This is a genomic window from Planobispora longispora, from assembly GCF_016863135.1.
Taxonomy (GTDB): Bacteria; Actinomycetota; Actinomycetes; order Streptosporangiales; family Streptosporangiaceae; genus Planobispora; species Planobispora longispora.
The window spans coordinates 56117-163121 of record NZ_BOOH01000017.1 but is presented as its reverse complement, the minus strand read 5'-3'; the positions used below and the strand labels follow the sequence as shown (position 1 = coordinate 163121).

Annotated in this window: 78 protein-coding genes and 1 pseudogene (1 of these 79 only partly in view); 36 read left to right on the top strand and 43 right to left on the bottom strand. The window is 73.2% G+C overall.

Annotation, left to right across the window (positions count from 1 at the left end; all coding sequences use genetic code 11):
• Window positions 1-170: 170 nt before the first annotated feature.
• The 5 genes from Plo01_RS10655 to Plo01_RS10635 all read right to left on the bottom strand — a co-directional run bounded on the left by Plo01_RS10655 (window position 171) and on the right by Plo01_RS10635 (window position 4247).
• Window positions 171-413 carry a hypothetical protein gene (locus Plo01_RS10655; RefSeq protein ID WP_203890364.1) on the bottom strand — a complete coding sequence of 81 codons (243 nt, stop codon included), beginning with the start codon at window positions 411-413 and terminating at the stop codon, window positions 171-173.
• A 57-nt stretch (window positions 414-470) separates the two neighbouring features.
• Complete coding sequence (locus Plo01_RS10650; protein ID WP_203890363.1) at window positions 471-1937, bottom strand: MFS transporter; 1467 nt, start codon at window positions 1935-1937, stop codon at window positions 471-473.
• An 86-nt stretch (window positions 1938-2023) separates the two neighbouring features.
• Complete coding sequence (locus tag Plo01_RS10645) at window positions 2024-2512, bottom strand: MarR family winged helix-turn-helix transcriptional regulator (protein ID WP_203890362.1); 489 nt, start codon at window positions 2510-2512, stop codon at window positions 2024-2026.
• Between the two features lie 53 nt (window positions 2513-2565).
• Window positions 2566-3600, bottom strand: coding sequence for a pyridoxamine 5'-phosphate oxidase family protein (locus tag Plo01_RS10640; RefSeq protein WP_203890361.1), 1035 nt, complete (start codon window positions 3598-3600; stop codon window positions 2566-2568).
• Between the two features lie 152 nt (window positions 3601-3752).
• Entirely contained in the window at window positions 3753-4247 is a 495-nt protein-coding gene (locus Plo01_RS10635) for a MarR family winged helix-turn-helix transcriptional regulator (protein WP_203890360.1), read from the bottom strand.
• Window positions 4248-4367: 120 nt separating this feature from the next.
• Between Plo01_RS10635 and Plo01_RS10630 the strand changes: the two genes are divergently transcribed.
• The 5 genes from Plo01_RS10630 to Plo01_RS10610 all read left to right on the top strand — a co-directional run bounded on the left by Plo01_RS10630 (window position 4368) and on the right by Plo01_RS10610 (window position 9203).
• A complete protein-coding gene (locus Plo01_RS10630) occupies window positions 4368-4946 on the top strand; it encodes an NADPH-dependent F420 reductase (RefSeq protein ID WP_203890359.1) in 579 nt (192 codons plus the stop codon).
• Window positions 4947-5124: 178 nt separating this feature from the next.
• Entirely contained in the window at window positions 5125-6084 is a 960-nt protein-coding gene (locus tag Plo01_RS10625) for an ABC transporter ATP-binding protein (protein ID WP_203890358.1), read from the top strand.
• Window positions 6081-6860, top strand: coding sequence for a hypothetical protein (locus Plo01_RS10620; RefSeq protein WP_203890357.1), 780 nt, complete (start codon window positions 6081-6083; stop codon window positions 6858-6860). Before Plo01_RS10625 ends, Plo01_RS10620 begins: the two co-directional genes overlap by 4 nt.
• 85 nt (window positions 6861-6945) lie before the next feature.
• A complete protein-coding gene (locus Plo01_RS10615; RefSeq protein WP_203890356.1) occupies window positions 6946-7656 on the top strand; it encodes a response regulator transcription factor in 711 nt (236 codons plus the stop codon).
• Window positions 7653-9203: a sensor histidine kinase gene (locus Plo01_RS10610; protein WP_203890355.1), complete on the top strand. Its 1551-nt coding sequence runs from the start codon at window positions 7653-7655 to the stop codon at window positions 9201-9203. The genes Plo01_RS10615 and Plo01_RS10610 overlap by 4 nt, the downstream gene beginning before the upstream one ends.
• 64 nt (window positions 9204-9267) lie before the next feature.
• On the opposite strand, the gene Plo01_RS10605 is transcribed toward Plo01_RS10610, so the two are convergent.
• Complete coding sequence (locus Plo01_RS10605) at window positions 9268-9525, bottom strand: TfoX/Sxy family protein (protein WP_203890354.1); 258 nt, start codon at window positions 9523-9525, stop codon at window positions 9268-9270.
• Between the two features lie 144 nt (window positions 9526-9669).
• Here Plo01_RS10605 and Plo01_RS10600 point away from each other — a divergent pair, with 144 nt between their 5' ends.
• Both Plo01_RS10600 and Plo01_RS10595 read left to right on the top strand, forming a co-directional pair.
• Entirely contained in the window at window positions 9670-10314 is a 645-nt protein-coding gene (locus Plo01_RS10600) for an SRPBCC domain-containing protein (protein WP_203890353.1), read from the top strand.
• Between the two features lie 163 nt (window positions 10315-10477).
• The gene (locus Plo01_RS10595) at window positions 10478-11581 is read left to right on the top strand and encodes a DUF418 domain-containing protein (RefSeq protein ID WP_203890352.1); all 1104 of its coding nucleotides are present in this window, start codon (window positions 10478-10480) and stop codon (window positions 11579-11581) included.
• 73 nt (window positions 11582-11654) lie between these two features.
• Here the strand turns inward: Plo01_RS10595 and Plo01_RS10590 are convergent, their stop codons facing one another.
• Complete coding sequence (locus Plo01_RS10590) at window positions 11655-12179, bottom strand: TetR/AcrR family transcriptional regulator (RefSeq protein ID WP_203890351.1); 525 nt, start codon at window positions 12177-12179, stop codon at window positions 11655-11657.
• Between the two features lie 112 nt (window positions 12180-12291).
• Between Plo01_RS10590 and Plo01_RS10585 the strand changes: the two genes are divergently transcribed.
• Window positions 12292-13533 carry an FAD-dependent monooxygenase gene (locus Plo01_RS10585; RefSeq protein ID WP_203890350.1) on the top strand — a complete coding sequence of 414 codons (1242 nt, stop codon included), beginning with the start codon at window positions 12292-12294 and terminating at the stop codon, window positions 13531-13533.
• 10 nt (window positions 13534-13543) lie between these two features.
• Here the strand turns inward: Plo01_RS10585 and Plo01_RS10580 are convergent, their stop codons facing one another.
• Window positions 13544-14122, bottom strand: coding sequence for a hypothetical protein (locus Plo01_RS10580; protein WP_239316126.1), 579 nt, complete (start codon window positions 14120-14122; stop codon window positions 13544-13546).
• A 96-nt stretch (window positions 14123-14218) separates the two neighbouring features.
• Between Plo01_RS10580 and Plo01_RS10575 the strand changes: the two genes are divergently transcribed.
• The 4 genes from Plo01_RS10575 (at window position 14219) to Plo01_RS10560 (ending at window position 17910) form a co-directional block, all read left to right on the top strand.
• The gene (locus Plo01_RS10575) at window positions 14219-14905 is read left to right on the top strand and encodes a response regulator transcription factor (protein WP_203890380.1); all 687 of its coding nucleotides are present in this window, start codon (window positions 14219-14221) and stop codon (window positions 14903-14905) included.
• A gap of 9 nt (window positions 14906-14914) precedes the next feature.
• On the top strand, window positions 14915-16243 hold the full coding sequence (locus tag Plo01_RS10570) for a HAMP domain-containing sensor histidine kinase (RefSeq protein ID WP_203890349.1): 1329 nt from the start codon (window positions 14915-14917) through the stop codon (window positions 16241-16243).
• A gap of 131 nt (window positions 16244-16374) precedes the next feature.
• Window positions 16375-17220 (top strand): isocitrate lyase/PEP mutase family protein, encoded by an 846-nt coding sequence (locus tag Plo01_RS10565; RefSeq protein WP_203890348.1) that lies wholly within the window; start codon window positions 16375-16377, stop codon window positions 17218-17220.
• A gap of 231 nt (window positions 17221-17451) precedes the next feature.
• The gene (locus Plo01_RS10560; RefSeq protein ID WP_203890347.1) at window positions 17452-17910 is read left to right on the top strand and encodes a PepSY domain-containing protein; all 459 of its coding nucleotides are present in this window, start codon (window positions 17452-17454) and stop codon (window positions 17908-17910) included.
• A gap of 238 nt (window positions 17911-18148) precedes the next feature.
• On the opposite strand, the gene Plo01_RS10555 is transcribed toward Plo01_RS10560, so the two are convergent.
• The gene (locus Plo01_RS10555; protein ID WP_203890346.1) at window positions 18149-20167 is read right to left on the bottom strand and encodes a DNA/RNA non-specific endonuclease; all 2019 of its coding nucleotides are present in this window, start codon (window positions 20165-20167) and stop codon (window positions 18149-18151) included.
• Window positions 20168-20509: 342 nt separating this feature from the next.
• Window positions 20510-22075, bottom strand: a complete 1566-nt coding sequence (locus tag Plo01_RS10550) for a methyl-accepting chemotaxis protein (protein ID WP_203890345.1) — start codon at window positions 22073-22075, stop codon at window positions 20510-20512.
• A gap of 358 nt (window positions 22076-22433) precedes the next feature.
• Here Plo01_RS10550 and Plo01_RS10545 point away from each other — a divergent pair, with 358 nt between their 5' ends.
• The 3 genes from Plo01_RS10545 to Plo01_RS10535 all read left to right on the top strand — a co-directional run bounded on the left by Plo01_RS10545 (window position 22434) and on the right by Plo01_RS10535 (window position 26146).
• Window positions 22434-24410 carry a glycosyl hydrolase family 28-related protein gene (locus Plo01_RS10545; protein ID WP_239316125.1) on the top strand — a complete coding sequence of 659 codons (1977 nt, stop codon included), beginning with the start codon at window positions 22434-22436 and terminating at the stop codon, window positions 24408-24410.
• Window positions 24411-24682: 272 nt separating this feature from the next.
• On the top strand, window positions 24683-25795 hold the full coding sequence (locus tag Plo01_RS10540; protein WP_203890343.1) for a zinc metalloprotease: 1113 nt from the start codon (window positions 24683-24685) through the stop codon (window positions 25793-25795).
• 33 nt (window positions 25796-25828) lie between these two features.
• The gene (locus Plo01_RS10535; RefSeq protein ID WP_203890342.1) at window positions 25829-26146 is read left to right on the top strand and encodes a hypothetical protein; all 318 of its coding nucleotides are present in this window, start codon (window positions 25829-25831) and stop codon (window positions 26144-26146) included.
• Here the strand turns inward: Plo01_RS10535 and Plo01_RS10530 are convergent.
• Window positions 26130-26366, bottom strand: coding sequence for a hypothetical protein (locus Plo01_RS10530; RefSeq protein WP_203890341.1), 237 nt, complete (start codon window positions 26364-26366; stop codon window positions 26130-26132). The two genes, Plo01_RS10535 and Plo01_RS10530, sit on opposite strands and share 17 nt — an antisense overlap.
• Here Plo01_RS10530 and Plo01_RS10525 point away from each other — a divergent pair.
• Window positions 26365-27123: a LamG domain-containing protein gene (locus Plo01_RS10525; protein ID WP_203890340.1), complete on the top strand. Its 759-nt coding sequence runs from the start codon at window positions 26365-26367 to the stop codon at window positions 27121-27123. The two genes, Plo01_RS10530 and Plo01_RS10525, sit on opposite strands and share 2 nt — an antisense overlap.
• Before the next feature lie 157 nt (window positions 27124-27280).
• Here Plo01_RS10525 and Plo01_RS10520 read toward each other — a convergent pair whose 3' ends face one another.
• Window positions 27281-28120 carry a nitroreductase/quinone reductase family protein gene (locus tag Plo01_RS10520; protein WP_203890339.1) on the bottom strand — a complete coding sequence of 280 codons (840 nt, stop codon included), beginning with the start codon at window positions 28118-28120 and terminating at the stop codon, window positions 27281-27283.
• 605 nt (window positions 28121-28725) lie between these two features.
• Between Plo01_RS10520 and Plo01_RS10515 the strand changes: the two genes are divergently transcribed.
• Together Plo01_RS10515 and Plo01_RS10510 are read left to right on the top strand one after the other, a co-directional pair.
• The gene (locus Plo01_RS10515) at window positions 28726-30408 is read left to right on the top strand and encodes an ABC transporter ATP-binding protein (protein WP_239316124.1); all 1683 of its coding nucleotides are present in this window, start codon (window positions 28726-28728) and stop codon (window positions 30406-30408) included.
• Between the two features lie 31 nt (window positions 30409-30439).
• Complete coding sequence (locus Plo01_RS10510; protein ID WP_203890338.1) at window positions 30440-32455, top strand: ABC transporter ATP-binding protein; 2016 nt, start codon at window positions 30440-30442, stop codon at window positions 32453-32455.
• A gap of 90 nt (window positions 32456-32545) precedes the next feature.
• Here Plo01_RS10510 and Plo01_RS10505 read toward each other — a convergent pair whose 3' ends face one another.
• On the bottom strand, window positions 32546-32857 hold the full coding sequence (locus tag Plo01_RS10505) for a winged helix-turn-helix transcriptional regulator (protein ID WP_203890337.1): 312 nt from the start codon (window positions 32855-32857) through the stop codon (window positions 32546-32548).
• Between the two features lie 114 nt (window positions 32858-32971).
• Between Plo01_RS10505 and Plo01_RS10500 the strand changes: the two genes are divergently transcribed.
• Window positions 32972-33796: an SDR family oxidoreductase gene (locus tag Plo01_RS10500; protein WP_203890336.1), complete on the top strand. Its 825-nt coding sequence runs from the start codon at window positions 32972-32974 to the stop codon at window positions 33794-33796.
• A 16-nt stretch (window positions 33797-33812) separates the two neighbouring features.
• Here the strand turns inward: Plo01_RS10500 and Plo01_RS10495 are convergent, their stop codons facing one another.
• The 3 genes from Plo01_RS10495 to Plo01_RS10485 are packed head-to-tail and all read right to left on the bottom strand — an operon-like array spanning window position 33813 to window position 52408.
• A complete protein-coding gene (locus Plo01_RS10495; RefSeq protein ID WP_203890335.1) occupies window positions 33813-34043 on the bottom strand; it encodes an MbtH family protein in 231 nt (76 codons plus the stop codon).
• Window positions 34040-51292 (bottom strand): non-ribosomal peptide synthetase, encoded by a 17253-nt coding sequence (locus Plo01_RS10490; RefSeq protein WP_203890334.1) that lies wholly within the window; start codon window positions 51290-51292, stop codon window positions 34040-34042. The genes Plo01_RS10495 and Plo01_RS10490 overlap by 4 nt, the downstream gene beginning before the upstream one ends.
• 54 nt (window positions 51293-51346) lie before the next feature.
• Window positions 51347-52408 (bottom strand): iron-siderophore ABC transporter substrate-binding protein, encoded by a 1062-nt coding sequence (locus tag Plo01_RS10485; RefSeq protein ID WP_239316123.1) that lies wholly within the window; start codon window positions 52406-52408, stop codon window positions 51347-51349.
• 422 nt (window positions 52409-52830) lie between these two features.
• On the opposite strand from Plo01_RS10485, the gene Plo01_RS10480 reads away from it, so the two are divergent.
• Both Plo01_RS10480 and Plo01_RS10475 read left to right on the top strand, forming a co-directional pair.
• Window positions 52831-53832, top strand: a complete 1002-nt coding sequence (locus tag Plo01_RS10480; RefSeq protein ID WP_239316122.1) for a FecCD family ABC transporter permease — start codon at window positions 52831-52833, stop codon at window positions 53830-53832.
• 23 nt (window positions 53833-53855) lie between these two features.
• Window positions 53856-55001 (top strand): FecCD family ABC transporter permease, encoded by a 1146-nt coding sequence (locus tag Plo01_RS10475; RefSeq protein WP_203890333.1) that lies wholly within the window; start codon window positions 53856-53858, stop codon window positions 54999-55001.
• A gap of 33 nt (window positions 55002-55034) precedes the next feature.
• Here the strand turns inward: Plo01_RS10475 and Plo01_RS10470 are convergent, their stop codons facing one another.
• Window positions 55035-56378: a lysine N(6)-hydroxylase/L-ornithine N(5)-oxygenase family protein gene (locus tag Plo01_RS10470; RefSeq protein ID WP_203890332.1), complete on the bottom strand. Its 1344-nt coding sequence runs from the start codon at window positions 56376-56378 to the stop codon at window positions 55035-55037.
• Between the two features lie 170 nt (window positions 56379-56548).
• Here Plo01_RS10470 and Plo01_RS10465 point away from each other — a divergent pair, with 170 nt between their 5' ends.
• Together Plo01_RS10465 and Plo01_RS10460 are read left to right on the top strand one after the other, a co-directional pair.
• Window positions 56549-57496, top strand: a complete 948-nt coding sequence (locus tag Plo01_RS10465) for a methionyl-tRNA formyltransferase (protein ID WP_203890331.1) — start codon at window positions 56549-56551, stop codon at window positions 57494-57496.
• A 2-nt stretch (window positions 57497-57498) separates the two neighbouring features.
• Entirely contained in the window at window positions 57499-58758 is a 1260-nt protein-coding gene (locus Plo01_RS10460) for an ArgE/DapE family deacylase (RefSeq protein ID WP_203890330.1), read from the top strand.
• Between the two features lie 3 nt (window positions 58759-58761).
• On the opposite strand, the gene Plo01_RS10455 is transcribed toward Plo01_RS10460, so the two are convergent.
• Genes Plo01_RS10455 through Plo01_RS10445 form a run of 3 tightly spaced genes read right to left on the bottom strand, consistent with a single transcriptional unit; the run spans window position 58762 to window position 61041 of the window.
• Window positions 58762-59154 carry a nuclear transport factor 2 family protein gene (locus tag Plo01_RS10455; protein ID WP_203890329.1) on the bottom strand — a complete coding sequence of 131 codons (393 nt, stop codon included), beginning with the start codon at window positions 59152-59154 and terminating at the stop codon, window positions 58762-58764.
• 34 nt (window positions 59155-59188) lie between these two features.
• A complete protein-coding gene (locus Plo01_RS10450; RefSeq protein ID WP_239316121.1) occupies window positions 59189-60658 on the bottom strand; it encodes a multicopper oxidase domain-containing protein in 1470 nt (489 codons plus the stop codon).
• Window positions 60655-61041 carry a hypothetical protein gene (locus tag Plo01_RS10445; protein WP_203890328.1) on the bottom strand — a complete coding sequence of 129 codons (387 nt, stop codon included), beginning with the start codon at window positions 61039-61041 and terminating at the stop codon, window positions 60655-60657. The genes Plo01_RS10450 and Plo01_RS10445 overlap by 4 nt, the downstream gene beginning before the upstream one ends.
• Before the next feature lie 250 nt (window positions 61042-61291).
• On the opposite strand from Plo01_RS10445, the gene Plo01_RS10440 reads away from it, so the two are divergent.
• Window positions 61292-62554 (top strand): sensor histidine kinase, encoded by a 1263-nt coding sequence (locus Plo01_RS10440; protein ID WP_203890327.1) that lies wholly within the window; start codon window positions 61292-61294, stop codon window positions 62552-62554.
• A complete protein-coding gene (locus Plo01_RS10435; protein WP_203890326.1) occupies window positions 62551-63207 on the top strand; it encodes a response regulator in 657 nt (218 codons plus the stop codon). Before Plo01_RS10440 ends, Plo01_RS10435 begins: the two co-directional genes overlap by 4 nt.
• On the opposite strand, the gene Plo01_RS10430 is transcribed toward Plo01_RS10435, so the two are convergent.
• The 7 genes from Plo01_RS10430 to Plo01_RS10400 form a co-directional block, all read right to left on the bottom strand.
• Window positions 63208-64011, bottom strand: coding sequence for a hypothetical protein (locus Plo01_RS10430; RefSeq protein ID WP_203890325.1), 804 nt, complete (start codon window positions 64009-64011; stop codon window positions 63208-63210).
• A 233-nt stretch (window positions 64012-64244) separates the two neighbouring features.
• A complete protein-coding gene (locus Plo01_RS10425) occupies window positions 64245-66752 on the bottom strand; it encodes a glycosyl hydrolase 2 galactose-binding domain-containing protein (protein ID WP_203890324.1) in 2508 nt (835 codons plus the stop codon).
• A gap of 37 nt (window positions 66753-66789) precedes the next feature.
• Window positions 66790-67671 carry an ATP-binding cassette domain-containing protein gene (locus tag Plo01_RS10420; RefSeq protein WP_203890323.1) on the bottom strand — a complete coding sequence of 294 codons (882 nt, stop codon included), beginning with the start codon at window positions 67669-67671 and terminating at the stop codon, window positions 66790-66792.
• A complete protein-coding gene (locus Plo01_RS10415) occupies window positions 67671-68612 on the bottom strand; it encodes an ABC transporter ATP-binding protein (RefSeq protein WP_203890322.1) in 942 nt (313 codons plus the stop codon). The genes Plo01_RS10420 and Plo01_RS10415 overlap by 1 nt, the downstream gene beginning before the upstream one ends.
• The gene (locus Plo01_RS10410) at window positions 68609-69502 is read right to left on the bottom strand and encodes an ABC transporter permease (RefSeq protein ID WP_203890321.1); all 894 of its coding nucleotides are present in this window, start codon (window positions 69500-69502) and stop codon (window positions 68609-68611) included. Before Plo01_RS10410 ends, Plo01_RS10415 begins: the two co-directional genes overlap by 4 nt.
• Entirely contained in the window at window positions 69499-70494 is a 996-nt protein-coding gene (locus Plo01_RS10405) for an ABC transporter permease (protein WP_203890320.1), read from the bottom strand. The genes Plo01_RS10410 and Plo01_RS10405 overlap by 4 nt, the downstream gene beginning before the upstream one ends.
• Window positions 70495-70563: 69 nt before the next feature.
• Window positions 70564-72321, bottom strand: coding sequence for an ABC transporter substrate-binding protein (locus Plo01_RS10400; protein WP_203890319.1), 1758 nt, complete (start codon window positions 72319-72321; stop codon window positions 70564-70566).
• 383 nt (window positions 72322-72704) lie between these two features.
• On the opposite strand from Plo01_RS10400, the gene Plo01_RS10395 reads away from it, so the two are divergent.
• Window positions 72705-73730, top strand: coding sequence for a LacI family DNA-binding transcriptional regulator (locus Plo01_RS10395; protein WP_203890318.1), 1026 nt, complete (start codon window positions 72705-72707; stop codon window positions 73728-73730).
• 131 nt (window positions 73731-73861) lie between these two features.
• Here Plo01_RS10395 and Plo01_RS10390 read toward each other — a convergent pair whose 3' ends face one another.
• Window positions 73862-74524: a response regulator gene (locus Plo01_RS10390; RefSeq protein ID WP_203890317.1), complete on the bottom strand. Its 663-nt coding sequence runs from the start codon at window positions 74522-74524 to the stop codon at window positions 73862-73864.
• Window positions 74521-75720, bottom strand: a complete 1200-nt coding sequence (locus Plo01_RS10385) for a sensor histidine kinase (protein ID WP_203890316.1) — start codon at window positions 75718-75720, stop codon at window positions 74521-74523. The genes Plo01_RS10390 and Plo01_RS10385 overlap by 4 nt, the downstream gene beginning before the upstream one ends.
• A gap of 100 nt (window positions 75721-75820) precedes the next feature.
• On the opposite strand from Plo01_RS10385, the pseudogene Plo01_RS10380 reads away from it, so the two are divergent.
• The 4 genes and pseudogenes from Plo01_RS10380 to Plo01_RS10365 all read left to right on the top strand — a co-directional run.
• A pseudogene (locus Plo01_RS10380) lies at window positions 75821-76462 on the top strand (ABC transporter ATP-binding protein); the annotation flags it as partial.
• 74 nt (window positions 76463-76536) lie between these two features.
• On the top strand, window positions 76537-77349 hold the full coding sequence (locus Plo01_RS10375; RefSeq protein WP_239316120.1) for an ABC transporter permease: 813 nt from the start codon (window positions 76537-76539) through the stop codon (window positions 77347-77349).
• On the top strand, window positions 77346-78233 hold the full coding sequence (locus tag Plo01_RS10370; RefSeq protein WP_203890314.1) for a hypothetical protein: 888 nt from the start codon (window positions 77346-77348) through the stop codon (window positions 78231-78233). The genes Plo01_RS10375 and Plo01_RS10370 overlap by 4 nt, the downstream gene beginning before the upstream one ends.
• A 99-nt stretch (window positions 78234-78332) precedes the next feature.
• Complete coding sequence (locus Plo01_RS10365) at window positions 78333-79628, top strand: endonuclease Q family protein (protein ID WP_239316119.1); 1296 nt, start codon at window positions 78333-78335, stop codon at window positions 79626-79628.
• Here the strand turns inward: Plo01_RS10365 and Plo01_RS10360 are convergent.
• From Plo01_RS10360 to Plo01_RS10330, 7 genes are all read right to left on the bottom strand, one after another.
• Window positions 79573-81894, bottom strand: coding sequence for an MMPL family transporter (locus Plo01_RS10360; protein WP_203890313.1), 2322 nt, complete (start codon window positions 81892-81894; stop codon window positions 79573-79575). The two genes, Plo01_RS10365 and Plo01_RS10360, sit on opposite strands and share 56 nt — an antisense overlap.
• Window positions 81895-82172: 278 nt before the next feature.
• The gene (locus tag Plo01_RS10355; protein WP_239316118.1) at window positions 82173-83102 is read right to left on the bottom strand and encodes a carbohydrate ABC transporter permease; all 930 of its coding nucleotides are present in this window, start codon (window positions 83100-83102) and stop codon (window positions 82173-82175) included.
• A 5-nt stretch (window positions 83103-83107) separates the two neighbouring features.
• Window positions 83108-83956 carry a carbohydrate ABC transporter permease gene (locus Plo01_RS10350; protein ID WP_239316117.1) on the bottom strand — a complete coding sequence of 283 codons (849 nt, stop codon included), beginning with the start codon at window positions 83954-83956 and terminating at the stop codon, window positions 83108-83110.
• A gap of 190 nt (window positions 83957-84146) precedes the next feature.
• On the bottom strand, window positions 84147-85445 hold the full coding sequence (locus Plo01_RS10345; protein ID WP_203890311.1) for a sugar ABC transporter substrate-binding protein: 1299 nt from the start codon (window positions 85443-85445) through the stop codon (window positions 84147-84149).
• 104 nt (window positions 85446-85549) lie between these two features.
• Window positions 85550-86944, bottom strand: a complete 1395-nt coding sequence (locus Plo01_RS10340) for a cellulose binding domain-containing protein (protein WP_203890310.1) — start codon at window positions 86942-86944, stop codon at window positions 85550-85552.
• Between the two features lie 259 nt (window positions 86945-87203).
• Window positions 87204-88079, bottom strand: a complete 876-nt coding sequence (locus tag Plo01_RS10335; RefSeq protein ID WP_203890309.1) for a sugar isomerase domain-containing protein — start codon at window positions 88077-88079, stop codon at window positions 87204-87206.
• Window positions 88080-88211: 132 nt separating this feature from the next.
• A complete protein-coding gene (locus Plo01_RS10330) occupies window positions 88212-89081 on the bottom strand; it encodes a MurR/RpiR family transcriptional regulator (RefSeq protein WP_239316116.1) in 870 nt (289 codons plus the stop codon).
• An 80-nt stretch (window positions 89082-89161) separates the two neighbouring features.
• On the opposite strand from Plo01_RS10330, the gene Plo01_RS40905 reads away from it, so the two are divergent.
• Complete coding sequence (locus tag Plo01_RS40905) at window positions 89162-90415, top strand: BadF/BadG/BcrA/BcrD ATPase family protein (protein ID WP_203890308.1); 1254 nt, start codon at window positions 89162-89164, stop codon at window positions 90413-90415.
• 128 nt (window positions 90416-90543) lie between these two features.
• On the opposite strand, the gene Plo01_RS40155 is transcribed toward Plo01_RS40905, so the two are convergent.
• Entirely contained in the window at window positions 90544-94200 is a 3657-nt protein-coding gene (locus Plo01_RS40155) for an AfsR/SARP family transcriptional regulator (protein ID WP_239316115.1), read from the bottom strand.
• Window positions 94201-94349: 149 nt separating this feature from the next.
• On the opposite strand from Plo01_RS40155, the gene Plo01_RS10315 reads away from it, so the two are divergent.
• Together Plo01_RS10315 and Plo01_RS10310 are read left to right on the top strand one after the other, a co-directional pair.
• Window positions 94350-94979 (top strand): NADPH-dependent FMN reductase, encoded by a 630-nt coding sequence (locus tag Plo01_RS10315; protein WP_203890307.1) that lies wholly within the window; start codon window positions 94350-94352, stop codon window positions 94977-94979.
• An 87-nt stretch (window positions 94980-95066) separates the two neighbouring features.
• Window positions 95067-95663 (top strand): dihydrofolate reductase family protein, encoded by a 597-nt coding sequence (locus tag Plo01_RS10310; protein WP_203890306.1) that lies wholly within the window; start codon window positions 95067-95069, stop codon window positions 95661-95663.
• Window positions 95664-95685: 22 nt separating this feature from the next.
• On the opposite strand, the gene Plo01_RS10305 is transcribed toward Plo01_RS10310, so the two are convergent.
• Window positions 95686-97365, bottom strand: coding sequence for a GGDEF domain-containing protein (locus Plo01_RS10305; RefSeq protein WP_203890305.1), 1680 nt, complete (start codon window positions 97363-97365; stop codon window positions 95686-95688).
• Window positions 97366-97553: 188 nt separating this feature from the next.
• On the opposite strand from Plo01_RS10305, the gene Plo01_RS10300 reads away from it, so the two are divergent.
• The 3 genes from Plo01_RS10300 (at window position 97554) to Plo01_RS10290 (ending at window position 102709) form a co-directional block, all read left to right on the top strand.
• The gene (locus Plo01_RS10300) at window positions 97554-98279 is read left to right on the top strand and encodes a putative dsRNA-binding protein (protein WP_203890304.1); all 726 of its coding nucleotides are present in this window, start codon (window positions 97554-97556) and stop codon (window positions 98277-98279) included.
• Window positions 98280-98636: 357 nt separating this feature from the next.
• Window positions 98637-99296 carry a hypothetical protein gene (locus Plo01_RS10295; RefSeq protein ID WP_203890303.1) on the top strand — a complete coding sequence of 220 codons (660 nt, stop codon included), beginning with the start codon at window positions 98637-98639 and terminating at the stop codon, window positions 99294-99296.
• Window positions 99296-102709 carry an ATP-binding protein gene (locus Plo01_RS10290; protein WP_203890302.1) on the top strand — a complete coding sequence of 1138 codons (3414 nt, stop codon included), beginning with the start codon at window positions 99296-99298 and terminating at the stop codon, window positions 102707-102709. The genes Plo01_RS10295 and Plo01_RS10290 overlap by 1 nt, the downstream gene beginning before the upstream one ends.
• A gap of 140 nt (window positions 102710-102849) precedes the next feature.
• Here Plo01_RS10290 and Plo01_RS10285 read toward each other — a convergent pair whose 3' ends face one another.
• The 5 genes from Plo01_RS10285 to Plo01_RS10265 form a co-directional block, all read right to left on the bottom strand.
• Complete coding sequence (locus tag Plo01_RS10285) at window positions 102850-103041, bottom strand: zinc finger domain-containing protein (protein ID WP_203890301.1); 192 nt, start codon at window positions 103039-103041, stop codon at window positions 102850-102852.
• Window positions 103042-103203: 162 nt separating this feature from the next.
• Window positions 103204-104043 carry an SDR family oxidoreductase gene (locus Plo01_RS10280; RefSeq protein ID WP_239316114.1) on the bottom strand — a complete coding sequence of 280 codons (840 nt, stop codon included), beginning with the start codon at window positions 104041-104043 and terminating at the stop codon, window positions 103204-103206.
• On the bottom strand, window positions 104040-105275 hold the full coding sequence (locus Plo01_RS10275; RefSeq protein WP_203890300.1) for an acyl-CoA dehydrogenase family protein: 1236 nt from the start codon (window positions 105273-105275) through the stop codon (window positions 104040-104042). Before Plo01_RS10275 ends, Plo01_RS10280 begins: the two co-directional genes overlap by 4 nt.
• Window positions 105276-105404: 129 nt before the next feature.
• Window positions 105405-106106, bottom strand: coding sequence for an SIR2 family NAD-dependent protein deacylase (locus Plo01_RS10270; protein ID WP_203890299.1), 702 nt, complete (start codon window positions 106104-106106; stop codon window positions 105405-105407).
• Between the two features lie 107 nt (window positions 106107-106213).
• Window positions 106214-107005, bottom strand: the 3' portion of a protein-coding gene (locus Plo01_RS10265) for a phosphotransferase family protein (protein WP_203890298.1). It continues 324 nt past the right edge of the window; only the last 792 of its 1116 coding nucleotides appear in the window; its start codon lies beyond the right edge, outside the window; the stop codon is at window positions 106214-106216.

Below are 107005 nucleotides of genomic sequence, written 5' to 3'. Positions count from 1 at the left end.
GCTTTCACGGGGACCCGCTCCCCGTGAAGGGCCCTCGAAAGGGATCTGCTCCCTGGAAGGGATCCGCTTCCCGAGGAGCGGGTCCCCGGATGATGGCACGCACGCGAACGAGGCCGGCGGAGATCACTCCGCCGGCCTCGCCGTGTCCGGGTGCGGCGGCCCCGCCCGCCTCACTCGCTGCTGCCGTCCGTCCTTCCCTCGGTCTCCCCGCCGGTTTTCTCGCCCGGGCGCGAGTGAGCGGGTTCCGGCATGGCCGCCCCCAGGCCGGACGCGTGCTCGGCGGGGTTCTGCAACGCGTCGGGGAAGGAGCTCCCGGGCGGCGCGCCCTCCCCTTCATCGGTGTGGCGCTCCCGCGGATCGCCGGGAAGGTCGGCGTCCGGCATCTCGCTTCTGTCGAATCCGGTGTCCTTCATACGGCCCATCTACCCGGGCGGCCCTGCCCCTACCACCGGCCTGACCCGCCCCGCCGGTCACCGGCTCGCGACGGCGGCCCGGTCCTGGGCGGACGGGGCGGCGGCGTCCGGCTCGGGCCGGCGGAGGACGACGAGCCCCACGGCGAACGCGGCGACGAGCAGCCCGGCGGAGATGGCGAACGCCAGCTGGTAGCCGCCGGTCAACGCGCTCGCCTGGCTCTCACCCGCGGCCAGCAGGTGTTCGGTGCGGGAGGCCGCCATCGTGGACAGCACCGCGACGCCGATGGCCATGCCGACCTGCTGGGTGGTGTTGAACAGTCCGGAGGCCAGGCCCGCGTCGCTCTCCTGGGCGCCGGACATGCCGAGCGTGGCCAGCGCCGGGAGCACCAGCCCGCCACCGGAGATCAGCAGCATCACCGGGAGCAGGTGGGTGACGTAGCCGGCGTCCACCGGGATCCGGGTGAGCAGGCTCATCGCCCCGACGAGGAGCGCCAGGCCGGCCAGCAGGACGGTGCGGGCGCCGAAGCGCGCGCTGAGCCGGGCGGAGACGAACAGGGAGATCGAGCCGATGCCCACCGCGGCCGGGAGCATGGCCAGGCCGGTGTCCAGCGCGCCGTACCCCAGGACCCGCTGCATGTAGAGCGCGACGAGGACCTGGAAGGCGAACATCCCGGACAGGGCCAGCATCTGGGCGAGGTTGGCGCCCGCCACGTTGCGCGAGCGCAGGATCCGCAGCGGCATGAGCGGCGCCCCGGCCGTGGCCTGCCGTACGACGAACGCGGCGAGCAGCGCCAGCGACACCGCGCCCAGGCCGAGGGTGTGGGCGGCGAGCCAGCCGTACTGCTCGACCTTGACGACGGTGTAGATGCCCAGCATGAGGCCGGAGGTGACCAGGACGGCCCCGACGACGTCGGCCCCGGCGGCCGGGCCGACCCCCCGGTCGGCGGGCAGCACCCGGAGCGCCAGCGCGACGGTGACCAGCCCGATCGGCACGTTGACAAGGAAGATCCACTGCCAGCTGAGGGCATCGGTGAGCACCCCGCCGAGGACCTGGCCGATCGAGGCGCCCGCGGCCCCGGTGAAGCTGAAGACGGCGATGGCCTTGCCGCGCTCGCCGGGCTCGGTGAACAGCGTCACCAGGATGCCCAGCACGACGGCCGAGGCCATGGCGCTCCCGACGCCCTGCAGGAACCGGGCGGCGATCAGCAGGCCGGGACCGGTGGCCGCGCCCGCCAGCAGCGAGGCGGCGGTGAAGACGACGTTCCCGGCCAGGAACATCTTCCGGCGGCCGATCAGGTCGCCGAGCCGCCCGGCCAGGAGCAGCAGCCCGCCGAAGGCGATCAGATAGGCGTTGACGATCCAGCTCAGCCCGGCGGGCGAGAAGCCCAGTTCCCGCTGGATGGCGGGCATCGCCACGGTCACGATGCTGCCGTCCAGGATGGTCATCAGTCCGGCGGCGGACAGCACTCCGAGTGCGGTCCAGCGTGAGTTCCGCAGGCTCCGCGGGTTATGCGCGTTCGACATGGTCTCTCCCGTTCAAGGTCGACAGGAGAGACCGTAACAGATGGTTCCGTAATAATCTATCTCTATTGGACTTATCTCTATCGGGCCTACTTGCTCCGCTCCCGCGCCCGCCGCACCTGCTTCGGCGTCTCCGCCGGAGCGGCCAGATGCCCTGTCACCAAGCGGTTCAGGGCGCGGACCAGGACCTCGCGCTCGTCGTCGGGCAGCGAGGCCAGGGCGGTACGGTGCACGCCGTCCACGATCTCCTGGCTCCGCCCGGCGATCTCGGCGCCCGCCTCGGTGACCGCGATGATCCGGGCCCGGCGGTCCACGGCGGACGGGCGGCGCTCGGCGTATCCCGCCTTCTCCAGCGCGTCGACGGTGACCACCATCGTGGTCTTGTCCATGTCGCCGAGCTCGGCCAGCTGGATCTGGGTGCGCTCCTCCTCCAGCGCGTGCACCAGCACGCAGTGCATGCGCGGCGTCAACCCGATCTCGGCGAGCGCCGCCGTCATCTGGGAGCGCAGCACGTGACCGGTGTGATCGAGCAGGAAGGACAGATCCGTTTCGGTACGGGTGGGAGCCATCGCAGTCATGCCGCCAGCCTACCCATATAATCCCGCGGCAGATTATCCGCCAGCGGATCGACTCACCGGGGACGGCGCAGGACGGGAACGGGCTGGCCGCGCCGGGCGGCCTCACGTTCCAGCCGCGGCTTCAGGGCGCGGGCACCGGTCATCATCTTGCGCAGTTGCTGGACGGCGTTGCCGCTCATGCTGAAGTCCGGCAGCACCCGCTCCACCCGCACGTGCACCCCGTCGGCGACCGGCGTGGCCCGCCCCACCAGCACGACGTTGTCCTGACCGCCCAGGTCCTCGCGGTGCCCGTGGAAGGTCAGGCAGACCTGCCCCGACGCCGCGGAGCCGAGCGGGCAGGTCCGCACGACGAAGCCGTCGTCCACCCGCCGGACGCCGAGCGAGCGCAGCGGCAGCGGCCAGCCGTCGGCCCCGGTGGAGGTCAGCACCGGATTGCCGAAGCGGAGCGCCTGATCCGCCCGGGGACGCCAGTCCGCGGGCGCCGCCATCCACGGCGCGTTCCGGCCGGCGGGGGCGGGATCGGAGGGCGGCGCGGTCACCTCGCCCGCCGCCTGCCAGCGCCGCGGCTCGGCGTCGAGCCGCCCGCCCGGCCACCACGACATCCGCAGGGGGGTGACCTCGATCCAGATCCGGCTCCAGTACCAGGCCTGGCGTCGCATCAGGAACCACGACCTCCCGGTGATCGCCCCCGGGAACTTGGCCGCCACCGCGCGCAGGAAACGGTCGGTGTTGGCCTGCAGGTCGGCGTCCCGTACGGTGGCCAGCCCCTGGACCAGGACGACCGGCGCGTCGGTGAGCCCCGATCCCGTGGGGTCGGAGAACAGCAGGGCCACCCGGGGATCGCGCCTGGCCCGCTCGGCCTTGGCCGGATAGGTCAGCCCGGTGGTCACCTCGAGCGTGCGGCCCCCCTCGCCCACGAAGGGCCCGACGGGCCAGGTGACGGGGAGACCGGAGCGGGTGAGGGAGGCGTACTCGCAGGTGAACGAGCGCTCGAACAGGTCGGTCACCTCCTGCGGCCAGGCCGCGGCCTGCCCGTCCCGGCCACTCCGCTCGGCCTGCTCCGCCTGCGCATCCCGGCCGGCAGACATCCGTGGCGTCATATGCGTCATCTCTTCCACTCCCTAGCTGACGGCTCTCTTGCCGAGGACATGGCAAGAGGGTCTCCGAGAGCACTTGGCGGCCAGTTGGGGACGACCTGAGGGACGGCCTCACCCGAGCCTGCGCGTCCGGGGAGAGGCGCTCAGCGGGAGCGCGCCTTGCGCGGCGGATGAAGCTGGACGGTGTCGCGCAGGCGGGCGCGGGTGGCGTCCATGATGGCGGCGAGCTGGGCGACCTGGTCAGGGGTGAGGGAGTCGAGGAGACCCGCGCGGACCGCCTCCACGTGGCCGGGCGCGGTCGTCTCCAGCACCCGGCGTCCCTTCTCGGTGATGGCGGCGAGCACGCGGCGTTCGTCGTCGGGGGCGTCCTCGCGGCGCAGGAGGCCCGCCTTCTCCAGCTGGGCGACCTGGTAGGTGATGCCGCTACGGGAGGAGACGAGACGCTCGGCCAGGTCGGTCATGCACAGGCGCTTCTCAGGGCTCTCGTTGAGCCGGTGCAGGATGTCGTACTGCACCGTGGTGACCCCGCCGACCTCGCGCAGTTGCTGTTCGACCATGCGGTGGAGCAGGTCGGAGGTCTCCAGGAAGCCGGTCCAGGCGCGCAGTTCGGTCTCGTTCAGCCAGCGCGGTTCACTCATGTCCCCACGATACCCGGATTGCTTCCAATTCGAAGCACATGTACAGTCATCAGTGCTTCGAATTCGAAGCAAACCGCCCATGTGCTTCACATTCGAAGCATTCAGGAAGGGGAGCATCTCATGAAGATCACTATTCTCGGCTCCGGCAACGTCGGCTCCGCCCTCGCCTCCCGCCTCACCGCGATCGGACACGAGGTCGTCACCACCAGCACCGCGACCGGCCCGGACCGCACGGCCGCGCAGGCCGCGCAGGCCGACGTCGTGATCCTGGCGGTGCCGTTCGCCGCCGTCGGAGCACTCGACGCCCGGGTCAAGACGGCCCTCTCGGGCAAGATCGTGGTCGACGCCACCAACCCGCTGGCCCCCGACTTCATGTCGCTGACCGTCGGCCACACCGTCTCCGGCGGCGAGCAGGTGGCCGCCTCCCTGCCGGGCGCTCATGTCGTGAAGGCCTTCAACACCGTTTTCGCCGCTCTCCTGGGCGAGGACGGCGGCGGCCGCTTCCTGCCGGTCACCGGGGACGACGAGACCGCCAAGAAGACCGTCCTCGACCTCGGCGCGCAGCTCGGCTTCGACGCCGTGGACGCCGGCCCGCTGTCCAACGCCCGCTACACCGAGCCGGCGGTCGAGTTGCTCATCCAGCTCGCCTACGGCCGGGGGCTGGGTGACCGCGTCGCCTTCACTCTCACCCGCGCCTGACCGGCTTCCTCCGGGCACCCCGTACCGTTCGCCGCTGAGAGTTTCCAAAGAGCCGCACGCCCGGCGGGGCCGGATTCCGCCGTGTCACCGCCGTGTCACCGCCGCGGGCCGGGCGGCTCACAGAAGGCTCACAGATCCTCTCCGGGATCGTCCAGCCCGCTGCCGCAGGATTCGTCGCATGATCGAGCTACGACAGCTGACCAAGCGCTACGGCCGGGTCACGGCGGTGGACGACCTGAGCTTCGACGTCAGACCGGGAGTGGTCACCGGTTTCCTCGGCCCGAACGGCGCGGGCAAGACGACGACGATGCGGATGATCCTGGGCCTCGACGCGCCGACGAGCGGCGCGGCCACGATCCGGGGGCGCCGCTACACGGATCTCCCCGCGCCGATGCACGAGGTCGGCGTGCTCCTGGACGCCCGCGCGACGCACCCGCGCAGGAGCGTCCTCGACCACCTGAAGTGCCTGGCGCAGAGCAACGGCATCGCGCGGAGCCGGATCGAGGAGGTGCTCGGGCTCGTCGGCCTCTCCCCGGTCGCCCACCGGCGCGCGGGCGGCCTGTCCCTGGGGATGAGCCAGCGGCTCGGCATCGCCGCGGCCCTGCTCGGAGATCCGGAGGTGCTGATGTTCGACGAGCCGGTCAACGGGCTCGACCCGGAAGGCGTCGTGTGGATCCGCACCCTCATGCGGGGCCTCGCCGCCGAGGGCCGCACGGTGCTGGTCTCCAGTCATCTGATGAGCGAGATGGCGCTGACCGCCGACCGTCTGGTCGTCATCGGCCGCGGGCGGCTGCTCGCCGACGTCGAGCTCGACGAGTTCATCCGTGCGAGCTCGCGCGAGAGTGTGCTGGTGCGCACTCCGGACGCGGAGGAGCTCGCCTGCCGGCTGCGCGACGCGGGCGCGGCCGTACGGCCGGACGCGGAGGACGGGCTGGTGGTGGAGGGAACGGAGAGCGCGGTGATCGGCAAAGTGGCGATGGCCCACGGAGTGGTCCTGCACGAGCTGACGCCGCACCGGATCTCCCTGGAGGAGGCGTACATGGAACTCACCCGGGGCAGCGTGGAGTTCGGCGCGTCCGGCACAAAGCCCGGCAGTGACCGCGTGGAGTTCGGCGCTCACGGCGGGGGCGGGCGATGACCGTCTCCCCCGCCACCGTCCTGCACTCGGAGTGGACCAAGTTCCGCACCATCCGCGCCACCGGATGCGTGCTGGCCGGCGCCTTCGTGGCCGCGCTCGGCTACGCCTATCTCTTCGGCACCGCGAACGGCAGGGCCTACGCGGGCGCCCTTCCCGAGGAGCAGACGTCCTTCGACCCCATGGAGACCGCCTTCCGATCTCTCGCCCTCGCGCAGTTGCTCGTCAGCGCCGTCGGCGTGCTGACCGTCACCGCGGAGTACGTCACCGGAACGATGCGGACCAGCGCCACCGTCGTTCCCCGGCGGGGACGGCTCCTGGCGGGCAAGGCCGCCCTCGTCGCCATGATCATGATCTTCTGCGGACCGCTCATCGCCCTCGGATCCTTCCTGCTCAGCCAGGCGATGCTCGCCGCCCAGGGTGCTCCGAGCGCCGCCCTGACGGATCCGGGCGTACCGGGGTCGATCATGGGCGGCGGGCTGTACCTGACCCTGATCGGCCTGTACGGCGTCGCCATGGGGTTCCTGCTGCGCAGGACGGCGGGGGCGGTCACCCTCGGGTCGTTCCTGTTGCTGCTGCCCGCCTCGGCGCCCCTCTTCCCCGACCGGCTGGCCGAGTGGGTCGTGACGTACTGGCCGAGCAGCGCGGGCATGGGCATGTTCGCCCCCGCCCCGTCCTCCGGCGCCCTCCCGCCCCCTCTGGGGTTCGTCCTGCTCGCCGCGGCCGTCCTGGCCCTGCTGCTGGGCGGGTTCGCCGTCTTCCGCTCGCGGGACGTCTGACGCGGCGCGCCGATCTTTATCCTCGGAGGAGACGCCCGTCCCGAAGGGAACGCGACCGGAGAGAACCGGTCCCGGGAGGAGACGCATGGACGGACACCGGCTGCTCGTGGTCGACGACGAGCCCGTGGTGCGGGAGCTGCTCTCGGCCACCCTGCGCTTCGCCGGCTACACGGTCGGCTCCGCCGCCACCGGCTCCGAGGCGCTGGAGGCCGCCCGGCACGACCCGCCCGACCTGGTGCTGCTGGACGTGATGCTGCCGGACCTGGACGGCTTCGAGGTCATCCGCAGGCTCAGGGAGCTCCCCCGGCCGTTGAGCGCCGGCCGTCCGGGCCAGATCCCCGTGCTGTTCCTCACCGCCCGCGACGCCGCGGCGGACAAGGTCAACGGGCTGCGGCTGGGCGGCGACGACTACGTGACCAAGCCGTTCGACCTGGAGGAGCTGCTCGCGCGGATCCAGGCGGTGCTCCGCCGTACCGGACTCGCGCCCGACGACCGGACGTTGCGGGCAGGCGACCTGGAGCTCGACCCCGACGGCCACCAGGTGTGCAGGTCGGGCCGTCCGGTACGGCTGTCGCCCACCGAGTTCCGGCTGCTGCACTACCTGATCCTGAACGCGGGGAAGGCGGTCTCCAAGGCCCAGATCCTCGAACACGTCTGGCAGTACGACTTCGCGGGCGATTCCAGCATCGTCGACACCTACGTGAGCTACCTGCGACGCAAGATCGACACCGTCGAGCCCAAGCTCATCCACACCCTGCACGGGGTCGGATACGTGCTGCGCAGGCCCAGGGCATGACCGGGAAGGGAGAGACCGCGTCGGCGGGCTCCGGCAGACCGGCGCGGCGCCTCAGAGGTCTCTCGCTCAGGGGCCGCCTCCTTTCGATCACCACGGCCCTGCTGGTGGCCGGGCTGGTGGTGAGCAGCACGGTCGCGATCGCCGCCCTCCGCTCCCACCTGGTCAGCCGGGTGGACGGGCAGGTGAAGCCGCTGGCGACGCTGCTGGCACGCGTCGCTCCCGAAGCCGTGCCGCCCGCCTCCCAGGAGAGCGGGCGGGCCGCCCTGCGCATGCTCCCCGGCATGGACGTCCTCGATCAGGTGCACATCGTCTACCTCGCACCTGACGGAACCCCCCAGTACCAGACCAGCCTGGCGGCACGGGGCCGGGAGCAGGGGCCGCGGCTCCCGCCGCTCGACGCCGGGGCCGTCGCCCGGCTCGGCGGCCGGCCCTTCGACGTGCCGGGGCCGGGCTCCGGCACGCCGAACTGGCGGGTGGTCGCGGTGCCACTGGCCGCGCGGCAATCGCCGCCGGGCCATGCCCTCCCCGCGGAGAGCGGCAGCGTCGTCGTGGCCGCGTCGCTGGAGGGGGTGCGATCCACGCTCACCCGCCTGGCCCTGGTCTGCCTCGTCACGTCGCTCGTCCTGCTCGCCCTGCTGGCCGCCATCGGCTGGTTCGCGATCGGAAGGGGGCTGCGCCCGCTGCGCGGGATCGAGGAGACCGCGGCCGCCATCGCCGAGGGCGACCTGTCCCGGCGGGTTCCCGACCTGACGGCTCCGGGAACCGAGGTGAGCCGCCTGTCGGCCGCGATCAACGGCATGCTCGGCCAGCTGGAGAGGGCCTTCGCCGGCAGGGAGGCGTCGGAGGCCCGGATGCGGCGCTTCGTCGCGGACGCCAGCCACGAGCTGCGCACGCCGCTCTTCGGGATCAAGGGCTTCTCCGAGCTGCACCGGATGGGCGGCCTGCCCGACGTCGACCGGGCCATGCGCCGCATCGAGAGCGAGGCGGGGCGCCTCACCCGGCTGATCGAAGACCTGCTGCTGCTGGCCCGCCTGGACGAGGGCGAGAGCGCCCCGCCGATGGAGCTCACCCCGATGGACCTGCGCACGCTCGCCGTCGACGCCCACCACGACCTGCAGGCGCTGGACTCCGCCCGCCGCATCGCCCTGACCGGCCCGGACGGCGGCCCTCCCGGGAAGGCCCCGGTCCACGGGGACGAGGCCAGGCTCCGGCAGGTCACGGCCAACCTCGTCGGCAACGCCGTCGCCCACACCCCGCCGGGCACCCCGGTCCGGGTCGGCGTCGGGATGGTCGGGGACGAGGCCGTACTCGTGATCGAGGACACCGGTCCCGGGATGACCGCCGAGCAGGCGGCGCGCGTGTTCGAGCGCTTCTACCGCGTGGAGGACTCGCGCAGCCGCACCGCGGGAGGCGGCGCGGGCCTGGGTCTGGCCATCGTCGGCTCCATCGTCACCGCCCACGGCGGCCGCATGGAACTGCGCACCGCTCCCGATCAGGGCGCCGCCTTCCGCATGGTCCTGCCCGCGGCTCCGGACCCCGCGCCGTAGAGGACCCGCGTCATAGAAGCTCCACACCGTAGAAGGCCCGCGCCGCAGAAGGTTCCGCGGCTCCTCAGGGACCTCCCTCCGCGAGCTCGGCCAGGAGCTCCCGCTTGCGCTCGGCGGGGATGAGACGCCAGTCGATGTCGGCCAGCGCGCCCTCCAACGCCCACAGGGCGTTCAGCGACAACCCCGGTATCGCGGCGTCCTGAAGCCGGCGGTAAACCTCCACCGCGCCGATCCCGGCCAGTTGATCGGCGTCGTGGACCCCCACCCGCCCCAGCCAATCCTCACTCTTGGGCCCCAGGTTGCGCAGGTCGCCGATTCTCATCCCACCATCCTCGACGCCGCCGCCCGGTGCCGGACGACGCATCGAATACCATGTCTCACTTATAAAGTGATTGACTTATATAAGCCAGAGATGGCAGATTCGAGTCAAAGATCAGCCCCGTACGACGCCAGGGAGTAAAGAACCATGATCGATATCGCCGCTCAGATCGAGGCCGTCCATCGCGAGGTCGGCACCCGGTCGACCGAGGACGGCGAGGTCGTCGGCCTCCTGCTCCGGCGCGACTACGACGCGCCGGTCCAGGACGTATGGGAGGCCCTGACCGACCCCGACCGCGTGAAGCGCTGGTTCTACCCGCTCAGCGGCGACCTGCGCCCCGGCGGCGACTTCCAGTTGGAGGGGAACGCGGGCGGCCGGATCCTGAGCTGCGAGGCGCCCCGCCTGCTGAAGGTGACCTTCGGGGCCGAGACCAGCGTGCTCGAGGTGCGCCTGTCGCCCGGCGGGGAGGGCGCCACCACCCTCGAACTCGAGCACACCGTCCCCCTCGCGATGGCCGGCAGCGGCGCGGGCGCGCTCTACGTCGGGCCCGGCTGGGACGGCGGGCTCCTGGCGCTGGGGCTGTTCCTCGAGGGCGAGGTCGCCGGCGACCCCGTCGCGGCGGCGAACTCGCCCGAGGCCCAGGAATTCTCCCGGCAGTCGGTCCACGCCTGGACCACGGTGATCGGGGCCTCGGGCACCGCAGGTCCCGACGAGATCGCCGCCGCGGCCGAAGCCTCACTCGCGCAGTTCGCCCCGGACACCGCCGCGCCCGGCCGGAACGACCACGCCTGACCCGACGGCGGGAGCCCCGGGGCCCGCCGCGCCCGGCCGGGACGACCACGCCTGACCGGACGGCGGGAGCCCCGGGGCTCGCCGGAGAATCGTCCGAAAGTACGGCCGCCGGAGGCGCGAACCCTGCTTTCGGCCGCTCCCCGGACCGGGCCGGATCCGCAGGATGAGGCCCGTGACCCATGATTGCTCCCCCTCTCCCTCCCCCGGACGCCCGCGCGTCGCCGCACTCGACGTCGTGCGCGGGTTCGCCCTGTGCGGCATCCTCCTGGCCAACATCCAGCCGATCGCCGACGCCGGCAGCCTCGTCATCGCGTCAGGTTCCCCGGCGGGCCCGGCGGAGACCTGGCTGGGACTGCTCGTCGAGCAGCGCTTCTTCCCGATCTTCTCCCTGCTGTTCGGCATCGGCTTCTCGCTCCTTCTGGAGTCCGCCGCGGGCCGCACCGCCCGTCCCCGGCTGCTCCTGCTGCGCCGCCTGCTCGTGCTGCTCGCCATCGGCCTGGCACACATGTTCCTGCTGTGGCGGGGCGACATCCTGACCGTCTACGCCGTCGTCGGCCTGGCGGTGCTGCTGCCCTCGACCTGGCTGCCGCGATGGGCCGTGGCCGGTCTCGCCGCCGTGCTCGTCACGGCGGCGCTGATCGTCTACGGCGGCGGGACCATGCTGGTGCCCGGCCTGTTCCTGCTGGGCTCGGCCCTGGTCCGGTACGGAGTGATCGACCGGATGGAGCGCTCCGCCCGGGGACCGGCCGTGCTGGGCCTGGTCTTCGCGGCCGGGGCGGCGCCCGCCCTGTGGTGGCAGCAGGGCGGCATGGGCCCGGGCGACCCGCACACCGCGACCTCTGCGAACCCCGGTCTCCCCATGGCCGCGGCCGGGCTGCTGCTCGCGGGGGTATACGTCTGCGCCCTACTGCTCCTGCTCAGGACGCCGCTGCGACCGGCGCTGCGGGCCGTCTTCGCACCGCTGGGCCGGATGGCTCTGACCAACTACCTGACCGCCACGGTCCTGGTGCTGGCGGTCAGCCCCCTCATCGGCGGCCCGCCGCACACCTGGTCCCTGACGACGCTGCTCCTGATCGCGGGCGCCGTCCTCACCGCCCAGTCGCCGCTGTCCGCCCTCTGGCTGCGGCGGTACCGTCAGGGTCCCGTCGAGTGGCTCTGGCGCTGGGCCACCTGGGGCCACCGCCCTCCCCTGCGTCACGAGCCCCGTACCGGGGAGACCGGCGGGAAGACGCGGAAGGGCCAGGCCCCGGAGGGGCGAGCTCGCTGAGACCGGGAGCGGTCGGCGCTCAACGGGCGAGGACGGTCGGGGGGCCGGGCGCGGAGCGGCGGGGGCGGGGCGGTCAGTGGGCGAGGGCGGCCAGCGCGGCGTCCACGGCGGCGGCCCTGACCTCCTCGAACGGGACGCCGGCGTGCTCCACCACGCAGTCCGACATCCCGCCGAGCGCCACGGTCGCGCGGATCCGCGCGGCGGTGGAGTGCTCGGGGCCCAGCAGGAGCCCGGTCAGCCGCTTGCGCCACTCCCAGATCCGGTCCACCAGGTTGAGCGTGACCAGCGTGGCGGGATCGCGCAGAATCATCATGAACACCTCGCGGTGCCGCCAGGCGAGATCGAAGTAGTCTTCGAGCAGCCGCCGCGCCTCCCCGGGCTCGCGCTCGGCCACGAACGCCTCCAGTTCGTCCATGAACGGCTGGATGATGCTTCTGACCAGGTCGTCCCGTGACGCGAAGTGGTAGTAGAGGGCCGGTTTGGTGATGCCGAGCCGGTCGGAGATCTGCTTCAGGCTCGTGTTCTGCACGCCCTGCAGCAGGAAGAGCTCGCGCGCCACCGCCTGGATCCGCGTCTTGGTGTCCGAGGGCCTCGCCATGGACCAAGAGTAGCGCTTACCTATCGTTAAGTAAGTCCTTGCGTCCCGTACCGGATCGTGCTTACCTATCGTTAAGTAAGTGGCTTACCTTCCGTTAAGTAAGGAGAGGTCCATGCGGGTCCTCATCTCCGGGGCCAGCGTCGCCGGTCCCGTCCTGGCCCACTGGCTCACCCGGTACGGCTTCGCCGTCACCGTGGTCGAGCGGGCCCCCGCACTGCGCAAGGCGGGCGGGCACGCGGTCGACCTGTTCCGCCCGGCCATGGACATCGTCGACAGGATGGGCCTGGCCGAGCAGGTCCAGGCCAGGAAGACCGGCACCGAAATGCTCGCGTTCCGCGTCGAGGGCGGCGACCGTCCGCACGAGATGCGGGTCGGCAAGCTGGTGAGCGTTCTGTCCGACCGGCACGCCGAGGTCATGCGCGACGACCTGGGCGAGATCTTCTACGAGGCCACCCGGCACGACGTGGAGTACCTCTTCGGCGACTCCATCGCCTCCATCGCCGAGGGGCCCGGCGGCGTCGACGTCGCCTTCGAACGCGGACCGGCCCGCAGGTTCGACCTGGTGGTCGGGGCCGACGGGCTGCACTCCAACGTCCGGCGCCTGGTCTTCGGCCCCGAGTCGCGCTTCTCCACCTGGATCGGCGCCTACCTGGCGGTCATGTCGCTCCCCAACTACCTGGGCCTGCGCGACCGCATGGACGGGGTGACGGGCGTGAACAGGATGGCGGCCGTGTACGGCGGGGCGCAGATGGACGACGCCCGCGCGGTCTTCCTGTTCCGCCCCGCCGCCGAGCTCGACTACCACCACCGGGACGTCGGACGGCAGAAGGAGCTGCTGCGCGAGCACTTCGCCGGGATGGGCTGGGAGGTGCCCCGCCTCATCGGCGAGGAGCTGGACCGCGCCCCGACGTTCTACTTCGACTCGATCACCCAGTTGCGCATGGACACCTGGTCCCGGGGACGGGTGACCCTGGTCGGCGACGCCGGTTACTGCCCCGGCCCCGCGGTCGGCGGCAGCACCAGCCTGGCCGTCGTGGGCGCCTACGTCCTGGCCGGCGAGCTGGCCGAGGCCCGCGGCGACCACACCCGGGCGTTCCCCGCCTACGAGCGGGAGATCGGCGACTACGTACGGCGCAGCCGCACCTTCGCCGTCGGCGCCGCCAGGCGGCTCATCCCCCGCACCCGCCTGGACCTGTGGGCCCTGGTCCAGGGCACCCGACTGATCAACCGCCTCCCCGCGCCGGTCCTGCGCGCCCTGACCGGCCTCGGCGGCCGGGGCGTGCGGCTGCACGACGAGGTCGCGCTGAAGGACTATCCGCGGGGACGCGTGGTGGGTGCGGACGCCGTCAGATGACCCCCACCGGTCAGTCCTCGTCGGGCTCCGTCACGGAACGGATCGCGGCGGAGGGCGTTCCCGCGCGGCACACCAGGCTGATCACGGCCGTGCGGTCGTCGGACTCGAAGACCACGGAGGCGGTGGCGGCCGGGCCCCGCTCGACCTCGTCGACGCCGTACCCGGGAGCGGGCGTCCAGGAGAGCAGGAGCGCCCGGTCCGCGTCGCAGGCGGCGGTCACCGACCCCTCGGCGTAGGAGAAGTTGCCGGCCGCCCCGTACGGCGTGGCCGCACTGGGCGGCGCGGCCACCGGAGCCGCGGAGGCGGTGGCCAGGATCCGCTCGACCTCCTCCGGGGTCATGGAGCGCACGGCCTGCCCGGCGATGTCGCCGCCGATCAGGGACACCGCCCAGATGCCGGCGAGCGTGGTGAGCACGGCGGCCGTCAGCCAGCCGCCTGCGGCCAGCAACGCCCGGCGACCCACCGGCGCGTCACCCGCGGCCAGCAACGTCCGGCGACCCACCGGCGCGCCGTCCCCGGTCGGCGGCGTCCGCTCACCCGCCGGCGCGCCGCGCTCCCGGCGGCCGGAGAATCCCCGGTGCGTCCGCATCGATCGACCGCTCCTCCCGGTGTCTTCCGCGATTCTCAGGGAACTTCCCCCCTGTTCGAGGATCGTCACCCCGGTCGGGAGAGGTCGGTGTTCGCCGTGGTCCACCTGCTGCTCGTCGAGGACGACGCCCGGGTGCGATCCGCGCTGACCCGGGCGCTGGCCGAGCACGGCCACGCCGTGGTCTCGGCCGCCGCGGGCATGCCCGGGCTCACTCTCGCCCTGGAGGAGCGGCCCGACCTGGTCGTGCTCGACCTGGGCCTGCCGGATCTCGACGGCTGCGAGGTCCTGCGCATGCTCCGCGCCGTCAGCGCCGTCCCGGTCATCGTGGCGACCGCGCGCGACGCCGAGCCGGAGATCGTCCGGGCGCTGGACGCCGGCGCCGACGACTACGTCGTCAAACCGTTCAGCGCGGCCCAGCTGGACGCGCGGATCCGGGCCGTGCTGCGCCGGGGCCGTGACACCGGGGCCGAACCGGCGCCGGTGCGGGTCGGCGGCCTGCGCATCGAGCCGGCGGGCCGGGAGGTCTTCCTCGACGGGACCCGCCTGGAGCTGACGCCCAAGGAGTTCGACCTTCTGCACTACCTGGCGCTCCGCCCCGGCCAGGTCGTCTCCAAGCGGGAGCTGCTGACCGAGGTGTGGCGGATGGCGTACGGCGGCGCGGACAAGACCGTGGACGTCCACCTGTCGTGGCTGCGCCGCAAGCTCGGCGAGAACGCCCACCGCCCCCGCTACCTGCAGACCGTCCACGGGGTCGGCGTGAAGATCGTCGATCCGGAGGAGTGAGGAGTCCGGATGCGGCGACGCCTGGCCCTCCTGGCGGTGGCGACCGCCTCGCTGGTGCTGATCGCCTTCCTTGTGCCGCTGGCCGTACTGGTGCGGACGCTGGCCGCCGAACGGGCCACGGCCGCCGCCACCACCTGGGCGCAGTCGGTCGCCACCACCGCGGCCCTGGGCGACCCGGACACCCTCGACGCCGCCGTACGGCAGGCCGCCGGCTCCAGCGGCCTGCCGATCACCGTGTTCCTGCCCGGCAACGCCTTCCTCGGCGCGCCCGCGCCGCGCGGGCCCGGCGTCGAGCTGGCCGCGCGCGGGCGGAGCATCACCGTCGAGACGCCGGCGGGCCGGGAGATCCTGGTGGCCGTCCAGGGCGGGACGCGCGGCGCCGTGGTCGTGCGCGCGTTCGTCGGCGCCGAGCGGCTGCGGCAGGGCGTCGGGTGGGCATGGCTGGTGCTCGGCCTGATCGGGCTGGCGCTGCTGGCGGTCGGCATCGCCGTCGCCGACCGGCTCGCCCGCTCGCTGATCCGGCCGGTCGGGCAGGCCGCGGAGGTCTCCCGGCGGCTGGCCCGCGGCGACCTGGACGCGCGCGTGGAACCCGAGGGGCCGCCGGAGATCCGCGAGGTCGGCGCCGCGCTCAACCACCTGGCCGCCCGCATCCGGGACCTGCTCGCCCGCGAGCGCGAGGCGGTCGCCGACCTCTCCCACCGGCTGCGCACGCCGGTCACGGCGCTCCGGCTGGAGGTCGACACCATGCGCGACAGGGACGAGGCGGCCCGGGTGGGGCAGGCCGTCGACAGCGTCCAGCGCATGGTCGACCAGATCATCCGTGAGGCGCGCCGGTTCGACCGGGACGGCGCGGCCGGCTGCGACGCCGCCCGGGTGCTCGGCGACCGGGTCGCCTTCTGGTCGGCGCTGGCCGAGGACCAGGACCGGCCGCTCCGGCTCGATCTCGCCGACGGCCCGATCGTCGTGGGCGTGAGCGGCCCGGAGCTGGCGGCCTGCGTCGACCTGCTGCTGGAGAACGTGTTCGCCCACACGCCCGACGGCACGCCGTTCACCGTCGAGCTGACGGCGCGGCCCGGGGGCGGGGCCCGGCTGGTCATCTCCGACGAGGGGCCCGGCTTCGCCCATCCGGCCCCGGTCGGCCGCGGGGCGAGCGGGGCGTCCTCGACCGGTCTCGGCCTCGACATCGCGCGCCGTACCGCGGAGGACTCGGGCGGGCGCCTGCTGGCCCGCCCGTCGCCGTCGGGGGGCGCCGAGGTCGTCCTGGAACTCGGCCCCGGTACCGCTCCCGGCCCCGACCCCGGCAGGTCAGAGCGGGACGGCGGAGAATCAGGGTTCTGATTCACGACGCCGGGTCATACGGTCTCTTGAGCCGATCGAATGAGCCGGTCGGAGAAACAACGGCGTCACGGGCGCGGAGGCCACCGGTGCCCCGTATCGCCACGCCACCTCAGGCAGGAGAGAAGGACCGCATGGACGGCGACAGGCGAGCAAGAGCGGAACGTTTCGTCGAGCTGCACCGGGAGGGCTGCTTCCTGCTCCCCAACGCGTGGGATGTGGGGAGCGCCCGGATCCTGGAGGCGGCGGGCTTCCCCGCCGTGGCGACCACGAGCGCGGGCATCGCGTTCTCCCTCGGCCGCCCGGACCACGACTTCTTCGCCGAGCAGGGCGCGGAAGGCCGGGTCGACCGCGAGACGATGATGCGCCGGGTCCGCGAGATCGTCGACGAGGTCGGCGTGCCGGTGAGCGCGGACCTCGAAGAGGGGTACGGCGAGGCGCCCGAGGCCGTGGCGGCCACGATCTCGATGGCGCTCGCGGCCGGAGCCGCGGGCGGCAACATCGAGGACTTCACCGGTGACCGCACCCGGCCGCTCTACGACACGGCGCTCGCGGTGGACCGCATCCGCGCGGCCCGGGCCGCCGTGGACGCCGGCGGCGAGCCGTTCGTCCTCGTCGGCCGGACCGACGCGCTCCAGATCGACGCCTCGCTGGACGAGTGCGTACGGCGGGCCAACGCCTACCTGGCGGCCGGAGCGGATTGCGCCTTCGTCCCGGGCGCCGCTGACGCCGCCACCATCGGAACGCTGGTGCGTGAACTCGACGGCCCGCTCAACGTGGTCATGGGCCTCACCGGCAACGCGCTGTCGCTGGAGGATCTGCGCGCGCTCGGTGTGCGGCGGGTCACGGTCGGCGGCAGCATCGCCCGCGCGATGTACCGCCACCTGCTGGGCGCGGCCCGGGAGCTGGCGGAGCGGGGAACGTTCTCGTACGCCGACGACCAGCTCTCCCAGAAGGAGCTGAACGACCTCTTCCGGTAGATCGCCCGGAACGGGACCGGGGAAGGCGCACGGCCGGCCCTCCCCGGACGGCGCCGCCGTCACCGGCCGCCGCACCGCTCACCCCGAGCCATCCCGAACCATCCCGAAAGAGCCGTTAACGATTCATTAGGAATCTTGCAGCGTCTCGCTATCACCCGGACGGGCAGCCTCGAAGGGTCGTCGCGAACTCCATCGATCGCGACTCACGATCCCTCATGGAGGAGCAATCCGATGCGCAAGCCAGTGATCATCCTTTCCGGGCTCGCCCTCGCCGCGCTCGCGGCCGGCGGCGGGATCGCCTACGCCGAGCAGAGCGAGAACGCCTCCCCGGAGCCCGCCGCCACCGCCACCCCCGTCCCCGGGACGGGCACCGCCGCTCCGGACGCCGACGACGAGGCGCAGGACGACGCCGAGGACGCCGCGGAGAACAAGACGGAGGACGCCGCGGAGGACGACGTCACGAGCAAGCCCGCCGTCCTGGCGGAGCAGGCCCAGAAGACCGCGCTCTCCCAGGTGAGCGGGGGATGGATCGTCTCCTCCGAGCTGGAGGCCGAGAACGGCGCTCCCGCCTGGGAGATCTCCGTCGCCGACGGTTCGGGCGCCGAGCGGGAGATCGTCGTCGACGCGGCCAGCGGGAAGATCATCCCCACGCCGGCCGGCGAGCAGGAGAACGAGGCTCAGGACGACTGACGGCGCCCCGCCGTGACCGCGCCCGGATCCCCACCACCGGTGACGACGCCCGACCCGGGGTCCCATCGGTGACGACGCCTTCCACCTGATCACCTCCGGCGCGGCCGACCGGCTCGCCGCGGCGGTCCAGGAGGTACGGCCCGGCCTGTGGGCGGGCGAGTTCGAGCACACCGTCGCCCCCACGTCCGCGCGCTGAGGGCGCGGACGGGGCAGCGGGTCCCTCAGAACAGCGGGTCCCTCAGAGCAGCAGGTCCTCGGGACGGATGAGCTCGCGGGGCAGCGGCGTGGTCTCCATCCGCTCGAGCGGGTCGGCGGCGATGTACGGGTCGAGGCGCAGGCCGGTGAGGTCGCCGATCTTCCGTACGGGGACCTGGAAGGTCCGGTACGCGCCGTAGGAGAACGACTCCTCGGTGGGCAGCTCGTCGATCAGGGCGGCCTGGCTGAGGAGGTAGCCGGTCACCGACAGGGCGCCGGACTCCTTGACCATGGCGGCGATCTTCCAGAACTGCCGTGGGAGCTGGACGCCCCGGTAGACGTCGTCGTCGGGGGCCAGGACCGGCCCGGTGAACACGCTGACGGCCAGGTTGTGGGTGTCGGCGTTGCTCAGGACGTAGTCCTCCAGCCCGAGCCACAGGGTCTGGCCGGCGTTGAAGGCGTGGTGCTGCGGGGTGGAGTTGGTGAAGTGGAAGGTGTCGTCGTTGGCGGCTATGGCCTGGGCGTCGGTGGTGCCCCAGGCGGGATCGAGACGGCGCACCAGGTGTCCCCGGTCCAGGTCGTTGTCGCGGTAGACGGCCTCACCGGTCTGCTCTCCGGCGGGCAGCCGGGGATCGAAGATCCAGCGGTCGCTCTCCCGCCGCGGACGCCGGGACAGCTTCCCGTCGATGTTGCAGGCGGTGAACAGCGCCAGCCGCCGCTGCCGGTGCATGACGATGCTGAAGTGGTGGTAGCGCAGCTCCTCGGAGGCGGCGGCGGCCAGCTCCGGGGACGGGACGGGCAGCGGCAGCGGGTGGGCCAGGAACGCGGGGTCGTACCCGCCGCGGGCGGCGTAGTCGGGGTCGACCGCGCTCGTCACGGCCGCCTCCGGCGTCAGACCTCCGAGCCGGACCGTGACCTCCAGCGGCACCGAGATCGTGATCTCTCCTGGCGCCGGCGTCCCCGCCACGGCGAGCGCCGACGGGGCCAGGCTCACGACCGGGGCGGGCGCGAGGGCCGAGCCGTTCGCGGTGGGAGGCAGGGAGCCGTCCATGACCGGCGGCGGGACGGCCCCCGCCAGCTCGGCCTGTTCCGTGACGAAGAGCTGGTCGGCGAGCGCGCGTTGCGCGGGCGGCAGCGACGCCTCGCGCACGAAGCGGCATATCCGGCTGATCCGGATTCCCTCGTTGACGAACCTGCCGAAGCCGCCGTCATCTCCGTCCCCGCCCACCGGCACGGCCGCGTGGTGGAGCGCGACGACCTCCCACTGGTCGTTGAAGACCGGCGAGCCGGACGAGCCCGGCTCGGTGTCGGCCACGTAGTGCAGGAACTGGTCGAGGACGTCGACGATCCGGTTCTCGCGGAGGGCGACCTGCTTCTTCTCGCCGCGCGGGTGCTGCACGATCGTGACGAACTCCCCGATGATCGCCTTGCCCTCGCTCTCGATCATCCGGTTGAACCCGAGCGCGGCCAGGTCGGCGGCCGGCGCGCGGACCGCGACCAGCGCGAAGTCGCGCTCGGCGTCGGCGAGGAAGAAACGGTCCGGATCGAGCGGGTACATCACGGCGTGCAGGGGCCTGCCGTCGATCCCGTCCTGGTAATTGAACTCGATGACGCTGTTGCGGGCCGCGCCGGCGTCGGTCAGCACGTGGTGGTTGGTCAGCAGCAGCGCCGGGGAGACCAGCGACCCCGTGCCGTAGCCGATCAGCCGTCCCCGGTCATCGCGGATGTTCACCCGTCCCACGCCGCGCGCCGCGAGCACCCCGGCGTCGAGGTAGCGCACGCCCACGAAGTCCGCGGTATTGATGATCTTCTCCAGCTGCGCCTCCGGCTCCGGCGCGTCGCGCTCCAGCAGATCGTCGTCCCCGTAGAACCGGCTCAGCCGGTCGATGCGCTTGCTGATCCGTTCCGGGCTGTCGGCACGGGCGAGACCTCCCGGCGACGTGAGCGCCGCCTCGTGCCCGTGCCGTTCCGGAGCGCGTTCCGCCACCCGCCGCGTGGCCGCCTCGGTCTGCCGCTCGTGCAGCAGGCTCTGCCGCTCACACAGCAGTTCGATGGTCTCCATCCTGCTGTCCCCCTCACCACCGGCGGTCCCGCCAGGGGGTCACGCCTCCCACGCGTGGATCACCGGGAATTGTGGATCTCCGATCGGCGGCGCCCGGCCGCGGAGCTCGCGGAGCTCGCGGAGCTCGGCCGCGGCGCACACCGACGGCGAAAAAACCACCGTAACAGGGCAGTTATCTACAAATCACACAAAACCCGGCAAACATTGACGCCACGCTCCTTGGCACACGGGGCCTCGGACACAGGACACGGGACCCCGGACACGGGATCCCGGACACAGGACCTCGGACACAGGACCTCGGACACGGGACCTCGGACACGGGACCTCGGACACGGGGAACCGTCAGGTCCGGAACCTGGAGACCATGGCCTGGAGGTCGGCCGACATGCGGGCGAGGTCCTCGGCGGCGCGCCGGGCTTCGGCCACGCCGCTGCCGGTCAGCTGGACCGCGGTGGCCACGCTGGAGACGGCCTCGGCGATCCTGCCGGTCCCCGAGGCGGCCTGGGCCACGCCGCGGTTCATCTCGTTGGTGGTGGCGGTCTGCTCCTCCACCGCCGAGGCGATGGTCAGCTGGTAGTCGTTGATCTTGCCGATGATCGAGGAGATCTCGGCGATCGCGGCCACCGCGCTTTCGGTGTCGGCCTGGATGGCCTCCACCCGCTTGGAGATGTCCTCGGTGGCCTTGGCGGTCTCCTGGGCCAGGTCCTTGACCTCGCCGGCGACCACCGCGAAGCCCTTGCCGGCATCGCCGGCGCGGGCGGCCTCGATGGTGGCGTTGAGGGCCAGCAGGTTGGTCTGCTCGGCGATGGAGGTGATGGTCTTGATCACCGAGCCGATCTCGGCGCTGGAGGCTCCCAGTTTGGCCACGGTCTGGTTGGTGGACTCGGCCACCACCACCGCCTGCGCGGCCACCGTGGCGCCCTCACCGGCGCTCTGGGCGATCTCCCCGATCGCCGCGCTCATCTGCTCGGAGCCGGCGGCCACGGTCTGCACGTCGCCGGAGACCTGCTGGGCGGCCGCGGCCACCCCGTCGACCTGGGCGCTGGCCTCCTCGGCGCTGGTGGCGATCTGGGTGCTGGTGGCGGTCAGCTCCTCGGAGGCGGCGGCCAGCCCGCCGGCGGAGGCGTCGATGGTGTGCACGGCCGCGCGCATGTGCTCGATGGCCTGGTTGAGCGCCTGAGCCATACGGCCCAGCTCGTCGCGGCTGGAGACGTCGGCACGCGAGGTCAGGTCGCCCGCGGCCACCGCGGCCAGCACCTCCCCGATGCGGCCCACCGGCCTGGTGATGGAGCGGCCCAGCGGGACGCACAGCGCCAGCAGCAGCGCCGCGCCTCCCAGCCCGACCAGCACGGACACCCATCGGGCGAACGCGACGGAATCCGCCATGGCGGCGCGGGCGGCCTCGATCACGTCGTCGGCGACGGCGTGCACCGACTCCAGCTTGTCGTCGACCGCGCTGTTGCGCTCGGCGATCTCGGACTGGCGGGCGCGCGCGGCGTCCCTGTCCTTCTGGGCCTCGGTCACGAACGCCGAGATGAATTCGCTGAACTCCTCGATGTCGGGGCGCACCTCGTCCATCCGCCCGCGGACCTCCGGCGGCAGCGCCAGGGCGTCGAGCCGCTCCACGGCCTCCGCCACCGACGCCAGGTCGTCGGGCATGTCCGCGACCACGTCGTCCAGGTCCGCCCCGATCACCGCCCGGTAGGCGTTGACCTTCAGCTCCGCCTCACGGGTGTCGAGGTGGTTGAGGATCCCCTTGGCCTGCTCCACGACACGCAGCCGCTCGGCCTCGTCGACCAGCCGGCTCTGCGACTGCATGCCGATGCCCACCACCGCGCCCACCGTCGCGGCGCCCGCCGCGAAGATCAACGTGAGTCTCTGCCTGACGCTCAGGTCCACCAGTGCCATATGCCGCTCCACAGTCCGACGGGTTGTTCTCTCCTATCGGCACCCCATCGGCTGTGATGAGGAACACACGGACACATTCGCCCTCACCATGGGAATGCAACAACCCATCGACCTTCTGCAAGAATTCAAGGAGAGGCTGCATCTAGACAACATACATACGAAACTCCTTCACAGATCTCTTGTGGAAAGGGCCGCGGGAGTCCTACTGTCGCCTCACCCCGACGTCGCTCCGCCCCGAGCGTTCTCAGACGTCCGCCCCCCCGAGAGAAACGAGCATCCGATGTCACGGAGCATCACAGGAACTGCGGCGAGGCGGCCCCACCGGCCACCGCGGACGGCCGCGACAGTGATCGCGGCGATGACCGCGGCCGCCGTCGGCCTCAACGTCGCGCTCGGCGGCGCGGCCCTGGCCGGCACGGGCACGGGCGGCGCCCCGGCTCCCGTCGTGACCCGCGCGGCCCTCGACCCGTCGCTCGTCGCAGGCCGGGGCGCCGACGTCCGCTTCGCCGAGCAGGAGGCGGAGAACGCCGTGACGGACGGCACGGTCATCGGCCCGGACCGCTCCGCGTACACGCTGCCCGCGGAGGCCTCCGGCCGCAAAGCAGTCAAACTGGCCCCGGGGCAGCACGTCGAGTTCACGCTGCCGGCGGCGGCCAACGCGATCACCGTGCGCTACAGCATCCCGGACGCGCCGGGCGGCGGCGGCATCACCGCTCCGCTCGACGTCACGGTGAACGGCAGGGCCAAGAAGACGATGACCCTCACCTCGCAGTACGCGTGGCTGTACAACCAGTACCCGTTCACCAACGACCCGGACGCCGACCTGCTCCACCCCGACTGGTGGATCACCGAGTGCGCCTGCGTGCCCGCCGCCACCACGCCGCCCCCGGCGATCACCAAGCCGTTCCGCCCGATGCACTTCTACGACGAGCAGCGGCTCCTGCTCGGCCGGACGTACCGCGCGGGCGACACGGTGCGGCTCACGGCCCCGGCCGGGAGCGAGGCCGAGTGGACGGTCATCGACCTGCTCGACTCGGAGCTCGTGGGGCGGCCGTACGTCAACCTCGTCGCGGCCAACGTGCTGGCCTTCGGCGCCGACCCGACCGGCAGGCGCGACTCCGCCGGCGCCTTCGACCGGGCCATCGCCTTCGCGCAGCGCAAGCGCCTGAAGGTCTACATCCCGCCGGGCACCTACCAGGTGAACCGCCACATCATCGTCGACGACGTGACGATCGAGGGCGCGGGCAACTGGTACACGATCATCAAGGGCCGCGAGGTCGCCCTCGGCGCCCCGGCCCCCGACGGCTCGGTGCACACCGGCGTCGGCTTCTACGGCAAGGACGCGGAGGACGGCGGGAGCCGCAACGTCCACCTGTCCGGCTTCGCGATCGAGGGCGACGTCCGCGAGCGCATCGACACCGACCAGGTGAACGGCATCGGCGGGGCGATGAGCGACTCGACCGTCGACGGCCTGCACATCCGCCACACCAAGGTCGGCATGTGGTTCGACGGCCCGATGACGAACCTGCGGATCACGAACAACATCATCGTCGACCAGATCGCCGACGCCCTCAACTTCCACACCGGCGTCACGGACTCGGTCGTGTCGAACAACTTCGTCCGCAACACCGGCGACGACGGCCTCGCCATGTGGTCGGAGAAGACGGCGAACGCCGGCAACACCTTCGACCGCAACACCGTGCAGACGCCCACGCTCGCCAACGGCATCGCCGTCTACGGCGGCAGGGACAACACGATCTCGAACAACCTCGTCGCCGACCCGATCCGCGAGGGCAGCGCCATCCAGGTCGGGTCCCGCTTCGGCGCCGAGCCGTTCACCGGACACCTGCGGATCACGGACAACACCACCGTCCGCGCGGGGACCTTCGAGCTCAACTGGAAGATCGGCCTGGGGGCGATCTGGTTCTACGCGCTCGACAGGAGCATCGAGGCGGACATCCAGGTGACCGGGGACCACTACCTCGACAGCACCTACAACGCGATCATGCTGGTCAGCGAGTGGTCGGTGAAGGACCAGCACTCCATCCCCGGCGTCCGCTTCAAGGACATCCGGGTCGACGGCACCGGGACCTCGGTGGTCAGCGCCCGCGTGAAGGGATCGGCGTCCTTCGAGAACGTGGACGCCCGCAACGTCGGCGCGGTCGGCGTCAACAACTGCGGGGCGTTCAACTTCCCGTCCACCGGCTCGGAGTTCTCGCTGACGGACCTCGGCGGCAACGACGGGGGCTGGCTCGCCCCCTGGATGCTGCCGAACACCATCACCTGCGACGACCGGCCTCCGGTCGTCGCGCCGCCGGCGCCGTCCCCGTGGTGACCTCCCGCCGGAGCGCGCCGCCGCCGTAGGCGCGGTGCGTGCCGCCGGTCCGTCCGCCCCGGGGCCACGGGCGGGCGGACCGGTCGCGGCGGGCCGGGGCGCCGCGTGCCCACCCGTCAAGAGTCCGGAAAGACATGGACACCAGTGCTTTTGCCGGGGTTAGTGATTATGCACGGCGGTATGCCTAGATAGGCCCGCAGTGCGTGATTCTTCCGTACTCCTCCTGGGCGGGCGCTCTCCGCACCACCAAGTCCGCCTCGGAAGGACCCGCCATGACCGAGCCCACCCTTTCGCCGCCCCCGGCCCGGGATCTGTGCGGCACGATGCTCGTGCACCGCAGGCTGCTCAACGAGAGCATGAGTTACCGCTCCCAGCGCGCGGTGATCGAGAACCGGGCGCTGCAGTACGAGATCGGACGGCTCTCCTCCGCCCGCCGCGGCCCGGTGACCATCCCGGTCGTCGTCCACGTGGTCGCCAACCGCGACCATCCGGAGCAGAACATCGACGAGGAGCAGATCCACAGCCAGTTCACCGTCCTCAACCAGGACTTCCGCGCCGCCAACCCCGACGTGTCCAAGGTGCCCGACGTGTGGAAGCACCTGGTGGCCGACACCGGGGTCGAGTTCCGCCTCGCGACGCGGGACCCGAACGGCGAGCCGACGGACGGGATCGTCCGGGTCGTCACCGACCGGTCCGGGTTCGACCACCGCGACGGCGTGAAGTCGAGCAGGACCGGCGGCTCCGACCCGTGGCCGAGCGACCGGTATCTCAACATGTGGGTCTGCCAGCTCACCGGCTCCCTCCTCGGCTACGCCGCCTTCCCCGGCCAGCCCCCGCACCTCGACGGCGTCGTCATCGGCCACTCCTTCTTCGGGACCACCGGTACGGCCGCCGCCCCCGGCAACCCCTTCAACGGCGGCCGCACCACGACCCACGAGATCGGCCACTGGCTCAACCTCTTCCACATCTGGGGCGACGACGACGGGGCCTGCAGCAGCGACGACAAGGTCGCCGACACGCCGAACCAGGCCGACGCGAACACCGGGATGCCCACCTTCCCCCACGTCACCTGCGACAACGGGCCCAACGGCGACATGTTCATGAACTACATGGACTACACCGACGACGCGGGCATGTACATGTTCACCAAGGGCCAACTCGCCCGGATCAACGCCTGCCTGGAGGGGCCCCGCGCGTCCTTCCTGGCCGCCAGGCCCATCCCCGAGGCCGCGCGGACGGACACCGCGCGGCGCGGCGGCGGACGGGACTCCGTCCCCGACGGCGAGGTGGAGCGGCTCCTGCACGACAGCGAGCGGCTGACCACGGAGGTCCTGAACGACATCCGCGCGGCCCTCGACACGGTGACCGGCCATTCGCGCGGGTAGGCGGGCGACGGACACGCCTGCGAGGATCGGCCCGTGAGCGGCGGACCGCCGGACGTCGTCGGCGCCTGGCTGCACTCCTACGAGGAGGACACCGAGACCGCGGCGGTGTACCGGCCCGCGGACCACCCGTTCCGCCCCTCGCGGCGACCGCGCCGGGGGCTGGAGTTCCGGGCCGACGGGACGTTCACCGACCTGCGGCCCGGCCCGGACGACCGCCCCCGGGAGGTGGCCGGCCGCTGGCGGAGCGAGGAGGACGGCCGTCTGCGGATCACCTTCCCCGCGGGGGACGGCGCGCCGTCCGACCTCTCCGTGATCTCCTGTGCGGACGGCGTGCTCACGATCGCGAAATGAGGCGCGGGAGGGAGCCGCCCGGAGCCACGGGCAGGCCGCCGGCCGTGGGTGGACCGTCGGCCGGGAGCAGATCATTGGCCGCGAGCAGACCGTCGACCGTGAGCAGACCGTCGACCGGGAGTGGACCGTTGACCGTGGGCAGGCCGTCAACCGTGAGCAGATCGTCGGCTGCGAGCGGATCGTTGACTGCGGGACGGATCGCTGCTGCACTGAGCGTCATGGCGAGGATCCTGTCCGTCATCGCCGGAGCGGTGGTGGCGCTGACGGCCGGGCCCCCGGCGCAGGCCGCGTCGGGCCCCGACGACGAGGTGCGCTACGACGGCGCCATGGTCACGCCCGATCTGGTCGCCGACCGCACGTCCCACGCCCGGCACGGAGCCGTCCTGACCTCCGGCGGCGGCCGGGTGCTCTCCCTGCCCGACGAGACCGGCGGCCTCTTCCTGCGGTTCCCCGCCGGGAGCTGCCCGGCGGCCCCCTGTCCCCAGGCGATCGTCCAGCCGCTCGTGCCCGGGGCGCTGACCCCCCGCGACGGCACGGGGCGGTTCGGCTTCGGTGCCGACCTGCGGCTGACCGCCGAGCCGTCGCCCGCCGCCGGGATGAACGTGTGGCAGTTCGGCCTGGCCGGCGTCGGCCACAGCCAGTGGAAGCTCCAGGTGGATCACGGCCGCCCCTCGTGCCGGTGGTCGGACGGCGACCGCGTGGTGCTGCTGTCGGCCCACGAGTACCGGCTCACCGTCGGGCGCTGGTACCGGGTGCGGTGCGCGCGGCTGTCGTCGGTGCTCTTCCAGATCCGGGTGCTCGACCCGGCCACCGGCGCCGCGGTGGTCCCGCCCGCCCACGCGGTCGCCGTCATGGGCCCGATCCTCCCGGCGGGCCTCGCGACGATCGGCGGCAAGCGGGTGCACCCCGGCCAGGCCGACGCGCAGACCGACCAGTTCCGCGGCGACCTGGACGAGGTGTACTTCACCCGGAGCTGAGCGACGCCGAGGTGACGGACCCCGCGAGCCACACCCGGGACAACGGCCCCCGCGAACCGGACCCGGGACAACGGATCCCGCGAACCGGACCCGGGTGACGGCCCCTGCGCGCCGCACCCGGGCCCGGATTCCGTGCCGGTCCCTGAACGCCCCAGGCTCAGGGGGCCGTCGCGTCGAGGATCGGGATCAGTTGCTCCTCCTCGTAGGTCAGGTGGGCCTCCAGCTCCTCGGTGAGCCGCTCGACCTCGGAGAGCACCTGCCGGGCGTCGCCGTTCTCGGCGGAGAGGACCTTCTGCAGTTCTTCGAGGAGAGCCGCGATCTTCTCGTGCTCCTGGCGGAGCCGCTCCATGACCGGGGCGAGTTCGGGATGCCGCCCGGCGAGGGCGGGGAACATCCCGGTGTCCTCGTGGGTGTGGTGGCCGTGCAGCCCCCGGCAGACGGTCAGGCAGTTCACCCGGAGCTGGGCGCCCAGCCCCGGTCCCGAGGCGGCGATCTCCTTGCGGATCAGGGCGAGCTCCCGGCGGAACGCGTCGTGGATCAGCTTGAGCCTTTCGCCGAACGAGCCCCCGTTCATGTTCGGCGGGCCGGGGATCTCGTGGAGGGCGACCACGGGCAGGACCCGTGTCGTCTTGGCCTGGTACTCGGCCCATCCGGGGTCGGCCTCGGCCGCGCGGGCGAAGGCCTGGTCGCGCTCGTCGCCCTCCAGGACGACCGCCCGCGCCTCGTAGGTGAAGACGCCGTCCTCGACCGTGACGCGGGGGTTGGCCACCAGGTTGTGGAACCAGGCCGGATGCTTCGGCGCGCCGGCGGCCGAGGCGATGACCAGAACCCGTTCGCCGCCGTCGGGGAGGTAGGCGACCGGGGTCGTGTGCGGGGCGCCGGACCGCGCCCCGACGGTGGTCAGCAGGAGCAGCCGGGCTCCCTCGAAATAACCGCCGACCCTTCCGGCGTTGGCGCGGAACTCGTCGATGATCTGCTGGTTGAAGTCGATCGGCATTCTCTGGTTTCTCTCCGAGATCGATGATCCCGCGGACCGTTCGCGGGAATGGCGGACGCCCGCCCGGCGGGCAGGGCGAGGTCGTCATGGCCGGGTCCGGCCAGGACGTGGGAAAAGGGGGAACGCGGGGAAAGCGGGGACCGGCGCGGAGAACGGCGGGAGCCGGAAAGCGGCGCCGGGATCGGAAGACGTCGCGCGGAACGCGCGGGAGAAGAAAACGAGGCCGAGGAGGCGGGCCTCTCGCCCGCCCGGCGATCAAGCCGTGGCCGGGTGCCCCACTCGCTCTTGGCCCATGGCCGACCCGGCAGTCACGGTATCGACCTTAACGTCGCGCACCGTCCGGGACAACATCATTTCCCCGCCCTCCGGGCCGGCGGGGACTCGTGATCGAGAGCAATTTAGGTTAGCCTCGCCTTATCAGGTGAGTTCGGAGGGGTCGGGGAACGACGCGGCCGGCACTCGGCGGCCGCGCCGGCGGCTCCGCCGTACGAACGGCTGACGAGCCGATCCGGGAGGCGGCCCGCCGCTGGGACGCGCCGCCCCGCATCGCCCGGGAGGCCCCCTCCGCCTGCCGCGTGATCCCGAGCGACCGACCGGAGGAACTGGTGCCCATCGAAGGCCGTGACGTCCTGAGGCGCGCGATCACCGGGCAGTGGAGGCACGTGACCGCCGGGTCCCTGCTGGCCGCCGGGCACCAGGCCGGTGAGGCGCTGGTCCCCGTCGTGATCGGGCTGGTGATCGACGAGGCGATCTCCTCCGGGGACGCCGGCGCGCTCGCGCGGTGGATCGCGGTGCTGGCCCTCGTCTTCGCCGGGCTCTCCTTCAGCTACCGGTTCGGGTCCCGCGCCGCCGAACGGGCCTCCGAGCAGGCGGCGCACGAGCTCCGCGTCGAGCTGACCGGGCGGGTCCTGGATCCCCGCGGCGGGGCGGAGGCCGGACGGCTCCCGGGCGAGCTGGTCTCCGTCGCGACCCAGGACGCCCGGCGGGTGGGCGCCGCGGCCGTGGCCCTGGCCGCCGGTCTGGCGGCGCTGACCGGACTGGTCGTCGGCGGCGTGATGCTGCTGCGCGTCTCGGTCCCGCTGGGCCTGCTCGTCCTGCTGGGAATCCCGCCCCTGCTGCTCCTGGCGCACCTGCTGGGCAAGCCGCTGGAGCGGCGCAGCGGCGCCGAGCAGGAACGCGCCGCACATGCCTCGGGGGTGGCCGCCGACCTGATCGCCGGGCTGCGGGTGCTCAAGGGCATCGGGGCCGAGTCCGCCGCGGTCGGCCGGTACCGGCGCACCAGCCGGGAGTCGCTGACCGCCACGGTGCGGGCGGCCGGCGCCCAGGCCTGGCACGACGGCGGCATGCTCACCCTGACCGGCGTGTTCATCGCCGTGGTGGCGCTGGTGGGGGGCAGGCTCGCGACGCAGGGCGACATCAGCGTCGGCGAACTGGTGACGGCGGTCGGCCTGGCCCAGTTCCTGCTCACCCCGCTGTCCGTCCTCTCCTGGGCCAACGGCGAGTTCGCCCAGGGCCGCGCGTCGGCCGCCCGGATCGCCTCCGTGCTGGCCTCGCCGCCCGCGGTGACCGGGGGCGGCGACGCCCTGCCCCGGCCGGTCGCGGGCCGGATCCGGCTGAGCGGGGTACGGCACGGCGCGCTGCGCGGGCTGAGCCTCCACGCCGCCCCGGGCGAGCTGCTGGGGGTCGTGACGGCGGACCCCGCGGTCGCGACCTCGCTGCTGCGGGTGCTGGGCCGGGACGCCGACCCCGAGTCGGGCACGGCCGAGCTGGACGGCGTGCCGCTGACCGCCCTCGACCCCGCCGAGATCCGCCACGCCGTCGTCGTCGCCGAGCACGACGCCGACCTGTTCGAGGGGAGCCTGCTCGGCAACGTCACCGCCGCCGCCGTCCCCGAGGCGGCCGAACCGGCGATGGCGGCCGCGGCGGCGGACGAGGTCGCCGACGCCCTGCCGTACGGCGCCGACACCGTCCTCACCGAGCGGGGACGCTCGCTCTCCGGCGGGCAGCGCCAGCGGGTGGCCCTCGCCCGCGCCCTGGCCGCCTCCGCCCCGGTCCTGGTCCTGCACGACCCGACCACCGCGGTCGACGCGGCCACCGAGGCCCGGATCGCGGCCGGGATCCGGGAGGCCCGGGACGGGAAGACGACGATCATGGTGGCCACCAGCCCGGCCCTGCTGGCGGTGACCGACCGGGTGATGTTCCTCGACGGCGGGACCTCGGTCGCCGAGGGCACCCACGCCGAACTCGTCCACGGCAACGAGACCTACCGGGCGACGGTTCTCGCCTGATCGCACGGAATCCACGGAGGAGAACGCGCCGATGAGCACGACCGACGAGCGCCGGCCCGGGAAGCGGCGGGCCGGGGGGCCGGACACCGGAGAGCCCGGCCAGGCGCAGGGCCGGGAGCCCGAGGCCGCACACCCCGGAACCCGGGAGGCGGAGGACCGGGAGCTGTTGCCCGTCGCGACCGCGGCGCAGGTGCGGGCGGCCGTACGCGGGCTGGCGCGGCCCCACCGGGCGGCGGCCGCCGGCGGTTTCGCGGTCCTGGTCGCCGCGACCGCGATCGGGCTGCTCACCGCCCCCGTGCTCGGCCACGTCATCGACCTGGTCCACCAGGGGCGGCCGGCCTCCGCGATCACCGCCCCGGTCACCTGGCTGGCGGTCATCGCGCTGACGCAGGGCGTGCTGACCGCGTCCGGCGTCTCCCTCATCGCCCGGCTCGGCGAGGGCATGCTGGCCACCCTGCGCGAGCGTTTCGTGGAACGGGCCCTGCGCCTGCCCCTCGAACGGGTCGAGCTGGCCGGATCCGGCGACCTGACCTCTCGCGTCACCAACGACGTCTCACTGATCACGAACACGGCCCGGGACGCGATGCCCGCGCTGGCGCGCGCCCTGCTGACGCTGGCCCTCACCCTGGTGGGCATGGCGATCCTGGACTGGCGGTTCCTGCTCGTCGCGCTCCTGGCCGTCCCGTTCCAGATCCACACGGTGCGGTGGTACACCCGCCGCGCGGTCCCGCTCTACGCCGCGCAGCGCGTCGCGGTCGGGGAACAGCAGCAGCAGCTGCTGGGCACGGTCGGCGGGGCGTCCACCGTCCGGGCGTTCCGGCTCACCGGCGAGCACGTGGGCCTCGTCGAGACGCGGTCGCGGGCCGCGGTGGAACTGGCGCTGCGCGGCATCCGGCTGATGACGCGTTTCTACTCCCGGCTCAACCTCGCCGAGTTCGTGGGCCTGTCGGCGGTGCTGGTGATGGGCTTCCTGCTGGTCCGGGGCGGCGATGTCAGCATCGGTACGGCCAGCGCCGCCGCGCTCTACTTCCACAGCCTGTTCACACCGATCAACATCGTCCTCGGCCTCGCCGACGACCTCCAGGCCGCCACCGCGGGCTTCGCACGGCTGGTCGGGGTGGCCGGCGTGACAGGGCGGGAGGCCGAGGCGGACCGGGTTCCCGTAGCGGGCCAGGCACTCCGGACCGATCAGACTCCCGGATCGGACCAGGGTCCACCGGTGGTCGCGCGACCGGCCGCACCCGAGGCCCCCGCGATCCGCGTCTCCGGCGTCGAGTACTCCTACCGGCCGGGCCACCCGGTGCTGCGCGGCGTGGACCTCGACATCGCCCCCGGGCAGCGGGTCGCCCTGGTCGGGGCCAGCGGCGCGGGCAAGACCACGCTGGCCAAGCTCATCGCGGGCATCCACCGCCCGGGCAGCGGGTCGATCACCGTCGGCGGCACCCGGCTGCCCGGGGCCGACGGAGACACGAGCCGCTCCGGAGCGGGCGGAGACCCGGAGGACCCGGAGCTGCCCGGAACGGGCGGGAGCGCGGCGGGGCCCGTTGTCGCGCTGGTCACCCAGGAAGTGCACGTCTTCACCGGCCCGCTCGCCGACGACCTGCGGCTCGCCCGGCCGGAGGCGACCGACGAGGACGTGCGCGCCGCTCTGGAGAAGGTCGGGGCGCTGGCCTGGGCGCAGGCCCTGCCCGACGGGTTGCTGACCGTGGTCGGCGAGAGCGGCCACCGGCTCACCACCGCGCAGGCCCAGCAGCTCGCGCTGGCCAGGCTCGTCCTGGCCGACCCTCCGGCGGTCGTCCTGGACGAGGCCACCGCGGAGGCCGGGAGCGCGGGGGCCCGGGTCCTGGAGGCGGCCGCGGCCGCGGCGATCGAGGGCCGGACCGCGCTCGTCGTCGCGCACCGGCTCACCCAAGCCGCGACGGCCGACCGGATCGTGGTCCTCGACAGCGGGAAGGTGGCCGAGGTCGGCACGCACGACGAGCTCGTGCGCGCCGGAGGACGCTACGCCGAGCTGTGGGAGGCGTGGTCGGACACCCGCCCGGCGTGAGGCGGGCCCCCGGATGACCGTCACGACCGGGGGGACTCCCCCGCCCCGGTGACCGCCACGACCGCGGGGGCTCCCCCGCCCCGATGATCGTCACGACCGCGGGGGCTCCCCCGCCCCGGTGTCCTCCTCCTCCTCGGCCCAGCGGGCGACCGAGTTGAGGATCTCGCCGAGCGCCTGGCCCCGCACGGTCAGGGCGTATTCCACCCGGGGCGGCTTCTCCGGATAGACCGTGCGGGTGAGCAGCCCCTGCGTCTCCAGCGCCTGCAGCCGGTCGGCGAGCGTCTTCGGGCTGATGCCGGGCAGGAGCTGGCGCAGCTGCCCGTAACGCTTGGCGCCGTCGAGCAGGTGCCAGATCACCAGCGGGGTCCACCGGCTGCCGACGAAGGTCAGCGTCCGGGTCACGACGCATTCTTCGGGCGTCACCGACTTCCGCACCTGGAGTGTTTCCATACCTGTAGTTACTACAGGAAAAGTGCCTACTTCAAAAGATGAAGTAACGGCCCTAGCGTCGTCGGCATGACAGAAATGATCGTCGCCGTCCACGGCGCCTCCGGCACGCAGGGCTCGCGCATCGCCCGGAGGCTGCGTGCCGCCGGGCACCGGATCCGCCCCCTGGACTCCCGCTCCGCCGACCTCACCGACACCGCGGCCCTGCTGCGGGCCTACGACGGCGCCGACGCCGTCGTGGTCCAGCTTCCCCAGGTGTTCGATCCGGTCGCCGTCGCGCAGGCCGAGGCCGTGCTGACCGCGCTCGGCAAGGCCGACGTCCCCCGGGCGGTGTTCAACCCGGGGATGCCCCTGCCCCCCGCCCCCGTCGGCGCGCCTTTCGTCGACGCCCGGGTGCTGCTCGGCGACCGCCTGCCGGAGCGGGTGGACCGGGCGTCCGTGGTCGGTCCCGCCGGGCCGTACCTGGAGAACCTCCTGCAGCCCTGGTCGGTACGGCGGCTGCGCGAACGCGGCGAGCTGGCCTACCCGCTGCCGCCGCAGGCCCCCGTACCGTGGGCGACGCTCGACGACCTGGGCGACGTCGTCGCGGCGGTGCTGGCCGACGCCCGGCCCCCCGCGCGTCTGGTCGTCAGCGGCCCCGAGCCGGTCACCGGTGACCGGCTCGCCGCGGCCGTCGCGGCGGCGACCGGCCTGCCGGTCGGCTACACGCAGGTCGATCCCGCCGAGTACGGCCGGCTGATCGAACCCGTCATGGGGGCCGCGGCGGCAGCCGGGATCGCCGGGATCTACGCGCAGAGCGCGGCCGCCCCTCCCCCGCCGATCCCGGACGGCCTGCTCCGTCCCGGAACCACGACCGTCGAGGAGTGGGCCGCCCGGTCCGACTGGACCGCCTGACCGGGGGCCTCGCCGCTCAGGTCTGAGCGGTCTCCGTCCGTTCCATGGCCTCGGCGAGGCTGCGGGGGCGCATGTCCGTCCAGTTCGTCTCCACGTATTCCAGGCAGGCGTCCCGTGACTCCTCTCCGAAGACCTTCTCCCAGCCCGCCGGAACCTCGGCGAAGGACGGCCAGAGCGAGTGCTGGCCCTCGCCGTTGACGAGAACCAGGAAACGGCCCTCGGGATCCTCGAACGGGTTGCTGCTCATGAGTCGTTCCTCCTCGGGTCGTCGGCGAGCGGCCGGTCGGGATCGGCCACCGCCGTCTTCAGGATGCGGACCAGGTCGTCCGCGAGCCGCTGGACCGTGCCCCGGTCGAACAGACCGGTGTCGTACTCCAGCAGGCAGTCCACGGGCCCGTCGCCGCGCGGCTCGAAGAAGCTCAGCGTCAGGTCGGCGTTGAGCGCCCCGGTGGGGACCGGTTCGAACGCCGCGCCGATGTCCTCCATCTCCGCCATCCGTGCCTGCTCGTGATGGACCAGCATCACCCTCGGCGCGGGCAGGCCGAGTTCCCGCGCCACCCGGCCGAAGGGGACGTCCTGCCGGTCGAGCGCGGCCAGGTCGGTCTCCCGCACCCGCGCGAGCAGTTCGCGGAAGGTCGGCTCGCCCGAGGTGTCCGTGCGCAGGACGACCGTGTTGAAGAAGCACCCGACCAGATCGGTGAGCGCCTCCTCCGCACGGCCCGCCACCAGCGAGGCGATCGGCAGGTCCGTCCCGGCGCCGTGCCGGGTGAGCAGCGTCGCCAGCGCCGCCTGGAGCACCATGAACATGCTGGTGCCCGTCCGGGCGGCGAGGTCGTCGACGCCGCCGTGCAGGGCCGGGTCGAGCACGAACCCGACGTGGTCCCCGCGCCCGCCGGCGGCCAGGCCATCGGGGCCCTGCCCGTCGGAGCCCCGGCTGTCGGGGCCTTGCCCGCCGGAATCCTGTTCGCGCGGCCGGTCGTACGGCAGCGCGGGATCGAGGGGCAGTCCGCGCAGGGCCTCCCGCCAGTAGGCGAGCTGCCGGTCGGCGACCCCGCCGGTCCCGCCGAGCAGCTCGTGCGCCCACGACGTGTAGTCCGCGTAAGTCACCGGGAGCTCGCTCCAGCCCGGGGCGTCTCCCCGCCGCCGGGCCGTGTAGGCGGTGACGACGTCGCGGATCAGCGGGACGACGGACCACTCGTCGACGCCGATGTAGTGCATCGTGAGCAGGAGCGCCTGGGCCCCGGAGCCGTCGACGAGCAGCCGGGCCCGGAGCGGCGGGCGCCCGGTCAGGTCCGGTTCCCCGGCCGCTAGCGCGCGCAGCCGCTCCTCCAGGTCGTCGACTTCGACGATCTCGAGCACCTGCCCGGCAGGCTCCTGGACGAGTCCCCGGACCGGTTCCCGAAGACGTTCCGCCTCGGCTCCTCCCGGTTCCCGTAGGAATTCCGCCTCGGGCCCGGCCGGTTCCCGGCCTGTCATCCCGTACCGTCCGGCGGTCTCCTGCGCGGGCTGCCCGCCGTACTCGGTGAAGGCCGTGCGGAGCGGCTCGTGGCGTGCGGCGACGTCGGCGAGCGCGGCGGCGAGCGCCCCGGCGTCCAGGCCGCCGGGTGCGCGCAGCGCGAACGCCATGTCGTGGACCCGCCCGGTCCCGGCGCGGTATCGGGCCCACTGCCATTCCTGGGGCGGCGCGGCGGGCAGGACCTGCGGCCTGTCGCCCCGGCCCAGCCGCGGACGCCGACGGTTCCCGGCCGCGGACTCCCGGCCGCTCCCGGACCCGTCGGGCCGGACAGCGCCGGACTCGTCCACCCGGTCCTCTCCGGATCCGTCCAGCTGGTCGCCCAGGCGCTCGGCCAGCGCGGCCACCGTGGGCGCCTCGAAGACGTCGCGCAGGGCCAGGTCGGCGTCCAGCACCGTGCGGACCCGGCCCAGCAACCGCATCGCGGACATCGAGTGGCCGCCCAGCAGGAAGAAGTTGTCGTGGATCCCCACCTCGGGCAGTTCGAGGATCTCGGCGAACAGATCCGCCAGAGCCCGCTGCCGCCCGGTGGCGGGGCGGGCCGTGCCGGTCAGCGCCGACCAGTCGGGGGCCGGCAGCGCCCGGCGGTCCAGCTTGCCGTTGGGCGTGAGCGGGAGCGGCCCGTCGAGCACCACCACCGCGGCCGGGACCATGTAGTCCGGGAGCAGCTCCGCCACGTGGGCCCGGATCCCGGCCGGGTCGAGCGGGAGGCCGCTCCCGGCTCCGACTCCGTCCCCGCTTCCGCCACCGGTCCCGGCCGCACCGCCGTCTCCGGCTCCGGTCCCGTCGCGGCTGGGGACCGCGTAGCCGACCAGTCTCGGCTCCTGTCCGCTCCGGTCCACCACCACCGCCGCCTGGGCGACGCCCGGGTGCCGGGTCATCGCACCGGCGATCTCGCCCGGCTCGATGCGGAAGCCGCGGATCTTCACCTGGTCGTCGGTCCGGCCGAGGAAGTCGATGTTCCCGTCGGCACGCCAGCGCGCCCGGTCGCCGGTGCGGTACATCCGCGTGCCGGGCGGGCCGAAGGGGCAGGCGACGAACCGTTCCGCGCTCAGGCCGGGCCGTCCCAGGTAGCCCCGGGCCAGCCCGCGACCGCTGACGTACAGTTCCCCGGGCACCCCGGGCGGGACCGGGCGCAGGTGCGCGTCCAGCACGTACACGCGGGTGTTGGGGTCGGGCACGCCGATGGGCACCGCCCCGGACCAGCCCGGCTCGGCCGGCCACAGCGTCGAGTTCACCGTCGCCTCGGTCAGCCCGTAGGCCGCCAGCAGCCGCAGGCGCCCGGCCCACCGCGCGATCACGGCGGGCGGAACGGTCTCGGTGCCGACCAGTACGGTGGCCCCCTCCGGCGGCTCGCACTCCGACGGCAGGGCCGCGACCAGCGACGGCGGCAGGATCGCGTGGGTGATCCGCTGCTCGTTCATGAAGTCGGTCAGCTCGCGGCCGGGAACCCGGGCCTCGTCGGGGACGAGCACCAGGCAGCCGCCGTGGCACAGCGCCATGGACAGCTCGAAGATGGTCACGTCGAAGCCGATCGAGGCGAACTGCAGCACCCGGCTGTCAGGGGTGAGGCCCATCCGGTCCACGGCCGTGGCCACCAGGCTGCTGATCCCCTCGTGCGGGACGACGACGCCCTTGGGCCGCCCGGTCGAGCCCGAGGTGTAGATCACGTAGGCGGCCTGGTCCATGGCGACCGCGTCCGCGGCGACGGGCGGGAACGGCCCGCCCGCCTCGATGGCGGCCGTCTCCGCGGCGACCTCGGGAGTGTCGAGCAGCAGCACGGGCAGCCCCTCGACCTCCGGGACCTTGCCCGCGACCTGCTCGGTCGCCACGACGACCGCCGCCCGCGCGTCGCCGAGCATGTACGCCAGGCGGTCGGCGGGGTGGGCGAGGTCGAGCGGGAGGAAGGCGGCGCCCAGCTTGTTCGCGCCGAGCATCACGGCGACCATCTCCACCGAGCGCGGCACCGCCACGCCGACCACGCTCTCGGCGCGCACGCCGTACCGGGCCAGCAGCCGGGCCATGCGGTCCGACAGGGCGTCCAGCTCCGCGTAGGTGACCGAGCGCGGCCCGTCCACCACGGCGACGGCGCCGGGGCGCTCGGTCACACGCCGCCGGAACATCCCGGGGAAGGTCTCCTCGTCCACCGCCCGGCCGGTCCGGTTGAAGCCGGTGACGACCTGCTCGCGCTCGGCCTCGGTGAGCACGTCGACGCCGCTGACCGGGAGCCGGGGATCGGCGGCCACCGCGCCGACGAGCGCGGACAGCCGTTGGCCCAGCGTCGCGACCGTGGCCCGGTCGAACAGGTCGGAGCGGTACTCGATCACGCAGGCGATCCGGCCGCTCCCGGCGTCCTCGGCGAAGCCGAACACCAGGTCGAACTTCGCCGTGCGGGCCTCGACCGGCTGCGGCAGAACCTCCAGCCCGGCCATGGCGAAGCCGTCGTCCGCACGGTTGCGGTAGCCGACCATCACTTGGAACAGCGGGTTGCGGTCGGGCGAGCGCACCGGGTTCAGCTCCTCCACGACGGCCTCGAACGGCACGTCCTGGTGGGAGAAGGCGGCCAGGGCGCTCTCCCGGACCCGGCCGACGAGCTCGGCGAAGGTCGGGTCGCCCGACACGTCGGTGCGGAGCACGAGGGTGTTGACGAAGAAGCCGACCAGCTCGTCCAGGGCCCCGTCGGTGCGGCCGGAGATCGGCGCGCCGAGCGGGAGGTCGTCCCCGGCCCCGAGGCGGTGCAGCAGCGCGGCGACCACCGCGTGGCACGCCATGAACATGCTCGCCCCGGCCCGCTGGGCGACCTCGCGCAGGCGCACGCAGTCCTGCGGGTCCAGCTCGACCACCAGTTCCCCGCCGGCCGGGCTCGGCCGCGCCGGGTGGGGCCGGTCGGTGGGCAGTTCGAGCTGCTCGGGAGCGCCGCGCAGGGTCTCGCCCCAGTAGGCGAGCTGGCGCGCGGCCGGGCTCTCGGGGTCGGAGCGGTCGCCGAGCAGTTCCCGCTGCCAGAGCGTGTAGTCGACGTACTGCACCGGCAGGGGATCCCAGTCCGGCTCCCGCCCGTCGCGGCGGGCGGCGTACGCGGCCGACAGATCGCGCAGGAACGGCCCGTCGGACCACTCGTCGGTGGTGATGTGGTGCAGCAGGAGCGCCACCACGTGCTCGTGGGCGCCCAGCCGTACGACCGTGGCGCGCAGGGGGAGTTCGACGGCCAGGTCGAACGGGCGGGCGAGGACTCCGGCCAGGACCTCGTCGAGCCGCTCCTCCCCGGCCTCGACCACCTCCAGCGGCGGGCGGGCGATCCCGGCCGGGACGACGTCCTGGTACGGGCGGCCCTCCCGCTCGGCGATGCGGGTGCGCAGCGCCTCGTGCCGCCCCGCCACGTCGGCCAGCGCGGCCCGCAACGCCTCGACGTCGAGCGCGCCGCGCAGCCGGATGACGAGCGGGAAGTTGTAGACCGCCGACGGGCCTTCGAGCTGCTCGATCACCCAGAGCCGCTGCTGGGCGGACGAGAGCGGGGGCTCCTCGGGCCGCTCGGCCGCGGGGAGCAGGGCCGGGCGCCGTACGGCGCCGGCGGCGGCGACCCGGGCCGCCAGCTCGGCGACCGTCGGGGCCTCGAACAGGTCCCGGATGGCCAGCTCCGCGCCGAGCGCGGCGCGGGCCCGGCTGACCAGCCGGGTGGCCAGCAGGGAGTGCCCGCCCAGGTCGAAGAAGTCGTCGTCGATCCCGGCCCGCTCCACGCCGAGCAGCTCGGCGAAGAGCGCGCACAGGACCTGCTCCTGCGGCGAGCGCGGCGGCCGGCTCCGGCCCCCGGCGGTGACGGCGGGCCGGGGCAGCGCCCGCACGTCCAGCTTGCCGTTCACGGTGAGCGGCAGCCGGTCCACCACCATGATCGCGGCCGGGATCATGTAGCCCGGCAGCCGGGCCTTCAGCGACTCCCGCAGAGCCGTGACGAGGTCCTCCTGCCCCGGAGCCCCCGAGGATCCCGAGGATCCCGAGGACTCCGACTCTTGGGACGCGGCGGCGTCCTGGAGCACGGCGGCGTCCTGGGGCACGACGTACCCGACCAGCCGCTTGGCCCCGCCCGGCCCGGAGGCGTCGGCCACGACGGCGGCGTGCGAGACCAGCGGATGCTCCTCCAGCGCCGCCCCGATCTCGCCCAGTTCGACCCGGTAACCGCGGATCTTCACCTGGTCGTCGGTCCGCCCGAGGAAGTCCAGGTTGCCGTCGGGACGGAGGCGCACGAGGTCGCCGGTGCGGTACATGCGGGCGCCCGGCTCGTCGCCGAACGGGTCGGCGACGAAGCTCGCGGCGGTCAGGCCGGGCCTGCGGTGGTAGCCGCGCGCCAGGCCGACCCCGCTGATGTAGAGCTCGCCCGGGGTGCCCGGCGGGACCGGGCGCAGCGCGGAGTCGAGCACGTAGGCGCGGGTGTTCCAGATCGGCCGCCCCACCGTGGAGGTCGGGCTGTCGCCGGTGGAGGCGCCGAGCGTGTTGATCGTGTACTCGGTCGGCCCGTACAGGTTGTAGCCGAACGTTGCGGGGGTGTCCCGCAGCGTGCTCCAGACCGTCTCGGACACCGCCTCGCCGCCGAGCAGCACCAGCGGGGGCCGGTGCCCGTCGAGCAGGCCCTCCTCGATGAGGTGGTGGGCGTAGGTGGGCGTCACGTTGACGACGTCGACCCGTTCACGGTCGCAGTAGGCCACCAGCGCCTCGGCGTCGCGGCGCAGGTTCTCGTCGCAGACGTGGACCTCGTGCCCCTCGATCAGCCAGAGCAGCTCCTCCCACGACATGTCGAAGGCGAAGGAGACGGTGTGGGCGATGCGCAGCCGCCGCCCGCCGGCCGCCGCGATCGCCGGGTCGAAGATGGCCTCGCGGTGGTTGAACTGCATGTTCGTCAGCCCGCGATAGGGCGTGACGACGCCCTTGGGGCGGCCGGTGGAGCCCGAGGTGAAGATCACGTATGCCGGGTGCTCCAGCCGGTGCGGCAGGTCGCGGGCGAAGGCCGGGCGCTCGCCGTCGGCCAGTACGCCGGAGGGCAGCGCCGCCAGCGCCGCGACCGTGGCCGGGTCGTCGAGCAGGACGCGCGTCACCCCGGTGTCCGGGAGCGTCGCGGCGACCGCCGTGGTGGTCACCACACACGCCGGGGCGGTGTCCCGGAGCATGAACTCCAGTCGCTCGGCCGGATACTCCAGGTCCAGGGGCAGGTAGGCGGCGCCCGTCTGGAGCACGGCGAACAGCGCCACGACCATGTCGGCCGAGCGCGGCAGGGCCAGCGCGACCACCCGCTCCGGCGCGGCGCCGTACGCCAGCAGCAGCCGGGCCATGCGGTTGATCCGCACGTCCAGCTCGGCGTAGGTCAGGCGCTCGGCGCCGAAGACCAGGGCCACCTCGTCCGGGGTGCGCGCCGCCTGCTCGGCGAGCAGCTCGGCGACGGTCGCCGGGGGCAGCGGGCGCCGCGTGGCGTCCCACTCCGCGCCGAGGCTCCGCCGCTCTCCCGGGAGGAGCAGGTCGAGTGCGCCGGTCCGCTCCGCCAGGCCGTCCACCAGGCGCTCCAGCACCGCCGTGTAGCGCGCCAGCAGCGCGGCGGCCTCGTCCGCCCCGAACGCGTCGGGCCGGTACGACAGCGTCACGCGCAGCCGGGAGCCCTGGGTCACGATGAGGGTGAGCGGGTAGTGGGTGGCGTCGATCCCGGTCACGTCCACGATGCCGTTGCCCCGCGTGAACGCGGTCATCCGTTCCTCGCCGCCGGCGTCGCGCAGCACGAAGAGCGTGTCGAAGAGCCTGCGGTGCCCGCTCTCCCGCTGCAGCTCCCCCAGACCCAGGTGCTCGTACGGCATCAGCGCCACGCGCTCGTCCTGCACCCGCCGCAGGAGGTCCAGCACGGGCTCGCGCGGGTCGAAGGAGATCCGCACCGGAACCGTGTTGAGGAACATCCCGATGATGCTCTCCACCTCGGGGACCGCCACCGGGCGTCCCGCGACCGCCGCGCCGAAGACCACGTCGTCGCGGCCGGCGGCGGCGGACAGGATGAGCCCCCAGGCGGCGTTGAGCACGGTGTTGAGGGTCAGGCCGTGCTCGCGGGCCGTGGCGCGGAGCCGGTCGCCGAGCTCCGCGGGGAGCAGGGCGTCGAGGTTCAGCGGGATCACCGGGCGCAGGCCGTCGTCGGCGGGCCGTACCAGCGTCGGCTCGGCCAAGCCGGACAGGGCCTCGCGCCAGGCCGCCAGCGCCGCTCCGGAGTCCTGTCCGGCGAGCCAGGCCAGGTAGTCCCGGTAGGAGCCGGGGGCGGGCAGGCCGCGGTCGTCGCCCGCCCGGTCGTACAGGGCGAACAGCTGCTCCAGGAACAGCCAGGCCGACCAGCCGTCCCACAGGATCAGGTGGTGGCTGACCACCAGCCGGTCGTGATCGCCGAGCCGGATCAGCAGCAGCCGCATCAGCGGCGGGCTGGACAGGTCGAACCGCCGGGTCCGGTCCTCGGCCAGCAGCGCGGCCACCCGCTCGGCCTGCTCGGCGGCGGGCAGGCGGGACAGGTCGATCTCGCGCACCGGGGACGGCACGTCGGCGCCGATGAACTGCACCGTCCGGGGCAGCCCCTCGCCGGTGAACCCGGCGCGCAGGCTCGGGTTGCGCGCCAGCAGCGCCGCGCAGGCCGCGCGGAGCCGGTCGGCGTCGATCCGCCCGGTGAACGTGAAGACGTCCTGCGAGGTGTAGACGTCGACCGCGTCCGCGTCGCCGGCGTCGTAGGTGGAGTGGAAGAAGATGCCTTCCTGCAGCGGGGAGAGCGGCCAGACGTCCTCGACGGGGACGGGGCTGACCTGCCGCACCCGGTCGGCCTCCCCGGCGGTCAGCCGCATCAGGTCCGCTCGCGTCCCGTCTCCCGCCCGCCCCGCGTGGTCGGTGTCGCCCTCCCGCGCCCCGTTCCCCTCGGGTGCTCCGTCTCCCGCCTGCGTCCCGGCCACCGCCTCGGCCAGCGCGGCGGGCGTGCGGTGCGTGAAGACGTCGCGGGGACTGAGCGGCAGACCGGCCCGGCGGGCGCGCCCGGAGACGGTGATGGACGCGATGCTGTCGCCGCCGAGCACGAAGAAGTCGTCGTCGGCTCCGGCCTCGGTCCCCAGGACCTCGGTGAAGATCCGGCAGAGCAGCGCCTCCCGTTCGGTGCGCGGCGCCCGCGCCTCCCTCCGGGCGGCCCCGGCGGCGGCGTCCGGGACGGGCAGGGCGGCCCGGTCCACCTTGCCGTTGGGCGTCAGCGGAAGCGCGTCGAGCACGACGACCGCGCCGGGGACCATCGGGGCGGGCAGCGCCGCGGCCAGCGCGGAACGGAGCGCGGCTCCGTCGAGCCGGGCGCCGGGCTCCGGCAGCGCGTACCCGACCAGCCGCGCGGCGGCCCCCGAGCCGTGGACCGCCGCCACGGCCCGTGCGACCCCGGGCTCGTCCGCCAGCCGGGCCTCGACCTCGCCGAGCTCGACGCGGTTACCGCGGATCTTGACCTGGTGGTCGGTCCGGCCCACGTACTCCAGGGCGCCGTCGGGGCGGCGCCGCACCAGGTCGCCGGTGCGGTACATGCGCGTGCCCGGCGGGCCGTACGGGTCGGCGACGAACCGCTCACCGGTGAGACCGGGACGGCCGTGGTAGCCGAGGGCCAGCTGGTCCCCGGCGATGTAGAGCTCCCCCGGCACGCCCTCGGGCGCGTGCCGCAGGCAGGCGTCGAGGACGTAGAGGCGGGTGTTCCAGACCGGCCCGCCGATCGGGACGGCCCCGCCCCCGGACGACGGGGACCCGGATCGCCGGGACCCGGACGTCGAAGACTCGGACGGCGAAGACTCTGACGGCAGGAGTCCGGACGGTTGCGACCCGGCTTGCTGGGATCCGTCCTGCCAGGTGACCTGGACCGTGGCCTCGGTCGGCCCATAGCAGTTGTCCACCGGCACGCCGGTCAGCTCCCGCCAGCGGCGGGCCACCCCGGCGGTCAGCGCCTCGGCGCCGCCGAAGACCTTGCGCAGGCTCGCGGCCCACGCCGAGTCGCCGGCGACCTCCTCGGTGGCCAGGAACGCCTGGATCATCGAGGGGACGATGTCCAGGACGGTGACGCGCCGCTCCTGGATGAGACCGGCCAGGTAGTCCGGGTCGAAGTGTCCGCCGGGCTCGGCGAGCACGACGGCGGCCCCGGCGCACAGCGGCCAGAAGATCTGCCAGACGGAGGCGTCGAAGCTCGCCGACGCCTGCTGGAGCATGCGGTCGCCGGAGTCCAGACCGAACTCGCCCTGCGCCCACGCGAGGTGGCCGATGATCGCCCGGTGCGTGACGACGACGCCCTTGGGGCGGCCGGTCGAGCCCGACGTGTAGATGAGATAGGCGGGATCGCCGGACCCGGCCGGACGCGAGACGGGAATGGCCGGACGCGAGGCGGGCGTCCCCGATCCGGGCTCGGCTCCGTCGGCGGCCTCCCCGCGGTCGATCATGACGCGCTCGACGCCGTACGCCCCGGGGAGCCGGGCGGCGGTCTCCTCCGTGGTGACGACGGCGCGGGCCCCGCAGTCGGCGAGCATGAACGCCAGCCGGTCCGCGGGGTACTCGACGTCCAGTGGCACGTACGCCGCACCCGACTTCAGCACGCCCAGCAGCGCGACGATCATTTCGATCGAGCGCGGGACCGCCACCGCCACGAACTGCCCCGCGCCGATCCTCCGGGCGGCCAGCCGCCGGGCGAGGTCCTCGGCCCTGCGGTCCAGCTCGGCGTAGGAGACCTCCTCCGCACCGGAGATCAGCGCGGTGGCGCCGGGCGAGGCGGCGACCTGCGCGGCGAAGGCCGTCGCCAGCGTCTCCTCCGGGACCGGCCTGACCGCTCCGGTGAGCGCCGCCCGCCCACGGTCGGTGGCGGGCAGCAGGTCGAACCGGCCGACCGGGCGGTCGGGATCCGCGGCCATCTCTTCGAGCAACCGGATCAGCGCCGCCGAGAGCCGCGCGGCCGTCCCGGCGTCGAACCGCCCGGTGTCGTAGTCGAGCCGCAGGTCCAGCCGGTCCCCGGGCACCGCGGTGAGGGACAGGGGGTAGTGGGAGGCGTCGCGGATGTCGACCCCGGTGATCTCGAAGGCCCCGCCGGGGGCGCGCAGGTCCCCTCTGACGGGGTAGTTCTCGATCACGACGAGGGTGTCGAACAGGCTCCGCGTGTCCGGATCGGTGAACCCGGCCAGCCGCTGGATCTCCGCCAGTCCGAGGTGCTGGTGGTCGAGCAGGTCCGCCTGGGCGTCCTGGAGCCGGGTCAGAAGGTCGGCCGGGTGCTCGCCGGGCCGCCACGTCATCCGTACCGGCAACGTGTTGACCAGCAGGCCCACCATCGACTCGACGCCCTCGACGGCGGCCTGCCGGCCGGAGACGGTGGTGCCGAACACGACGTCGCGACGACCGGTGAGGCGTCCCGCGAGCAGTCCCCATGCGCCCTGGATGACGGTGCTCAGCGTGAGCCCGCGCCCGCGCGCCCACGCGGTCAGCTCGGCGGTCAGCTCCGCGGTGAGCTCGCCGCGGACCTGCCCGATCGGCCCGGGCGCCGCCTCACCCGCCGGTACGGCCCCGCTCGCGGGCACGGCCTCATCCGTGGATACGGCCCCGCGTACGGCCCGCGCCAGCAGGGTCGGCTCCTCCAGCCCGGACAGCGCCTGCCGCCAGGCGGCGCGCGCCGCCTCCCGGTCGCGGCCCTTCAGCCAGGAGAAGTATTCGCGGCAGAGAGAGACCGCGGCGCGAGCGTCAGCCGCCGCTTTGCCAGAGATCGCGGCGCGAGTGTCAGCCGCCTCGTCGGTTCGCTCCGCACCGGTGCTCGCTCCGCGGCTCTTCTCGGCACCGGCGCTCACCCCGCCGAGGCTTTCCGCACCGGTGCTCGTCCCGCCGGGCTTCTCGGCATCGGCCCGGTACCCGGCGAGCAGGTCACGCAGCATGATCGGCACCGACCAGCCGTCGGCGACGAGGTGGTGGAGCGTGAGGACCAGCCAGTGGCGGTCCGCGCCGCGGACGAACGCGGCGCGCATCAACGGGGGAGCCGCGAGGTCGAACCGGTGCGCCCGCTCCTCCTCCGCGACGGCGCGGACGATCTCCCCTTCCGCGGTGTGGGCCGTCCCGCCCTCGGGGCGCAGAGCGTCGATCTCCCGCCACGGCACGGTCACCGTACCGGGGACGAACTGGACGACGCGGCCGTCGGACCGTTGCCGGAACCCGGCGCGCAGGAGCGGGTGGCGCTCCAGCAGCCCCTGCACCGCGCGGTGCAGGGCGCCTCCGGCGGCGCCGTCGACGGCGTTCCGCCCGGCGCCTTCGGCTCTCTCGGCATTCCCCGCGTCCCGGTCGACACCGGTCAGCTCGATGACCTGCTGCACCGTGTAGACGTCGGAGACGTCCTCGTCGAAGAGCGCGTGGAAGAACAGTCCCTGCTGGAGCGGGGTGACCGGCAGGACGTCCCGCAGGCCGTACGGGGCCGCCTCCAGCTCGTCGATCTCGTCCTGGCCGATCTCCACCAGCGGGAAGTCCGCGGGGGTGTGTCCTCCCGCGTCCGGCGCGGCCAGGTGCGCGGTGAGCCCTCGCAACGCCTCCAGCCAGAGCCCGGCCAGCTCGGCGACACCGGCGCGGTCGAGGACCCCGTCCGGCCACGACCAGGTCGCGCTCAGCTCCGGCCCCGAGGTCCCGTCCCGGACGACCGCGTTGATCTCCAGCGGACGCGACAGCGGCATCCCCGGGTCACGGCCGGCCGTCAGCGGCTCGGCGTCGTCGGCGAGCCGCCAGTCCCCGCCCTCGTCCGCCCGGAAGCGGCCCAGGTAGTTGAAGAGCAGCTGCGGTTCCGGCGCGGCGGCCAGCGCGCCCGCCGTCTCCTCGTTCAGGTGGCGCAGCTGCCCGTAGCCCAGGCCGGAGCCGGGCAGGGCGCGCAGCTGCTCCTTGATCCGCTTGAGCGCGCGACCGACGGCGGGCCCGCCTGCCCGGAACTCCGCCCAGTCGATGTCACCGGCGTCGATCCGGACCGGGAAGACACTGGTGAACCAGCCCACGGTGCGGGACAGATCGGCCCCGCCCGCCAGGTCGATCTCATCCGCCAGGTCACTGCTACCCGCCAGGTCGTTCCCACCCGCCAGAGCGGCCCCGCCCGCCGGGCCGTCCCCGTTCGCCAGCTCGTCCTGCTCGCGCCCGTGGCCCTCCAGCTCCAGCAGGAGCCCACGGCTCGTGCCCGGACCGGAATCCGCGCCGATGCCGGCCGGACGGTCCTGACGCCAGCGGGCGACCGCGGCGGCGAGCGCGGTCAGCAGGACGTCGTTGACCGTGCCGTGGTAGGCGGCCGGGAGGTCGGCGAGGAGCGGGGCGGTCTGGTCGCCGGGCAGCGACACCGTCAGCGAACGTTCGTTCGCCGCCGTGTCGGTCGCCGGGTCCAGCGGCCGCAGCCCGAGGGCCGGGGCCGGCTCGCGGAGCATCTCCCGCCAGCTCTCCAGCTCGGCCCGGCGGGAAGCGGTCAGCGCGTCCGCGGCCAGCATCCGCGACCAGCGCGGGAAGGACGTGCCGACCGGCGGCAGGGTGACCGGTTGTCCCGCCGCGAGGGACCGGGCGGCCTGGGCGAGGTCGGCCAGCAGGATGCGCCAGGACACGCCGTCGACGACGAGGTGGTGGGCGACCAGCACCAGCCGTCCGGGGACGCTCCGCCCGGCGTCGAGCCAGACCGCCTGGAGCATCCGGCCCTCCTCGGGGGCCAGCCGGCCGGCGGCCCGGCGGCGGTGCTCGGCGATCATTTCGCCCAGGGCGCCCCCGCTGCCCGTGACAGCCGTACCGCCCCGGGCCCCCGGGACGCCCGTGATCTCCGCATCGTTCCGGATACCGGGGGTATCCCCACGGACGGCGATGCCCGCGCCGTCCGCGACGGCCGTCCCGTCCGAACTGTCCACAGCCTGTGGAAGGTTCGCGCCGACCTCGACCCGCTCCACGAGGCCGGCCGCCCGGACCGCGCCCGGCGGCGGGACCTCCAGGGCCCAGCCGTCGGCCCGCCGCAGCCGGGCGCGCAGCATGCCGTGATGGTCCAGTACGGCCTGCAGGACCGAAGCCAGCAGCTCGGTGGTGAGATCCGCCGGAACCTGCAGCACCACGGCCTGGTGGAAGCCGTCGATCGGCCTCCCGGGACCGGCGGCCCCCGTAGGCCGCGCGGAATCGTCGGCCTGTGGACCGACGACCTGTGGATCCACAGCCTGCGGATCGACGGCCTGCGGATCGATGGGCTGGACGGGATCGGCGGGTTCTGGGAGTTCCGCGGGCCCTGTGGATCGCGCCGGTTCCACGAGCTCGCGCAGCCAGTGGATGATCGGGGTCGCCGGCGCGTCGCCGACGCCCGGGTCGTGGACCTGCTCCGGGGCCTGACCGGCCCGGCCGGCCTGCTCACGGGCGAGCGCGGCGACGGTCCGGAGCCGGAAGACGTCGCGGGGGGTGATGACCAGCCCGGCGCGGCGGGCCCGGTTCACCAGCTGGATCGCGACGATGCTGTCGCCGCCGAGCTCGAAGAACCCGTCGTGGACGCCCACCGCGGGCAGCCCGAGCAGTTCGGCGAAGAGATCGGCCAGGACGTGCTCGGCCGGGGTGGACGGGGCGGTGCCCCCCGTCTGCGCCGTCCACTCGGGTTCCGGCAGAGCCTGCCTGTCCAGCTTGCCGTTCGGGGTCAGCGGTAGCACGCCGTCCAGCACCACGATCGTGCCGGGCACCATGTAGTCGGGCAGCGTGCCCGCCACCAGACTCCGCAGCTCCGCCGGGTCGACGGCCCGGAACCGGGCCCCGTCCCCGGAGGCGGAGCCAGGGCCCGGAGCGGAGCCGGAGCCGGGGGTGGAGGCGGAAGCGGATCCCAGCCCGGAGCCGGTCCCGTTCCCGAGCTCAGACCCGGCCCCGTTCACGGGCTCAGACCCGGCCCCGTTCACGGGCTCAGAGCCGGCCCCTGATCCGGGTCCCGTCACGTAGGCCACGAGCCGCTTGACGCCGCGGTGGTCCTCGCGGGCGACGACCGCCGCCTGCGCGACGGCGGGGTGGGCCATCAGGGCGCTCTCGACCTCGCCGGGCTCGATGCGATAGCCCCTGATCTTGAGCTGGCCGTCCTCGCGGCCGAGGAAGTCGATGTTCCCGTCGGGACGCCAGCGGGCCCGGTCCCCGGTGCGGTACATGCGGTCGCCGGGCGCGCCGAACGGGTCGGAGACGAACCGCTCGGCGGTCAGGCCCGGCCTGCCGAGGTAGCCGCGGGCCAGTCCGCGGCCCGCGACGTACAGCTCGCCCACGGCGCCGGGCGGCACCGGCCGCAGCGCGGAGTCGAGCACGTAGCAGCGGGTCCCCGGGTCGGGGACGCCGATCGGCACCGGGCCCGGCAGGTCGGGGTCGGCGAGCCAGAGCGTGGAGTTCACCGTCGCCTCGGTGAGGCCGTACGCCACCACGACCCGCATGCGCCGCCCCCATCGGGCGATCAGCTCGGCCGGGACGGCCTCGGTGCCCACCACGAGCACCCCGCCCTCGGGCAGCTCGCACTCGGCGGGGAGGGCGGCCACCAGTGACGGAGGCAGGATCATGTGGGTGGCCCGGTGCCCGGTGAGGTAGCCGGTCAGCTCCTCCCCGGCGACGCGCCGCTCGGCGGGCACGATGATCGCCGTGCCGCCCACGCACAGGGACATGACCAGGTCCCAGACGGCGACGTCGAACCCGACCGAGGCGAACTGCACGACCCGGCTGGCGGCGTCCACGCCGAGCCGTTCGGTGGCGGTGCGGATCAGGCTGCCGATGCCGTCGTGGGAGATCACCACCCCCTTGGGGCGGCCGGTCGATCCCGAGGTGTAGATGACGTACGCGGCCCGGTCCAGGCCCAGGCCGGCGAGATCGGGGAGGTCGGTGAGGTCGGTGTCCTCCAGACCGGCCAGCTCCGCGACGACGGCGGGGTCGTCCAGGAGCAACCGGGGGACGGAGACCTCGCGAGGCTGGCGGGGCCCAGAAGTCTCACATGACTCAGGAACCTCGCGGGACTCACGGAGATCGCGGGACTCACGGAGATCGCGGAGCTCGGGAAGCTCGCCGGCGAGGTCCGTCACGGAGACGACGGCGCGCGCCCGCGCGTCCTCGATCATGTACGCCACCCGGTCCGCCGGGTGGTCCAGGTCGAGGGGAAGATAGGCGGCGCCCGCCTTCATCACACCGAGCAGGGCGACGACCATGTCGGCCGAGCGGGGCACGGCGACCGCGACGACGTCCTCGGCGCGGACTCCGCGGGCGCGCAGCAGCCGGGCCAGCCGGTTGGCCCGGCCGTTCAGCTCGGCGTACGACAGCCGCTCCGACTCGCAGATCAGGGCGAGCGCGTCCGGCGCGTGCGCGGCCCGCCGCTCGAACGCCGCGGTCCACGACAGCTCCTGGACCGGAGGCAGGGCGCCGGCGAAGCGGTCGAGCACCAGCCGGCGTTCGTCGTCGGTGGTCAGGTCGATGGCGCCCAGCGGCCGGTCCGGGGCGGTGGTCATCGCGGTGGCCACCGCCTCCAGCACCGCCAGGAAGCGCCGCTCGTGCCCGGCGAGCTCCTCCGGGCCGCAGACGGAGGCGTCCGCGTCGAAGTCGACGCGCAGGCCCTGCCCGGCGGGCCGGTCGTAGACGGCGACGGACAGGTCGATGACCGGACCGAGGGACAGGTAGTGGATCACGCCGGACAGGTCGCCGAACCGCGTCTCCCCGTGGAAGGGCATGACGTTGACGGTGGGACCGATGAGGGCGCGCAGGCCCTCGGGGCGTCCCAGCTCCCTGGCCAGGTCCTCACCCCGGTAGCGCGCGTGCGCGGCCAGCTCGCGGACGTTCCCGGCGACCGCCTCGACGAGCTCGGCGGGGGTCGTGTCGGGCCGTACGGCCAGGCGGAGCGGGAGGACGTTGGACATCAGGCCGGGCGTGTCCCGCGACCCGGCGTCCACCCGGCCGGTCACCGGCAGGCCGAGCACCACGTCCTGCTCGCCGGTGGCCCGGTGCAGGTAGGCCGCCATGGCCGCGATGGCCAGGCGGGACAGGCGGGTCCCGGCGGAGGCGGCGGCCTCGCGCAGCCGCTCCGTCCGCTCGGCGGACAGCTCCACGGTGCGCCGGAGGGTCCGGGCCGCCTGGACGGGCGGGCACTCCACCAGGCGGGCGGGCTCGTCGGGCAGGCCGGCGAGCCGGTCGTGCCAGAAGTCGCGGTCGGCCGTGTGCTGCTCCGAGCCGCGGTAGGCCGTGTCACCGGAGATCAGATTCCGCAGCGACCAGCTGTGCGCGACCGGGGCGCCGTCCGCGGGCTCCGCGAGCCCCGCGGGATCTGCGAGCCCCGCGGGATCTGCGAGCCCCGCGGGATCTGCGAGCCCCGCGAGCTCCGCGGGATCTGCGAGTTCCGCGAGCTCCGCGCCGTACAGCTCGGCGACCCGGTTGGTGATCTGCAGGACCCCGTACCCGTCGGTGAGCAGGTGGTGGTAGCGCTGGTACCACCAGACCCGGTGCGGGCCGATCCGCAGCAGCGCCTGGGCGAACAGGGGACCGCGCGCCAGGTCGGCGACCCGGGCCATGTCGGCGTCCATCCAGGCGCGGGCCGCCGCCTCGGGGTCGGGCTCGCCGGTCAGGTCCAGGACGGCGGGCGCCCAGCCCCCGGGGAGGCGGCGGGCCTGGACGGGGCGGCCCTCCACCTCGGTGAACACCACGTGCAGAGGCTCGGCCTCCCGTACGGCCCGCCGCACCGCCGCGGCCAGGCGCGGCACGTCGGGCCCGCCCGCCGTCTCAGGCCCGCCCGCCGTCGCGAGCCCATCCAGCGCCTCGGAGCCATCCGGCGCATCAGGCCCGTCCGGCGCGGGTCCCTCCCCGGTGACCTCTCCGTCCCCCCGTCCGGCGGGGACGGAGAGGTCCACATAGCAGCCGATGTTGTACACCGGGCTGTCCGGCTCGATCCGCTGGGCCAGCCAGATCCCGGTCTGCGCGCCGGTCAGCGGCAGCACACGTCCGTCCTCGACCATCGTCTCCATGCCTTCTCGTGCCCCGCCACGGGGGAATGTCGTCGGATGTCGTCGGACGCGGGACTACTTCTTGATCAGCGGCGCGACCTGCTCGATGGCGTACGGGATGCTGAGCACCGTGTTGAAGGACAGCGCCGCTCCGATCGGCGGGTCCTGGTAGGTCAGGAAGAGGTCGCGCCCCTCCTTGGCGACCTTCAGCTCCTTGTAGACCTTGTCGTTCTTGATGCGCTCCCAGGGCTCCTTGCCGGTGGTGAGCCAGACCAGCCGGTCGACCTCCAGCATGTTCAGGCCCTCGGAGCCGAACTCGGCGACGTTCGACGTGCCCGCCTTCTCGGTGATCTCCGTGGGGACGGTGAAGCCCATCTCGGCCAGGAACGCCGACTTGGGGTCACCCTTCTGGAAGGCCGAGTACTGCCCGGGTTTGAAGCTGTCGGCGGCGACGGCGGTCATGTCCGACCACTGCGGATTCTCCTTGCGCACCTGGGCGAACTTCTCGTCGATCCCGGCGATGAGCTCCTTGGCCCTGGCCTCCTCGCCCAGGGCCCGCCCGGCCAGCAGGGTCATCTCCTGCCACGGCGCGGCGTAGGGGTCGTAGCCCTTGGGCTGGGCGACCACCGGGGCGATCTTCGAGAGCTGGTCGTAGTGCTCCTTCTGGATGCCGGAGTACATGGCGAAGATCAGGTCGGGCTTGAGCGCGACCAGCTTCTCGAACTTGACGCCGTCCTCGCGCAGGCCCAGGACCGTGGGCTCGGCGCCGCCCCAGACGTCCTTGGTCCACGGCCAGTCGGTGAACGGAGTCCGCTGGAACCAGTCCACCACGCCGATCGGCTTGTGGCCGAGCGCCAGCACCGGCTCGTGGTCGCTGAGGCCGAAGGTGACGATCCGCTCCGGCTTCTTCTTGATCTCCGTCGTGCCGTACAGGTGCTCGACCGTCACGGGGAAGGCCGATCCCGTGGCCGGCGCGGTCCCGGAGGCGACCGGTGCGGCCGGTGTGGCCTCGGCCCGGTCGGCGGGCCGGTCCGCACCGCAGCCGGCGGCGACCGCGGTCAGGGTCAGCGCGGTGAGGGCGAGCAGGAGACGCTTGGCGAGCCGGGTGCCGGGAGCGGGCATGGGGGGATGGGACATCTTTTCCTCTTCGGGCTCTAGTCGACGTCCAGGGTCGACCTCTGGAATTCCTCCGGCCCGCGAGGCCGCCGCACGGGATGGAGCACACGCCGTACCGGCACGACAGACCGCCGCGGATAGATCAACATGTCACACTAAGGTAAGCCTTACCTAGGTTCAATATTCTCGCAAGGCTTGCATACGCAAAGTAAGTAAGGTATGCCTTGCCTAAAAGGCCAGATGGGACCTTCGTGACTTCTCCCAGAACAACGCCTCCGCACGGGCCCCCACCGCCGGACGGCGCCGGATCCGGCGCGCCCGGGACTGACGCGGCTGCGGAACCGGGCGCGAACACGGGAGCGGGCGCGAGTCCAGCGGACGCGAGTACGAGAGCGGACGCGAGTCCGGCGGGCACGAATGCGGGCACGAACGGATCCCGGCGGGTGCGGCGTCCACTGCTGATCATCACGGCCGCGGGGGTCCTGATCGCCCTGTGCCTGCTCTCCCTGGCCGTGGGAAGCCGGGACATCCCCCTCGACCAGGTGATCCTCGCCCTCACCGACCCCGGCCACCCGCGGCTCGACGCCGAGGTGGAGGCCATCGTCCGGGGCACCCGGACGATCCGCACCCTGGTCGCCGTGCTCACCGGGGCGGCGCTGGGCCTGGCGGGGGCGATCATGCAGGGCCTGACCCGCAACCCGCTGGCCGACCCGGGGCTGCTGGGGGTCAGCGCGGGTGCGGCCTTCGGCACCGTCGTCGCCGCCGGACTGCTCGGCCTCGGCGGGCTGCTGACCTCCATCTGGTTCGCCTTCGGCGGAGCCGCGATCGCCGCCGTCGTGGTCTACCTGCTGGGCAGCCGGGGCCGGGGCGGCGCCTCCCCGGTCAAGCTGGCCCTGGCCGGAGTCGCGGTGACCTACCTGCTGGACTCGCTGACCAGCGGCATCGCGCTGACCGACCCCGAGGCCCTGGACCGCTACCGCTACTGGTCGTCGGGGTCCCTGACCGGGCACGACTTCGAGGTGCTGCTCAACGTCCTGCCGTTCATCGCCTTCGCGGCGCTTCTGGCGCTGAGCGCCGCGCCCGCCCTCAACAGCATCTCCCTCGGCGACGACGTCGCCACCGCGCTGGGGCACCGGATCGGCCTGGTCCGCCTGCGCGTCGCCCTGGCGGTCACCCTGCTGACCGGCGCGGCGGTGGCGGTCACCGGGCCGATCGTCTTCGTCGGGCTGGTGGTGCCGCACGCGGCCCGCATGATCACCGGCCCCGACCACCGCTGGCTGTTGCCCGCCTCGATGCTGCTCGCGCCGTGCCTGCTGCTCGTGGGCGACATCATCGGGCGTGTCGTGGCGCGCCCGCAGGAGATCGACGTGAGCCTGGTCGCGGCGTTCCTCGGAGCGCCGTTCTTCATCGCCCTGGTCCGCCGCCGCCGACTCGCGGAGCTGTGATCATGTCCCCGACCGTGCCCCCGATGCCTCCGACCGTGCCCCCGGCCTCCCCGCCCCCCTCGGCGACGCCTTCCTCGACGCCCTCCGCGGCGCCCTCCACCGCCCCCTTCCTGACCGTCACCCGCTCTCACGGCCGCATCGCGTTCCGGCTGGCCCGCTCCGCCGTCTCCGGAGCGCTGAGCCTCCGGCTGATGCTGGTCTGGCTCGCCATGGCCGCCACCGCGTTCCTGGTCTTCTGCCTGACCGTCGGCATCGGCACCGGCGACTACACCATCCCGCTGCCCGACGTGGTCCCCGCGCTGTGGGGGGCGGGCGACGACACCGCCGCCGTGTTCGTGGTCCAGGAGTTGCGGCTGCCCCGCGCCGCCGTGGCCCTGCTCGCCGGGGCCGCCTTCGGCATGGCCGGAGCGATCTTCCAGTCCGTCACCCGCAACCCGCTGGCCAGCCCGGACATGCTCGGCATCACCCAGGGGGCCGGCACCGCCGTGGCCGTCGGGATCGTCGTCGGCGCCGGGCCCGGCCTCGGCTCGCAGACGCTCGGGCTGGGCGGCGCCCTCGCCGCCGGTCTGCTGATCTACCTGCTGGCCTGGAACCGGGGCACCACGGGATACCGGATCGTGCTGGTGGGCATCGGGGTCAGCTGGATGTGCGTCAGCCTCACCTCCTACCTGGTGAGCCGGGCGGAGGTGTACCAGGCGCAGCGGGTGCTGGGCTGGCTCGTGGGCAACCTCAACGACCGGGGCTGGGCGCACGCGCAGCCGCTGGCCCTGGCCCTGGCCGTGCTGGCGCCGCTGGTCCTGCTGCTGGTACGGCTCCAGCGGGCCCTGCACCTCGGCGACGAGGTGGCCGGCGCCCTGGGCACCCCGGTGCAGCGCACCCGTATGATCGTCATGCTGTGCGGGGCCGCGCTCGCCGCGTTCGCCACCGCAGCGGCCGGCCCCGTCCTGTTCGTCGCGCTGGCCGCGCCCCAGATCGCCCAGCGGCTGGCCCGCGCCGCCGCTCCGCCGGTCACCGCCGCCGCCCTCACCGGATCGACGATCGTGCTGGTCAGCGACCTGATCAGCCAGCGGCTCCTGACCGACATGGTCCTGCCGGTCGGCGTGGTGACCGGGGTGCTCGGCGCGCCGTTCCTGCTGTGGCAGCTCGCCCGCGCCGAGCGGGCCCTCTAGTTCTCCCCGGCCCCTTCCGCCGCCGGGATCCGGTCAGTGCCGGAGCGCGTAGTGCTCCCGGCCGCTCCGGTCGTCCCGACCGGCGTCGCCGGCGCCGTGCAGCCCCGCGGCGATCGACCGGACGATCTCGCCGACCCGTACGGCGGTGGCCGACAGCAGCGTCGAGGTGATGCCGTGCGTGTGCTCGGTGGCGCCCTGGACGTAGATGCCGCAGCGCATCGCCTCGGTGGTGGCCACCCGGTAGTCGCGGCCGATCCGCAGCCCGCCCCCGGGCAGCCGGTGGCAGTACGCGCCCGCCTCGCCGAGCAGGGTGAGGGGGTCGCCGGGCCGGTAGCCGGTGGCGTAGACCAGCGCGTCGGCCTCCAGCTCCGTGCGCTCCCCGGTCGGCAGGAACTCCACCGTGGCCCGCAGGCCGGTCCCGTCCGCGGCGACGCCGGTGAGCCGGGAGGCGTTGAGGATGCGCAGCCGCTCCGTCCCGCGCACCTTCTCCTGGTAGTGGCGCCGGTAGAGCTCGTCGATGAGGTCGAGGTCGACCACCGAGTAGTTGGTGGAGGCGTGGTAGTCCCGCAGCATCTCCTTCACCTCGTCGGGGGAGGTGTAGAAGTGGTCGACCGCCGCGGGGTCGAAGATGCGGTTGGCGAAGGAGCTGTCATCGGCGGGGGTGTAGCCGTACTTCGTGAAGACCGCGCACACCTCCGCCTCCGGGAAGGAGCTGTGCAGGTAGTCGGTGACCTCGGCGGCGCTCTGCCCGGCCCCGACCACGATCATCCGCTGCGGGTCGCGCAGCGTGGGGACCCGGGTGAGGAGTTCCTCGCTGTGCCAGACGCGCTCGTCGTTCACCACGCCCTCGGGCAGGAACGGCTCCAGCCCGGTGGCGATCACCAGGTTGCGCGCCCGGCGGGTGGTCAGCTCGTCGGCGCCTCCGCCGCGCCGTACCACCACGTCGAAGCACTCGACCGAGCCGTCCGCGACGACCGGGGTGACCGCGACGACTTCCGACCCGTATTCCACCTGGTCGGCGAAGGGCGCGGCGGCCCATTCGAGATAGTCGTGGAACTCCATCCGCGAGGGGAACATCGTTTTGTGGTTGATGAAATCGGCCAGCCGCCCTCGGTCCTGCAGATAGCGCAGGAAACTGAACTCGCTCGCCGGGTTCCGCATGGTGACCAGGTCCTTCAGAAAGGACACCTGCATGGTCGCGCCCTCCAGGAGCATGCCGCGATGCCAGCCGAAGGCCGGTTGCTTCTCCAGGAACACCGCGTCGATCGGTCGGCCCGTCTGCGCCCCGTGCTCCTGGAGCGCGATCGCCAGGGCGAGGTTGGACGGTCCGAAACCGATGCCGACAAGGTCGTGGACATGGTTCTCCGAGGGGGACATCTAACGCCTTTCCGGGAGCCGGACATGTGACACGAGGGAAGGCCGGGCGGCACGCGGACGGCCAGAGCGTGCGCCGAACGGGCTTCCAATGATCAGATATATCGATTAGGTTAGGCTCGCCTAATTAAAGTGAGCCTAACCTCTGCTCCTCTCCCTAACAAGGAGGCACCATGCGGATCGCGATGTTCGGCTACCAGACCTGGGGGCACCGCACATTGCAGGCGCTCCTGGGCTCCGGGCACGAGGTGGTGCTCGTCGTGACGCATCCCGGGAGCGAGCACGCCTACGAGAAGATCTGGAGCGACTCGGTGGCCGACCTGGCCGAGGAGCACGGCGTCCCGGTCCTGCTGCGCAACCGGCCCGACGACGAGGAGCTGATGCTCCGGCTCAAGGAGGCCCGGCTGGACCTCATCGTCGCCAACAACTGGCGGACGTGGATCCCGCCGGAGATCTTCAATCTCCCCCGGCACGGCACGCTCAACGTCCACGACTCCCTGCTGCCCGCCTACGCCGGGTTCTCCCCGCTGATCTGGGCGCTGATCAACGGCGAGACGGAGGTCGGGCTCACCGCGCACATGATGGACGAGGAACTGGACGCCGGGGACATCGTGCTCCAGCGGGCCGTCCCGGTCGGGCCCGGGGACACCGCCACCGACCTGTTCCACCGCACCGTGGACCTGATCGAACCCGTCGTCACCGAGGCGCTCGGACTCATCGCCTCCGGCCGGACCGACTGGACCCCCCAGGACCGCTCGAAGGCCAGCTTCTTCCACAAGCGGTCCGTCGAGGACGGCAACATCGACTGGACCTGGCCGGCCGAGGACATCGCCCGGCTCGTCCGGGCGCAGTCCGACCCGTATCCCAACGCCTTCACCCACTACAGGGGCGAGCGCGTCCGCGTGCTGAAGGCCTCGGTCTCCAAGGGGATCTACGGCGGCACCCCCGGGCGCGTCTTCATCCGCGAGGGCGACGGCGTGGTCATCGTCGCCGGCGCGGAGGCCCGCCGCGGGCGCAGCCACGGCCTGGTCATCGAGCGCGTCCGCACCGAGGACGGCACCGACCTGCCCGCCACCGAGGTCTTCCGCACCATGGGCGGCTACCTCACCCGGCAGCCCTGAGCATGGGCGCCGCCGAGGTGCTCGCCGCGCTCGAGGGCGAGACGGCCGCCATGACCGAATTCCTGGCCGAGCTGGTCCGCATCCCGAGCGTCGGCGGCTCCCCCGACGAGGCCGGCATCCAGGACCGGCTGGCGCGGTGGTTGCGCGCCGAGGGCCTGGAGGTCGACCACTGGCCCGTCCCGGTGGGCGAGCTGGCCGCCGAGCCGGGCTTCCCGGGCATGGAGGTGCCGCGTTCCCGGGCGTCGGGGCTGGTCGGACGCTTGCCCGGGACCGGCGGCGGCCGTTCCCTGATGTTCACCGCGCATGTGGACGTCGTCCCGCCCGGCGACCTCGCCGCCTGGAGCGACGACCCCTTCAGCGGCCGGATCGAGGACGGGGCGCTGTACGGCCGGGGCGCCTGCGACATGAAGGGCGGCCTGGTCGCCGCGCTGTTCGCGGTCCGCGCCCTGCGCCGCGCGCGGCTCCGCGGCGACGTGCTCGTCTCCTGCGTGGCGGGGGAGGAGGACGGCGGGCTCGGCGCCTACGCCCTGCTGCGCCGCGGCTGGCGGGCCGACGCCTGCGTGATCCCGGAGCCGACCGGCCTGGACGTGGTGCCCGCCAACGGGGGCGCGCTGACCTTCCGGCTGCGGATCCCCGGCAGGGCCGCGCACGCCGCCCGCCGCGACGCCGGGGTGAGCGCGGTGGAGAAGTTCTGGCCGGTCTTCGCGGCGCTGCGGGCGCTGGAGGCGCGGCGCAACGCCGAGGTGGACCCGCTGATGCGGCGCTGGGCGCTGCCGTACGCGATCGAGATCGGGACTGTGCGCGCGGGTGACTGGTCCTCCTCGGTCCCCGGCGAGCTGGTGGCCGAGGGACGGCTCGGGGTCGCGCTCGACGAGTCCGTGAAGGAGGCCCGGCGCGCGCTGGAGGAGGCGGTCGCGGAGGCCTGCGCGGCCGACGACTGGTTGTCCGCCCACCCGGCCGAGGTGGAGTGGTGGGGCGGCCAGTACGCCTCCGGCCGCCTCCCCGCCGACGACGGCGGCCTGCTGGCCCGGCTGACCGGGGCGCACACGGCGGCGGCGGGCGTCCCGCCCGCGGTCTGGGGCGCCCCGTACGGCAGCGACCTGCGGCTGCTCACCGGGCTCGGCGGCATCCCGACCGTGCAGTACGGCCCCGGCGACATCGACCGCGCGCACGGTCCCGACGAGTCCGTGCCCGTCGCGCAGGTCGTCACCGCCGCCCGGACCCTGGCCCTGCTCGCCCTCGCCCACTGCGACACCGGCTGAGCCTCATTGCTGCGGGATCGTCCGGGTGATCGAGTCGACGCGGCGGATGCGCCCGTCGGGGGCGAACCGCGCGAACAGATAGATCTCCATCTCCACGGTGTTCCCCTTCCGCATGACGGCGCGCAGGGTGTAACGGGCGGCGGCCAGGTCGCCGCGGACCAGGATGTCGTGGACCTCGATCTCGAGCCCGCGCCCGTTCTTGCGCGCCGGGCCGACGTGGGCGACGAGCCGGTCGCGGTCGAGCCGGACGCCGTCGTTGAAGTACTCGATGTCGGGGGTGTAGTACCGGTCTATGATCTCCGCCGGATCCCCCTGGCCGAGGCCCAGCTCGTGCGGGGATCGGGTGAGGAAGGCGTGGAACCTCTCTTCGAGGTCCACGGCGGGGCCTGCGGACATGTCTCTCTCCTCTGGAGTGATCGGCGGGGGCGGGTCACACGACCTCGAAGTTGGCCATCATCGCCATGTCCTCGTGTTCGAGGTTGTGGCAGTGCATGACGTACCGGCCGCGGTAGCCGGTGAACCTCGTGACGATCTCGACGGTCTGGGCGTCGCGCAGCTCGACGGTGTCCTTCCACTCCGGCGGGCCCTCCAGGCGCTCGCCGTTGACCGACAGCACCTGGAAGTGGTCCAGGTGCAGGTGCACGGGGTGGGCGACGTCGCTGGTCAGCCGCCAGATCTCGGTGTCGCCCAGGCGGGGGCGGGCCTCGGCGCGGCGGGGGTCGAAGGGATTGCCGTTGATCAGCCACCCCGTGCCGCCGTGCAGGCTCCCGCCGGTGAACGCGAAGTCCCGGGTCACCTTCGCCGCGGCCGGGTCCAGCCGCTCGACCCGCGACAACGTCCGCGGGATCGCCGAGTCGTCGCGCGCGTCACCGCCGACGGCGAAGCGCATCACCCGGCCCTGCGGCCCCTCCCCGTCGAGGTTGCGCAGCTCCACCCGGTCGCCGGACCGGTAGGCCGCGAAGTCGACGATCACGTCCGCCCGTTCGCCCGGCGAGAGCCGTACCCGGCTCATCCCCCGCGGTGCGGTGAGCAGACCGCCGTCACTGCCGATCTGCACGATCGTCCCGCCCGGCGAGAGCGCGAGCTCGTACGGCCGGGCGTTGGAGCCGTTGAGCAGCCGGAAGCGATAGCGCGCCCGTTCGACCCGCAGCTCCGGCCAGGGCGCGCCGTTGACCAGGATGACGTCGCCCAGCACCCCGCCCATGTACGGCTCGCGCACGCCGGGCCGGTCGGCGAAGCCCGGGTACGGCATGGAGCCGTCCTCGGCGAACGAGCGGTCGCAGATCATCAGCGGGATGTCCCGCTCGCCCTCCGGCAGCGGCAGCGCGTCCTCCTCGTCGTCGCGCACCAGGAAGAAGCCCGCCAGCCCGCGCCACACCTGCTGCCCGGTGTAGTCCATGCGGTGGTCGTGATACCAGAGCGTGGCCGCCCGCTGGTCGAGCGGGAACACGTAGTCGCGCCGGGCGCCCGGCTGCACCAGGTCGGTCGGGTAGCCGTCGGACTCCGGCGGGGTCCGGCCGCCGTGCAGGTGCGTCACGGTCGGCGCGCCGAGCCCGTTGGAGACGCGCACGACGGTCTCGCGCCCGCTGCGCGCCTCGATCGTCGGCCCGGGGAAGGTCCCGCCGTACCCCCAGACCCGGGTGCGCAGGCCGGGCAGGATCTCCACCTCGGCCGCGCTCTGGACCAGCTCGTAGTAGTCGGCCCGGCCGTCCGTCCGGGACGGCGCCGCCACCTCCGGCAGCGGCAGCGGCACGGTGAACGGCGCGGGCAGCGGCGCGGTGCTGGGCAGCAGCTTGGGCTGCGGGGTCCCGGCGAGCAGGGAGCAGCCGGAGAGCCCGGAGACGGCCGCGACCGTCCCCAGCCCGAGCAGGCCCAGCGCCCGCCGCCTCGTCATCGTCATACCGCGGCCGTCGCGTCGGCACGGCGGTCGGCCCAGACCTGGACGAGCCTGACGACGCTCCCGCCGAACATCAGCACCCCGACCGGCACGTGGAGCGCCTTCAGGTGCGCCATGCCGAGCGCCATCTCCACCAGTGTGGCGACCAGCAGACCCGCCGCCGGGGCGATGGCGCGCGGCGGGCCGCCGCCGGGACGCCACACCAGGACCGCGGCGGCCAGGTGCAGGAGACCGGCCAGGAGCAGGACCCCCGCCGAGGCCGCGTGCAGCGTCCGCCCGCCCGGCGAGGACAGCAGCAGGCCCGCGGTGATCGCCTGGACCAGGATCGCGACCGCCTGCAGGGCGACCGCGGCGCGGAGCAGCGGGAGGAAACGTGGTGATGCCATGGGGGCTTCTCCTCGGGAGGTCATATGCGACGGGCCGCCGGCCGTCTCCGCGGGACCGGGGCGGCGTGGCGGAAGGACGCGGCCATGCCCGAGATCGTCGCTCCCGGGACCGCCCCCGGTCGTCGTACGGGGGGAGGCTTCTCGACTACACCTCCGGGCGCAGGCGCGACCCGTATACGACACCGGGAGTAGCACGGAAATACGGCGCCATGGGGATGATCTTCGGGCCGGGCGGTTCTAGGGTGCTGGAATGAGGCACGATCCCGGGAGGCGTCCGCGGGCGGCGGACGCGGCGGCCCAGGCCCTGGTCACGATCCGCGCCACCGGGAAGAACCCCTGGGTGGTGGACGCGGCGCTCGCCGTGGTGGTCGCCGTCCTGCAGGAGGCCGGGGCGCTGGCCCTGCCCGGCGCCGGTCTCCCGGACCACCTCGCCGTCCTGGCCGGCTCGCTCGCGCTCGCCCTGCGCCGCCGGGCCCCGATCGCGGTCCTGCTGACCGTCACGGCCTGCATGCTGTTCTACGCCGTGCGGAACGATCCGGGCCCGCCGGCGGGCTTCCCCGTCCTGATCACCGTCTACACCGCGGTCCGGGCGGGCCGCCCGCTGCCCGCGGCCGCCGCCGGCGCCGTGTTCCTGGGCGGCACCCTGGCCTCCCGCCTGGCCGCCGCCTCCGGGCAGGCCGCGCAGGAGATCGTCCAGAGCACGGTCCTGCTGGTCGGCTGGTTCCTCGCCGCCGGCGTCATGGGGACCGTCAGCCGGCACCAGCGGGCCTACCTGAGGCAGGCCGAGGAGCGGGCCGCCGAGGCCGAGCGCACCCGCGAGGAGGCCGCGCTGCGCCGGGCCGGGGAGGAACGGCTGCGCATCGCCAGGGAGCTGCACGACTCCCTCACCCACAGCATCTCGATCATCAAGGTGCAGGCCGGTGTCGCGGTCCACCTGGCCGGCAAGCGCGGCGAGAAGGCGCCGGACGCGCTGCTGGCCATCCAGGAGGCCGCCGGCGACGCGATGCGCGAGCTGCGCGCGACGCTGGAGGTGCTGCGCGAGCCGTCCGCCCAGTCGCCGGCCAGCGGGCTGGAGCACCTCGGCGACCTGGTGGACCGGGCCCGCGCCGCCGGTCTGCCCACCACCGTGACGGTCGCCGGCGAGCGCCGCGCCCTGCCCTCCGCCGTCGACCACTCCGCCTACCGGATCGTGCAGGAGGCGCTCACCAACGTCGCCAGGCACGCGGGCCGGGCCTCGGCCGCGGTGCACATCGGCTACGGTCCCGGGGAGCTGGTGGTGCGGGTGGACGACGACGGCCGCGCGAGCCCCGGCGCGCCCCCGGCGCCCGGGAACGGGCTGACCGGCATGCGCGAACGCGTCACCGCCCTCGGCGGCGAGCTCCGCGCCGAACCCCGCCCGGAGGGCGGCTTCACCGTCCGCGCCCGGCTCCCCGTGGCGGAGATCGGGGCATCCCCGCCGGGAACCGGGTCCCCCCTGACCCGGACCGGGTGTCCCGTGGAGGAGACGTCATGATCCGCGTGCTGCTCGTCGACGACCAGGCCCTCATCCGGGCGGGCTTCCGCGCGCTGTTGGAGGCCGAGGACGACATCGAGGTGGTCGCCGAGGCCGCCGACGGGGAACGGGGCGTCGCCCTGGCCCGCGAGCACCTGCCCGACGTCGCGCTCGTCGACGTGCAGATGCCGGTGCTGGACGGCATCGAGGCGACCCGGCGGATCGCGGCCGACCCGCGGCTGAGCGGCGTCCACGTGGTGATCCTGACCAACTACGGGCTGGACGAGTACGTCTTCGACGCCCTGCGCGCGGGCGCGGGCGGGTTCATGGTCAAGGACACCGACCCGGCCGACCTGCTCCAGGGCGTCCGGGTCGCCGCGCGGGGCGACGCGCTGCTCTCCCCGGCGATCACCCGCCGGCTGATCGGGGCGTACGTCTCCCGCCGCCCCGATCTCTCACCCCGCGTGCTGGAGCCCCTCACCAACCGCGAGCGCGAGGTGACCGCGCTGGTCGCGCGCGGCATGTCCAACGACGAGATCGCCGCGCACATGGTGATCAGCCCGGCCACCGTCAAGACCCACGTCAGCCGGGCCATGATCAAGCTCCGTGCCCGCGACCGCGCCCAGCTCGTCGTCTTCGCCTACGAGTCCGGGCTGGTCACCCCGCGCCGCTGATCAGGCGTCGCCGAAGACCTCCCAGACCTGGATCAGCTGCCGGCTGACCGGGTCGTACTCCACCTTGGCGAGGACGGGGTACCGGGCCCCCTTCACCGCCTTGGTGAAGGAACGGGTGCCGCACGCCTTGGTGCCGAGGCCGTCGCGGTCGGCGTTGACGTGGTTGGCCAGCCAGGAGTCGCCGCACCGCTTGGTCGCGCGGCGGAAGTCCAGGAGGGTGTAGTGGAGCGTGGTCCGCGACCTGCCCTTGGCGAAGACCACGGTGGTGTCGTTCACGCGCTTGACGGTGCCGAAGGCGGTCTTGGCGCGGGTCGGCAGCGCGATGAACTCGTGGACCCGCGGGACCGCGCCCGTCGAGATCCGGACCGGCGCGGGCCCGAGGCTGAGCACGAAGGACAGGTCGTCCTCCCCGCAGCGGGTCTTGCCCAGCCCCTTCTTGTCGAGCTTGACGACGCCCTCGGTCTCCTTCAGGTCGCACGCGGCGGTGATCCTGCGGAAGTCGGCGCCGGCGTAGCCGATCCGCCGCTCCTTGGCGCCGGGGATGGGCGTGAGCTTGTAGCGCACGATGCCGTGCTGCTTGACGGGCGTCGCCTTCGCCGGCGTGATGCGCAGGGTGGAGGGGCCGTCGGCCCAGGCGAAGCCGTACAGCGCCTCGGACGGCGCGGACCCGGCGGGCGCGGCGGCCGGGCCGGTGGAGGCGGCGGCGGGCACGGCGGCCAGGCCGGTGGAGGCGGCGAGGGCGGCGGTGAACATGGCGGCGGCGAGCGGGCGCGTGCTGGGCACGGCGGTGAACGGGCGCGGCATCGGGTGGTCTCCCCCAGTCGTGATTTCTCTGTAGATGAGACTCCGGAGAGCGCCCAGAGGTTCGCATCCGATAGCGAAACGGGCATGGTTGCCCTCGGGGCGGGCCGCCTCCCGGAGCCCGCCCTGAGGGGGCGCCGGTATCGCCCGCCCCGAGAACGGATCACCGAGTGGTGCCCGCCCGGGAGCGGGTCACCGCCGGGTCTCGTTCACGCAGCGCAGCACCGGGAAGCCGGTCAGCTCCGCCGGGTCTCGTTCACGCAGCGCAGGACCGGGTAGCCGGTCAGCTCCGCCGGGTCGAGCTCCCGCCCGGCGGCGACGTGGAAGGTCGCGCTCTCGCCCGGCAGCAGGGTCACCAGCATGTCGTCCACCGAGGCGGCGGGGTCGATCCGGTCCGGGAAGAGGGCCAGCTCGCGCAGGAGGGTGCGCGCGGTGACCGTCACCCGGTAGCCGCCCGGGACCGGCTCGGCCCGCGCGTCGTAGGCCGCCTCGGGGAAGGCCACCCGGGTGTCCTCGGCGAAGAAGGCCACCGTACGGCTCTCGCCCAGGCGCGCCACGAGCAGCTCCCGCGCGGGGTCGCCGGGCGTTCCGGCCGCCGCGGGCATCTCCACCCTGGTCACCGACCGCGGCGCCGCCTCCACGGCGACGGTCTCCTTGGCCAGCGGCTCGCCGTCCAGGCTGTGCCGGACCAGCTCCAGCTCCCCCCGCCACGGCTCGTCGCCGTCGTTGACCACCGCGACCACGCCGTCCAGGACGCCGAGCAGGCGGTCGGCGTAGACGCGGCGCAGGGCGTACCACAGGGGTTTGCGCCGGCCGTCGCCGTCGACGGCGGCCCAGGAGGTCACCGGCCAGCAGTCGTTGAGCTGCCAGACGATCGTGCCCATGCAGTGCGGCGCCAGAGCGCGGAACCGCTCGATGCCGTAGGTGATCGCCCGTGCCTGGTTGAGCTGGGTGTAGTAGTGCCAGTCGTCGAAGGTCCCGGGCCGCGGCAGGTGCTCGCCCAGGCCGCGCAGGAGCTTGCCGTTGCCGTCGATCGCCTTCTGGTGGTGCAGCACCAGCGGGGCGTCGGGGGTCAGCTCGCCGCTGACGGCGCGGCGCAGCGTCGCGTACGCGGGCGGCCCCTGGAAGCCGAACTCCGCCACGAACCGGGGACGGTAGGCGGCGTAGCGGGTGTAGTCCTCGCGGTTCCAGACGTCCCAGATGTGGATGGTGCCGCTTGCCGGGTCGTTGGGCGGCAGGCCGGGGGCGCCGGAGTAGGGACTGCCCGGCCAGTAGGGGCGGGTCGGGTCGAGCTCGGCGACGATCGACGGGAGCAGGTCGTAGTAGAAGCCGGAGCCCCAGCTGCGCCCCGCGAGCTCCTCCTGCCAGCCCCAGTCGGCGTGGCCCTCGATGTTCTCGTTGTTGCCGCACCACAGCACCAGGCTGGGGCGGTGAGCGAGCCGGGCCACGTTCTCGCGGGCCTCGGCCTCGACCTCGGAGCGGAAGGGCTCCTCCTCCGGGTAGGCCGCGCAGGCGAAGGGGAAGTCCTGCCAGACCAGCAGGCCCCGCTCGTCGGCCAGGTCGTAGAAGTCCTCGGACTCGTACAGGCCGCCGCCCCAGACCCGCAGCAGGTTGATCCCCGCGCCGAGCGCCTGCTCGAACCGCCCGGCCAGGCGTTCCCGGGTCACGCGGGCGGGGAAGCAGTCGTCGGGGATCCAGTTGGCGCCCCGGACGAAGACCGGGACGTCGTTGACGTGCAGGGTGAAGGCGCCGCCGGTCCGGTCGAGGCGGACGGATCGGAAGCCGATCTTCCTGGTCACCGTGCCCAGCGTCCCCGTGCCGGACGTAACCGTGCCGGGCGTCCCGGACGCGTCCTGCCCCTCAGCCCCGGCGGCCTCCCCGGCCGCGTCCCCGGTTGCGTCCCTGGCGGCGTCCAGCCGTACGGTCAGGTCGTAGCGGGGTTGCGCGCCGTACCCGCGCGGCCACCACCGCTCCGGTTCCGGGACGGTCAGCGTGAGGACGCCCCGCCGCTCGCCGGCCGAGAGCCGGGCCTCCGCCGCGATCCCCGGAACCTCCGGGCCCCCCGCCACCTCGGCGGTGACCGTGAGCGGCCCCTCCGTGGCGCGCTCGACCGCGACGTGCACCTCGACCCGGCCGACGGCGCCGTCCGCGGTCACCAGCGGCCGCACCTCGGCCAGCCGGGCGCCGCTCCAGCTCTCCAGCCCGATCGGCCGCCAGATTCCGGAGGTGACCAGCGTCGGGCCCCAGTCCCAGCCGAAGTTGCAGGCCATCTTGCGGATGAACGCGTACGGCTCGTCGTAGGGCCCCGGCCGCTCCCCCAGCGCGGCCTGCCGGGCCTCGGCGTAGGCGTACGGCGAGTCGAAGAGCACGGTGAGCGTGTTGTCGCCCTCGCGCAGCAGGTGCCGGACCGGGAAGCGGTAGGAGCGGTGCTGGTTGGCGGTGTCCGCGATCCGCACGCCGTTGAGGATCACGGTGGCGACGGTGTCGAGCCCCTCGCAGACGAGGTCGGTCCGCTCGTGCCCGTCCGCGGTCCAGGCGAACGTGGTCTCGTACGCCCAGCCGGTCCGGCCGATCCAGGCCAGGCGGCTCTCGTTGTCGTCCAGGTAGGGGTCCTCGATGATCCCGGCGGCGAGCAGGTCGGTGTGCACGCAGCCGGGGACGGTCGCGGCCACGCCCGCCACCCCGGCGTCCTGCGCGACCGCCGTGAGGGTCCATCCGTCGTGCAGCGGACGGTACGAAGTCAAGAGGTGCTCTCCTTCCGGTGTCTCCGGCGGACGACGGTCACTCGGGGCAGCTTTCGAGCCGGGCGCACGCCACGAAGTGCCCCTCCTCCGCCTCGAACAGCCCTCCGGACGCCTCGCCCCGGTGATAGGGACAGTCCGTCACCGGCTCGGCCTCCTCCCAGGAGGCGTGCAGGCGCGGGACGGCGGCCAGCAGCTGCCGCGTGTAGGGGTGCAGGGGGTTGCCGAAGACCTTGTCGGTCTCCCCCATCTCGACCACGCGCCCGTGCCGCAGCACGACGGTGCGCTCGGCCAGGTAGGTGCCCAGCGAGAGGTCGTGCGTGACGTACAGCACCCCCAGGCCGCGCTCCTTCAGCTCGGCCAGCAGGTTGAGCACGTCGATGCGGGTGGAGGCGTCGAGCATGCTGGTGATCTCGTCGGCGATCAGCAGCTTGAGGTCCAGCAGCAGCGCCCGGGCGATGAGGAGGCGCTGGAGCTGGCCGCCGCTGAGCTGGTGCGGGTACCGGCCGAGGACCTGGTCGGGGTCGAGCCGCACGTCCCGGACCGCGGCGTTCACCCGCACCGCCCAGTCCTTCGCGGAGACCCCGGGGTAGTACGCCTCCTTGATCATCTGGAACACCCGGTCGGCCTTGAAGACCGGGTTGTAGCAGCTGAAAGGGTCCTGGAAGACGCCCTGGACGTGCCGGTAGTACTCCTTGCCCGGCGCGACGGGGACGCCGTCCAGGGTGATCGAGCCCCCGGTGACCGGGGTCAGGCCGAGGATCATCTTGCCGATCGTGCTCTTGCCGCTGCCGCTCTCCCCGATGAGGGAGACGACCTCGCCGGGGCGCACGTCGAAGCTCACGTCACCGACCGCGGTCAGGGTCTTCCCGCCGAAGGCGCCGACCCGGTAGACCTTCGTGACGTTGTCGAGTTTCAGCATCAGGCCTTCCAGCACGCGACGGAGTGGTTGGGCGCGACCTCGACCACCGGCGGCTCCTGCTCGCACTGGGCGAAGGCGAGGGGGCAGCGGTCCCTGAAGCGGCAGCCCTTGGGCGGGTTCAGCAGCGAGGGCGGGCTGCCGGCGATGCCGGTCAGCTTCCGGTCGGCGTACCGCACCCCGACCTCGGGCAGCGAGTTGATCAGCAGGCGGGTGTACGGGTGCCGGGGCGCCTCGACGATCTCCTTGGCCGGCGCCTTCTCGGCGAGCTTGCCCGCGTACATGACCATGATCGTGTCGGCGATCTGGTAGGTCAGCGAGAGGTCGTGGGTGACGAAGATCATGCTCTTGACGAGCCCGTCGTCGCGGAAGGCGGCCAGCGCCCCGGCCACCGCCTTCTGGGTGGACACGTCCAGGGCGGAGGTGATCTCGTCGGCGATCAGCAGCGACGGGTCGAGGAGCGTGGAGACGACCATGACCACGCGCTGCTTCATGCCGCCGGACAGCTCGATCGGGTAGCGGTCCAGCACCTCGTGCGGGAGCCCCACCGCGTCGAGGCGCCCGCGCAGCTTCCCGGCGTCCAGGGCGACCCCCCGCGAGTGCAGGAGCTCGGCCACCATCTTGCCGATCTTGCGGGTGGGGTTCAGGGCGCTCATGGAGTACTGCGGGATGAGCGAGACCTCGTGGAAGCGGAAGGCGTTCATCCGCCGGTCGTCCCCGATCGGCATCTCCTCGCCGTCGAGCTCGACCGTGCCGCCGATGTGGCGCATGCGGCCGTCCATCCGGATGAGGCTCTTGCCCAGCGTCGTCTTGCCGCAGCCGGACTCCCCCGCCAGGCCCAGGATCTCCCTGTCCCCCACCTCGAAGGAGACCCCGTCGAGCGCCTTCACCTGGCCCTTGAGGGTCTTGTAGTACACCTTCAGATCGCTGACCCGCAGACTCATGTCTCCCTCAGCTTCGGGTTGAAGACCTCGTCGAGACCGACGTTGGCGACGTACAGGGCGCCCACGACCGCGGTGATCCCGGCGCCCGGCGGGATGAACCACCACCACAGGCCCAGCTGCATCGCGCTCCACTGGTTGGCGTTCTGCAGCATCAGCCCGAGTGAGATGCCCTCGGTGGGGCCGAGCCCGATGAAGTCGAGCGAGGAGGCGATGAGGATCGAGCCGCCGAACAGCAGGATGAACGTCATGAACAGGTAGGAGCTCATGTTCGGCGCGATCTCCCTGGTGATGATCTTCCAGGTGTTCGCGCCGCTGAGCCTGGCCAGGTCCACGAAGTCCCGGGTGCGCAGCGAGAACGTCTGCGCCCTGATCGCCCGCGCCGCCCAGGGCCAGGAGGTCAGGCCGATGAACAGGGCCTGCGCGCCGACGCTGCGCACGCCCAGGTAGGCGTTGATGATCAGCAGGACGGCCAGCGTGGGGATGACGAGGACGATGTTGGTGAACATGTTCAGCGCCTCGTCGATCAGCCCGCCCCGGTACCCGGCGACGAAGCCGACCAGCATGCCGATGACCGCGGCGATGCCGCCGCCCAGGGCGCCGACCGCGAAGGTCGTGCGCAGGCCGTGCACGAACTGGGTGAAGACGTCCTGGCCGAACGTCGTGGTGCCGAACCAGTGCTCTCCCGAGGGCGGCTGCATGGGCCGGGTGCCGTACGCGTTCGGCGTCCCGCCGATCAGCACGGGGCCGAGCAGGCCCAGCAGGAGCAGGAACAGGACGATGGCCAGGCCGGTCACCAGCTTGCCGTTGCGCAGCGCGAAGTGCAGGGCCTCGCGCCGGACGACCGCGGGGGCCTGCGCGTCCTGCGCGGGGACTTCCTGAAGTGCCGTCATGCCTGCGCACCCGCCATTCCCGCCCGTGTCCGGGGATCGACCACGACGTAGACGATGTCGATGATGAAGTTGGCGATCAGCACGCCGAGCACGATGAACAGGAACGTGCCCTGCAGCAGGAAGAAGTCCTGGTTCTGGATCGCCTTGAGGATCAGGCTGCCCAGCCCGGGATAGGAGAAGACGATCTCGGTCACCAGGGCGCCCGCCACCAGCACGCCCAGCTGCAGCGCCAGGCCGGTGATCTGCGGCAGGACGGCGTTCCTGAAGGCGTACCTGCGGATCAGCCGCTGCGGCGCGCCGAGCGCGGACAGGTAGTTCGAGTAGTCCGACTCCAGCTCATAGATGATCATGTTGCGCATGCCGATGGCCCAGCCGCCCAGCGCCGCCAGGAAGAGGGAGGCGAACGGGAGCGTCCAGTGGTGGAGCAGGTCGAGGAAGAAGTCCCAGGACCAGTTGGGCCGCGTCGAGAAGCTGTAGCCCCCGGCGACCGGGAAGAGCCCCGCGACGACCCCCAGCCCCCAGGCCAGGAGCACCGCCAGCCACATGTACGGCATCGCGGTCAGGATGTACCCGATCGGCAGGACCGCGTTGTCCAGCGCCTTGCGCCGGGCCGCGTAGGCGCCGAACCAGTTGCCCACGACCCAGCTGAGCAGGATCGCCGGAATCATCAGCGCCAGCGTGTACGGAACGGCCCCCAGGATGATCTCGCTCACCGGGGTGGGGAACGCCCAGATGCTGATCCCGAAGTCCCCCTGGAAGAGGGTCGCCCAGAAGTTGAAGTACTGCTGCCAGATCGGCTGGTCGAGACCGAAGAGGCCGGTGTAGTAGACCCGCATGGTCTCCGCGGCCGCGGGATTGCTCGCCCCCGTCCTCGCGACCATGCTCGAGACCGGGTCGCCCGGCATGAACCGCGGGACCATCCAGTTGATCGTGACGGCGACGAAGAACGTCAGCCCGTAGACCAGAAGTTTCCGACCGAAGTATCGGCGCACGAGAGGTCTCCCAGGGAGGGCCGCCCCCTCCCCCCGGAGGAGGAGAGAGGAGGGGGCGGGGTCATTCGGTCAGGAGGCGTTGGGCTGCAGCTGCGTGAGCGTCTCGAACCCGCCCAGCTCCATCCAGTTGCGCCACATCGTAGGCGCCGTCTTGGGCGCGTTGCCCACCGACGACGGCCAGTTCTTCCAGGTCGTGTTGCTGACCTGTGACCACAGGCCGTTGTACCAGAGCGGGATGATCGGCAGCTCCTCCAGGTGGGTCTTCTGGATCTCGGAGATGACCTTCTTCATGCCCTCGACGTCGTCGGTCTTGACCTGGTCGAGCTGCTGGACCAGCTTCCAGAGCTCCTTGTTCTCGTACCGGCCGAAGTTGACCGTGTTCTGCGTCTTCTGGATCGGCAGCTGGAACATGTAGTCGTAGTAGGTCCACGGGCTGTTCGACAGCTGGCGCTCGTTGTTGATCAGCATGTCGAAGTCGCCCTTGCTGCGCTTGTCGACCAGGGCGTTGAAGTCGGGGAAGTCGGGGGTGACGCTGATCCCCGCCTCCTTCGCGCTGGCCGAGATGACCCGGATCGCCTCCATCCAGTCGGTCCAGCCGGAGGGCACGATGATGTTCAGGTTGATCTTCGAGCCGTCCTTGTTCTCCACCAGCCCGTCGCCGTCGCGGTCCCGGTAGCCCGCGTCGGCCAGCAGCTTCTTGGCCTTGGCCACGTCGTAGGTGAAGCCGCTCTGGCTCACCACGCTCTGGTCGATGAACTGCTCCCACTGGGGCAGCAGGCCGGTCGGGCTGGCGGGCTTGACCAGGTTCCCGTAGACGCCCTCGACGATCTGCTTGGTGTTGATCGAGCTGGCCAGGGCCTTGCGGAAGGCCGGGTCGTCCATCGGCTTCTTGGTGGTGTTGAGCACCAGGAAGGCGGTGTTGGCCGAGAGCATGTACGGCGGCTCCGGGTAGTAGGTGGAGATGCCGAAGTTGCCCTTGACCAGGTTCGCCGCGCCGGGCAGGAAGTTGTTGCTGAGGTCCATGCCCTTCTGCAGCAGCAGGCCCATCGCGACCTCGTTGCTGGAGTTGACGATGTCGACGATGTACTTGGGCTTGGGCTCCATCTTGAGCGCGGTCTTGCCCCACCAGTCGTCGCGGCGCTGCCAGACGACGCGGTCCTGGTCGTGGCTCATGTACGTGTAGGCGCCGGTGCCGACCGGGTTCTCGTTCTTGCCGTCCAGCACCTCCTGCTCGGAGCGGCCCTGCCAGATGTGCTGGGGCACGATGGCGCGGCCGTAGAGCTGGAAGTCCCACTCCTGGTAGTTGGCCGTGGAGAAGGTGACCTTCACGGTCTGGTCGTCGACCGCCTCGGCCTTCTCGATCCACTCCCAGATGTTGTGGTACGGAACCGTCTCCATCTTGCCGAGTTCGAGGGTGAAGACGACGTCCTTGGCCGTGAACGGCTTCCCGTCCGACCAGGTGACGCCCGGGCGGAGCTTGATCTCGTAGGTCTTGTCGTCGATCCAGCTCCCGCTCTGGGCCAGCCACGGGACGAGCTTGGAGGTGTTCGGGTCGAAGTGGAACAGCGACTCGTAGACCAGCCCCTCCGTCCCGGTCGCGTAGTCCCACTCCCGGATCGCGTTGAAGTTGGCCGGCGGGCCCCACTGGGTCCCGCTGGTGTAGAGCGTCTCGTGGCGCGGCAGCGAGTTGGGGTTGGCCGGGTTGACGGCGGACGGGTTCCCCGCCTGGGTGTTCTGAGTGTTGGGTGTGGGCTCGCCGCTCGTACAGGCCGCGGCGAGCAGGCCCGCGGCCAGGACCGGGATCACGATCCGCACGGGGTTTCGCATCGTCTCTCTCCTTCCCCCGCGCACTGTGCGGAGGTCCGAACGTCTTCCAGCCCCGATGAGAATCCGGAGGTCAGAGTATCCTCCGGCAGTGGGAGCGCTCCCACGGTGTAGGCACGCACGTCCCCTTTCCTGAACCGGCGGGGAGGGGGTCCCCTTCCGCGGACAGGCAGTCGCCACTCCCCGCCCACGTCGCCAGCACGGTGAACCGGGTAAGTACGGCGAACGTAAATTCCGCGTAACCGCGCCGTCAATAGCCGTGACTCGTTTGAGACGTCGCTGCGGGAGGTCCTCCGGGCCGAGGAACAGGGAGAAGGGGACCGGGCGCGAACGCCGGGGGTAAAGTCTGCTCGACATGTGATTAATCGGTTCAACCAGGGGGTTCAGTGAAGCGACCGACGATCGCCGACATCGCTCGCCGGGCGGGCGTCTCCAAAGTGGCGGTCTCCTACGCGCTGAACGACCGCCCCGGGGTGTCGGAGGCGAAACGGGCCGTCATCAAGGCCATCGCCGAGGAGATCGGCTGGCGCCCCAACAGCGCGGCGCGGGCCCTCAGCGGGGCCCGCGCGCACACCATCGGCCTGACCGTGTGCCGCCCCGCGCGGATCCTGGGCGTCGAACCGTTCTTCATGGAACTGATCAGCGGGATCGAGAGCGAGCTCTCGGCCCGGTCGTACGCGCTGATGCTCCAGGTGGTGACCGAGCCCGGCCAGGAGGTGGAGATCTACCGGCGCTGGTGGGGCGAGCGGCGGGTGGACGGCGCGATCCTGGTGGACCTGCGCTTCTCCGACCCGCGGGTCACCGAGCTGGAGGAGCTGGGGCTGCCGGTCGTCGTGCTCGGCCATCCGTCGGAGTCCGGCACGCTCGTACCGGTCTGGTCCGACGACACCGTGGCCGTCCGCGAGGCCGTCGAATACCTGACGGCGCTCGGGCACCGCCGGATCGCCCGGGTCGCCGGGCTGCCCGAGCTCGTCCACACCGTCCTGCGCGACCAGGCGTTCACCGCCGTGTGCCGGGAGCTCGGGGTGGAGGGCCACACCATCATGCACACCGACTACACCGGCGAGGAGGGCGCGCGGGCCACCCGCCGCCTGATCGGCTCCCCCGCCCGGCCGACGGCGATCGTCTACGACAACGACATCATGGCCGTGGCCGGCCTGTCCACGGCCCAGGAGATGCGGCTCGACGTGCCGGACGACCTGTCCATCGTGGCGTGGGACGACTCCCCGCTCTCCCAGGTCGTCCGCCCCGCGCTGACCGCCCTCAGCCGGGACATCCCCGCCTACGGCGCCCACGCCGCCAAGGCCCTGCTCGCCCTGGTCGCCGGGGAGGGCGGGGAGATCACCGGCTTCGAGGACCGGGCGGCCCGGCTCGTGCCCCGCGGCAGCACCGCCCCGCCCCTGTCGGGCTGACCCGCCCGTCCCCGCCGGGCCACCCCGTCCCTCCTCGATGGACCGCCCCGTCCGCCCTCGTTGGACCGCCCCGTCCGCCCGGGCGGGAGCGGGAGACACGGGGCCGGTCCCGGGCCGGGTGGCCGCCGTCCTCACCCGGGCCGGACGTCGCCGCCCCGCGCCGGGGTCACGAGGCCGCTCTCGTAGGCGGCGATGACGAGCTGGGCGCGGTCGCGCGCGGCGAGCTTGGCGAGCAGGCGGCCGATGTGGGTCTTGACCGTGGCGAGGCTGAGGTGCAGGTGGGCGGCGATCTCGGTGTTCGACAGACCGCGGGCGATCAGCGTGAGCACCTCGCGCTCCCGCCCGGTCACCTCGTCCAGCCCCCGGACGACCGGCCGGGCGGGGACGCGGGTGAACTCCTCGATCAGCCTGCGCGTGACGACCGGCGCGAGCAGCGCCTCGCCCGAGGCCACCACCCTGACGGCGGCGAGCAGATCGGCCGGCGGCGTGTCCTTCAGCAGGAAGCCGCTGGCCCCGGCGCGCAGGGCGGCGTAGACGTAGGCGTCGAGGTCGAACATGGTCACGACCAGCACCCTGGCCCGGCCGTCGATCCGCCGGGTCGCCTCGATCCCGTCCATCTCGGGCATGCGCACGTCCATCACGACCACGTCGGGGCTCTCCCGCGCGGTGAGCTCGACGGCCTCGGCCCCCGTACCCGCCTCGCCGACCACCGTCAGGTCGGGCTCGGACTCGACCAGCACCCGGAAGCTGCCCCGGATCAGCGCCTGGTCGTCGGCGATGAGCACCCGGATCACGACGTCCCCCGATCCGGCGTTCCCCGGGTCAGCGCCTCCCGGCGCGAGGTCTCCCGATCCGGCGTCTCCCGGTACGGCAGGCGGGCGGCCACCCGGAAGCCCCGTCCCGGCCCGGGGCCGGCCTCGAAGGCTCCGCCGTACATCATGACCCGCTCCCGCATCCCGGTCAGCCCGTGTCCCTCCCCGCGCGGCGGGAGCGTCCCGGGCCCGGGACCGTCGTCGGTCACCTCGATCCGCACCTGCCTCCCGTCGTCCTCGACCTCCACCCGGCAGCGCGCCGGGGCGGCGTGCTTGACCACGTTCGTGAGCGCCTCCTGCACGATCCGGTACACCGACAGTCCCACTCCCTCCGGCAACCCGCCGGAGCCGCGCACGTCGAGATCGACGGTGACCCCCGCCAGGCCCGCCCGCTCGGCCAGTCCGGGCAGCCCTCCGAGGCCCGGAGCCGGTCCGAGATCGGCCGGGTCCGCGCGCAGCACCCCGAGCAGGCGGCGCATCTCCACGAGCGCGCCCCGGCTCTCGGTCTCGATCACACGCAGCGCGTCGTGCGCCTCCTCGGGACGGGTCCGCATGACGTGGTTGGCCACCCCCGCCTTGATCGCGATCAGGCCCATGCTGTGCGCGACCACGTCGTGCAGCTCCCGGGCGATGCGCAGCCGCTCCTCGACCACAGCGTCGCGGGCCAGCCGCTCGGCGGTCCAGACGGTGTAGGCCCTGCGCTCGCCGACCGCCCGCCCCACCGTCCAGGCCCCGCCCAGGGCCGCCGCGCCGAACAGGACGTCGCCGGGGAACCCGGCCGACGGGGCGGGCGTCCCCGCCACCGCCATCCCGGCCGCCACCGCCACGCTGAGCCCGACGACGCCCTGGGACGGCGGCCGCCCGCCGCGCCGGGCGGTCAGCGCCACCGTGTAGAGCGCGTAGGCGGGCGCGACGTACGCACCCCCCGTCACGTGGAGGGCCATGGCCACCACCGCGGGCGCGAGCACCGCGCAGAAGACGGTCCTGGGCCAGAGCCGCCGCACGGCCAGCGGCAGCCCGAGCGCGAGGGGCAGCGCGAGCCTGGCCCACTCCGGCGCGGTGGAACGGGCCGCGGCGGAGAGGAGGAAGAGCGAGATGACCGCCCCCGCCAGGCAGTCGAGCGCGATCAGCTGATCACGGCTCAGCCGCCGGGCGAAGGGGGAGGGGGCCGCGTCCACACCCCGACGGTATCCGGCCCCGGTCTGCCCGGCCTCAACCTCCGGGCGGTCATACCCCGGTCCGATGCGCGGGGCGCCCGCCGTACGAGAGCGTCGACGGGTGATCGAAGTGAGAGAGCTGACCAAACGGTACGGGGACACCGCAGCCGTCGACGGGCTGTCCTTCCGGGTCGAGCCGGGACACGTGACCGGTTTCCTCGGCCCGAACGGCGCGGGCAAGTCGACCACGATGCGCATCGTGCTCGGGCTCGACGCGCCCACCTCCGGGGAGGCGCTCGTGAACGGGCGGCGCTACGCCACGCTCCCCCGGCCGATGCGCGCGGTGGGGGCGCTGCTGGACGCCGGCGCGGTGCACGGCGGGCGCAGCGCGTTCGACCATCTGTCCTGCCTGGCCCTCGCCGGCGGGATCGGCCGATCGCGGGTCGCCGAGGTGCTGGAGGCCGTCGGGCTGACGGGGGTCGCGCGCAGGCTGGTCGGCGGGTTCTCGCTGGGCATGAAGCAGCGGCTCGGCATCGCCGCCGCGCTGCTGGGGGACCCGGGGGTCCTGATGTTCGACGAGCCGGTCAACGGGCTCGACCCCGAGGGGGTGCGCTGGATCCGCGAGCTGATGCGCGCGCTGGCCGCCGAGGGCAGGACGGTCCTGCTCTCCAGCCACCTGATGAGCGAGATGGCGCTGACGGCCGACCGCCTCGTCGTCGTCGGCCGCGGCAGGCTCATCGCCGACACCACGGTCAGGGAGCTGACGGGCCGCTATCCGACCCTGGAGGACGCCTACCTGGCGCTGACCGCCGGGAGCGTCGAGTACGGGGCGGCGCGATGAACGGCGTCCCGTCCTCGGAGCGGCTGAAGATCAACAGCGTCCTGTCGTCCGAGTGGCTGAAGCTGCGCTCCGTCCGCTCCACCCACCACACGCTCGGCGCGGCCGCCGCGATCGTGGTCCTCGGCGCCGTCTGGACCTACTACGCCGGGACCGCCTGGGACGGCCGCGACCCGGCGGGCCGGGCCGCCTTCCGGGCCGCCGCGCCGGAGGAGGGGTTCCTGCCGTTCCTGCAGATGGCGCTGGGTGTCCTCGGCGTACTGGCGATCACCTCCGAGTACGCCACGGGGATGATCCGCACCAGCCTCGTCGCCGTCCCCGACCGGCGGCGGCTGTTCCTCGCCAAGGCGGGCGTCCTGGCGGCCCTGACGCTCGCCGGCGGTCACGCGATCCTGCTGGCGACGTACGCGGTGAGCCGGATCATCGCGGGCGGGCGCACGATGGGCTTCAACGCCGGCCCGTTCACCGCCGACCTGCCCGCGCTGCTCGCCTCCGGGCTCTCGGTGACCGTGCTGGCACTGGTCGGGCTGGGGACGGGCACGATCACCCGGTCCACCGCGGGCGGGGTCGCCTCGGTCGCCGTCCTGCTGTTCGTCCTGCCCGGCGTGGCCAACCTCCTGCCCGAGCCGTGGGGCCTGCGGGTCTTCGCGCTGTTCCCGATCGCCCTGGTGCGGCAGATCGCCGGTGAGCCCGTCGCCGCGCAGGCGGGCGCCGGAGCGCTCCCGCCGCTCGTGGCGCTGGCCGTGCTGGTGGGCTACGCGGTCGTCGCGGTGGCGGCCGGCGTGCTCTCCTTCACCCGGAGGGACGCTTGAGGGGAGGCAGGACGGATCGGCGCCGGCGGCGGACGGCACGGCGGCTCGCGGGCGTCCTGCGCAGGAGGCGGGCCTGGCTCCTCGCCGGGCTCGGCGGGCTGCTCGTCGCGGCGGTCGCCGTGGTCGCGCTGGCCTTCCCCTCCGTCGTGGCCGTGACCTGCCCGGGCTGTCACGGGCTGGAGGAGGTGGCGCCGGGTCTGTACACCGAGCCGGACCTCCCGCCGGATCGGCGGCGGCGGGCGATCGAGATCGTCGAGGCGGCCGGGCGGCGCGTCCACGACTTCTACGGCGGCCGGGAGAGCGCGCCGCGCGTCCTGGTCTGCGCGACGGACGACTGCTACCGCCGGATCGGCGGGGGCGGGGAACGGGGCATCGCGATCCTCAACCGCGCGGTGATGTTGTCGCCGCGCGGCGCCAACGAGGTGATCGCCGCGCACGAGCTGTCCCACGTCGAGCTGGACAGCCGGATCGGGCCGGGGCGGGTGCCGCGGTGGTTCGACGAGGGACTCGCCGTCGTGGTCTCCGGTGACCCGCGCTACCTCGCGCCGGAGACGACCCCCGGGACAGCCGCGGAGACGGATCCGAAGGCGGATCCGAAGGCGGCCCCGGACCGGTGCCTGGCCGAACCCGGAGTCGCCCTTCCCGGGGATCCGGCGGGACGGCCGCGCGCGGCCACCGACGGTGAGCGGTTCTACGCCGACTCCGCCTGCCGGGTGAGCCGGTGGATGAGCGCCGCCGGCGGGCCCGCCGCCGTACGCCGCCTGATCGGGCGCCTGGCGGCGGGCGAGGAGTTCGCCGCGGTCTTCCCGGCTTCCGCCGCGGGTCCCCCGGCCCAGGAATCCACGGCCCAGGAATCCACGGCGGTTCCCGGGGCAGGAAACTGAGGACGGGTTCCCGGGGCGAGGAGTCCTCCCCGTGACAGCCGGGGACGGGGACCGTCGCGGCCTCCGTGCCCCGGCGGCGGCCGTCCGGACTGCGACAGGATGGTGAAGGTGCGTTTCCACGCCGATCTGCACGTCCACTCGAAACACGCCCGGGCCTGCAGCAAGGACAGCGACCTGGCCCACCTGACGTGGTGGGCGCGGCGCAAGGGGATCACGCTCATGGGCACCGGCGACTTCACCCACCCGGTGTGGTTCGCCGAGTTGCGCGAGAACCTGGTGCCCGCGGAGCCCGGGCTGTTCCGGCTCCGCGACGACCTGGACCGGGACATCTGCCGCACGCTCCCGCCCCGCCTCGCGTCCGGCGAGGTGCGGTTCATGCTCTCGGTGGAGGTCTCCACGGTCTACGCCCGGGGCGGACGCACCCGGAAGATCCACCACCTGCTGTACGCGCCGGACTTCGACGTGGCCGAGGAGCTCAACCGCAGGCTCGCGCAGGCCGGCGACCTGACCGAGGACGGGCGGCCGACCCTCCGCATGGACGCCCGCGACCTGCTGGAGACCACCCTGGACAGCGGCGACGGCGCCTATCTGGTGCCCGCCCACGTCTGGACCCCGTGGTTCGGCGTGCTCGGCTCCAAGGCCGGCTTCGACACGATCGAGGAGTGCTACGGCGACCTCTCCGACCGCCTCTTCGCGCTGGAGACCGGGCTGTCCAGCGACCCGGCCATGAACTGGAAGGTCTCCGGCCTCGACCGCTACCGGATGGTCAGCTACTCCGACGCGCACTCGCCGCCGATGCTCGGCCGCGAGACCACGGTGTTCGACACGGACCTGGATTACTTCGCGGTCCTGCGGGCGCTGCGGACCGGCGAGGGGCACGCGGGGTCGGTCGAGTTCTTCCCGGAGGAGGGCAAATACCACGTCGACGGGCACCGCAAGTGCGGGGTCCGGATGGAGCCGCGGGAGACGCGCGAGCACGGCGGGATCTGCCCCGTGTGCCGCAGGCGCCTCACGATCGGCGTGCTGAGCCGGGTCGAGGAGCTGGCCGACCGTCCGGACGGCGCCCGTCCGGACGGCGCCGCCGGCTTCCACAGCGCCGTCCCGCTCCCGGAGATCGTGGGGGAGATCCTCGGCGTGGGACCGAAGAGCAAGAAGGTCGTGGCGGAGGTCGACCGGCTCACCGCCGCCCTCGGACCCGAGCTGACGATCCTGGAGGACCTGCCGCCCGACGAGATCGCGGCCCACTCCCCGCCGCTCGCGGAGGCCGTCGCCCGGCTGCGCCGCTGCGAGGTGATCCGGGAGCCCGGCTACGACGGCGTGTTCGGCACGATCCGGCTCTTCAGGCGCGGCGAGCCGGGACCGGTGAGCAAGGGCTCTCCGCCGACGCTTTTCTGAACCCCCGCAGTTTTCCGGGCCCCCATGGGGACCACCAGTTCGCGCGGCCGGCCAGGCGCATGACCGCGGGGACGAGCAGCCCGCGGATCAGCGTGCAGTCGAGGAGTACGGCCAGCGCCAGGCCCACCCCCACCATCTTGAGCAGGACGAGGCTGGAGGTCGCCATGGAGCCCATCACCACGGCGAAGATCACCGCCGCCGAGGTGAACAGGCGTCCGGTGCGCTCCATCCCCAGGGCCACCGCCGTGACGGTGTCCCCGGTGCGGCGGTACTCCTCGGTGATCCTGGAGAGCAGGAAGATCTCGTAGTCCATGGACAGGCCGAAGGCCATGCAGAACATCAGGACGGGCACCAGGGTGTCGATCGTGCCCGTCACGGTGAAGCTCCCCACCAGAGCGCGCAGGTGCCCCTCCTGGAAGACGTGGACCAGCACGCCGAACGTCGCGCCGAGGCTGAGCGCGTTCATCAGCAGGGCCTTCGCGGCCAGGACCACGCTGCCGGTCATCCCGGCGACCAGCGCGAAGGTCGTCATCGCGACCAGGGAGAGGCCCAGCGGCAGGGTGTCCGCGATGCCCCGCCGGATGTCGGCCAGCTGGGCCCCCGGCCCGCCCACCGCCGCCTCCCCCGGGGCGGGGACGGCGCGCAGGCCACGGGCCAGCTCGCTGTTCTCCACCGCGTAGGGCTCGTACGCCGTGGAGACCGCCAGCCAGGTCCCGGCCGGGCCGGTGAACCGCTCCGGCGGTCCCGGGGGAAGGCCGGAGAAGCTCCCCCCGCGGTAGGAGCCGGTGACGGTGTCCACCCGGAGCACGCCGTCCAGCGCCGACAGGCTCCGCGCGTAGGCGTCCAGCCGGGCGTGCGCTCCGCCCGCGTCCCCCGCCCCGCCGCCGGACCCGGTCGTGTCACCGCCCGCCACCTTCAGCCCGGGCAGCACCACCGTGGTCGCCGAGATGCTGTCACGGGCGTCGAAGTCCCGGCGCAGTTCCTCGGCGGCCCGCGCGGCGGAGGCTTCCGGCGGGAGCAGCCGGTCGTCGAAGATCCCGAAGCGGACGTCGAGGAAGGGCGCCCCGAGAACGGCCAGCAGCGCGACGGTGGGGACGGCGACGGCCAGGGGACGGCGCATCACGGCCATGGCGAGGCGGGACCACCCGCCGCCCGGCCCCCGGTCCCGTCCGGCCCGCCACGGCCCCGGAACGGCCAGGCTGTCGACGCGCCCGCCGAGCACGGCGAGCGCCGCCGGCAGCACCACCAGGCTCCCGGCGGCGGCGAGCAGGGTCACCGCGATGCCGCCGAGGGCGACCGAGCGCAACATCATGAAGGGGAAGAGCAGGAGGGCGGCCAGCGACAACGTCACCGTGAGGGCGGAGAACGCCATGGCCCGGCCGGTGGTGCGCATGGTGACCCGGATCGCCTCCGCGGCCTCGCGCCCGCCGGCCAGCTCCTCGCGGAAGCGGGTGACGACGAACAGGCTGAAGTCCACCGCGAGGGCGAACCCGAGGAGGCTGGCGAGGCTCATCGCGAAGGCGGAGACCTCGGTCAGCTCGGTGAGCAGGCGCAGCACCGCCATGGTCCCGGTCACCGCGAACACGCCGACGAGGACCGGCAGCGCGGCGGCGGTGAGGCTGCCGAAGACCAGCAGGAGGATGATGAAGGTCAGCGGGACGGTGATGAGCTCCACCGTATGGAGATCCCGCTCGCTCCGGCTCCGCGCCTCGGCCTTGACCTGGCTCTCCCCCGTCACGAGGACCGTCAGCGGCCCGTGCGCGCCGGCCAGGGCGGGAGCCAGGCGGGCCGCCGCGCCGGTCCGCTCCCTGTCGTCGCCGCGCAGCCGGGCCAGGATGAGCGCGGCCCGGCCGTCCCCGCTGCGCAGGGTGGGTGAGCGGATGTCCCAGTAGGAGGTGACGCGGGTGACGGCGGGATCGCGGGCGAGCCGCGCCGCCACGCTCTTGCCGGCCGCCACGGCGTCCGCGCGGTCCACCGGACCCGGACCCCGGGCGATCAGGACGAGGTGCGGCACGCCCGTCCCGAACCCCGTCGCCAGCAGCCTCTCCGCGCGTTCCGACTCCGCCCCGGAGACCGTCGCGCCGCCGAAGGTCAGCCGGTCGTGCACGTCGTGGCCGGCGAGGACGGCCAGGGCGATGGCGACGGCGGTGAGCCACAGGACCAGGTGGCGGCGCCGTACGGCACGGCCGGGCCCCGCAGGGCCGGACGCCCGCCCCGAGGGGTCCGCGGGCGGTTCGAGCGTGGTCCCCGGATGGCTGTGGAGCACCCGTCCTCCTCCGCGATCGGCCGAGGACCGCCGCCGCCACCCTCTGTCACCCTGCGCGATTACCGATTGCCCAATGTAACAACCGGGAGGATGGCCTTCCCGGGAATCGGGGGCGGGCCGCGACCGGCGTGAACAGCCCGAGGGCATCCCTTGACCGCGTCCGGGGCCGCGCCCTACCCGAGGCCACGCCCTACCCGAGGCCACGCCCTACCCGAGGCCACGCCGTACCCGGAGCCGCGCCGTACCCGGAGCCGGGGGCACGCCGCACCCGGCCCGGGTCACCCCTTGACCGCGCCCGAGATCATCCCCGCGCCGACCCTGCGCTGCAGGAACAGGAAGAGCACCAGCACCGGGAGGGCGAACAGGGTGGCGGCGGCCATGGTGGCGCCCCAGTCGGTGCCGAACACGTCGCGGAAGGACGACAACCACACCGGCAGCGTCCGCTTGTCCTGGTCCTTGATGATGAGCACGTTGACGAACGCGAACTCGTTCCAGGCGGTGATGAACCCGAACAGCGAGGTGGCCATCAGGCCGGGGGCCAGCAGCGGGAAGATCACCCTGCGGAAGGCGGCGAACCGGGTGCAGCCGTCGACCAGGGCCGCCTCCTCCACCTCGGCCGGGACGGCGGCGAGGAACCCGCGCAGGGTCACGATCGTGAACGGCAGCGTGACCATGAAGTAGACGCCGGTGAGCATGGCCAGCGAGTCGAGGAGCTCGGCGTCCCTGGCGATGACGAACATCGGCACGAGCAACGCCTCCCAGGGCGCCATCTGCGCGGCGAAGATCATGACGATGAAGGGTCCTCTGCCCCGCCACCGCATCCGGGCCACCGCGAACGCCGACAGCAGCGCCACCACCAGGGCCAGCAGCACGGCGGCGCCGGTGACGGCCAGGCTGTTGCGCCAGAACGTCCAGAACCCGTCGGCGCCCACGGCCGTGGCGAAGTGCTCCAGGGTCGGGTGCGCGGGCCACAGACCGGGCGTCTCGTTCTGGATCTCCGCGGTCGGCTTGAAGGCGGTGGCGAACATCCAGTAGACCGGGAAGATCATCACGGCGAGCACGGTCGCCGCGGCGACGTTGAGCACGCCCCTGCGCGCGCCGTACGCGATCCTGTGCGCGTCGGCCGCGGTCCTGCGCGTACCGGCCGTGGTCCTGCGCGCGCCGGGCACGATCTCGCGCGCGTCGGACGCGGCTTCGCGTGACCTCACGCCCCTCACGACTCAGCCCCTTCCTGCTTGAGCATCCGCCGCAGGTTGCCGATCAGCGCGACGGCGAGGATGACGACGGTGAGCATCGCCACGGCCGAGCCGAGGTCGTAACGGTGCAGCACCCTGGCGATCTTGAAGGCGTAGACCGGCAGCGTGGTCGTCGCGTCGTCGGGCCCGCCCTGGCTGAGCACCCAGATCTGCGGGAAGCACTTGAAGACCCAGATGACCTCCAGCGAGGTGACGAGCGCGAACAGCGGGCGCAGGATCGGGAAGGTCACCATGGTGAAGACCTGCCGCCCGGTGCCGCCGTCGATCCTGGCCGACTCGTACAGCTCGGCGGGGATCGTGGTCAGGCCCGCGTAGAGGGTCAGCGCGGCGAACGGCACCGACTGCCACACCACGAGGACCACCAGCACGCCGAACATCGCCGTGCCGTCGGCGAACCAGGAGTATCCCCGGAAGGAGTCGAAGCCCAGGCCCGTCAACGCCCAGTTGACGACGCCCAGCTCGGACTGGAACAGCCACTGGAAGATCGTTGTGGCCGCGATGATCGGCGTGGCCCAGACGAGGGCGAGGACGCTCATCAGGGCGACGCGCATGCGCCGGCCCAGCCGGAGCAGCATGAGGGCGACGGCGGTCGAGATCCCCATGATGAGCGCCACGTTGATCCCGGTCCAGGCGAAGGTGCGCGCCACCACCGTCCAGAACTCCTCGGCGGCCAGCAGCTCGCGGTAGTTGTCCAGGCCGACGAACGCCGCGCCGCCCCGGATCAGCTCGCCCATCCGGAAGTGCTGGAAGGAGATCACCGCGGCGCGCAGCAGCGGGTAGAGGAGCAGGAGCACGCCTCCGGCCACGGCCGGGGCGATGAGCAGGTAGGGCCAGAGGCTCCGCGAGCCCCCCGAGCTCGACCGGCCCCGGAGGTTCCGCGGACCCCGCGGGCCCCGCGAGCTCCCCGGGCTCCCGCGACGGCGGGCCGCGCGGCCGGGCGACCACGGCGCCCGCCGCTCCTGCGGCGGGGCCGGGTTCTGGGAGACGGCCATCGGCCTAGGACCCGCTGTTGAGGGTCTCGGTGATGGCCTCGCTGGCCTTGCGGGCCTCGGTCGCGGGGTCCTTCCCGGTGAGCACCGCGGTCATGTACTGCTTGATCACCGTGGTGGCCTCCACCGCGGCCCAGTTGGGCGTGTTGGGGGTGGCCCTGCCGTTGGAGGCGCCCTTCGCCATGGCCGCGGTCCCCTCGTCGGCGTCGAGCACATGCGCCAGCGACGTCCTGTTCGGCACGAAGTTCATCGCCTTGGCCAGGTCGGTCTGGAACTTCTCGCCCGCCAGCGCCTTGATCACCTCATAGGCGGCGTCGTGGTTCTTCGACGCCTCCGGGATGATCAGATCGGAGCCGCCGGTGAACACCGCGCCGGGCTTGTCGGCCGTCTTCCCGGGGATCGGGAAGAAGCCGATCTTGTCCTTCATGCCCGGCTCGACCTCCAGCACCCGGGCCGCGCCGCCCGGCACGTTGATCATCTGGGCGACTTTGCCCTGCGCGAAGACCTCGTGCTGCGGCGGATTCGCCTCGTCGGCGTCCTTCGGCCCCTTGCCGAGGGCCTGGAGCCGCTTGTAGAAGTCCATCCCGGCGAGCGCCTGCGGGGTGTCGAGGGCGCCCTTCCACTTGTCGCCCTCCTTGACCGCGAAGTCGCCTCCCTCGTCCCAGATGAACCCGGCGAGCGCGTACCAGGTCTGGCCGGTGAGGTAGATGCCCTGGTTCCCGCCCTCGTCGAGCTTGGCGGTGATCTCCAGCCACTCGTCGCGGGTCGTGGGCGGGGTCGTGATCCCGGCCTTGGCGAACAGGTCCTTGTTGTAGACGACGACCCGGTTGGCGGCGTACCAGGGGACGCCGTACTGCTTGCCGTCGATGTTGCCGGGCTGGGCCAGGCCGGGGATCCAGTCGTCGCCGCCGAGGTCGGCGACCTTGTCGGTGAGGTCCTTGACGCCGCCGCTCGCGGCGTACTGGGCGACCTGGGTGTTGCCCACCTCGATCACGTCGGGGGCGTCCGTGCTGGCCAGGGCGGCGGTGACGCGCTCGCCGATGCCGTCCCACGCCTGGATCTGGATGTCGAGGTCGACGTTCGGGCGGGCGGCCTCGTAATCGGTCTCGAACCGCTTGATGAGCTCGTCGGTGACGCTCCCATCCATGATCCAGACGGTGAGCTTGGCCGGTGCGCCGCTCGCGGGTCCCGAGCCTGAGCCGGCGTCGGGCGCGCCGCCGGAGCCGGAGTCCGAGGCGGAGCCGCAGGCGCCGGTGCCCACGGCCAGGGCCAGCGTGGCCGCGGCGGCCAGGAGGCGGTTTCTCATGGTGCCTTCTCTTTTCAGGGGGTGATTCGGCTTGTCCGGAAGGGGTGCGGGCTCCGGATGCGGCGTCCGCGGCCCGCCTGGACGCGGACGCCGCATCCGGGACGTCAGGAACCGGGGACGGTGTCGACGAACGCGGTGGACGCGGTGCGGAACGCGCCGACCCGGTTCAGCACCTCGGCGGGCGCGACGACCTCGTTCCGGCTGTGGTAGACCCAGTCGACCTGCTGCCGGTAGGCGCGCGGCGTGGAGCCGCCCTGAAGGTCGATGAACCACTGGTTGAACATGATCCACATGGGGGTCTCGGGGTAGTGGATGTCACCGTGGTCGGCGAACAGGCGCCCGTCGACGTAGTACTTGATCCGGCCGCCGGAGACCTGGATGACCAGGTCGTGCCAGCCGGCGAAGCTCGTCCGCTCCTCGGTGTGGGTGTTGACGGACTGCCAGGGGTCGGCCTGGTAGGTCTCCCAGCTCGTGGCGTAGAGGATGTTCGCGGGCTCGCCCCAGCCGCCGTTGGGCAGGTACTCGAAGTCCAGCTCGCCGTAGTCCGGGTCCATGTTCTGCCGGAGCGGCGTGATGGTGAAGAACGTCTGCACCACGTGCTCGCCGTCGGGACCGGACAGCGGCGCGTCGCTGAACTTCACCCGGGCGGCGTAGGTGCCCTCGTGGAACTTGCGGGCCGTGGTCGACAGCTCGGTCTGCACGGTGCCCGCGGCGGTGCCGTCGGTCGAGGAGTCGAGCTGGAGGACCTGGTTGCCGCTCACCGACGGGAAGCTGACCGCGCCGGGAGACCAGGTGGCGCCGGGCACGCCGGGCCCGCCGGAGGCGGAGCGCACGGTCCAGCCGCGCTGCGCCAGCCGCGGGTCGGACGAGCCGGTGTAGGCGAAGTCGTCGAAGAGCGTGCCCTGCCCGCCCGGATTGCCCGTCGGGGTGACAGTGGGCGTCGGAGTGGGCTCCCCGCCCCCGCCTCCGGCCGGAGTGCCCCAGACGAGCTGCCCGCCGATGGAGACGGCCACCTTGTCCCAGTCTCCGTAGGAGGTACGGCTCGCGCCGAAGGAGTAGTCGTCGGACTGGGTGAAGTTCTGCCAGTCCGCCCGGTAGAACCGCAGCTGCATGTCACCGGTGTTCGCGCCGGGGGCCAGCGTCCCGGAGGTGAAGCCCACCTCCAGGTATCGGTCCGCGCCCGCGACCGGGCTCGCCAGCGGGACGAAGTGCCCGGTCACGGTGGAGCAGCTCACCACCGCCCACGAGCAGGCGAAGCGGTAGGAGGTCTCGCCGGTGAAGTAGTAGCGGATCTTCACCTGGCTGAGCGGGACGGGCTCGGTTCCGTCGTTGACGAGCTTGAACCACGGCTCGGCCTGGGCGGTGACGGCCCCGGTGGAACTGGTCTTGTACTGCAGGCGCAGCGCCTGGGCGGCCGAGGCGGGCGAGGCCAGGGCGACGGCCGCCAGGACGAGGGGGAGGAATAAGGCGAGGATGACCTTCAGGGGGGTTCGGGGCATGGGCGGATCTCCTTCTGAGCGGCCCCCGAGGTGTTCGATGGCACGGCGGGGCGGACCCCGCGTGATGTCCGGCGCGTGAAGAGAACCCGCCGCCGGGTGCCCGGCGGGACGGAGCGGGTCATCGCCGGTTCCGTGGTGAGGCGAGACGAGCCCTTCACCGGCTGCGTCTTCACCGGCTGCGTCTTCGGCAGACATGTCTTCGGTGGAGCGGACATGTCTTCGGCGGATATGTCTCAGGGAGCGGGCGAGCCCGCGCCGTTCAGCCGCCCCTGCGGATGCGGCCCGCGTACCGGGCCTCCAGGGCGAGGTTGTGCGCGTCCCCCTCGGGGACGTTCGCCGACAGGTACACCGGCGGCGTCTGACCGGCGGCGAGCAGTTCGGCGACGGCCCCGATGACGACGAGCTGGGCGAGCAGGGCCGAGGTGATCGTGGAGACCGCCGCCACGGCGCCGCCGCCCGGGAGCGGGAGCACCGCGTCGCCGTACGGCGCCCGGTTGTCGAGCACCACGTCGGCGAGGTCGCACAGCCTGCGGCCCGAGGGATGCCTGGCCGGGGCGGCGGCGCTGTGCGCGAGAGAGGTGATGGCGATCAGGTCGTGACCGCGCTCCTTCACCTGGGCGGCCAGCTCGACGACGACGCCGTTGACGCCGGAGCTGGAGATGACGACGAACAGGTCGCCGTCCGCGATCGGGGCGGCGTCGAGGATCCGGTGGGCGACCGTGGGATCGCGTTCGAGGTCGTAGCGGTCGAGCTCGCTCCGGTCGGCTCCGCCGTACAGGACGATGTCCCGCAGCGCGAGCCGGTTGGTGGGCACGAGACCGCCCGCACGGCCGGCGATCTCCATGGCCACCGCCTCGGAGTGGCCCGAGCCGAACGCCTGGACGACGCCGCCGCCGTCCAGCGCCCTGGCGACCAGCGCCGCGGCGGCCTTGATGGGGTCCGCCTGCTCGACGGGGATGGACCGGACGAGGTCCGCGATGTGCCGGACGTAGGCGTCCGGGTCCGGGAGATCGGGCGCCGTCGGGCCGGAACCGGGCGGGTGGGCCGGTCGCCCGTCGTCCGGCGGGTCCGGAGCCCGCGCCTCCAGATCCGGGTGAGCGGGTTTCCCCCCCGTCACATCGGTTTCCGCGGTCATGCGTCCTCCTCCGTCGGCCGCCTGACCAAGGTGCTGCGTCTATCGATGACCTCGACAGGCTCGGTCATAAGTCCTCCTCCGTCGGCCGCCTGACCAAGGTGCTGCGTCTATCGATGACCTCGACAGGTTCGGTCATGTGTCTCCTTCCGGGAGCCGGTGCCCGGTCACCGCGCGGACGGTCAGGTCGAACGCCTTCCGGGTGCGTTCGTAGGTGCGCTGCGCGACCGAGACGTAGATCACGTCGAGGACGAGCAGCTGGGAGTGGATCGCGGCGAACCCCTCCGAGCGGAAGGTCGTCTCCCTGCTGGAGGTGGTGACCACCAGCTCGGCCACCTCGGCCAGCGGCGATCTCGGGTGCGAGGTGACCGCCACCGTGATCGCGCCGTGGCTGCCCGCCTCGGCGAGCACCTCGATGGCCTCGCGGGTCCGGCCGCTGTGTGAGATCCCGATCGCCACGTCGCCCTGGCCGAGCAGCGCGGCGTCGGTGAGCGCGCTGTGCGCGTCGGACCTGCTCCAGGTGGGGACGCGGATGCGCTGCAGGCGGTACTCCATCTCGTTCGCCACCGCGGCGCTGCTGGAGACCCCGAACAGCAGGACCCGGCCGGCCTGGGCGATCGCCCCGGCGACCTTCTCCACGGTGGCCAGGTCGAGCTGGGCGGCGGTCTCCTGGATCAGCCGGATGTCGTTGCCCGCCACCACGCCCAGCACCCGGTCGAGCCCGTCGCCCGGCAGGATCTCCTGCCCGATGTCGGTCTCCCAGTGCTGCTGCGCGGCCCGGCCGGTCTCGGTGGCGAGGGCGACGCGCAGTTCGGCGTAGCCGCCGAAGCCCAGAGCACGGCAGAGCCGGGTGATCGTGGCGGTCGAGGTGCCGCTCCGCTCGGCCAGGTCGACGATCGTCGACCGCGCGGCCTCCGCCGGATCGGCAAGGATCACCTCGGCCACCTTCCGCAGCGCCTCGGGCATCTCCGCCCGCTCGGCCCTGATCCTGCTCAGGAGTTCCACCGTCGTTCCCCTCCCTCGTGTTGATGAAAATTATGCTCAGCATCTCCCACGGTCAAGGCTTTTGGTGAATAATTTTTGTCATGACCGTGGTACTCGGCGTGGACGCCGGTGGAACATCATCTCGTGCGGTGGCCGTCACGACCGCGGGGGCCGCGGCGGGGCGGGGCAGGGCGGGCGCGGGCAACCCCATGGCGCTCGGCGCCCGCCGGGCGTTCGCCAACCTCGCCCTCTCCGTGCGCGAAGCCCTGACCCAGGTGGACCCCTCGGAGGTCAGGGCGGTGACCGTAGGGCTCGCCGGTCTGGGGATGCTGCACGACCCGGCCGTCCGCGCGGCCTTCCAGGAGGCCCTCCGCGGTTGCGGGCTGACGGTCGCCCCCCGCGCGGTGGGCGACGCGACGGCGGCCTTCGCGGCGGGTACGGCCATGCCGTCGGGGACCGTCCTGATCTCCGGTACCGGCGCCATCGCGGCAAAAATTATTGACCGCCAGCCGGTGGAGCTGGCCGACGGGTACGGCTGGCTGCTCGGCGACGAGGGCTCCGCCTTCTGGCTCGGCCGGGCCGCGGCCCGCCTGGCCATCCGGCAGGCCGAGGGAGAGACGGGGCCGCTGAGCCGGGCGGTGGTGCGCCACCTGCTCGCCCCCGCCGCCGGAGGCAACGGACTCGCCGCGGGAGAGGAGCTCGCGACCTCACCGGGACAGAAGGGCGCCGGGGAAATCACAACGGGCCGGGAGCCGGCCCCTCCGTCCACGCGTGAACAGATGGGGACGACGGACCAGGAACCGGTGATTTCGGTCCCATGGGAACAGAACGGTACGACGGGCCGGGAGCCGGCGTCTCCGTCCGCGCGGGAGCAGAACGGTACGACGGGCCGGGAGTCGGCACTTCTTGATGGGGGGCCCCGGAACGGCACGACAGGTCTGGAGATCGCCGTTCCCGTCGTGCCGGGCAGGCGACTGGCCGACCTGCTCGCCACCGCGGTGCAGGCCCGTCCACCGATCGCGCTGGCCGAACTGGCCCCGCTGGTCAGCGAGGCGGCCGCCGCCGGGGACCCCGCGGCCGGGGCCATCGTGGCCGAGGCCGCCGCCCGCCTGGTCGAGACCGTGTCCCGGGTCCGCTCGCCCGGTGATCGCACTCCCATCGTCCTGGCCGGGAGCGTGCTGACGAGTGAGGGGCCCGTGCGCCGCGCCGTACAGGATCTCCTCCTGCGGCGGTGGGACGCGCCGGTCACCGTCGCGGGGGACGGCGCCGGGGCCGCCGCCTGGCTCGCGGCCGGATCCTTCCTCGATCCGCGGGAGGCGGCGGAGCTCCATCACCGCTTCGTCCATCCGTCCTGATCCCCGGGCGCATCCGCGGCCCTTCTGCGGCAGCAGGACGAGCCCGCGGCCCTCCTGCGGCGACCGGGTCCATGACGCGGCGAACCCGCGATCACCCGCCGGTGGCCGGACCCGCTCCGGGAGCCCGGTCAGCCGGCCGCGCCCGGACCCGGCTGCGCCGCCAGGGACCGCGCCTCCTCGGGAGTGAGCGCGGCGCCGCGCCCGGACTCGGCGGCGAACAGGTCCCCGCCCAGCGCGTCGCGGACCCGCGCGGTGATCCGGTCGACGTCGTCGCGCTCGGCGGAGGAGATCGGTATGGAACTCGACGCGCGGATCGCGGCCGCCGCGCCCAGGAGCCGGGCGGCGCGGTCGTGACACCCGGCGAGGGCCAGCGCCCCGGCCAGCCCGTCCAGGGTGATCGGGACGTCCCGGGAGGCGTCCATCTTCGCCACCAGGTCCAGGGCCTCCAGGTGCAGGGCGAGGGCCGCCGCGGCGTCGCCGCGCTCCTCGGCCGCGAAACCGAGCTCAGTCATGATCATTGGCAGGTACGGGGGCGGGACGTCTCCCGCGTCGTCTCGCGGGGTCTGCTCCAGCACCTCGCGCAGGTGGACCTCGGCACGGTCGATCTCCCCGTTCCTGCGGGCGGCGAATGCGAGTCCCATCAGGGCGAAGATCCGCCCGGCCTGATGGCCCTGCTCGGTGAAGAGCCGCAGCGCCCGCTCGCACAGATCCATGGCCTCCGCGTAGTCGCCGCGCTGCAGGGCGATCCAGCCGAGCCAGCCCAGCCGCCCGGCGACCTCCGCCCACAGCCCGAGCTCCTCGGCCAGGTGCAGCCCGTCCCGCTGGAGCCGTTCGGCCCCCTCCAGGTCACCGGTCATCTCGGCCAGCCCGCCGAGCCAGCCCGTGGCCTCCAGCCGGCCCCAGCGGTCGCCCAGCTCAGCGAAGATCTCCGCGCTGCGCCCGCCGTCCCGTCTCATCACCTCCAGGTCGCCCCGGACGTGCGCGAGCTTGGCCCGGGCGGCGAGGACGGCGGCCGTGCCCCACCGGTCGCCGAGCCGCTCGAAGACCGGCAGCGCCCGGTCCAGCAGTTCGCCGGCGACCGCGAGGTCGCCCAGATCGATCCCGGTGTAGGCCAGGAACCACTCGGCCCTGGCCCGCCCGCCGGGGTCGCCGGCCTCCTCGTACCGGTCCATGACCGTCCGGCGGCGCTCCTCGCGGTCGGCGACGTCTCCGTGGAGGAACCCGATCCCGGCGTCCCAGGCCAGTGCCCCGGCCAGGAGCCCGGGAGAGGGACCGGTCACGGGGGCTTCCGCGCGGGCTTCCGAGGGAGAAGGAACGTCCGCGGAACCCCCGGCGGGGGACGCCGACGACCGGGCGACGGCGCCGGGGACCCCGGCCGCGGCCAGGGCCGCCGCGAAGGAGCGCCGGGCCTCGCCCAGCCGTCCGCGCAGGAACCAGTACCAGGCCAACGCGCCGACCAGGCGCAGCGCGCCGTCCGCGTCCCCGTCCGCGACGGCGGTGGTGAGCGCGGCGCGCATGTTGGCCGCCTCGGCGTCGAGCACCCGCAGCCACCGTCGCTGCTCGTGCCCGTACAGCCGCTGCCCGGCCCGCTCGGCCAGGGCCGTGTAGTGGCGGCGGTGGCGCCGCCGCATCCGTTCGTCCTCCCCGGCCTCCCGCACGCGCTCGGCGCAGTAGGCCGCCACCGACTCCAGCAGCCGGTACCGGGGCCCCTCGGCCGTCTCGACCATGACCACCAGGGAGCGGTCCACCAGGCGGGTCAGCAGGTCCAGCACGTCGGCGGCCGGAAGGTCGTCCCCGGCGCAGACGGCCTCGGCCGCCTCCAGGGCGCAGCCGTCGGCGTGGACGGCCAGCCGGCGCAGGACCACGCGCTCGGGGTCCGTCAGCAGCTCCCAGCTCCAGTCGATCATCGCCATCAGGGTCCGCTGGCGCGGCGGGGCGCCCCGGTATCCGGTGGCCAGCAGCCGGAACCGGTCGTCCAGGCGGTCGACCAGACCGTGCACGCCCAGCGCCCGCACCCGCGTCGCCGCCAGCTCCAGGGCCAGCGGGATGCCGTCCAGGCGGCGGCACAGCACCGCGACCGCCGGAGCGGTGTCCGCGTCGAGGGTGAATCCCCGGTCCGCGGCGGACGCCCGCGCCACGAACAGCCGGACCGAGCCGATCCGCCCCAGGTCCGCGAGGTCGCGGGGATCGTGGGTCCCCCGGGGTCCGGCGGCCCGGGCGGGCACCTCCAGCGGCGGGACGTTCCAGACCACCTCGCCGGGCAGTGCGAGCGGTTCCTGGCTGGTCGCCAGGAGGCGCACTCCCGGAGCGGCCCGCAGCAGCGACTCCACCAGCTCGGCGACCGGCTCCACGACGTGTTCGCAGTTGTCCAGCACCAGCAGCAGCAGCCGGGAGCGCAGCGCCTCGACGAGCCGGTCCGCGGCGGTCACCGGCGCGCCCGGCCCGGTGGGGTCCCCGCCGTCCCGGACGCCCAGCACCGCCATGACCGCTTCAGCCACCCTCGGCACCGCGTCCCGCTCGGCGGGCCGGTCGAGAGCGGCCAGTTCCACCAGCCACACTCCGTCGGGGAAGGGAACGGACCGGGCGGAAGCGGAATCGTGAGCCACGGGGAAGGGGGTGGACCGGGCGGAAGCGGAATCGTGAGCCGCCCCGCCGCCGGAGAACTCCGGTGAGCTCGCGGAAGGCCCGGAACCCGAGGGAGGGCCGATCAGGCGGCCGGCCGCCGCCAGGGCCAGCCGGGTCTTGCCGACCCCGCCCGGGCCGGTGAGCGTCACCAGCCGGTCCGTCTCCAGCCGGGCGCAGACCTCGGCGACCGCCTCCTCCCTGCCGACCAGGCCGGTGACCGGTGCGGGCAGGTTCGTGGCGGGCCTGACGGTCGCGGGCCCGGCCGTCGCAGGCCCGGCCGTCGCAGGCCCGGCCGTCGCGGGAGCCGGTCCGGCGGACTCCGGCACGGGCCGGTCCGGCCCGCCGGGACCTGATTCATCGGCGCCCGACGCGGCCGATCCCGCCGTCCCCGCCCCACCGGCGTCCCGTACGGCGGGCGCCGCCAGTCCCGGGTCCTGGGTCAGGATCGCCCGGTGCAGTGCCACCAGGCCGGGACTCGGGTCCAGCCCCAGCTCGTCGGCGAGGAGGGCCCGCAGCGCCTCATAGCTCTCCAGGGCCTCGCTCTGCCGTCCCGCGCGGTAGAGCGCGATCATGTGCGCGGCGCGCAGCCTCTCCCGGAGGGGATGCTCGGTGAGCAGGTCGCCGAGGTCCCCGGCCAGCGGGGCGTGCTCGCCCAGCGCCAGCCGCGCCTCCGCCCAGTCCTCCTGCGCGGCCAGCCGCTGCTCCGCCAGGCGGACGGCGGCGGCCCTGGTGAACGCCTCGTCGGCGAAGTCGGCGAACGCCGGTCCCCGCCATCCCGTCAGGGCCTCCGACAGCAGCGCCGCCCTGGCCCGGGGATCACCGGCCCGGCCCGCCTCGGCGATCAGGGAGTGGAATCCGTCGGCGTCGGTGACTCCTTTGAGCAGGTAGCCCGCGGGCTGGTGGACGACCAGCTCCCGGCCGCCCGGCTCGGCGTCCTCCAGTACCCGGCGCAGCTGTGAGACCTTGGCCGACAGCGCGCCCGGCGGGTTGCCGGGGAGGTCGTCCCCCCACAGGTCGTGGATCAGCCGGTCGGCGGGCACCGGCCGTCCCTCGTGCACGAGGAGGTCGGCCAGCAGAGCACGGACCTTCAGTCCGGGAACCGCGACCGGCTCGCCGCCGTCCGTCCACACCGCCAGCGGCCCCAGCACCCCAAAACGCATGAAGGTCACGATAACCACACGCCGCCTCCGTTTACGGCTGTTCACCGACAGCTCCGGCCGGAGCCGTAAACCGACCGGAAACAAGCCGTAAAGGGCTCCCGGCACAGTGGGACATGTCGAACCGGAGACGAGCACGAAGGAGGCGAGAGATGAGGGAGACGGCGCAGGACCACGGGTCACGGACGCGGGAGACCGCGGAGCAGGACAGGCTGCGCCTGGCGGTCATCATCGGCAGCACCCGCAACGGCCGGTTCGGCCCCACCGTGGCCGGCTGGTTCGCCGCCCGGGCCCGCAGACGCGGAGACCTGGTCATCGACCTGATCGACCTGGCCGAGACCGGCCTGCCGCAGACTCTCGTCGACCATGACGACCCCGTTCCCGCACGGGTCCGGGAGCTGGCGGCGCGGCTGGCCGCGGCCGACGCCTTCGTGGTGGTCACCCCCGAGTACAACCGGAGCTTCCCGGCCCCGCTCAAGACCGCCATCGACTGGTACTGCGAGGAGTGGCGGGCCAAGCCCGTCGCCTTCGTCGCCTACGGCCGGGACTCCGGCGGCCTGCACGCCGTCGGCCAGCTGTGCCAGGTATTCACCGAACTGGACGCCGTGGCCGTACGCGACGCCGTCCTCCTGCCCCGTTACTGGGAGCTGTTCGCCGCCGACGGCAGCTGGCCCAAGGCCGCCGCGGACTGCAACGCCGCCGCGACGGTCACGCTGGACCGGTTGTCGTGGTGGGCCCGCGCGTTACGGGACGCCCGGGCCAGGCACGCCTACCCCGTGTAAGTCAACTCTCCCCACACCATCTCACTGTATGAGATCTTGCCTCAGCAAGATCTTTCCAATGACGCGATCCACCCTGCGGAGGAAACCATGAGGAAGATCATCTGCTCCACCTACGCCACCCTCGACGGCTTCATCGACGACCCCCACCTGTGGTCCATGCAGTACAACAGCGAGGACGCCATGGCGTACGCGCTGAACCTCGCCCTGGGCGCCGACGCCCTGCTGCTGGGCCGTGTCACCTACGAGGGCATGGCGCAGGCCTGGCCGCACATGGGCGGCAACCCCTATGCCGACCACGTCAACAGCATCGCCAAGTACGCGGTCTCCTCGACGCTGGACAAGCCCGCCGACTGGAACAACTCGTCGATCATCCCGGGCGACGACCTCATCGCCGAGGTGACCCGGCTCAAGCAGCAGCCCGGCAAGGACATCCTCATCTGGGGGTGCGGCCGGCTGACCGACGACCTCGCCAAGCACGGCCTGCTGGACGAGTACCGCATCTGGATCTACCCCGTCATCAAGGGCGGGGGGCAGCCCCTGTTCCGCCAGGAGAGCGTCGTCCCCGTGGAGCTCGCCGACACGACGACCTTCGCCTCGGGCGTCGTCGCCCTCACCTACCGGCCGCTGAACGCGGCTGCGGGTGCGGACGGGGACACGACCGAGGGCACGGCCGCCGAGAGCTGACCGGACGGACCGAGAGCGGACGTCAGGCCGCGACACCGGGCGAGCTGAGGCCCCTGGCCAGCTCGACCCGGTTGCGGCCGGTCCGCTTGGCCGCGTACAGCGCCTCGTCGGCGGCGTGCAGCAGTTCCTCCAGGCGCTGTCCGGCCTCCGGGTTCTGCCCGTCCACCCGGCACGCCACCCCCGCGCTGAAGGTCACCGGCACCAGCCGGCCCGCGGCCCGCACCGGCTCGGCGGCCACCCGCGCCCGCAACGCCTCCACCCGCGCCCCGGCCGCCGCCGCATCCACCCCCGGCAGCACCAGCACGAACTCCTCACCGCCATAGCGCGCCGCCACCGCCCCGGCCACCGCCTGGGCCGTCTCCTCCAGCCGCCGGGCGAAGTCCACCAGCACCTCGTCCCCGGCACCGTGCCCGTAGCGGTCGTTGACCTGCTTGAAATGGTCGACATCCAGCAGCGCCACGCTCAGCGGCCGCCCCAGGGCGGCGCACTCGGCCGCCAGCCGGGCCAGCTCCACCATCAGGTGGCGGCGGTTGTGCAGCCCGGTCAGCGCATCGCGCACCGCCTGCTCGGCCAGATCGGCCCGGAGCAGCTCGATGGTGCGCAGCTGCTCGTGCAGCCGGGCGTTGGCCTGCTCCAGCTCCCGCCGCTGCTCGTGCAGCCGGGCGTTGGCCTGCTCCACTTCGCGGCGCTGCCGGTTGAGCGCGGTGATGTCCCGGGCGACCACGGCCCAGCCGACGTGACCGTCACGGTCGTCGCGCAGCGAGCTGATCCGGACGTTCAGGTCCACCCCGCTGCCCTTGTAGTCCAGATAGACCCGGTCCATGTCCGTTCCCTCGCCGAGGGTGACGTCGCACAGCACCTCGTTCATCGGCAGTCCGGCCAGCCGGGCGGGCAGCTCCGGCATCAGGCCCCGCACCAGACGGTCCGCCGCCGGGTTGAGGTCGAGGATCCGGCCCGGCGCGTCAACCGTCACGATCATGTCATCGATCATGTCGAGGACGTTCTGCCGGGCCACGGGCACCAGCTCGTACAGGGGAAGACGGACCAGGAGGAAGTAGATCACCACCACGGTGACGCAGAACCCGACGGGGCCCAGGTCCACCCCTCTCACGACCTGGGTCACGTTGAGGATGTTGCCGATGAGCGGAGCGACGGCGCCCAGGAGGGTGAAGCCGTACAGTCTCCGCTGGCTGCGCGGTCCCCACAGCCAGGAACTGAACACGCGCATCGTGACGACCGCGAGAAGGCCGTAGGTGTAGACGAGGTGCAGCCAGATCAGCGGGCCGCCCTCCGACATTCCCGTCCCCGGGTTGTAGGGGAGGAAGAGCAGATGATGCCAGAAGTTGGTCGCGGTCCCGACGATGGTGATCACCGGTTCGATCGCCAGGAGCAGGAGGGTGCGGCGCGACAGCCGCCACGCGCGGTCCGCCATGGCCTGGGAGACGCAGAAGAAGCCCGCGGGAACGACGCACACGCCGACGAACGCGACAGTCGCCACCAGGTGGCGGGCCGTGCCGGGTTCGTCGATCCAGGTGAGGATCCCGCTGGCCAGTGACCACACCGCGATCGCCATCGAGACGACCGCCAGCGGGCCGAGCAGGGACGCCACATGCCGCCGGCGCCAGGCGACGACCCCCATCGCGGAGGCGACGGCCGTCGAGAGCGCGTAGAGAGGCATCAGAGCCGATGGCTCCACGCCCATGTCCGGTCTCCTTTCACCGCCGCGTGTTTCCGCAGTACTTCACAGCACCATCGGCGGAGCGGAGGCCGGGATGAGAAATTTCCCGTCCACGGGACCCTCCACCCCGCCGGTACGGAGCGTGATAGATCCGTCACCGCATTCGGCTGATTCCCTGACGGGACCCGGTCTCTCTGGCAGGGTGGTGGGCCGTGATCAGGATCGACCGGCAGCCCCCCGCGGACGAGGTTCCGCCGTCCCGGCGGCGCGGCGGACTGGCCGCGATCCGCGGCGCCGGTCAGGACAACCCGCGGTCGTTCTTCTGCCGCGTCTGCCACCGTTGCGAGAACGGCCTGTGGGTGCCCGCGGGCTGGTATCTCCTGGAGCGCGCCCCGGGCGGCAGGAGCCGGCACATCCGGCTCGGGCTCTACTGCAGCGTGACCTGCCTGGTGCGGGCCGGGGAGATGCTCCAGGAGGGCGCCGCGGAGCACGCCGCCCGGCTGGGCCTGCCCGACGAGGAGCAGGTGCGGCGGGAGCGGAACCGGGTCACGGAGACCGCGCAGACGCTGCTGGCCGGCGGGATGACCGTCCGCCAGGCCGCCGACTCCCTGAACGTGCCGACCTTCACTCTCAAGACCTGGCTCAAGGAGGCCGGGATCCACCTGGAGCCGGGCTCCGTCCCCGCGCACGCCGCCGTCCCGGCCGGCCGGAATCCGGTGAGCGTGCTGAACGAGCAGACGCAGAGGGGCCGGATCGGCACGGTGACGTGGGAGACGGTCGTGGCCGGACCGGCGCACGCGCCGTCCTTCACCGTCACCGCCACCGCCCTGCCGGCCGGGAAGACCGGGCCGGTGCCGGCGACCGGCACGGGTCCGAGCAAGGCGGCGGCCCGCACGGCGGCCGCGACGGCGCTGCTGGCCGCGCTGGGCATCGGCTGACCCCTCCGCCGGGCCCTGGTCCGCGGATCCCCCCGCCCGCCGTCGTCCGGTCTCACCTGCCGGACCCGTTCACGAAGACGTGATGAACTCGCGGCGGTGATTCCTGGAGCCCATCCGGAAAATCCTGTATCCCTTACCCCTGTACGGATAACCTCGACAAAACCGACTTATCCGGAACCCGGGGGGAACGGCGTAGGGCGGCGGCCTGGCACCGCCCGTATCGGCGAATGCCGCCACCGGAGCCGTGGTCCGGCAGGTGGAGCGGTTCATCAGGAATCGCCGCCTGGAACGCCGAAAGGATGGAAGATGCCCGACAGGACACTGTCACTCCAGGAATTCTCAGCTCTTGTGGCATTGATGTCCGAGGCGCGCGAGGTCTCCAATCCCGAGCTCAAGGAGCGCTACGGCCTGACCGTCGACGGACGGAAACGCGCGCGCCTGAACGAGCTGAAGCTGGTCGAGAGCCGCAGGCGGGGGCGTGCTTTCGTCCACGAGCTGACCGACGCCGGGTGGGCGCGGCTCGCCGAGGACCTGCGCACGGGCTCGGCGCCGCCGCTCACCGGCTCGGCCGGGGCCGTCGCCCGTGCCCTGATGAGCGGGGTCCAGCGATTCCTGGACCGGACCGACCAGCGGCTCGCCGACGTCTTCCAGCCGGCCGGTCCCGCCGCCGGGACGTCCGGGACGCCCGGCACATCCGGGACGCCCGGAACTGCTCCGGAGGGCTACCCCGCCTTCTCCTCCGCGCCGCCCATGCCCGCGGACGTCGAGACGCGCATCCGCGTCGCCTACGCCGAGCTGGCCGCCAGGCCCGGCGCCTGGGTGAGCCTGGCGAAGATCCGCCCCCTCCTGGGCGAGGCCGCCAGGGAAGAGGTGGACGAGGCGCTCAGGCGGATGAACCGCATGCGGGACGTGCACATCGTGCCCGAGGAGAACCAGAAGACGCTCACCCAGGCGGACCGGGACGCCGCGGTGGTCATCGGCGACCAGGACAAGCACCTCCTCGCGATCGGAGCGTGATGACGGAGCACGAGCGCAAGGCCCTCGCCGCCCTCAGGTTCAACTGGGCGGAGGCTCCCGACGACGTGTGGCGGCCCTCGCCGTACCACGTGGAGAGCCTGCACCGCCGCGCCGGCCAGGTCCTCCTCGACGGTCTGGCCGAGGCCGGGGCGAGCCGGGACGCGAGCCCGATCGGCGTGGTCGTCGAAGGCCAGCGCGGCTCCGGCAAGACCCACCTGCTCGGCTGGCTGCGCGAGCGGACCCGGCGGCAGGGGGGCTACTTCTTCCTGGTGAGCCTGCTGGACGCCAGGAGTTTCTGGGCCAGCGTCATGGTCTCCGTGCTCGACAGCCTGGCGCGCGAGGAGTACGACGAGGAGGGCATCGCCGTCAGCCAGCTCCAGATCTTCCTGGGCCGCCTGGCCGCGCTGGTGGACGTGAACCGGATGGTACGGCGCGCGGTGACCGGCAGGAGCGCCCTCTCCCGGATGGCCCTCGACACCTTCGTCGAGGCGTTGCGCCGCTTCGACCGGGCCCTCGGCCGGGAGTGCCAGGACACCGTACGGGCGCTCGTCCTGCTGGCCTCCGCCGACCTGGCCGCCCAGGACGTCGGAGCCGCCTTCCTGTCCTCCACCCCCGAGGAGGAGCAGGGCGAGCGTGCCCGGTGGGGGATCCGGCGGAGCGAGAAGTCCCAGCAGGAGATCATCAGGGACCTGTCACGCCTGCTGGCCCTCACCGGGCCGTCCGTCATCGCGGTCGACCAGATCGACATGCTCGTCGCGCAGTCGTCGTCCTCCACCGGCGGGGACACGGCGGACCGGCACGACGCCGTCCTGATCGAGCAGATCGCGGGCGGCCTGATGGCGCTGCGCGAGGTCACCCGCCGGACGCTGACGGTCGTCTCCTGCCTGCCGCCGACCTGGACGCTGATCGAGCGGATCGCGACCGCCACCGTCCAGGACAGGTTCCGCAAGACGGCTCAGCTCAAGACGATCCCGGACGCCGAGACCGGCCGCGCTCTGATCGCCAGGCGGTTCGAGGCGCAGTTCGGCGGGATCGGCTTCGAGCCGCCCCACCCGACCTGGCCGGTACGGCCCTCCGCCTTCGGCGAGGCCCACCAGTACACCCCGCGGCAGCTGCTCATCGAAGTCAGCGACCACATCCGGGCGTGCCTGCACGACGGCGAGGTCAGGGAGCTGGACCGCCTCGGCGCCCCGGCCGCGGCGCAGGCGGGCCCTCCCCCAGCTGCCCCCGAGGCGCCTCCGCGGGACCTCTCCGCCCTCGACGCCCGGTTCGCCCGGCTCAAGGAGTCGGCGGGAACGGCGGAGCGCGTGGCGGCGGCGCTCGATCCCGCCACCGAGGACGCGACCGTGCCCGCGCTGCTGTCGGCCGGCCTCACCGCCTGGATCGCCGCGCTGGGCGAGGCCGGGCGCATGTTCGCCCAGGACCCGCCGCCCAGCGCGAAACCCCCGCTCCACGCGCGCCTGCGGCGCAGCCTCGACGTGACGACCGAGGACGAGGTGCACTGGTGCTTCCGGGCGATCGCCTCCGGGAACGCCAACGCCGTGCTCAGCCGCGTGCGGCACGCCTCGGTCGCCGCGGGCCTGGACGCCCGGGTCCCGAAGCGCCGGCTGTTCCTGCTCCGCGACACCGGCTGGTCGAAGGGACCCCGGACCCTGGAGATCATCACCGCGTTCGAGGAGGCCGGCGGCAGGGTGCTGCGGACGGGGCCCGAGGACCTCAGGATCCTCTCCGCGCTCCAGGACCTGATCGCCGAGAATCCCCCGGGGCTGCGGGCCTGGTTCGCCACCCGCCGGCCCGCCGACGACGTCAAGCTGCTCGGCGAGGCTCTCGGCGACGCGTGGGCGGTTCCCCCGGGGCCGTCGGGAGCCGGCGCCGCCGCGGGTACGGCCGGTGCTGCGGGCGCGGCCGGCACGCCGGGAACGGCGGGCGCGGGGGTCACCGTGAGCACCACGTTCACTCCGGGTACGGCATTCGCTCCGAGCACGAAAGACCCCATGAACACGACGGCCCTCAGGGAGGCGGCCGTCCCCACGATCGCGGCGAGCCTGGCGGCCCCGGCGAGCGCACCGGGTCCCGCAGTCCCGGTGGGCACGGCGGTCCGTGCGGTCCCCGCCCTCCCGGTCCCGTCTCCCGGTCTCTGGGGGGACGCTCCGGCCGGACCGCCCGGGGCGGGCCGCGCGCCGTCCGTCGCCGTCGGCAGGGCGATCGCCGGGGACGCACCGGTGGGCGTCGAGCTGGAGGCGCTGAGGAGGCACACCGCGATCTTCGCCGGGTCGGGTTCGGGGAAGACCGTGCTCATCCGCCGCCTGGTCGAGGAGTGCGCGCTCCAGGGGGTCTCGGCCATCGTGCTCGACCCCGGCAACGACCTGGCCCGGCTGGGCGACCCGTGGCCGGAGGCGCCGCCGTCCTGGGACGTGGGCGACGCGGCGCGCGCGAAGGAGTATCTGGCCGTCACCGACGTGGTGGTCTGGACGCCGGGACGGGACGGAGGCCGGCCGCTCGCCTTCCGGCCCCTACCGGACTTCGCGGCCGTCGCCGGCGATCCCGACGAGTTCGCCGCCGCGGTGGAGGTCGCCGTCGCGGCGATCGCACCCCGGGTGCGGCTCGTCGGGAACACGAACCGGGCCCAGCTGGGCCAGGCGGTGCTCAGGGAGACGCTCCGGCACTACGGGCGGCAGGGCGGAATCAGCCTGAAGGGCCTGGTCGCGACCTTGGCGGAGCTGCCCGACGGGGTGAGCGAGCTGGCCGCCGCGCGGCGGATCGCGGCGGACCTGGCCCAGGTCCTGACCGCGGCCGTCGTCAACGACCCGCTGTTCGGCGGGGACGGCACGCCGGTGGATCCCGGTCTCCTGCTGACCCCGCCCACGGGGAAGCGGGCGCGCGTCTCGGTGATCAACCTGGCCGGCCTGGCCTCGGACGAGCAGCGGCAGGGCTTCGTCAACCAGCTCCAGATGGCGCTGTTCGCCTGGATCAAGCGGAATCCGGCGGGAGAGCGGCCGCTGGGCGGGCTGTTCGTGATGGACGAGGCGCAGACGTTCGCGCCGTCCGGCGCGCTGACCGCCTGCACCCGCAGCACGCTGGCCCTGGCCTCCCAGGCCCGCAAGTACGGCCTCGGCCTGGTGTTCGCCACCCAGGCCCCCAAGGGGTTGCACAACCAGATCCCGGGCAACGCCACCACCCAGTTCTTCGGCCTGCTGAACAGCTTCGCCCAGATCGAGGCGGCCAAGGAGATGGCCCGGGCCAGGGGCGGCCACGTCGCCGACGTCGCCCGGCTACGGTCGGGGCAGTTCTACGTGGCCACGGAGGGGACGCCGTTCGTGAAGGTCCAGGCGCCCATGTGCCTGAGCCACCACCCGAAGGACCCGCTCACCGCCGAGGAGGTCGTCCAGCGGGCGAAGAGCCACCGGTCATGACCGCTCCACCGCCCACGCCCGTGCCGCCGCCCGCTCCATGACCGCACCGCCGCTCGCTCCGGGACCGTACGGCCATCCGTGAACGGGCCGCCTCACCCGGCCGCACGGGCCCTCGCGGCGGAGGGCCCGCGGCGGTCTTCTCAAGGTGCGCTCTGCAACTCCGGGGGGATCCACCCCGCCGCCGAGCGCCAGTTGCGCTCGGCGATCGGCATTCGCCGGGAGGGGTGGACCTTCTCCAGCTCCACGCTGTCCTGCAGGCAGCTCGTGCCCGGCAGCGCCCCGCACACCGGGCAGGACAGATGATGACGTTCAGCCTCGGGCCGTCCACGCATTTGCGGCTCCTCTCCGGCGTACAGCCTCGGAACGGAGCCGATCCTACGCACCTCGACCACCCAAGAGAAACTGAGAGCTACATATCGATTACGTAAAGTAATCGCGAGAGCTCGCTCCCCCCGACCGGGCGCACGGGACAGGCGTCCGGTCGGGTACCCCGATCAGGCGCGCGGGCCGGGAGCGCGACGGAAGGCGAACGGCTGGCTCTCCCGGCCCGGGATCACGAACCAGCACTCGCCCGTCCCGTCGCTGTCGAGGAGCTGGAAGAACGTCTCGACGACGGCCGAGACCTCCAGGATCGGGAATCCGATCTGCTCCAGCAGCGCCTTGCCCTCGCCCAGGATCGCCGTGTCGGCGAACGACGGGCACAGGGCCTGCACCTTGATGCCGCGCGGGGCCAGGTCCTGGGCGAGGGAGCGGACGAGCCCGACGACGGCGTGCTTGTTGGCGGCGTAGATGGGGTCGGAGGGGATGCCGACGATGCCCGCCATGCTGGCGGTCGCCACGATCGTGCCGCCGCCGGCGGCCAGCAGCGCCGGCATCGCGGCGTGCGCGCCGAACACCACGCCGTCGAGGTTGACGCCCATCGCCAGGCGGTAGCGCCGGATGTCGAAGTCCTCGCCCAGCCCGCAGCCCGAGGAGATGCCGGCGTTGAGGAAGGCCAGGTCGAGCCGGCCGTACCGGTCGACGGCGGCGGCGACGGCGGCCTCGTTCTCCTCCAGCCGCGTCACGTCGCAGCGCACGAAGATCCCGCCGATCTCCTCGGCGACGCCTTTGCCCGCGGCGTCGTCGACGTCGGCCACGACGACCTTCGCCCCGCCCGCGGCCAGGCGGCGGGCCACCCCGGCGCCGATGCCGTTGCCGCCGCCGGTGACGAGGGCGACCTTGCCCTCCAGCCGGTCGCTCCGGACGGCGCCGGCCGCCTCGGCGGGCCGGCTCCCGCCGACCCCGCTGAGCATCCCCGCGCCGTCCCCGGCGAACTGGTTGTCCGTCTGGCTCAAAGCGGCAGCCCTCCTGTGGCGGCGTTGGTCGATCCGGTGGCCCGGTAGGCCGCGATCGTGCGTTCGGCGATGCGCATCTGGTGGATCTCGTCGGCCCCGTCCGCGAAGCGGGCCCAGCGGGCGTGCTGGAACATGTGGGCCAGCGGCGTGTCGGTGGAGTAGCCGAGCGCGCCGTGCACCTGGATCGCCCGGTCCACGATCCGGTTGAGGCTGTTGGCCACGAAGTGCTTGGCCATCGAGACCTCGGTGCGGAAGTCCTCACCCTTGTCGATCTTCGAGGCGGCGTGCAGGACCATGAGCTTGCACTGGTAGAGCTCCATGGCCGAGTCGGCGATCAGCCACTGGACTCCCTGCTTCTCGGCCAGCAGCGAGCCGTGGCTGTAGCGGTTGAGCGCCCGCTCGACCATCATGTCGAGCGCCGTCTCGGCCTGCGAGATCCAGCGCATGCAGTGGGCCAGGCGGGCCGGGCCGAGGCGGTACTGGCCCAGGCGGTGGCCGTTGCCCCGGCCGCCGAGGATCTGGCTGTCCGCCATCCGCAGGTCGGTGATGACGATCTCGCTGTGCCCGGTCGAGCCGTGCATCGTCTCGACCTCGCGGACGTCGTTCCAGCCCTCCTGCGGCAGGTCGACGAGGAAGGCGGTGTTGGCGCCGCGGGTCCCCTCGGGCGCGTCCAGCTCGGTCTTGGCGATGAGGATGGCGAAGCTCGCGCGGCGGGCGTTGGAGATGAACCACTTGTGGCCGTTGATGACCCACTCGTCGCCGTCCTTGACGGCGTGGGTGCGGATGAGCGTGGGGTCGGAGCCGGCGACCTCGGGCTCGGTCATGGCGAAGCACGACATCTTCACGCCCTGGAGCAGCGGCTTGAGGTACTTCTCCTTCTGCTCGTCGGTCCCCCAATGCAGCAGCGTGTGCATGTTGCCCTCGTCGGGGGCCGCGCAGTTGAGGATCCACGGTCCCAGCCGGGTCTTGGCCGCCTCGGACTGCACCATGGCCAGCTCGACGTGGCCCAGGCCCATGCCGCCCCACTCCTTGGGCATGTGCGGCAGCCAGAGCCCCTCGGCCTGCGCCTTGCCGCGCAGTTCCAGGATGACGCGGATGTACTCCTCCCGACTGGTGACCTTCCCTTCGTCGTCGAAGCCCTTGACGGCCGGGATGACGGTCTCCTGGATGAAGGTCCGCACCCGCCGGCGGATCTCTTCGTGCTCGGGGGCGAGGGTGAAGTCGATGGCCATGGGAACCCCTTCAGAACGGCCCGCAGGCGAACGGTCACCTGCATTCCTACCGTACCGACCGGTCGGTCCGCCAGGGAGCCCCGTTCCCGAAGGCGGAGCGGCCCACCGGGACCGCCCCGCCCCCGGACGTCAGGCGAGGGAGGCGCAGAGGCGGGGCACGGCGACGCCGATCGGCTCGTCGATCACTTCGTCGGCCAGGTGGTCGTACGGCGTCGGCTCGCCGTTGACGACGATCAGCCGGGCGCCCGTCTCGACCGCCACCCGGGCCAGGGAGGCGGCGGGCTGCACCTGCAGCGAGGTGCCGATCGCGAGGAACAGCTCGCACTCCTCGGCCGCCTTGATCGCCCGCATGAGAACGGCCGGTTCGAGGGCCTGGCCGAACATGACCGTGGTCGTCTTCAGGACGCCGCCGCACTCGTGGCAGGCGGGGTCGCCCTCCCCCGCGAGGACCCGGTCGATCGCCTCCCGGGTCGTCGAGCGGGCGCCGCACGCCGTGCACATCGCGCCGAACATGTTGCCGTGCAGCTCCAGCACCCGCTCCGGCGGCGATCCGGCGCGCTGGTGCAGGCCGTCGACGTTCTGGGTGACGATCCAGGCGCCGGGCAGGGCGGCCAGCGCGCGGTGCGCGGCGTTCGGCTCGGCCTGCCAGGCAGGGCTGTCGCGGCGGAACAGCCACGAGCGGCGCCGGATCTCCGGGTCGGCCATGTAGTAGTCGTAGGTGACGAGCTTCTCGTAGTCAGGATCCGTGCGCCACAGCCCGTTCGGACCGCGATAGTCCGGTATCCCCGACTCCGTCGAGATTCCCGCCCCCGTCAGCACTGTCACCGTCATGCGCACGAGGGTAGTCAGCCGGATCCAGCGCCAAAGCGATCAAAGCCGACAAGCTGGTCATCCCGCGTGTCGATAGCCGGCCGGTCGCACGACCGGCCGGGCCCCGTTCAGCCGGTACGGCCCGGCGCCCCGGCGAGCGCCGAGGCGCGGGCGATCAGGATCCGCACCGCGTCACCGAACCCCGCGAAGGCCGGGTTGGTGGTCTGACCGGCCCGGTAGCGGAACCAGATCTGCTGGGCGATCACCGCCAGCCGGAACAGGCCGAACACCTCGTAGAACTCCCACCGCCCCATCGGCAGGCCGGTCCGCGACAGGTAGCGCGCCACGAACTCCTCGCGCGTGGGCATCCCCGGCAGGTGCGTGGGCTGGCGGCGCAGCAGGCCGTACAGCTCGTCGTCGTCCGCCGTGATCCAGTAGGCCATCGCCGAGCCCAGCTCCATCAGCGGGTCCCCGACGGTGGCCATCTCCCAGTCCAGGACCCCCACGACCCGCGGCGGGCCGCTCATGTCCAGGACCAGGTTGTCGAGCTTCCAGTCGTTGTGGATCAGCCGGGTGGCGACGTCGTCCGGCTGATGCTCGGCCAGCCACGCCATCACAGCCTCGCCGTCCGGGACGTCGTCGGTCAGCGCGCCCCGGTAGCGGCGCGACCAGCCCTCGACCTGCCGCCGCACGTATCCCGGCCCCTTGCCGAGGCCTCCCAGGCCGGCGGCCTCCGGGTCCACGGCGTGCAGGCCGGCCAGGGTGTCGACGACGGTGTGCCCCAGGGCCCTGGCCCCGGCCTCGTCCAGCTCGATCCCGCGCGGGAGCTCGCGGCGCAGGATCGTGCCCTCGACCCGCTCCATCACGTAGAACTCGCCGCCCAGCACCGCGGGGTCGTCGCAGAAGGCCAGCATCTCCGG

Excerpts from the sequence above, each read along its gene's own strand:
- Plo01_RS10435 (WP_203890326.1), top strand. The coding sequence starts at position 62,551 with ATGATCCGCGTGCTGCTCGTCGACGACCAGGCCCTCATCCGGGCGGGC.
- Plo01_RS10555 (WP_203890346.1), bottom strand. The coding sequence starts at position 20,167 with ATGGAGACCATCGAACTGCTGTGTGAGCGGCAGAGCCTGCTGCACGAG.
- Plo01_RS10270 (WP_203890299.1), bottom strand. The coding sequence starts at position 106,106 with ATGACGGTGACAGTGCTGACGGGGGCGGGAATCTCGACGGAGTCGGGG.
- Plo01_RS10500 (WP_203890336.1), top strand. The coding sequence starts at position 32,972 with ATGACAGAAATGATCGTCGCCGTCCACGGCGCCTCCGGCACGCAGGGC.
- Plo01_RS10580 (WP_239316126.1), bottom strand. The coding sequence starts at position 14,122 with ATGCGGACGCACCGGGGATTCTCCGGCCGCCGGGAGCGCGGCGCGCCG.
- Plo01_RS40905 (WP_203890308.1), top strand. The coding sequence starts at position 89,162 with ATGACCGTGGTACTCGGCGTGGACGCCGGTGGAACATCATCTCGTGCG.
- Plo01_RS10485 (WP_239316123.1), bottom strand. The coding sequence starts at position 52,408 with ATGTCCCATCCCCCCATGCCCGCTCCCGGCACCCGGCTCGCCAAGCGT.
- Plo01_RS10495 (WP_203890335.1), bottom strand. The coding sequence starts at position 34,043 with ATGAGCAGCAACCCGTTCGAGGATCCCGAGGGCCGTTTCCTGGTTCTC.
- Plo01_RS10600 (WP_203890353.1), top strand. The coding sequence starts at position 9,670 with ATGATCGATATCGCCGCTCAGATCGAGGCCGTCCATCGCGAGGTCGGC.
- Plo01_RS10590 (WP_203890351.1), bottom strand. The coding sequence starts at position 12,179 with ATGGCGAGGCCCTCGGACACCAAGACGCGGATCCAGGCGGTGGCGCGC.
- Plo01_RS10625 (WP_203890358.1), top strand. The coding sequence starts at position 5,125 with ATGATCGAGCTACGACAGCTGACCAAGCGCTACGGCCGGGTCACGGCG.
- Plo01_RS10410 (WP_203890321.1), bottom strand. The coding sequence starts at position 69,502 with ATGACGGCACTTCAGGAAGTCCCCGCGCAGGACGCGCAGGCCCCCGCG.
- Plo01_RS10340 (WP_203890310.1), bottom strand. The coding sequence starts at position 86,944 with ATGCCCCGAACCCCCCTGAAGGTCATCCTCGCCTTATTCCTCCCCCTC.
- Plo01_RS10510 (WP_203890338.1), top strand. The coding sequence starts at position 30,440 with ATGAGCACGACCGACGAGCGCCGGCCCGGGAAGCGGCGGGCCGGGGGG.
- Plo01_RS10465 (WP_203890331.1), top strand. The coding sequence starts at position 56,549 with ATGCGGATCGCGATGTTCGGCTACCAGACCTGGGGGCACCGCACATTG.
- Plo01_RS10630 (WP_203890359.1), top strand. The coding sequence starts at position 4,368 with ATGAAGATCACTATTCTCGGCTCCGGCAACGTCGGCTCCGCCCTCGCC.
- Plo01_RS10620 (WP_203890357.1), top strand. The coding sequence starts at position 6,081 with ATGACCGTCTCCCCCGCCACCGTCCTGCACTCGGAGTGGACCAAGTTC.
- Plo01_RS10375 (WP_239316120.1), top strand. The coding sequence starts at position 76,537 with ATGAACGGCGTCCCGTCCTCGGAGCGGCTGAAGATCAACAGCGTCCTG.
- Plo01_RS10650 (WP_203890363.1), bottom strand. The coding sequence starts at position 1,937 with ATGTCGAACGCGCATAACCCGCGGAGCCTGCGGAACTCACGCTGGACC.
- Plo01_RS10365 (WP_239316119.1), top strand. The coding sequence starts at position 78,333 with ATGGTGAAGGTGCGTTTCCACGCCGATCTGCACGTCCACTCGAAACAC.
- Plo01_RS10440 (WP_203890327.1), top strand. The coding sequence starts at position 61,292 with ATGAGGCACGATCCCGGGAGGCGTCCGCGGGCGGCGGACGCGGCGGCC.
- Plo01_RS10615 (WP_203890356.1), top strand. The coding sequence starts at position 6,946 with ATGGACGGACACCGGCTGCTCGTGGTCGACGACGAGCCCGTGGTGCGG.
- Plo01_RS10305 (WP_203890305.1), bottom strand. The coding sequence starts at position 97,365 with ATGGGCGTGGAGCCATCGGCTCTGATGCCTCTCTACGCGCTCTCGACG.
- Plo01_RS10290 (WP_203890302.1), top strand. The coding sequence starts at position 99,296 with ATGACGGAGCACGAGCGCAAGGCCCTCGCCGCCCTCAGGTTCAACTGG.
- Plo01_RS10315 (WP_203890307.1), top strand. The coding sequence starts at position 94,350 with ATGAGGGAGACGGCGCAGGACCACGGGTCACGGACGCGGGAGACCGCG.
- Plo01_RS10640 (WP_203890361.1), bottom strand. The coding sequence starts at position 3,600 with ATGTCTGCCGGCCGGGATGCGCAGGCGGAGCAGGCCGAGCGGAGTGGC.
- Plo01_RS10415 (WP_203890322.1), bottom strand. The coding sequence starts at position 68,612 with ATGAGTCTGCGGGTCAGCGATCTGAAGGTGTACTACAAGACCCTCAAG.
- Plo01_RS10285 (WP_203890301.1), bottom strand. The coding sequence starts at position 103,041 with ATGCGTGGACGGCCCGAGGCTGAACGTCATCATCTGTCCTGCCCGGTG.
- Plo01_RS10295 (WP_203890303.1), top strand. The coding sequence starts at position 98,637 with ATGTCCGAGGCGCGCGAGGTCTCCAATCCCGAGCTCAAGGAGCGCTAC.
- Plo01_RS10655 (WP_203890364.1), bottom strand. The coding sequence starts at position 413 with ATGAAGGACACCGGATTCGACAGAAGCGAGATGCCGGACGCCGACCTT.
- Plo01_RS10635 (WP_203890360.1), bottom strand. The coding sequence starts at position 4,247 with ATGAGTGAACCGCGCTGGCTGAACGAGACCGAACTGCGCGCCTGGACC.
- Plo01_RS10490 (WP_203890334.1), bottom strand. The coding sequence starts at position 51,292 with ATGGAGACGATGGTCGAGGACGGACGTGTGCTGCCGCTGACCGGCGCG.
- Plo01_RS10560 (WP_203890347.1), top strand. The coding sequence starts at position 17,452 with ATGCGCAAGCCAGTGATCATCCTTTCCGGGCTCGCCCTCGCCGCGCTC.
- Plo01_RS10460 (WP_203890330.1), top strand. The coding sequence starts at position 57,499 with ATGGGCGCCGCCGAGGTGCTCGCCGCGCTCGAGGGCGAGACGGCCGCC.
- Plo01_RS10345 (WP_203890311.1), bottom strand. The coding sequence starts at position 85,445 with ATGAGAAACCGCCTCCTGGCCGCCGCGGCCACGCTGGCCCTGGCCGTG.
- Plo01_RS10540 (WP_203890343.1), top strand. The coding sequence starts at position 24,683 with ATGACCGAGCCCACCCTTTCGCCGCCCCCGGCCCGGGATCTGTGCGGC.
- Plo01_RS10570 (WP_203890349.1), top strand. The coding sequence starts at position 14,915 with ATGCGGCGACGCCTGGCCCTCCTGGCGGTGGCGACCGCCTCGCTGGTG.
- Plo01_RS10470 (WP_203890332.1), bottom strand. The coding sequence starts at position 56,378 with ATGTCCCCCTCGGAGAACCATGTCCACGACCTTGTCGGCATCGGTTTC.
- Plo01_RS10520 (WP_203890339.1), bottom strand. The coding sequence starts at position 28,120 with ATGCCGATCGACTTCAACCAGCAGATCATCGACGAGTTCCGCGCCAAC.
- Plo01_RS10585 (WP_203890350.1), top strand. The coding sequence starts at position 12,292 with ATGCGGGTCCTCATCTCCGGGGCCAGCGTCGCCGGTCCCGTCCTGGCC.
- Plo01_RS10610 (WP_203890355.1), top strand. The coding sequence starts at position 7,653 with ATGACCGGGAAGGGAGAGACCGCGTCGGCGGGCTCCGGCAGACCGGCG.
- Plo01_RS10565 (WP_203890348.1), top strand. The coding sequence starts at position 16,375 with ATGGACGGCGACAGGCGAGCAAGAGCGGAACGTTTCGTCGAGCTGCAC.
- Plo01_RS10605 (WP_203890354.1), bottom strand. The coding sequence starts at position 9,525 with ATGAGAATCGGCGACCTGCGCAACCTGGGGCCCAAGAGTGAGGATTGG.
- Plo01_RS10335 (WP_203890309.1), bottom strand. The coding sequence starts at position 88,079 with ATGACCGCGGAAACCGATGTGACGGGGGGGAAACCCGCTCACCCGGAT.
- Plo01_RS10525 (WP_203890340.1), top strand. The coding sequence starts at position 26,365 with ATGGCGAGGATCCTGTCCGTCATCGCCGGAGCGGTGGTGGCGCTGACG.
- Plo01_RS10430 (WP_203890325.1), bottom strand. The coding sequence starts at position 64,011 with ATGCCGCGCCCGTTCACCGCCGTGCCCAGCACGCGCCCGCTCGCCGCC.
- Plo01_RS10275 (WP_203890300.1), bottom strand. The coding sequence starts at position 105,275 with ATGGCCATCGACTTCACCCTCGCCCCCGAGCACGAAGAGATCCGCCGG.
- Plo01_RS10310 (WP_203890306.1), top strand. The coding sequence starts at position 95,067 with ATGAGGAAGATCATCTGCTCCACCTACGCCACCCTCGACGGCTTCATC.
- Plo01_RS10550 (WP_203890345.1), bottom strand. The coding sequence starts at position 22,075 with ATGGCACTGGTGGACCTGAGCGTCAGGCAGAGACTCACGTTGATCTTC.
- Plo01_RS10400 (WP_203890319.1), bottom strand. The coding sequence starts at position 72,321 with ATGCGAAACCCCGTGCGGATCGTGATCCCGGTCCTGGCCGCGGGCCTG.
- Plo01_RS10545 (WP_239316125.1), top strand. The coding sequence starts at position 22,434 with ATGACCGCGGCCGCCGTCGGCCTCAACGTCGCGCTCGGCGGCGCGGCC.
- Plo01_RS10595 (WP_203890352.1), top strand. The coding sequence starts at position 10,478 with ATGAGGCCCGTGACCCATGATTGCTCCCCCTCTCCCTCCCCCGGACGC.
- Plo01_RS10475 (WP_203890333.1), top strand. The coding sequence starts at position 53,856 with ATGCCTCCGACCGTGCCCCCGGCCTCCCCGCCCCCCTCGGCGACGCCT.
- Plo01_RS10420 (WP_203890323.1), bottom strand. The coding sequence starts at position 67,671 with ATGCTGAAACTCGACAACGTCACGAAGGTCTACCGGGTCGGCGCCTTC.
- Plo01_RS10530 (WP_203890341.1), bottom strand. The coding sequence starts at position 26,366 with ATGACGCTCAGTGCAGCAGCGATCCGTCCCGCAGTCAACGATCCGCTC.
- Plo01_RS10445 (WP_203890328.1), bottom strand. The coding sequence starts at position 61,041 with ATGGCATCACCACGTTTCCTCCCGCTGCTCCGCGCCGCGGTCGCCCTG.
- Plo01_RS10455 (WP_203890329.1), bottom strand. The coding sequence starts at position 59,154 with ATGTCCGCAGGCCCCGCCGTGGACCTCGAAGAGAGGTTCCACGCCTTC.
- Plo01_RS10645 (WP_203890362.1), bottom strand. The coding sequence starts at position 2,512 with ATGACTGCGATGGCTCCCACCCGTACCGAAACGGATCTGTCCTTCCTG.
- Plo01_RS10450 (WP_239316121.1), bottom strand. The coding sequence starts at position 60,658 with ATGACGATGACGAGGCGGCGGGCGCTGGGCCTGCTCGGGCTGGGGACG.
- Plo01_RS40155 (WP_239316115.1), bottom strand. The coding sequence starts at position 94,200 with ATGCGTTTTGGGGTGCTGGGGCCGCTGGCGGTGTGGACGGACGGCGGC.